This is a genomic window from Ruegeria sp. E5, from assembly GCF_056534105.1.
The window spans coordinates 57672-145656 of sequence record NZ_JBQFPA010000007.1; the positions used below are offsets into that span (position 1 = coordinate 57672).

An 87985-nucleotide genomic window follows, 5' to 3' on the forward strand; every position below is an offset into this window, starting at 1 on the left:
GCGGTAGAAATCAAAGATTTCCGGCCCGATCGCTTCACCCGCCGTATAGCCCACACGGAACCGGCCATAGCCAAGCGTATCTTTCAGCGGGCCATAGACCAGCAAATTGCCCAGCATGTATTTCAGCTTGTCGCCAAAGCCCACCGGCTTGCCGTCCAGCAACAGGCCACCCACCTTCTTGGCATGGGCCATGAAATAATGGAACATGCGCTGCTTCAGCTTGCCCGCATCCTCCATCCGGATCATCACGTTGGTCAGCTGGGTTTCGAACACCCGCGGCGGGGCAAAGAAATAGGTCGGCCCGATCTCGCGCAGGTCGGTCATCATCGTGTCGGCGCTTTCGGGGCAGTTCACGCAGAAGCCGCACCAATAAGCCTGACCAATCGAGAATATGAAATCGCCAACCCAAGCCATCGGCAGGTAAGACAGGATGTCTTCGTTCCGGGTCAGATGATCGAATTCCGCCGAGTTCTTAGCGCTTTCGATAACATTGCGGTTCGACAGCACCACGCCCTTGGGCTTGCCCGTGGTGCCCGAGGTATAAAGCATCACGCAGGTATCATCGTAAGTGATCGCCGCAATGCGCTTGTCCAGTTCCGCATCAAACCGCGCGTGCCCCGCACTGCCCTCGGCCATGATGTCCTCAAGCGCGTTCATCTGCGAGTGGTCATACTTCCGCATCCCGCGCTTGTCGGTATAGAGTATGTGTTTGACTTGATGCAGGTTTTCCTGAATCTCGATGACTTTGTCGACCTGCTCCTGGTCACCGCAGACGACATATTTCGCGCCGCAATGCTCCAGCACATAGGCCATCTCTTCGGCGACCGAATCCTGATACAGAGGCACCGGCACCGCGCCTACCATCTGAGCGGCAACCATCGACCAGTAATGGGCGGGACGGTTCCGACCAATCACAGCAATATGGTCACCCTTTTCAACGCCAAGTTCTAGAAACCCAAGCGCGATGGCACGGATTTCTTTGGCGGCTTCCGCCCAGGTCCAGCATTGCCAGATCCCGAATTCCTTTTCCCGATAGGCCGGGGCATCCCCGAACTGGGTCACATTGCGGTGTAATAGCGCCGGAAGAGAGTCCATCCCTTCAGCGCCCGACTGCGTCTGAGCCAATCTTTCTCTCCTCCCCATCCGACCCCTCCCCGGGCCGAAAATGGCGGGTTCGGGATGGTGCCCGAACGCCAATGCCCCGATAAGGGACGTCGTAACGATCAGCGTCAAGTTTTGCCTGATGTTTTCTCAATTCTTACGAATTGTAACAGGGGCTGAGGAATGAAGTTCCGAGTTGTACAAGATGTAAAAATCGTTGAACTGGATAAACCAGCGCTGCCAAAAGCGAATACAACCGCCGCATTTTTTTGGGCAACGCGTGAGTTCGTGATAGAATTGATAATGCATAGAGCTCAGCAGATCATATTTGTGGCCATCGCGGTTTTTGTGATCGCTGGTAGCGGGAGTGGACCGATTTCAGCCGATGAGCTAAAGGATTGCCCCGGCCATATTGGTGAACTTGACTTACCCATTGAGTGCATGTGCACAAAAGAGGCGCAACGGATACGGCCGTTCAATGTACAAGGATGCGAAGTGTACGCTTGGTGGAGCAACATTTGTATGGCCGCGGTGCATGCGGGAATTGCTACGCGTGAGGGCGGGCCAGTCCGGATCGAACAAAGGGAACCTCAAGCAGAATACGTCGGTTGCCTTCGTAACGATATGTTCAGCAATGACATGCACCACAGTGATTTGCCAAGCTTTGTCGTTTTGCCAGTTGAGTCAGATTAGAGTCTTTTTTAAGGGCTTATAGCCAATCCCGCAAAATCGGGATCAACGGCACATCTGCCGCAGGCATCGGGTAGTTCCTCAGATCATTCGCCCGCACCCATTTCAGCGCCTGTCCTTCTTTCGATTGCGGTATCCCCTCCCATTTGCGGCAGGCAAACAGCGGCATCAGCAGGTGGAAATCGTCATAGCTGTGGCTGGCAAAGGTCAGCGGCGCGAGGCATGAGGCCCAGGTGTCGATGCCCAGTTCCTCGTGCAATTCGCGGATCAGGGCGGCCTCGGGGGTTTCTCCGGGTTCGATCTTGCCGCCGGGGAATTCCCAGAGACCGGCCATGGATTTGCCTTCGGGGCGTTGGGCCAGTAGGACGCGGCCCTCGATGTCGATCAGAGCGACAGCAGACACCAATACTGTCTTCACGAGCGATAATCCGCGTTGATCTCGATATATCCGTGGGTCAGATCGCAGGTCCAGACGGTGGAAGCGCCCTGACCCAGTCCCAGATCGACTGCGATCACCAAATCCTGACCTTTCATATAGGCCGCAGCGTCTTCCTCGCGGTAGTCGGGGCTGACCCAGCCTTTTTCAGCCACAAGGATGTCTCCGAACGATATGCTCAAAAGGTCGCGGTCTGCAGCAGCACCGGATTTGCCGATGGCCATGACGATGCGGCCCCAATTCGGGTCCTCGCCCGCGATGGCGGTTTTGACCAGCGGGGAGTTGGCGATAGCCAGCCCGTGGGTTTTGGCATCAGCATCCGTGGCGGCGCCGGTCACACGAATTTCGACGAATTTCGTGGCCCCTTCGCCGTCGCGGACCACTTGCTGCGCAAGGTCCAACATCACTGTTTCCAGCGCTTGCGCGAAAGCGGCATTGCCGGTGGCATCGACGCCCGATGCCCCGGTGGCGCAAAGCAAGAGGCTGTCGGATGTCGAGGTATCGCTATCCACAGTGATGCAGTTGAAGGTCCGGTCGGTCTGCGCGCCCAGCATCGCCTGCAGCGCTGTCTGCTCGATCTGAGCGTCGGTGAAGATATAAACCAGCATCGTCGCCATATCGGGCGCGATCATGCCGGAACCCTTCGCTATCCCCGCAATAGAGACTGTTTGGCCGCCAATATCGACCTGCGCCGACGACCCCTTCGGGAAGGTGTCGGTGGTCATGATCGAGCGCGCCGCGTCCTCGATCGCGTGACGGCTGAGGCCCGCCTTCAACGCCTCAAGCTGTGCAACGATGCGGTCATGGGGCAGCGGCTCGCCGATGACACCGGTCGACGAGGTAAAAACCCGATCTACCTCAACACCGGTAGCTTTGGAGACGGCTTGCGTCACCTCGGCCACTGAGGTCTGCCCGTAATGGCCGGTAAACGCATTGGCGTTGCCCGAATTCACAAGGATCGCTGCAGGCCCGTCGCCGGGCCCGCCGATCTTGTCCTGACAATCCAGAACGGGGGCCGCACGGGTGGCCGAGCGGGTGAACACTCCGGCCACCGAGGTGCCCGGATCAAGAACGGCCAGCATCACATCGGTGCGGCCTTGATATCGGACACCAGCCTCGACAGTGGCGAAGCGCACACCGTCGATCGCGGGCAATTCGGGGAAGGCCGCCGGGGCCAGCGGTGAAACCTTGGTTATCGTGGCCACGGGGTTACTCCTGCAGCAGCTCCAGCTGGCGCATGACCTCGGGGCCGGCGCCCTCGAGCGCGGGACGCTCGATCTGCGCTTGCTGCGTCAACTCGTCAATCTTGGCCTGAATTGCTTCTTGCCGAATGGTCTGAGCCAATTCATCGCGCACGACCGCCAATTCGGGGGCCTCGGTCTTGCGCTTGTCGTTCAGCGTGACCACGTGCCAACCAAACTGGGTTTGCACCGGATCCGAGACCTGACCCTTTTCAAGGCCAAGCACGGCACCTTCAAACTCGGGCACCATCTGGCCTTTGCCGAACCAGCCCAGCGCACCGCCATTGGGGCCAGAGGGTCCTGTGGATTTTTCTTTCGCTAGCTCAGCGAAATCTGCGCCTTCTTCAAGTTGTGCTTTGACAGCTTTGGCTTCGTCCTCGGATTCGACCAGAATGTGGCTGGCATTGAACTCGTCTTCGCCCTGAAACTCGGCGAATTGCGTGTCATAGGCGGCCTGTATGGCCTCATCAGTGACACTGGCGGCTGTCAGCGCTTCGACGGTTTGTACGGCGCGCAGGGACCGGGTTTCGTTTTCCAGTCGAAGGGCGTTTAGTGTATTCAGCTCTTCCTGTTCAAGGCTCAGCAGGTGCTGCTGGACCAGTTGCTCGAGGATGAAATCATATAGCACCTCATCTTCAAGCTGCTGATACTGCGCCGGCAGCGCCGAGGCGGTGGCGATGACGTGACCCAATGTGATCTCGTCGCCGTTCACGCGGGCAACCACGGTGTTGGCATCCGGTGCGTCCTGGGCGGCCAGCGGCAACGCCATCACGGCAGCAAGCGCAAGCGATGGCAGAAAAGTGAGGCCTTTGGGCATGGAATTATCCTATTTCTTTGCCGCGACAGGGCGCAGCGTTGACACTGTGGAACCTGCCCCTTACATCGCTTTGAAGCCTTGGACAGGGCCGCCTTTCACCCCCCGTATCTAGGGGCTGCGCGCAAGGTGGGCAAGCCTGTCGCAACCAAGAAAAAAACAGATCCGCTGGAGTGAACATGCTGGGACTCGGAACGCTCGCCAAAAAGGTGTTCGGAACACCGAACGACCGCAAGATCAAGGCGGCCCGCCCGCTGGTCGAAAAGATCAATGCGCTGGAGCCGGAGTTCGAGATCCTGACCGACGATGGCCTGATCGAGAAAACCGCTGAGCTGCGCAAACGAGCGCTGGACGGTGAAAAGCTGGATGACTTGCTGCCGGAAGCATTTGCCAATGTCCGCGAAGGGGCCAAGCGCGCCCTAGGTCTTCGGGCCTTTGATGTGCAGTTGATGGGTGGTTTGTTCCTGCACCAGGGCAATATCTCGGAAATGAAAACGGGTGAAGGCAAAACCCTGGTCGCCACCTTCCCCGCCTATCTGAATGCACTGACCGGCAAGGGCGTACATGTGGTCACGGTGAACGAATACCTGGCCAAGCGCGACTCGGAATGGATGGGCAAGGTATTTGCGTCCGTTGGCATGACGACCGGTGTGATCTGGTCGGGCCAACCGGATGCCGAGAAGATGGCGGCGTACAAGTGTGACATCACCTATGCCACAAATAATGAGTTGGGCTTTGACTATCTGCGCGACAACATGAAGGCCGATCTGGAACAGGTCTATCAGAAGCACCACAATTTCGCGATCGTCGACGAAGTCGACTCGATCCTGATTGATGAGGCGCGGACGCCGCTGATCATCTCGGGGCCGGCACAAGACCGATCGGACCTTTATACTGCCATCGATACCGTGATCCCGACGCTGCAGGACGATCATTACTCGCTCGATGAAAAAAGCCGCAGCGTGACGTTCACCGATGAAGGCAACGAGTTTTTGGAGCAGCAACTGCTTTCAGCGGGTCTGCTGCCCGAGGGGCATTCGCTGTACGACCCCGAAAGCACCACTGTGGTGCATCACGTCAATCAGGGCCTGCGCGCGCATAAACTGTTCCAACGGGACAAGGACTATATCGTTCGGGATGGCAATGTGGTGCTGATCGACGAATTCACCGGTCGGATGATGCCGGGCCGCCGCTTGTCGGAAGGTCTGCACCAAGCCATCGAAGCCAAGGAAGGCGTACAGATTCAGCCCGAGAATGTGACTCTGGCCAGTGTGACATTCCAGAACTATTTCCGCCTCTATGACAAGCTGTCCGGCATGACCGGTACTGCGCTGACCGAGGCGGAAGAATTTCAGGAAATCTATGGTCTGGGTGTGGTCGAGGTTCCGACCAACAAACCAATCGCGCGTGAGGACAAAGACGACCAGGTCTATCGCACGACAGCCGAAAAATACGGTGCCATTATTGAACAGGTCAAAAAGGCCGGTGAAAAAGGTCAGCCGGTTCTTGTCGGCACCACGTCGATCGAAAAGTCCGAAGTGATCAGCCAGATGCTGACTAAGGAGGGTATCGAGCACAATGTTCTGAACGCCCGTCAGCACGAACAGGAAGCCCAGATCGTGGCAGATGCCGGCCGTCTGGGTGCGGTGACCATCGCCACCAACATGGCGGGTCGCGGTACTGACATCCAGCTGGGCGGTAACGTTGAGATGAAGGTGCTACAGGCGCTGGCCGAAAACCCCGAGGCTGACCCGGCCGAGTTGCGTGCGGAAGAAGAAGCCAAGCACGCGGAAGAAAAGGAAAAGGTGCTGCAGGCCGGTGGTCTTTACGTAATGGCGTCCGAACGTCATGAAAGCCGCCGGATCGACAATCAGCTGCGCGGGCGTTCGGGACGCCAGGGTGACCCGGGCCGCACCGTGTTCTACCTGAGCCTGGAAGATGACCTGATGCGCATCTTCGGTTCGGAACGTCTGGACAAGGTCCTGACCACGCTGGGCATGAAAGAGGGCGAGGCAATCATTCACCCCTGGGTGAACAAATCGCTGGAACGGGCGCAATCCAAGGTCGAAGGTCGCAACTTTGACATGCGCAAAAACGTTCTGAAATTCGACGACGTGATGAACGATCAGCGGAAAGTCGTGTTCAGCCAGCGGCGTGAAATCATGTCAGCAGATGATCTGTCGGATGTCGTGTCCGATATGCGTGAGCAGGTGATCGACGATATGATCGACGAATTCATGCCGCCAAAATCATATGCAGATCAATGGGATACAGAAGGTCTGCACGAAGCGGTCAAAGAGAAGCTGACCATCGATGCGCCGGTTCAGGACTGGGCCGCCGAGGAAGGCGTAGATGACGAGCAAATCCGCGAACGTCTGATCAAGGCCGCCGATGAAATGATGGCGCAGAAGGCCGTGGCGTTTGGCCCGGAAAACATGCGCAACATCGAAAAGCAGGTTCTGCTGCAGACTATCGATGGCAAATGGCGCGAACATCTTTTGACGCTGGAACATCTGCGCTCGGTCGTGGGTTTCCGTGGCTATGCACAGCGCGATCCGCTGAACGAGTACAAGAACGAAAGCTTCCAGCTGTTCGAAGGGATGCTTGATTCCTTGCGCGAAACCGTCACTCAGCAATTGTCGCGCGTACGCCCGCTGAGCGAAGAAGAACAGAAGGAAATGCTCGCGCAGATGGCAGCGCAACAGGCACAGGCGCAGAAAGCTGTGGATCAAGCTGCCGGGAATGCCGAGGCGATCGCCGAAGCCGAAGCGTCTGGTGACAGTCGTCCGGGTTTTGTCGAGGATGATCCTTCGACTTGGGGTAACCCGTCACGCAATGATCCTTGCCCTTGTGGCTCGGGGAAAAAATTCAAACATTGCCACGGCAGGCTGACTTAACGTCACCTGTTTTCCACCACAATGAGTCCGCCTCACGGCCACATATTGGCCTTGATTGGGAAGCAAATTGCGACTCGCTCCTTCAACTGGGGAGGGTGTCTTGTTTGTCATTAAGAACTACGTGACCACGGGCGGAACCGTTGCCTGCGCTCTGGCCATTGGATATTTGATGCAAAGCGGATCGGCGCAGCAACCCAATGCTGAGCCGAGCGGTGAACGCGTCGCTTCGATCTCGGAGCAGGACTCGGACCTGACCGGACTGGAAAGCGTTGTCCTGACCTCTTCTTCCCCGACAGAAGCGCGTCCCAAGGATCTATCTCAATCCACGCGCCCGGCGCAAGAAACCAGCCGTTTGCCTTCGAATTGCGATATGAGCGCGCGCGCCATGGCTGTGCCCGGCGCCAACGTACGGCTGCGGGTCAAGGCCCCCTGCCACGCCAATGAGATCATTGAGGTTCATCACAACGGGCTGGTTTTCAGCACCGAGACCGATGCGCTTGGCGGCTTGAACCTGACCATCCCGGCGCTGTCGGAATACGCTATTTTCCTGATCTCGCTGCCGGATGAGAAAGGCACCGTTGCGACGACGCATGTGCCCGAGATCAACAGCTTCAACCGGGTTGCCTTGCAGTGGCAGGGCGAAACCGATCTGCAGCTTCATGCGCTGGAATTCGGCGCAGGTTACGGGGAAGAAGGCCACGTTTGGTCCGGGTCCCAGACCGGCGGCGCGGGCTCGGTGATCCATCTGGGTCAGGGCGGTTCGGACGTCGCGCGCAATATCGAGGTTTATTCGTACCCCATTGAGACCGCAACCGAAGCCGGAAGTATCACACTGTCGGTTGAAACTGAGGTCACTGAAGCAAATTGCGGCAAGCCCCTAAGCGTGCAATCATTGGAATGGCGCGCGGAACGGCTACGCTCACGCGACCTGTCGCTGGATATGCCCGGTTGTGAGGCAGCTGGCGATTTTCTGGTGTTGAATAATCTGTTCTCAGACCTGACAATCGCTGCCAAATAAGCAGCAGGCAGATCTACGGTTTCCAATGAGCATTCTTCGTGCGGCGTTCGCCGCGCTCTTTGCCTTATCCTTGGCACAAAGCGTATTCGCGCAGGACATCACTTTGACCTCGCATGACGGCAAGGTAGAAGTGGTCGGCACCCTTCTTGGTTACGACGGTGAATTCTACCGTGTCGATACGCAGTTCGGAGAGCTGACGGTCGATGGATCAGGGGTCACCTGCGACGGCCCAGCTTGCCCCAACCTGATGGATTTTGTGGCCGAAGTTCGGTTCTCTGGCTCATCAGTGATCGCCGAGACACTGCTGCCCGCGCTTGCACAGGGCTTTGCCATCGAGGAAGGGTTAACCCTGTCACAGCCCGAGGGCACCGGAGACCTGCGGGTCTACGCTCTGAATCACCCTGATCGGCAGGCGCCTTTGGCGAGGTTCATATTTCGTGCAACGGATACGGCTGACGGCTTTATCGATCTGGTTGAGAACACCGCAGATGTTGTGTTGGCGCAGCGGGAAATTCGATCAGACGAACTGGAGTTGACCAAAGCCGCTGGGCTCGGAGATCTGACGCAAACCCGCCGGTCGCGTGTCTTGGCTCTGGATGCAATCGTGCCGATCGTGTCGGCCGACAATCCCGTGCGCCAGATATCGCTTGCTGATCTGGTGAAGGTTTTCACCGCCGAGGTCGCAAATTGGGGCGATCTCGGTGGGCCTGATGCGCCGATCTCTCTGCATCTGCCACAGGTCGGTTCCGGGCTGGATCAGGTGGTCGAGGATTTGCTGTTAGCACCTGCCAACGCGCATATGACCGCTCAGGTCACGCGCCACGATCGAAACAGCAATCTGGTGCGCACGGTCTCGAACGACCCGTTCGCGCTCGGCGTCGCCAGTCTTGCCGAGGCCGGGACTGTGCGCGCCCTGCCTCTGACCGGTGGGTGCGGACATGCCCTGTCGCCAACACGGCAATCGATCAAGACCGAAGATTATCCGCTGACCTCACCCATGTTTTTCTATTTGCCACAAAGACGATTGCCCAAAGTCGCGCGACAGTTTTTGGCCTATACCCAAAGCAGCGCCGCACAGATGGTCATCCGGCAAGCCGGATTTGTCGATCAATCCCTTGAAACAATCCAGGTTGGGCTGCAAGGCGATCGGCTGGCCAATGCGATCAGCACCGGTGGAGCTGAGGTCGGGTTGGAAGAGTTGCAGCGCATGATCGAAACCCTCCGTCCACTTTCGCGGCTATCTTTGTCATTTCGGTTCGAACCGGGGTCGTCGCGACCCGATGCTCAGTCCCGGTCAAACATCTTGAACCTTGCGCAAGCTTTGGAAAGCGGAACGTTGGAGGCGCGTCAATTGATCTTTGTTGGGTTTAGTGACGGCGAGGGCGCGGCGGTCGCAAATTCACGTATTGCCCTGCAGCGTGCCAAAACCGTCCGAAACGCAGTGCTGGCATCGGTCGAAACCAGCCTCCCCGACAGCATCGAAATCAGTGTCGAGGGCTTTGGCGAGGCCATGCCGATGGCCTGCGACGACACCGAATGGGGCCGTAAGGTGAATCGTCGGGTCGAAGTTTGGGTCCAATAGCCCTTACAGATAGCCGTTCGAGCGGAAACTCAATTCGGTCGATTTGCCGATGATCAGGTGATCATGCAATGTCAGCCCAAGGGCGGAACATGCATCCTGAATCCGATTGGTCATATCGATATCCGATTGCGATGGCGTCGGATCACCAGACGGATGATTATGGACCAGGATCAGGGCCGAGGCATTGAGTTCCAGCGCCCGCTTCGCGACCTCTCGCGGATAGACCGGCACATGATCCACCGTGCCTTTGGCCTGCTCTTCATCCGCAATCAGCACATTCTTGCGATCTAGATAAAACACACGAAACTGCTCGATCTCGCGGTGCGCCATCGTGGTGTGACAATAGTCCAGAAGCGCATCCCATCCCGAGATCACATGCCGTTGCATCACCCGGGCACGCGCCATGCGATGGGCACAGGCCTCAAGGATTTTCAGATCGGTAATCACCGTGTCCCCAACGCCTTTGATCTGACGCAGCCGTTCCTCGGGTGCAGTCAACACACGATTGAAATCACCAAACGCATCCATCAGCGCGCGCGCCAGCGGTTTCACATCCTGACGCGGGATGGATCGGAACAGAGCAAGTTCCAGCAGTTCATAATCCGGCATCGCTGCTGATCCGCCAGACATGAACCTTTCGCGCAGCCGCTTGCGATGGTCTTTGATGTAGGAGGGTAACCGACCAACGGGCAGCGGCTGCGCCGGTGCTTCATCCGTATCGAACAGCATGGGGGCTTCGGCAAAGGCGTCTTGGGTCATAACACCACTCTGACGCAGAATCGGTTTCCGAAAAGTTAACGCGCTCTATCCCTGCCCGCCGGATCGGCAACACACGGATCCCCTGTTTCATCTGGCCATAAATATCTCGGGGGGGGTCGCCCAAAGGGCGATGGGGGCAGAGCCCCCCTGCTTAACCGTTTAACCCTTCATGCCATCCCAGAAGGACTTTACAGAAGAGAAAAAGCTTTTAGATTCCGGATGGTTATCCTCACCCAAATCGTCAAACTCACGCAGAAGTTCTTTCTGACGACTGGTCAGATTGACCGGAGTTTCCACGGCAAGTTCGATGAACATATCCCCGATGCCTCCGCCACGCAGAGCGGGCATGCCTTTGCTACGCAGGCGCATCTGGCGACCCGACTGGCTGCCGGCAGGAATCTGTACACGACCGCGACCACCGTCGATGGTCGGCACCTCGATCGAACCGCCAAGTGCTGCCTTGGCCATGCTGACTGGCACACGGCAATAGAGGTTCACGCTGTCACGTTCGAACAGCTTGTGCTCGGAAACTTCGACAAAAATATAGAGGTCACCCGGAGGACCACCACGCATTCCGGCCTCACCCTCACCGGCCAGACGAATCCGGGTGCCGGTCTCGACACCGGCAGGGATGTTCACGGACAATGCGCGATCTTTTTCAACACGCCCCGCACCTTGGCACGACTTACAAGGGTTCTTAATGATCTGACCCAAACCAGAGCAGGTCGGGCAGGTGCGCTCAACCGTGAAAAAGCCCTGTTGCGCGCGAACCTTGCCCATGCCGGAACAAGTCGGACAGGCAGTAGGTTCAACACCACCTTCGGCACCAGTTCCCTCGCAAGAGGAACAGGCCACAGCCGTAGGAACGTTTATGGTTTTCTGCAGGCCTGCATAAGCCTCTTCCAGCGTGACCCGCAGGTTATAGCGCAGGTCTGAACCGCGTGCAGCGCGACGGCCCCCGCCTGCCCCACGCTGGCCACCCATGAAGTCGCCGAACAGATCGTCGAACACGTCAGAGAACGCGCTGGAGAAATCGCCCTGACCGAAGCCGCCACCGGGACGGCCGCCGCCGCCACCCATGCCGTTTTCAAACGCAGCGTGACCAAAGCGGTCATAAGCGGCTTTCTTGTCAGCATCACGCAGAACATCGTAAGCCTCGTTGGCCTCTTTGAACTGCGCTTCGGCATCGGGGTTGTCCTTGTTGCGATCGGGATGCAGCTGTTTGGCTTTCGAGCGAAAGCCTTTCTTGATCTCATCCGCAGAAGCGCCCTTGGACACGCCGAGCACTTCGTAATAGTCGCGTTTGGACATCAGTATTTCCTTCTGCCTCAACGTAATCGGGCCGGCCCGGCAACCGGACCGGCCCAAATTGGCCCGGTTACCCGTTAGTTACGCTTGTCGTCGTCCAGATCTTCGAACTCGGCGTCGACAATGTCATCGTCACCCGGCGCGGCATCTGCGGCTGCGGGCTCATCTTCGCCCTCTTCCGCCTGTGCCTTATAGATCGCCTCACCCAGTTTCATGGCCGCTTCGGTCACGTTCTGGATGCCCGACTTGATCTTGTCGGCATTGTCCGTTTCCAGCTCATCCTTGAGCGCAGCAACGGCCAGCTCGATCGCTTCTACGGTCGACGGGTCGACCTTGTCGCCATGTTCCTCGATCGATTTCTCGGTCGCGTGGACAAGGCTTTCGGCCTGGTTCTTGGCTTCGACCAGCTCTTTGCGGGCCTTGTCTGCCTCGGCGTTTTCCTCGGCATCCTTGACCATCTTGTCGATATCTTCGTCCGACAGACCGCCCGAGGCCTGAATGGTGATCTTCTGCTCTTTGCCAGTGCCTTTGTCCTTGGCCGAAACCGAGACAATGCCGTTGGCGTCGATGTCAAAAGTCACCTCGATCTGAGGCATGCCGCGCGGTGCGGGCGGGATCTCTTCCAGATTGAACTGACCCAGGATCTTGTTGTCCGCAGCCATTTCGCGCTCACCCTGGAAACAGCGGATGGTCACGGCGTTCTGGTTGTCCTCGGCGGTCGAGAAGACCTGAGACTTCTTGGTCGGGATCGTGGTGTTGCGGTCGATCAGGCGGGTGAACACGCCACCCAACGTTTCGATGCCCAGCGACAGCGGGGTCACGTCCAGCAGAACCACGTCTTTGACGTCGCCCTGCAGAACACCGGCCTGAATGGCGGCACCCATAGCAACAACTTCGTCCGGGTTCACACCCTTGTGCGGCTCCTTACCGAAGAACTTGGTGACCTCTTCGATCACTTTCGGCATCCGGGTCATACCACCAACCAGAACAACCTCATCCACGTCGCCAGCCGACAGGCCTGCGTCTTTCAGGGCAGCCTGGCAAGGCTTCATCGACTTCTTGATCAGGTCGCCAACCAGCGATTCCAGCTTGGCACGGGTCAGTTTCATGACCATGTGCAGCGGTTGACCGTTCGAGCCCATCGAGATGAACGGCTGGTTGATTTCGGTCTGCGAGGTCGAGGACAGCTCGATCTTGGCTTTTTCAGCAGCTTCTTTCAGACGCTGCAGGGCCATCTTGTCGGCAGACAGATCGACACCGTGTTCCTTTTTGAACTCATCCGCCAGGTAGTTGACGATGCGCATGTCAAAGTCTTCACCACCCAGGAAGGTGTCACCGTTGGTCGACTTCACCTCGAACAGGCCGTCGTCGATTTCCAGAATGGTTACGTCGAAAGTACCACCACCAAGGTCATAAACCGCGATGGTTTGGGTTTCTTCTTTGTCCAGACCATAGGCCAGTGCGGCAGCTGTCGGTTCGTTGATGATCCGCAGCACTTCCAGACCGGCGATTTTACCGGCGTCTTTGGTGGCCTGACGCTGTGCGTCGTTGAAGTATGCCGGAACGGTGATAACCGCCTGCGTGACTTCCTCACCCAGATAGCTTTCTGCGGTTTCCTTCATCTTGCCCAGAGTGAAGGCCGAGATCTGGCTTGGGGAGTACTTTTCACCACGGGCTTCAACCCACGCGTCGCCATTGCCGCCATCAACGATGGCGTAGGGCACCATTTTCTTGTCTTTTTCGACTTCTGCATCATCCACACGACGACCGATCAGACGCTTGACGCCAAAGATCGTGTTGTCGGGGTTGGTGACCGCCTGACGTTTTGCAGGCTGACCGACCAGACGCTCATCTTCTGTAAAAGCGACGATCGAGGGCGTGGTCCGCGCCCCTTCAGCGTTTTCGATGACCTTCGGCTGCGAGCCGTCCATGATGGCCACACACGAGTTGGTGGTACCGAGGTCAATCCCGATTACTTTTCCCATATTTTCAATCCCTTTCCATTCAAGGCGATGTCCCGAGGGTTGGACCCGTTGCGGCATCCTGCCCCCCGATTGATGTGCGCGACAGCACTACACCATCGCGCGTCGAGGCGTATATAAGGGCGAGAACAGGGGCCTGCAAGCGTTCAGAAACGCAGGTTTTCGGGAATCTGTGGCCTTTTTTGGCAAGGTTTTGGCAAGGTTTGGGGATTCTGGAATGGCGCGGCTGCTATTGCGCGGATTTGATATTCGGAAAGGCTATTTGGATGCGGCGGCGCAGTCGCATCTAGTTGACCTGCTTAGGCCGATACTGAAAGTGGCACCGCTTTATCGGCCCGTGACACCTTCGGGCAAGGAAATGTCAGTGCGCATGACCTCGGCCGGGGTGCTGGGATGGGTCACTGACCGGGCGGGCTATCGGTATCAGGACACGCACCCAAAGGGCATGACATGGCCCGCGATTCCAGATGAGATTTTGACCATCTGGCAGGACCTGACCGGCGCGGATCGCCGGCCCGATTGCTGTCTGATCAACTATTACGGTGAAGGCACCAAGATGGGCCTGCATCAGGACAAGGATGAGGCCGATTTCTCGTGGCCCGTCCTGTCGATTTCATTGGGCGATGACGCGCTGTTCCGAATCGGCAACACCACACGCGGTGGCAAGACTGAATCGATCTGGCTGGGCTCGGGCGACGTGGTGGTCATGGGTGGCCCGGCACGGCTGACCTATCACGGGGTGGATCGCATCCGGTTCGGATCATCCAAACTGCTGCCGAAGGGCGGGAGGATCAACCTGACGCTGCGAGTTGCGACCTAACGGCGGGCGTCCCAGCTTTTTGAAACCTGCTTGCGCGTGTAGAATTCGGCGAGCAAGCCGATCATAGTCAGCACGATGCCGATCCACAGCGCATACTCCCAGCTGGAATTGCGCGGAAAGTAATTGCGGAACACAAAGCCCCGACATTGATCAATGACATGAAACAATGGGTTCCAGGCGAACATGGTCAGCATGAATCCACCCAGTGCGTTGCCGACGACCATCTTGCCGGAAAACACCATATTCATGCGACGATAGACATTGGTCAGGATGGCAACCGTATTGGGAAACCACGGCTTGAGTGACAAGAACACAAGGCCCACCGAACACCCCGTGAACCAAGCCAGCGCGAGCATGGCAAAGGCGCCCCCAGGTTCCTGAATTTCAAGCGGTGAAACCGTAACGCTGTAGACAAACAGGATCACCAGGATCGAGGCGAGCTGCGTATAAAACGTGCCAAGAGCAGCAGCAGATAACATCACCATCATGGTCATGGGCGAATGCAGCGTCATGGGATTGTTGCCATCCCCGACGCCCGCTATAGCGCCGACCGACTTGATATGTGTCAGGAACAGAAACACGCCGGACAACAGGAACAGGATGAACTCTCCCCGTATCTTGGCAATCCGGGTGCCCATCAGCGAGAAGATAAAGTAGAACGCGGATGCGACAATAACGACTTGCAGAATATTGATCAGGATCGCTATGACCGCGTTTGAATGCTGCGAGCGGATATTGCGGACCACCGCATGGAATATAAGCTCGGCGGTGGTGAAAACCCCGCCAAGCAACGACTGATTTCGCTTGTAGTGAAACACTCGAATACTCTTTCCTGCTGTGTCAGCCGCAAATTGGCACGAAATTCTTGCTGTTCCGTATCCATAGCATCATAAGTCCGTGAGATGCCCTGATCAACAAACCACAGGAACGGAGCTTTTTTGTGACTTATGACGCGCTTATTCCCGTCATCCGGCGGCTGGCCTTGCAGGCAGGCGACAAGATCATGCAGATCTATGAAGCAGATGATTTCGACGTCAAGGTCAAGTCAGACTCAAGCCCGGTAACCGAGGCGGACGAGGCGGCGGATGCTTTGATCTCGGCCGGATTGCGCGAGGCTTTTCCAGATATCCTGCTGGTGACCGAGGAACAGGCGGCTTCGCATTCCGAAAAGGGCGAGACCTTTCTGATTGTTGATCCACTTGACGGCACCAAGGAATTCATAAATCGGCGCGGCGATTTTACCGTAAATATCGCTTTGGTCGAAAACGGCGTACCGACGCGTGGCGTGGTCTACGCCCCTGCACGCGGCCGGATGTTCTATACGCAAGCTGACGGGCAATCGGTTGAAGAAATCGGGGATCTGGACAAAGATCAGCCGGGTGCGTCAACGCCAATATCAGTCTCTAAACCAAACAATTCGGCGCTGATGATCGTTGCATCCAAGTCGCATCGGGATCAGGCGACCGAGGATTACATCAACAAATATCAGGTGCGCGACAGCAAAAGTGCCGGGTCGTCGCTGAAGTTCTGTCTGGTGGCGACGGGAGAGGCCGACCTCTACCCCCGTGTTGGCCGCACCATGGAGTGGGACACCGCTGCGGGCCACGCGGTTCTGGCCGGTGCGGGCGGACATGTGGTGCGCTTTGACGACCATTCGCCGCTGACCTATGGCAAAGACGGCTATGCCAATCCATTTTTCATCGCCTATGCTCCGGGCGTTGAGCTGAAGGAAGCCTGATGTCAGTATTGATTGCCATTCCCGCGCGCTACGCTTCGACCCGCTATCCAGGCAAACCTCTGGTTCCGCTGACCGGGGCAAACGGAACCAGCATGACTCTGATCGAACGATCCTGGCGCGCCGCGATTTCCGTGTCAGGCGTAGATCGCGTGGTTGTGGCAACCGACGATGACCGTATCCGCGAAGTCTCAGAGGGATTTGGTGCCGAGGTGGTGATGACTTCAGACACCTGCCGCAACGGTACCGAACGCTGCGCCGAGGCGCACTCGGCTCTGGGTGGCGGTTATGACATCGTCGTCAACCTGCAAGGGGATGCGCCTTTGACCCCGCATTGGTTCGTTGAAGACCTGATCTCGGGTCTGCGCAACGCGCCAGATGCGGGTGTGGCCACCCCCGTGCTGCGCTGTGACGGGGACGCACTGAATGGATTACTGAACGATCGCAAGCAAGGCCGGGTCGGGGGCACTACAGCGGTGTTCGGCAATGACCACAGCGCGCTTTACTTCTCGAAAGAAGTGATCCCTTTCACAGCCGAGACCTATGCCAGCAGTGACCCGACACCGGTATTCCACCACGTCGGAGTTTATGCCTATCGGCCTGACGCTCTGACTGCTTATCCGGGCTGGACTAGCGGTCCGCTGGAGACACTGGAAGGGTTGGAACAGCTGCGCTTCATGGAAAACGGCCGCAAGGTTCTGTGTGTCGAAGTTGAAGCCAAAGGTCGTCAGTTCTGGGAGCTGAACAACCCGCAGGACGTGGCCAAGATCGAAGAAATGATGGCCGCTATGGGGCTTGAATGACAAATATTCTGGTTACAGGTGGTGCAGGTTATATCGGCTCTCATGCCTGCAAGGCACTGGCAAGGGCGGGGTATACGCCCGTAACCTATGACAATCTTGTCACCGGATGGCAGGACGCGGTGAAATTCGGCCCTTTCGAGCAGGGCGACCTGCTGGACCGCGCCCGGCTGGACGAAGTGTTCGCCAAATACCAACCCGCCGCCGTGATACATTTCGCCGCCCTCAGTCAGGTCGGCGAAGCGATGGTTGAGCCCGGAAAATATTGGTCGAACAATGTCACCGGTTCGCTGACACTGATACAGGCGGCTGTGGATGCGGGATGTTTGAACTTTGTGTTCTCGTCGACCTGCGCCACCTATGGCGAACATGACAACGTTGTGCTGGACGAGAGCACTCAGCAGCAGCCATTGAATGCCTATGGTGCCTCGAAACGAGCGATCGAGGACATCTTACGTGATTTCCAAGCCGCATATGGCCTGAAGCACGTGATCTTCCGCTATTTCAACGTGGCCGGGGCCGACCCGGATGCCGAAGTTGGAGAGTTTCACCAACCAGAAACCCATCTGGCGCCGCTGATGCTGGACGCCATCGATAGCAAGCGGGGTGGCTTGACTGTATTCGGCACCGATTACGATACACCCGACGGCACCTGCATCCGCGATTATGTACACGTCTGTGATCTGGTCGATGCACATGTACTGGGTTTGAAATGGCTTGAGCAAGGCAAAGAAAGCCGCGTGTTCAATCTGGGCACCGGGTCGGGGTTTTCGGTGATGGAAGTCATCGAGCATTCCAAGGCCGTCACCAACCGTGCGGTACCCTACAGCATCGGCCCGCGCCGGGCCGGGGATTGCACACGTCTAGTTTCAGGCTCGGTCCGAGCCAAGGAAGAGCTGGGCTGGACACCAAAAAGATCAACGTTAGAGACGATGATCACGGATGCCTGGCGTTGGCATCAGAATGGCAGCTATACCAAGTGAACCTTGAGGATCAGCCGCTTACCTGGGTGCAGCGCTACAAGCTGCGCCTGAAACGCAAGCGGCTGTTGTGGCGATCTTTTCGCAGCCGCCATCAACTGAAGTCGTTGACTGACAACACGCAAAAGATCACGCCCAGCGCCATTCTGGCCTTTACTACGCTGCGGAATGAGATCAGCCGTCTGCCGTGGTTCTTTCACCATTATCGCACGCTGGGCGTTGATCATTTTCTGATGGTGGATAATGGCAGCGATGACGGCTCGGTCCCGTATTTGCTTAAACAGCCGGATGTGTCGCTGTGGCGGACTACGGCGAGCTATCGCGCGTCTCGGTTCGGGTTGGATTGGCTGACTTGGCTGCAGTGGAAATTTGGGCACGACCACTGGACGTTGATGGTCGACGCCGATGAGTTGCTGATCTACGCCCATCACAACACCCATACGCTGCGCGATTTGACCGCATGGCAGGACGCGCGCGGTCAAACCACGTTTGGGGCGATGATGCTGGATCTCTATCCCAAAGGTCGGCTGGGCAAGCAAAGTTATGATCCGCATTCCGATCCAACCGATTGCCTGAACTGGTTTGACCCCGGCCCCTATCGTGCCCAGCGCCAAAGGCCGATGGGCAACCTTTGGGTTCAGGGAGGCGTACGCGAGCGGGTGTTTTTTGCAGATCAGCCCCAAAAATCACCGACCCTGAACAAAATCCCTCTGACCCGGTGGTCACGGCATATGGCCTATGTGAATTCGTGCCATTCCGCGCTGCCCCGGTTCCTGAATTTTGAATATGACGGTCCGGGTGGGCAGACCGCCTCGGGCGTGTTGTTACACACGAAATTCCTGCCCGAGGTTGTCGACAAATCGCGGATCGAAAAACAGAGGCGGCAACATTTTCACGACCCCGATCGGTTCGGCGCCTATTATGACGGGATCATCAGCGGGCCTGATCTTTGGACTTCTGACTCGGTCAAACTAGGTGATTGGCAACAGTTACAAGACCTTGGGCTCATGAACGCGGGCGGATTTCCTGCCACAGGGGGGAAGTAAACCGGATTTAAACCCGTTGCCTCACAAGGTGCAGAGATGTCATAAAACGTTAATGTCCGGCACCACTCAGGCCTCAGGCGGCCCCGGGCAGACGCGCGTATCAAAAAAGGTTGGGCAGCCGCGTGAGCCTTTTGGATTCCTATCGCATGAGATTGCGGCGCAAGCGCCGCCTGCTGCGTTGCCTACGTCGGCGTCGGGATCTGAAAGCGGTGCAAGATAACACCAACAAGATCAAAGAAAACGACATCTTGTTGATGAGTGTGATGCGGAACGAAAAGATCCGCCTTCCCTATTTCTTAGACTACTATCGAAAGCTTGGCATCAATCACTTCCTGTGCGTGGACAACAACAGCGATGACGGCACCCACGAATACCTGAGCAGCCAGCCGGACGTTTCGCTGTGGTGGACGGATGTAGGTTACAAGAATGCGACCTTTGGTCTGGATTGGTCCAACTACCTGCTGCGCCGCTATGCGCATAAGCACTGGGTTCTGACGGTCGATCCGGATGAATTCTTTATCTATCCTTTTTGCGATACCCGCCCGATCCGCGCCCTGACCGACTGGCTGGACGATACTGGTGTGCGCAGTTTCGGCACCATGCTGATCGACATGTATCCCGAAACCGGAATCATGGATGCGCCCTATCATGAGGGCCAGAACCCCTTTGAAGTCGCGCCTTGGTTCGATTCAGGCAACTTCATGATTACCCGCAACCCGACCTATGGGAATCTGTGGATTCAAGGCGGTGCACGCGCACGGGTTTTCTTTCAGGACAATCCCCTGAAGGCTCCGGCCCTGAACAAGATACCTCTTGTGAAATGGCACCGGCGCTACGCCTATGTCAGCTCAACCCACGCCTTGCTGCCGCGCGGGCTCAATCAGGTCTATGAAGAGCAGGGCGGTGAAAAAACCAGCGGAGCGCTGCTGCATGCAAAGCTGATCAATACGCTTGGGGAAAAAGCTAAAGAAGAGTTGCTGCGCGGACAGCACTATGCTGCGTCGGGCGAGTACAAGGCTTATGCCAAGCAGTTAGAGGATAATCCGGTTTTCTGGAACAAATGGTCCGAGAAATACATCAACTGGCGACAGATTGAGATCCTCGGCCTGATGTCCAAGGGGAACTGGGCATGAGCAGCTTGGGCATCGTAATGCTGGTGCACACTGCGCTGGATCGGGTTGAGCAGGTGGCACGCCATTGGGCCGCCTCGGGCTGTCCTGTGGTCATTCATGTAGATCAGAAAGTCGGCGATCCGGCTTATTCCGATTTTGTCGCCGCTTGTTCGGATGAACCGCTGATCCTGTTTTCAAAACGCCATGTCTGTGAATGGGGCGGCTGGGGTATTGTCGCCGCATCACAATCCGCCGCATCGCTGATGTTGGAGAGGTTTCCAGATGTCCGGCATGTATATCTGTCTTCAGGCGCGTGTCTGCCGCTGCGTCCGGTCGCTGATCTGATCGACTATCTGGCCGACCGGCCCCGTGTCGATTTCATCGAAAGCGCAACCACGCGCGATGTCAGCTGGACGATTGGCGGTCTGGATCTGGAACGTTTCACCCTGCGGTTCCCCTTCTCGTGGCGCAGGCAACGAAAACTGTTCGACAATTACGTGCGGTTGCAACGCGCCCTCGGATTGCGCCGCGCAATTCCCGATGGTTTGGTGCCGCATATGGGCAGCCAATGGTGGTGTCTGACCCGCCAAACCTTGTCGGCCATCCTTCAGGATCCCAAACGAGCCGAATATGATCGCTATTTCCGCCAGGTCTGGATTCCCGATGAAAGCTATTTCCAGACACTGGCACGGCTCTATTCCACCCATATCGAAAGCCGATCGCTGACCCTGTCGAAGTTCGACTATCAAGGTCGGCCGCACATGTTCTACGACGATCACCTACAATTGCTGCGCCGGTCCGACTGTTTCGTGGCGCGCAAAGTCTGGCACAGCGCGAACCGGTTGTATCAGACCTTCCTGACCGACCACGAAGGCGCACTGACCCCGGCCGAGCCCAACCCCGGCAAGATAGACCGGGTGTTTTCCAAAGCGGTCGAGCGGCGCGTTCGCGGTCGTGATGGTCTTTATATGCAAAGCCGCTTCCCTCGCGCGGCTACGGAACGCAGCCTGACAGCCTTTCCCTATTCGGTGTTTCAAGGCTTTACCGAGTTGTTCGAGGATTTCGAACCCTGGCTGACAAACGCCATCGGCGGGCGGGTGCATGGGCATCTGTTCGGTCCCGAACGGGCGCAATTTGCCGAAGATGAGACGATCATCAACGGTGCGCTCAGCGATTGCGCCACGCTACGCGACTATAACCCCTCGGCCTTTCTGTCGAACCTCATCTGGAATACACGAGGCGAGCGTCAGTGCTTTCAATTCGGGCCAACGGATATTCAGAAAATCAATGAATTCCTGACGCAAGACCAGAATGCACATATTGCGGTCATCTCGGGGGCCTGGGCGGTTCCATTGTTCCGTTCGAACCTGAATTTTGCCGATATCCGGTGCGAAGCTGCCCGCCTACAACAGATCGAAAGCAAACAGCTCAAGCTGCTGGATGCCGCCCGCGCAAAGACGCGCATTCGAATATGGACGATGGCAGAGTTTGTGGAATCCCCCATGGAACAACTGCAGACCGTTCTGGAAGACATGGGCGCGCCCAAACCCACGCATCTGACCGAGGCACCGACGATGGTCGATCTGACCGGGTTCGGAAAGTTCCTGCAAAACCTCAAGAACCAAGGGATGCATCCCTATCTGATGGGGGATTTCCCTGTGAATGACGTGTTTGGCGCACAGTCCAAATCGTTCAAGAAGCCCTATTTGGTGCAGTAACATAAAATGACCCGCCGCTTCGATTATTTCATCGTTCTGGCCGATATGCGGACCGGTTCGAACCTGCTTGAATTGCAGCTGAACACGCTGGATGGCGTCACGTGTCACGGAGAAGCGTTTAACCCCTATTTCGTCGGCCTGCCAAAACTGGACAGCGTTCTGGGCTTTACCCTGGAAGATCGTGAACGCGACCCGATGGCGCTGATCGACGCCATCCGAAACGCGCCGGGCGAGATGAACGGCTTTCGCTTTTTCAGCGACCACGATGCGCGGGCGCTGCCACCGGCGCTGGATGATCCGCGCTGCGCCAAAATCATTCTGATGCGCAACCCTCTGGATAGCTACATATCGTGGAAAATCGCCTTGGAAACAAAGCAGTGGCGGTTGGTGAACATCAAGCAACGTCGGGAGGCGCAAATCACCTTCGATGCCGAAGAATTCGCCGAACAGCTCGACCAGCGGCAAGCATTTCAACAAACAGTGCTCAAACATCTGCAGACCACCGGGCAAACACCGTTCTATATCGACTATGACGATCTAACAGATTTGGACGTTCTGAACGGCCTTGCCGCGTGGCTTGGCGTCAGCGCACGTCTTAAGGAGCTGAACCAGCATCTCAAACGTCAAAACCCGGCGCCTGCCCTGTCGAAAGTGACCAATCCGGATGATATGGAGCTGGCCCTGTCGCAACGTGACCGCTTCAAGCTACACCATATCCCAAGTTACGAGCCGCACCGCGGGCCGGCTGTTTCGCGCTATGTGGGTGCTGCGCAAACTTCGCTGATGTACCTTCCGGTGCGCGGCGGCCCCGAGGCTGAAGTGGTGCAGTGGATTGCCGATCTGGACGGGGTGTCACAAGCCGACCTGATCACCGGCCGCAATCAAAAACAGACCCGTCAATGGATGCAGGATCATCCCGGTCACCGCAAATTCACGGTGCTGCGCCATCCGCTGGCGCGCGCGCATGCTGTGTTCTGCGACCGTATTCTGCACACAGGCCCCGGCGCATATGTCAGCATTCGCAATATGCTGAGCCGACGGTACAAGGTGCCGCTGCCTGCCAAGGGAGATCTAAGCAACTATACGCGCGATCAGCATTCCGAGGCGTTCGCGGCCTTTCTGGGCATGCTGCGCAGTATTCTGGCGGGCCAGACCCCGATCCGCGTGGATGGGGAATGGTGTGGACAAGCGCAAACGCTAGAGGGCATGGCCGGTTTCACCATGCCCGACCTGATCCTGCGCGAGGATGAGATGGCAACCGCCCTGCCCGATCTTGCCCACAAAGTAGGGCACACAGCCGCGCCAACCCCGAACAAGGCCAAGCCGGACGCGCCGTTTTCACTGGATCAGATTTACGACGCACAGCTTGAAGCGCTGGCGCAAGAAGCCTACCAGCGCGACTATACAGTATTTGGATTTGGTGATTGGAAACCGCTTTGAACCTTGCTTAGGGACGCAGAGTAATCACGGTTCCTTCATTCACCATGGCGTAGATCTCTTCGATCTCATCATTCTTGACCGCAATACAACCTGCCGTCCAATCCGGGGTCTTCTTCGCCCGCTTGAACTCGGATCGCAGATTGGGTTGTCCGTGAATGAAGATGTCGCCGCCCGGATCAACACCTGCGGCCTTGGCTTTAGCCAAGTCTTCCGAATTGGGATACGATATACCCAACGATAGATGATACCTGCTGCGCGGATTGCGGCGGTCGATCAGATAGGTACCCTCGGGCGTACGGCCATCGCCTTTTTTGTTTTTCGTGCCGGTGGGCGCAAATCCTAGATCGATATCATACTCCCGCAAAATCTGCTCGTTATGGAGCAAATACAGCTTGCGTGCACCTTTGTTGATGACCATCGAGGTCACCTCGGGCCCGCGATAAGAAAGAAATCTGGGTTTGGCTGAGGCACACGCTGAAAGGCTCAGCGTTGCCATTGCGCCCATTCCGAATGCTCGACGATCCATTATTTTCACTGCCTGACGCTCTTTTTTGTCGATTATTATGCCAGATTTTCGCGAAACTTAAATCACTTTTTGCTGTTCGACTGTTCCGTCAGGCGGCGTTCGATCGATTCCAGCCTTTCAAGAACCTCATCACGATAGGCATCGGTCTTGACCTCATCCTCGGCATGGTGGGCATCCTGCATCGAGTTCACGATGAGACCGACCAGCAAGTTCACCACCGCAAAGGTGGTCACCATGATGAAGGGAACAAAGAAAAGCCAAGCGTAGGGATACACCTCCATCACAGGGCGGACAATGCCCATGGACCAGCTTTCCAGCGTCATGATCTGGAACAGCGTATAGGCCGACAGACCCAGATCGCCGAACCAATCGGGGAACGTGCCCGAGAAAAGTTTGGTTGAGATCACAGCGCCGATGTAAAACAGGATCGCCATCAGCAGGAACACGCTGGCCATGCCCGGCAGGGCTGAGATGAAGCCTTCGACCACTCGGCGCAGGCGCGGCGCGACCGAGATGACGCGCAGCACCCGGAGGATACGCAGTGCCCGCAGAACTGAAAGCGCCCCTGCACTGGGAACTAGGGCGACGCCCACGATCACGAAATCAAACACATTCCAGCCGCTGGTGAAGAACCGGCGCCCTGTGGCGATCAGTTTCATGACGATTTCGATGACGAATATGGTAAGGCACAGCTTGTCCAACGTCACGATCAGTGGACCCGCTGCGTCCATCAGCGTAGGCGATGTCTCCATCCCCAGCAGTACCGCGTTGAACAGGATCACACCGGTGATGAATTTCCCGAAAGCCGGTGCTTCGATGATGGGCAGCAGTCGTTGGGCGATCACCATACGGGCGGTCCTTATCTCAGGGTTATTTGTTCAAAATGAACCGAGCGGCAAGTTCGGTGTGTGACGACCATCGAAATTGGTCAACCACCTGTACCCATTCAAGGGCATATCCGGCGTTAACCAGCATTTTTGCGTCACGGGCAAAGGTGATCGGGTTGCACGAGACATAAACAACCACCGGGCGCATGGCCTGCGCCAGCTCGGCCACCTGCGCCTCGGCCCCAGCGCGCGGCGGGTCAAGCACAACGGCGTCGAATTTCTTGAGTTCATCGGGCATGAGTGGGCGGCGGAACAGGTCTCGGGCCTCGGTCGTGACCTGTTTCAGGCCTTGCGCCTTGCGCCAGCCCTGATCCAGGGCTTTCGTCATCTCGGCCTCACCTTCAACCGCATGCACCTCGGCCGTCTGCGCCAGCGGCAGCGAGAATGTCCCGCATCCAGCGAATAGATCGACAATCCGCTTTGCCCCCTGCGTCGCATCGGAAACAGCCTGTAATAGAGCCTGTTCTCCGTCTTTTGTGGCTTGTAAAAACGCTCCGGGCGGTGGGGTGACACCAGCGGTTCCAAAGCGTTGGATCGGAGGTACACGCATGGCGATAACCTCATCATCCCAACTAAGCCGGGCAAGGCCGTGATGCTCGGTCGCTTGCGCGAGCGCCAGCTCCAACGGTCCATCCAGCGGTTTGCCGCCCTTGACCGCAACATCCAAACCGCCTTCGGACAGGGTCAGCGTTACGGCCAACACACCTTTCCGACTGCCACCCAACAACGCCAAGGCTTCGGCCACCGGGATGGCAGCAATCAAGGTTGGGTGCAGCAAATGGCAATCCGGGATTTCGGTAATCGTGTCAGAAGCGCGACCATGAAACCCGGCCAGCGTACCCTTCTTGGTGCGCCGCACGGCGATGGTGGCCCGACGGCGGGATCGTTCAGGCGAAGTGTGAATGGGCCGCATCAGGGCATTGAGCCCCTGCGCGGCCAACGCGTTGCGCACCACCTCAGTTTTCCACTCGGCGACAAAATTATCGGTCGCATGTTGCAACTGGCAGCCGCCGCAGGCCTTGTAATGACGGCAGGGTGCCTTGACCCGCTGATCCGAGGGTGTTTCGACGCGAATATGGTTCAGAAACTGACCCAGCAACGTACCGCTGACCACTTCACCCGGAAGAGTGCGTGGCGCATAGATCGGACCATCGGCGATTCCGTCGCCCTGATGTCCAAGGCGGTTTATTGTGTATTGCTGCGTCATGGAGGCCTGATAACTGGGGTTTGAGCGCAACAAAACCCCTTATTCTGCAGCCTCGGCCTGAATGAACCCGCCCGATTGGCGATGCCAGAACCGGGCGTACAACCCGCCACGCTCCAGCAGAGCCTCGTGCGTCCCGCTTTCAACGATGTGACCGTGGTCCAGAACAATAATCCGATCCATCTCGCTAAGCGTGGACAGGCGGTGGGCAATAGCCAGCACGGTCTTGCCCTGCATCACCCGGTGCAGTGCCGTCTGAATCGCTGCCTCGACCTCGGAGTCCAATGCCGACGTCGCCTCGTCCAGAACCAATATCGGTGCGTCTTTCAGGATAGCGCGAGCCAGGGCGATCCGCTGTCTTTGCCCGCCGCTCAGCTTCACGCCGCGTTCGCCCAGATGCGCGTCATAGCCCTTGCGTCCTTGCGCATCCTCGAGACCGAGTATGAATTCATGCGCCTCGGCTTTGGTCGCGGCCTCTATCAGCTCATCTTCAGTCGCGTCAGGACGACCATAGAGGATGTTCTCGCGCGCCGAACGATTGAACATTGCGGTTTCCTGCGTGACCATGCCGATCTGGCGGCGCAAGCTGTCCTGAGTGACTTGGCTGACATCCTGCCCGTCGATGCGAATGACGCCTTTTTCGCCGTCATAGAGCCTGAGCAGCAGTGAAACCAACGTTGATTTCCCTGCACCAGACGCCCCGACAATGCCCAGCTTTTCGCCCGGTGCGGCGGTGAAATGCAGATCGGAGACACCGCCAATATCGCGGCCATAAGCAAAACTGACATGATCAAACGCAATCTCCCCTTCTGAGACGATCAGTTCAGAGGCGTTCATCGCGTCCTCGACCCGGTCGCGCTTGGTCAGAGTATGCATCCCGTTTTCAATCTCACCGACATTTGCGTAAAGACCCATCAGTGTGAAGCTGACCCAGCCTGTCATTTGTGAGATACGGATCGCCACGGCCCCCGCCGCTACGATATCCCCGGCGGTCGCGCCACCCGCCCGCCACAGCCATAGCGTTGCGCCGATCAACAGGACCGGCAGAACCCCCGCCAGAGTCATCAGGATGAACCGGAAACTGGCCGATAGTTTGCCGAATTCCAGCGACCGTTCACGCAGGTCGACCATGGAATTTCGGGCGGTATGATCTTCGAACTCGGAATGGGCAAACAGCTTGACGGTCTTGATGTTGGTGATCGTATCGACCACCTGCCCCGACACCATCGCCCGCGCCCCCGCCCGCGCGGCAGAGCGTACGCGGATGCGTGGAAGATACCAGCGCACCAGCAGGAAATAGACAACAAGCCAGGCAACAAATGGCAGCATCACAAGCGGGTGAATAGATCCTAATAAAAGCAATGAGCCTGCAAGTGAGGCAATAGCGAAGACAATAGCGCTGATTGTTTCGGACACCACTTGCGTCATGGCGTTCGATGTCTGCATCTGTTTTTGGGCGATACGTCCGGCGAAATCGTCATCGAAATAGGTCACAGACTGGCCCAGCGTCCAGCGGTTCAGTTTTGCCAAAACCAACGGCGTGATGTTGGGCATGACGATGTAGTTGTTTGCCACCGATGACAGTCCGAACAGTGCGGGGCGTAGAAGCATGAAGAATGCGACAGCACCCAAAATGATCGCGAGATTGCCGCCGGTCAGAAACGCCTCGGGGCTGCTGTTGGTGGTCAGATCAATCACGCGGCCCAAGACCCAGGCGGTGCCAGCCTCCATCGCACCCGCGATCGCCGAGAAGGCGGCTGCGACGAACAGCATCGGCCAGGCGCCGGACAAGCTCCAACGGATGAACGCCCCCAGCGTTTGCGGCGGGGGCGTTTCTGTGTCTTTGAACGGTTGGATGAGGTCGGCAATCCTCATTCAGCGGCCTCCGGGTTTAGGAAGCCTCCAGATTGCCGCGCCCAGAACTGGGCGTAAAGCCCTCCTTGCGCAAGCAGGTCGGAATGACCGCCCTGTTCGACGATGCGGCCGCCATCCATCACCAGAATGCGGTCCATCTGCGCAATCGTGCTGAGCCGGTGCGCAATGGCGATCACGGTCTTGCCTTGCATCATGCCGTAGAGTGTTTCCTGAATCGAAGCTTCGACTTCGGAATCTAGGGCGGATGTCGCCTCGTCCAATAGCAAAATCGGAGCATCTTTCAGGATCACCCGCGCCAGTGTTACCCGCTGCCGCTGACCGCCAGACAGTTTCACGCCCCGCTCGCCCACATGCGCATCATAGCCGGTGCGGCCTTCCGGATCCTGCAGATCAAGGATGAACTCATGTGCCTCAGCCTGCTTTGCAGCGGCAATCATCTGTTCCTCAGTCGCATCAGGACGACCATACAGAATGTTGGCCCGCACCGAGCGGTGCAACAGAGCGCTGTCTTGCTGGACCATCCCGATATAGCTGCGCAGACTGTCCTGCGTAACCTCCGAGATGTCTTGACTATCGATCAGGATCGCGCCTTTCTCGACGTCGTAAAACCGCAAAAGCAGCTTTACTAGAGTCGATTTTCCGGCCCCCGACCGCCCGATCAAGCCAATCTTTTCGCCCGGCCGGATGGTCAGATTGACGTGATCCAAACCACCAGTTTCCCGCCCATAATGATGCGACAGGTCGCGGATTTCGATCTGGCCATTGCCCAGCCGCAAGGGTTTCGCATCAGGCTCATCCAACAGGTCGATGGGCTGTGCGATGGTCTGCATCCCTTCGGCAACGATGCCCAGTTCCCGGAAGAAGCTGGTCAGCGCCCACATGATCCATCCGGTCATAGCATTCAGCCGCAGCGTCAGCGCCGTGGCGGCAGCCACCACACCGACCGTAGCGCTTCCTTGCGCCCAAAGCAGGATCGCCCAACCGACGACACCTACGATCAGCACACCGTTCAACGCAACAAGTGCTGCATCCATAATGGTGAAAATCCGCATCTCGATCTGGAAAGTGCGGCGTGTTTCAGCAATCGCCTCGCGCGCATAATCCTGTTCCTGCGTGTCATGGGCGAACATCTTGATCGAGTGGATGTTGGTATAGCTGTCCACCACTCGCCCCGTCACGGTCGAGCGTGCATCCGACGCCGCCTGCGACGCGGGGCCAACCCGCTTGACGGTCCACCGCACCAAGGCCCCATAGAACACCAGCCAAATCAGCAGCGGCAGCAACAGGCGCGGATCAGCCGCCATCAGCAAAATGGCCGCACCGATCATGTAGGCGATCGAGAATGAAATCGCGTCAAAGACCTGAAACACCACCTCGCCCGCAGCGGGCGGAGTCTGAACAACCCGGTTTGCGATGCGGCCGGCAAAGTCATTTTCGAACCAGCCAACCGACTGACGCAACACATGTTTATGTGCCCGCCAACGGATCAGTGTGCCAAAGTTCGGCAGGATCGTGTTGTTGAGCAGCAAGACGTCAACCAGCTGCAGAATAGGACGAATGAAAAGGATCAACGCGGCGACCACAATCAGCTCGGTCCCGTGCGCCTGCCAGAATTCAGCAGGGGAACTTCCCAGCAGGTCCACGACGCGGCCCATATAGAAGATCAGCCCGACCTCGACCGCAGCAACGATCACGGACATCAGGGCGGCCAGCACGAAAACGCGTTTGAAAGGCTGCGAATAGCCCAACATGAAAGGCCACAGCTGTGTCGGCGGCTTGTCTACCTGTTCATAGGCAACAAAAGGGTCAATGAGGTTTTCGAAGTAGCGAAACATAGAGAGTGCTCCGATTGAGCAGAAAATAGGTCATGCGAAGAAAGATGGCGCCAGAACACCACCCCTACGGGTCAAAGTGTTCCGGGCTTTAGCCGAACCAGATCCCGTAATACATTCGCATTCCTCCCTCCATATGAGTCAGGCGCACCCTGCCAAATCAAATCGGGTTTGTCATCCCCTTTTGAGACTTCAATTTATTCGGCCAGCAATTCTTCGCGGCTGAGCGCGAAATCCGATGCGATCCAACGCGCCTCAAGCTCGGCCAGTTTCGCGCCCAGCGCAGGGCCCGAAAAGGCGGGGATCAAATCCGCCGCTTTGATCGGGAAACTGGCTGCAGCCCCTTGCTGCAAAGCTTGGCTCAGGTCTTCTGACCACGGCTGTTCAAGAAATGCGTGGCGCAAAAGCGTTTCGTGCAAACCGCCTTCCGAGCCATAGCGATAACCCAGTTCTGCGACGCTGGTCGTCGCCATCGCTTCGTCGCGCATCCGGGTCAGGCGCTGCAATTGCGCCCGGCTGAGGCGCAGAGTTTTGGCCACTTCGGGCGGTGCGATCGCGGCCAACCGACGAATCGCTTCGGGCGCGGCCTGCGCATCGTGTTCCAGCTGGATCAGAATTGCCAGGGCCCGGTCATCCGCACCGGGCAAAAGCTGCGCCAGAACACCAGTGCTGCGCATGGCGGCAACCGACGGCGCGGGATCGGGCGCAGCGAGAAGTTTCAGCATCTCCGCCCCGACCCTTTCGCGCGAAAGTGTCTCTAACCCGTCCAAATTCGCGGCAATCGCATCCAGCGCATCGGGGTCGAAGCCCTGGTCTGCATCACCATACCAAGCGTGAAAGCGGAAGTATCTGAGCGATCGCAGGTAGTCTTCTCGGATGCGATCACTGGCCTCCCCGATGAACCGCACGCGACGCGCCTGTAGATCCGGCAAACCGTTCAGCGGATCAAGGATTGTGCCGTCAGGTTTGGCATAAAGCGCGTTCATGGTGAAATCACGACGCGCGGCGTCTTCTTCGACCTTGTCGGAAAAGGCGACGACAGCACGCCGACCATCCGTTTCGACGTCACGGCGAAACGTCGTGACCTCGTGCGGGATACCTTTGCTGACAATCGTCACGGTGCCATGGTCTATCCCTGTTGGTATCGGCTTCAGCCCAGCTTTCTGCGCCAGTTCCACGACGTGTTCCGGCCCAGCGTCTGTGGCGATATCAATGTCAGAAACCGGCGCCTGCAGCAGAGCATTGCGCACACAACCTCCGACGAATAGCGCCTGCGCCCCGCCATTGGTCAGGGCGGTGCATACATCCTGCGTGGCTTGGTCGGTTAACCAATCTTCTGTGATCCGCTTCATTCACTCATCCGCGCAGCCAATCCCCGCAGCATCCGTGCCGTCGCACCCCAGATATAATAGGGGCCATAGGGCACAGCATAGTAATACCGTCTTTGGCCACGCCAACGGCGCGACTCGACGACATAATTCTCTGGGTTCAGGACATGCGCAAGCGGAACGAAGAAGATCTCATCCACCTCGCCCGGTTCGGCGACTGGTTCAAAACTGGCTTCAAGGATCGCAACAACCGGCGTGACCGAAAAGGACGTCACGGTTTCATGAGTCGGCAGATGACCCAGAATACTGGGTAGTTCTGGCGGAAGACCAATTTCTTCCTGTGCTTCGCGCAAAGCTGTCGCAGTAACGTCGATGTCGCCCTCATCCTGTTTTCCACCCGGAAAGGCGATCTGGCCCGGATGGTGTTTCAACGCCGAAGAGCGTTTGGTCAGGATCAATCGCGGTGCGTCTCCGGTCACAGAAACAGGCACTAACACGCCCGCAGGGCGCAGTCTGCGCCCCGCCGGCAGCACCGTTTCCGGGTTCAGATCAAAGTCACTGGACCCGGACCCATCACGGCTCAGCGCCTCGGTCAGGTCTGTGATCAGATCACGCGCCATCCGGGCCTTCGGCCTCGAACCCGACGGTCGCAGGGTCCAGCACATAGTGCGCACCGCAGAATTGGCAGTCTGCTGTGACAGTGCCTTCGTCCGTGGTCATTGTCGCAATATCCTGCGCCGAATAGATCGACAGGCTTTGGCGCACGCGATCTTCGGAACAAGTGCAACCGAATTTTACCTGCTGTGCATCATAGACGCGAGGCTGTTCCTCGTGAAACAGACGCACCAGAAGGTCGGTTGGCGCAACGGATGGCCCGATCATCTCCAGATCATCCACGGTATCGAGCAGGATGTTGACGCGATCCCAGTTCTCGCCCTCTTCACCATCCACCAGATCCGAGGCAGACAGGATCTCTCCGCTGCCCTCCCCGGAAGCGGCAAAGGGCGAGGCTTTGGGCATGTGCTGCAGCATGATCCCGCCAGCGCGCCAGTGTTCACCGACACCGGGCTCAGTCGATTTGCCGAAGCTCAACGAAAACCGGGTCGGCAGCTGTTCGGACTGCGCGAAATAGGCTTCCGCACACGCGCTCAGTGATCCCCCGGCCAGTGGGGTGATGCCCTGATAAGGCTGTGTACCTTCACCTTGGTCAATCATGATGGCGAAGTACCCGTCACCCACCTGATCGAAAGGGGCTGCATCGGTCAGCCGGTCGCGGTCAAAGCTCGCATATGCGCGGATCTGCGCGGGTTCGCCCTCGACCTGTGGCGCATAATAATCGGTTGCGATCATCCGCACCGCGCCCTTGGATTGCACCTGCAGAGACAGCTTCCAGCGCAGCGATACCGTTTGCCCTATCAATGCAGTCAGCAGGGCCATCTCGGCCACCAGCGCCTCGACCACCTCGGGGTAGTCGTGCTGTTTCAAGATGCCGCCCAACACGCCGTCCAGCCGGGCCACGCGGCCTCGCATGTCGGGTATATCGAGTTGAAAGGGCAGGACCGTGTCGTCCCACGCGATTTTGGTTCCAATAGACATGGGGTTTCCTTAAGCGCCACAGGTTGGCATACCGCCACCATATAGGTTGAACAGTTTTGGTTGAAAGGGGCCTTACATGATCAGACGGTTCGGTGAAAGCCCCGAGGCAGAGCGAAAATACACCCGGCGGGTCGGCGTTTATGCCCTATTGCCACAAGGCAACCGATTGCTGCTGACCTGTCAGCTGGAACCCGGACCGGATCTGCAGCTGCCGGGCGGCGGCATCGATCCGGGGGAATCACCGATTACAGCGCTTCACCGTGAGGTTTACGAAGAAACCGGCTGGCTGATCGCCGCGCCTCGGAGAGTGGGTGCGTTTCGTCGATATACCTACATGCCGGAATACGATCTGTGGGCCGAGAAGGTCTGCCTGATTTACCGCGCCCACCCGGTCAGACGCCTAGGCCCTCCGACCGAAGACCTTCACGAGGCCATTTGGATGGAGACCGCAGATGCCGTTCATCTGTTGGGCAACGAGGGCGACGCCCATTTCGCCCAGCGCCACCTGCATGGGCTTTAAGGTCCGTTATATTCAAAAAACACTGCAGAGACATCATCCGCAATTCCGCTGTCCGGTGACATCACCTGTGTGAGACGCCAGAACATGTCATCCAGGAATTCCGGTCCACCGTGATCGGCGGCGCATTCAACAGCCATCGCCTTCAACCCGTCATCATCCAGCAAACTGCCGTCGGCGAGCTGGCATTCGGTGAACCCGTCCGAATGCAAGAGCAGCTTGTCGCCCGGTTGCATATAGGTTTCCGTCTGCTGAAACTGCGCCTCAGGCAGCAGGCCAATGGGCAACCCGCCTTCGCCCAGAAACTCGGTTTTACTATCACGGCGCAACAACAGCGGATGCGGGTGTCCGGCCTGCACCATTTTCAGATGTCCGTTGCGCAGATCGATGATGGCATAGACCATGGTGAAATACTCTTCGATCCCGGCATCGGCGATCAGACGCGAGTTGAGCAGCGACGCGACCTCTTCGGGTGGCAGAAGGGCGTAGAATTTGTTGAACCGACGCTCCATCGCAATGTTCTGGTCGAAATGCGTGCTGGACAGATACCCGCCCAGCCGTGCCGTCATCATCGCAGAGGTGATCCCGTGGCCGGAGACATCGATGCTGTAAAACCCCAGCCGATTGACACCGGGCGAAAACATCCCCACCAGGTCACCACCGATATGACCACAGGGTTTCAGAAGCAGGCTGACCTGTGAGTTGCCAAAGGTCCCCTTCAATTCAGGCACCAGCGAATCCTGAATTTTGCGCGCCTGCATCAGATCTTTATCGATCGCATCATGGGCAAGCTTCAGTTCGTTCAGCGCTGTTTCGATCAACTGGTTTTTTCGGGACAATTCGCGTTGCATGTCAAGAATACGCGCCCCGGCCGATATGCGCGCACGCAGCTCATCAGCCTCAAGCGGCTTGATCAGAAAATCGTCTGCCCCAGCATCCAGACCGCGCGCGACCTCCTGCTTTTCGCTTTTTGAGGTCAGAAGAATGAAATAGCTATATTGCTCACTGTCCAGCTCTCGGAAGGCCCGACAGAACTCAAGCCCGCCCATACCTGGCATGACCCAGTCGCTTAGAACAAGATCAGGTGGGTCCGAGGTGCAAAGCTCTATCGCGGCTTCACCACTGTCGGCTTCAAGAACCTCGAATCCCCACTTTTTTAGCGAGGCCACCAGAATGCGCCGCTGCAGACGGCTGTCGTCCACAACAAGAACCTTGCGGATCGCGCCAAAATCCAGCTCGACCCGGGCCTCTACTTGACTGGCATCCGGCACCATGAAGTCCCTGTACTTGCTCAACTCTCCAGTTGTCGCAACGCTATGCCTCTCAGCTTAACATCCTATGAAAAACCAAATGGCCGCGATTTAACCCCATCTTTACCCGTGACGGTCTAACAATATGCAACCGCAAGAGGATGGCATGATTCAGTGGTCCAGAGTCAGACAATTACGTGATGAAGTCGGCGCAGACGAGTTCACCGAGGTTGTCGAAATCTTTTTGGACGAGGTTCAGGAAGTTATCACTAAGCTACGCGATGACACTGCCCGCTCCGAGATCGAACAGAACCTACATTTCCTGAAGGGCAGCGCGCTGAGTCTTGGCTTTGATAGTTTCTCGAAACTGTGCCAGGACGGTGAGCGACGCGCAGCCGCTGGTGAAAGCGCCGCCGTTGATTTGCTGGCGATTATCGCGGCCTACGACGAGTCGAAAAAACTGTTTCAGGCCGGTCTGGCCGAAAACCTGCGCTAGATCACAAACTGTACCAGCGTCTCGTCTTCGGTGATATCCGTATAAGTAAACCCGGCTTCATCCAGATGCGCAAACAGGCGCATGAAATTCTCGGGCTTGCGGGTTTCGATTCCGATCAGGACCGAGCCAAAGTTGCGCGCCGATTTCTTCATGTATTCGAACCGTGCGATATCATCCTCAGGGCCGAGGATGCCGAGGAATTCTTTCAGGGCACCGGGGCGCTGCGGTAGGCGCAGGATGAAGTATTTCTTCACCCCGGAATAGCGCTGCGCACGTTCTTTGACCTCTGGTAAACGCTCGAAATCGAAGTTCCCGCCCGAGGTGACACAGACCACCGTCTTGCCACGCACAAAGCTTTGCACGTCACCCACGGCCTCAACCGCCAATGCACCGGCAGGTTCCAGAACGATGCCCTCGACATTCAGCATCTCGATCATGGTGGTACAGATGCGGTCTTCGGACAAAGTCAGCACATCCGACAGATGCCGCGATTTCAGCAATTCAAACGGTTTCTCACCAATCCGGCCTACTGCTGCGCCATCGACAAATGTATCCACATGATCCAGCGCCACCGGGTGCCCCGCTGCCAGCGCCGCGCGCAAACACGCCCCGCCGGCCGGTTCCACGAACAGGCAATGCGCCCGGTCCCCGAACCAGGTCGCCACCCCCGAAGACATACCGCCGCCGCCAACCGGCAGAATTACATGATCGGGCACTCGGCCCAATTGCTCTTCGATCTCAACCGCCAATGAGGCCTGCCCCTCGATCACATCCGCATCATCGAACGGAGACAGGAAATATCCGCCCTGTTCTGCGCACCAGCTTTGCGCCGCAGCCAGCGTGTCATCGAAATAATCACCGATCAGGTGAACCTCGATATTGTCGCCGCCGAAAATACGCGTCTTTTGGATCTTCTGCTGCGGCGTGGTCACCGGCATGAAGATCACACCCCGCACACCCAGATGCTTACACATATAGGCCACGCCCTGCGCATGGTTGCCAGCGCTGGCGCAAACGAAAAGGTCCTGCCCCTGCTGCTTGCGCATCGCATTGAACGCACCGCGGATTTTATACGACCGCACCGGGCTGAGGTCTTCGCGCTTGAGCCAGATATCCGCGCCGTATCGATCGGATAGATGAGCATTCCGCTGCAACGGAGTTGCTGGAAACACTGAGCGCATTGCCTTTTCGGCAGCGCGGGCGCGGGTCGTGAAATCAGTCATGTTGGATTCCCTGCCCCATCATCGTCGAAAGGGCAAGGAATACATATGTGTACGGGCTTAGGCCAGCTCGCGCTTTTCGATGAACACACCATAGATCGTCGTCAGGATACTGACATTGATCAAGGGGACGATCAGCATGCTCGCAAACAAGACAATCAAGACACCTATGATTGGGACGAAAAGCAGCAAAGACGCCAGTAGCTGAAGCAATATTTGGAAGAGGATGGACAAGACAACCAGAAGTGCGATGGCTCCGCTTGCGCCTGAGGTTGCTTGCCACGCTTCAGACAGCTTTATTGGTTTTCCGATCGCTGCGCCGGGTAAAATCGGGGAGGCCCGATAGAATCCGATCGTGAGAAAGATGATCAAACCCAGCCAAACCAGAATTCCCAGCGCCACAGAGGATTGCGCCATCATGCCCATGATCAGCGCTCCCGGTATCATGATGATAAGAGCGATTAGGCCGAGCATCAGAAGGCGTCCGAAATAGGCGAGCACACGGTCGAACCTGAAAGGCGGAACCAAACCGCTTGGATATTCCTCAAGTAGAACAAAACGGTGCCACGACACGACAATCCACAGCATGACCCCAAAGACAACGGCCATAAGGCAGAGCAGAAATCCGGTGAAGGACGCGGCCGTTACGCCTTCAGGGAAGCCATTGGTTTCACTGTTGAATTCTTCGAAAGGGATGCCAAACAGGAAGAACAGGCCGATGGCTAAAAAGCCGCCAATGAGCGCCGGTACGACTGAAATCTGTAGCGCCTGCTTCAGGTTCCTAAGAACCATCCTCACCGAATGCACGAAAATCTCTAATCCCAGCATAAATACCGCCCTCTCAACCAATCCTTGTTCTCTATCCGCCCGTTTCACCCCAATTCCCGGGCTGCGTCAATCCACACAGCTTGCCCCCACGCCCAAAACCCGTTAGGGGCCAGTCGTTCTACGCATAAAGGGAAGTCAGATGTCCGCGCCCAAGAAAGTTGTTCTGGCCTATTCCGGTGGCCTTGATACCTCGATCATTCTGAAATGGCTGCAGACCGAGTATGGTTGTGAGGTCGTGACCTTCACCGCCGATCTGGGTCAGGGCGAGGAGCTGGAGCCCGCCCGCAAAAAAGCCGAGCTGCTGGGGATCAAGCCCGAGAACATCTATATCGAAGATATTCGCGAGGAATTCGTTCGCGACTTTGTCTTCCCGATGTTCCGCGCCAATGCACAGTACGAAGGGCTGTACCTGCTGGGCACCTCGATCGCACGGCCTCTGATCTCGAAACGTCTGGTCGAGATCGCCGAAGCGACCGGTGCTGACGCTGTGGCCCACGGCGCGACTGGCAAGGGCAACGATCAGGTTCGTTTTGAACTGGCTGCTTACGCACTGAATCCCGAAATCAAGGTGATCGCGCCGTGGCGTGAGTGGGACCTGACCAGCCGTACCAAGCTGTTGGAATTTGCCGAGGCGAACCAGATCCCGATCGCCAAGGACAAGCGTGGTGAGGCCCCGTTCTCGGTCGATGCCAACCTGCTGCACACCTCGTCCGAGGGCAAAGTTCTGGAAGACCCCGCCGATATGGCACCCGACTATGTCTATCAGCGCACCGTCCACCCCGAGGATGCGCCGAACGAGCCGGAGTTTATCGAGATCGGTTTTGAAAAAGGCGACGCGGTCAGCATCAATGGCGAGGCGATGAGCCCCGCAACCATCCTAACCAAGCTGAACGAATTTGGCGGCAAGCACGGCATCGGTCGTTTGGACCTGGTTGAAGGCCGGTTCGTGGGCATGAAATCGCGCGGTATTTACGAAACCCCCGGCGGCACCATCCTGCTGGAAGCGCATCGTGGGATCGAGTCCATCACCATGGACCGGGGCGCGATGCACCTGAAAGACCAATTGATGCCGCAATATGCCGAGCTGATCTATAACGGCTTCTGGTACTCGCCCGAGCGGGAGATGCTGCAGGCAGCCATCGACAAGTCGCAAGAGCATGTCACCGGCACCGTTCGCGTGAAACTGTACAAAGGTCTTGCCTCAACCGTGGGCCGCTGGTCGGATCATTCGCTGTACTCCGAGGCGCACGTGACCTTTGAGGAAGACGCTGGTGCATATGACCAGAAAGATGCGGCAGGCTTCATCCAGTTGAACGCACTGCGCCTGAAGCTTCTGGCCGCGCGTGACAAACGGCTGAGCAAGTAAGCGTTTAGAATTTTAGATCTGGCCCCGGTGTTTGATCAGGCACCGGGGTTTTTCTTTGCCGGGTTTCCGTCGGGTCGGGCTTGCCCGGATCAGGCGATTGTCTTTACGCATACGTCAATCAGGGAAGGACGAATAATGCTGCAAGACATCGCCGACGGAATTCAAAAGGGTTTGAACGGCAAAAGCTTTGACGGATCGCTTAAGTTCGATTGTGGCGACGAGGGCGTGATCGTTCTGGCGGAGAATACTGCCTCAACCCAGGATCGGGACACAGACTGCACTATCCGCATCTCGCGCGAGAACCTCTCTAAGTTGCTGACCGGTAAGCTGAACCCAATGACCGGGGTTGCGCTGGGCAAGCTGAAAATCTCGGGCAACATGGGTGTTGCGATGAAGCTGGGGCAGCTGCTGGGCTGATAAACTCGTCTCACCAGCGCGTTACAAATCATGTCAGCGCATTGCAAGCACAAAAATCTGCGGGCAGCTTGGTTTCGGAAGGAGACCTGCCATGACCCGGATCACTTACCTTGATTGCCTGAAACCTTCACTTCTGTTCGTGCTGATCTTGTTGGCAGCAATGCTGCGCGCCTTACCTGCTCCGGCCGCTGGCACTGAAACGCTAACAGTCGCCGGTGGCTGTTTCTGGTGCGTGGAATCCGATTTCGAGTCCGTGCCCGGCGTGATCGGCGCGGTCTCGGGCTATACCGGTGGCAAGACGGATAGTCCCACCTATGATCAGGTCTCGAAAGGCGGAACAGGGCATTACGAGGCGGTCCAGATCACCTTCGATCCCGCCCGCGTTTCCCGTGCAACCTTGCTGAACATGTTCTTCCGCTCAGTCGATCCCACGGATGCGGGTGGCCAGTTCTGCGATCGCGGCGACAGCTATCGCACAGCAATTTTCGTCTCTAACAAAGGGGAAAAGGCGCAGGCACAGCAAGCCAAGACCAGCGCACAAAACGCGCTGGGGCAGACTGTGGTCACGCCCATCCTGCAAGCCGGAACGTTTTATCCAGCCGAGGCGTATCACCAGGATTATTACAAGGGTAGCAAGCTGGTACTGACCCGCTTTGGCCCCAAGCGCCAAAAGAACGCCTATAAGGCCTACCGCGAAGCCTGCGGTCGCGATGCGCGGGTCAAACAATTGTGGGGCAACGAAGCGCCCTTTGCAGGGTCCTAGTCAAACTGCGCTTCGCGCACCTCTTTCAGATCAGGAATGACATCTGCAGTGCCGTGCCGCGTGACCATCAGGGCCGCGGCGCGGTTTGCTTGGGCAATCGCCTGCGCCATCGGCATACCCCGGTCCATTCCAGCCAACACATAGCCGGTGAATGTGTCACCTGCCCCGGTGGTATCCACAGCGTTGACCTTATGGGCCTGAAACGCTTGGGGTTGATGATCTTGCTGATAATAGCGCGCACCTTTTGAGCCAAAGGTGACGATCACATGTTCGACCGGCAGGTCTGAAGGGGCGAGACCCGTTGCATCCTGCAATTGCTCGGCCTCGACTTCGTTGAGGATCAGAAAATCCAGATACGGTAAAACCGCTTGCACTGCGTCTGCCTGAAATGGGGCGGCGGCGTAGCAGACAGTCAGCCCCATTTCGCAACCTAGTTTAGCGGCCTCAATCTGCGCATTGGTTTCGTTCTGCATCACCAGAAGATCACCTGAAACCGCCGAGGACAACGCCTGCCCAAGTTGGTCGTTCGAGATGGCATGGTTGGCGCCTTGATACAGAACGATCAGGTTTTCACCCTGCGCATCTACTGCGATGATGGCGTGACCGGTCGGCACATCCACCTCGGCAATATGCCGCGTGTCCACGCCATATTCGGTCAGCCGGTCCCGTGCCCAAAGGCCATCCGCGCCCACCGCGCCGATATGGGATACCCGCGATCCGGCTCGTGCAGACGCCACAGACATGTTGGCGCCCTTGCCACCCAGAAACCTCTGTAGCCCGCTGGCCGCCAGTGTCTCACCCGCTTCGGGCAAATGCGGCAGGGCATAGACCATATCCGCGTTGATTGAGCCAAGGTTCCAGATTGTCATGATTTACCCGATATCACAGGAGGCCAGGATGGCCATGTTCAGAATGTCATTTGCGGTCGAGACCGTCGAACAGATCTGGATCGGCTTGTCGACGCCGGACAGGATCGGGCCGATCACGGTGGCGCCGCCCATTTCCTGCATCAGTTTGGTCGAAATCGAGGCCGAGTGTCGTGCAGGAACAATCAGGATATTGGCAGGTCCAGTCAGTCGTTGGAACGGATAGGCTTCCTGCTGATCCACATTCAGGGCCACATCAACCGTCATCTCGCCCTCGTACTCGAAATCGACGCCGCGCTCGTCCAGCACTGCCGGGGCGCGGTGCATCTTCTCAGCACGTTCAGACACCGGGTAACCGAAGGTCGAGAAACTGACAAAGGCCGCCCGGGGCTCTAGCCCCATGTGGCGCGCCACGGCTGCGGCGCGCTCAGCGATATTGGCCAGATCGTTCTCATCCGGCCATTCATGCACCAAAGTGTCGCCAATCAGAACAATCCGTCCCTTGTGCAGCAAGGCGGTAACCCCAGCCGCACCATGGGCGGCATCGGCATCAAACACATGGTTGATGCGGTCCAAAACATGGGCCGACTTGCGCGTTGCCCCGGTCACCAGACCATCCGCATGACCATGCGCCAGCATCAGAGACGAAAACACATGTCGATCCCGTGCAGCGAGGCGGTGAATATCTTTGTGATCAAAGCCCTTACGCTGCAGGCGCTGATACAGAAAATCCTTATAGGCCTCGAGATGCGCGGTATTGGCGGCGTTCACCACATCAATTTCACGCACCGCGTCCCCAAGACCAGCGGCTTCGAGCTTTTCCTTTACGTCGTCTGGCCGGCCCACAACCAGAGCCTTACCAAAGCCCGAGCGTTGGTACATAACGGCCGCGCGCAATACGCGCGGATCGTCACCCTCGGCAAAGATCATCCGGCTTTGCGCCTGACGCGCCCGCGCATTCAAGCCGCGCAGGATGCTGGCCGTCGGGTCCATGCGGGATTTCAGGCTCAGCTCATAAGCGTCCATATCGATGATCGGACGTCGCGCCGCGCCGGTATCCATACCAGCCTTGGCAACCGCAGGCGGGATACGGTGGATCAGGCGCGGATCAAAAGGCGTTGGAATGATGTAGTCGCGCCCAAAAGTCAGCGACTTGCCATAGGCCATGGCAACCTCATCCGGAACATCTTCACGTGCCAATCGCGCCAGAGCATGGGCGCAGGCGATTTTCATCTCGTCATTGATCGCACGGGCATGAATATCCAGCGCACCGCGGAACAGGTAAGGAAAACCCAGAACGTTATTCACCTGATTCGGATAATCGCTACGGCCCGTCGCGACGATCGCATCAACGCGCACCTCGTGCGCCTCTTCCGGGGTGATTTCCGGGTCAGGGTTCGCCATGGCGAAAATCACCGGATTGTCAGCCATGCTGGCGACCATGTCTTGTGTCACCGCCCCTTTGACCGACACGCCCAGAAATACATCCGCATCCTTCATGGCCTCTTCCAAAGTGCGAAGATCAGTCGTGATGGCATGGGCCGACTTCCACTGGTTCATGCCCTCGGTCCGGCCCTGATAAATCACGCCTTTGGTGTCGCAGACGATGCAATTCTCGTGCCGTGCACCCATGGCCTTGAGCAGTTCGATACAGGCAATTCCTGCAGCGCCTGCCCCGTTCAGGACGATTTTTACATCTTCGATCTTTTTGCCCGAGATGTGCAATGCGTTAAGCAGGCCCGCCGCACAAATCACTGCTGTGCCATGCTGGTCATCGTGGAAGACCGGGATATCCATCTCTTCCTTCAGGCGTTGTTCGATGATGAAACACTCGGGCGCTTTGATGTCCTCAAGGTTAATTCCGCCAAAGGTCGGGCCCATCAGGCGCACAGCGCGACAGAACTCGTCCGGGTCTTCGGTATCCAGCTCGATATCGATCGAGTTCACATCAGCGAACCGCTTGAACAGGACCGATTTGCCTTCCATCACCGGTTTTGAGCCCAGCGCACCCAGATTTCCAAGGCCCAGAACGGCGGTACCGTTCGAGATCACGGCAACCAGATTGCCTTTGTTTGTATAGTCATACGCCGTCTCTGGTGCTTCAGCGATGGCTTCACAGGGAACCGCAACGCCAGGGCTGTAAGCTAGCGAAAGATCGCGCTGCGTGGTCATGGGTACGGTGGCCTGCACCTCCCACTTGCCGGGGGTCGGGTCTAGGTGAAAGGCCAGCGCCTCTTCTTTGGTGATCTTCGCTTTGGGCATCTTACAGGTCGTTTCCATGACTTTGGGGCTTTTGCCTCATAACGCAGGCGGGGCCGCGCCTCAACGAGAATGAGTTTTCACCTTTTACTGAAGATGCGGGATTTGTAAGGTCGCGCCCGGAACACGCCAGAAGGGGGCCGAATTTGTCCACAGTCACGCCGATGATGGCGCAGTACCTTGAGATCAAAGAGGCTCATGCAGATGCCCTGCTGTTTTATCGCATGGGCGACTTCTACGAGATGTTCTTCGAGGATGCGGTGAACGCGGCTGAGGCGTTGGATATCGCGCTGACCAAGCGCGGCAAACACAATGGCGACGATATCCCGATGTGCGGCGTGCCGGTGCATTCTGCCGAGGGCTACTTGCTGACCCTGATCCGAAAAGGGTTCCGCGTCGCGGTCTGCGAGCAGATGGAAAGCCCGGCGGAAGCCAAGAAAAGAGGCTCTAAATCGGTGGTAAAGCGCGGTGTTGTGCGTCTGGTGACGCCCGGCACACTGACCGAAGATGCCTTGCTAGAGGCGCGGCGGCACAACTTTCTGGCCGCCTATGCCGAGGTTCGGGACGAAGCCGCACTGGCCTGGGCCGATATCTCAACCGGTGCATTTCACGTGATGCCGCTGACGTCAATCCGGTTGAGCCCTGAACTCGCTCGGCTGGCCCCATCTGAGCTGATCGTGGCCGATGGGTCCGAGGAAAAGCTGCATGAAACCGTCATGGACCTTGGCATATCGCTTACGCCTGTCGGACGCGCCAGTTTTGACAGCGCTGCAGCCGAGAAACGCATCTGCGGGTTGTTTCACGTGGGCGCTCTGGATGCATTCGGGAACTTCGGGCGCGCCGAGGTTTCGGCCATGGGCGCGCTGATCGATTATCTGGAGATCACGCAAAAGGGCAAACTGCCCCTGCTGCAAACTCCCCTGAAGGAATCCGAGGATCGCGTGGTTCAGATCGACGCCGCAACGCGACGCAATCTGGAGCTGACCCGGTCACTGTCTGGTGGACGCGCCGGGTCGCTGCTGTCCGTGGTCGACCGAACAGTAACGCCAGGTGGCGCAAGACTTCTGGAACAGCGACTGTCCAGCCCCTCGCGTAATCTGGATGTGATCCACGCCCGACTGGACGCAGTATCTTTAGCGGTCGAAGATAGCCTGATCGCCTCAGATCTGCGCGAAGCTTTACGCAAAACACCCGATCTGGATCGCGCTTTGTCTCGTCTTTCGCTGGATCGAGGCGGCCCGCGTGATCTGGCCGCTATCCGCAATGGATTGGAACAAGCCGCAACAATCGCCGAAGCCTGTGCCTCACAGGATCTGCCTGTTCTGCTGGCCACTGCCGTCCAGAACCTTGTCGGATTTGACGATCTGTTGACCTTGCTGGACGAAGCATTGGTTGCCGAACCACCCTTGCTGGCCCGCGATGGCGGCTTTATCGCCCCCGGGTTTGATACCGAATTGGACGAAGCGCGCACCTTGCGTGACGAGGGCCGTTCGGTCATCGCAGGTTTCCAACAGAAATACGCCGAGCATACCGGCATCACGTCACTGAAGATCAAACACAACAATGTGCTTGGCTACTTCATCGAGACCACGGCAACCCATGCCGAGAAAATGTTGAACCCGCCATTTAGCGAGACTTATATCCACCGCCAAACCACCGCCAATCAGGTGCGCTTCACCACGGTCGAGCTGTCCGAGATCGAAACAAGGATTCTGAATGCTGGAAATCTCGCGCTAGAGATCGAAAAGCGGCTCTATCAAAGGCTTTCTGGGGCTGTTCTGGATCTTGCCGCCCGATTGAATCAAGCCGCGCGCGGACTGGCTGAGTTGGATTTGACCACTGCACTCGCCGATCTGGCTCGCGGCGAAAGCTGGTGCCGTCCAAAGGTCGACGGGTCACGCGCATTCGACATCAAAGGAGGCCGTCACCCGGTGGTCGAGCATGCCCTGAGGCAGCAAAGCGGCGATGCTTTCATCGCCAACGACTGCGATCTGAGCGCCGATGCAGGCGCTGCAATTTGGTTGCTCACCGGTCCCAACATGGCCGGTAAATCAACCTTCCTGCGCCAGAATGCGCTGATCGCCCTACTGGCGCAGATGGGCAGCTATGTTCCGGCAGAACAGGCGCAAATCGGATTAGTCAGTCAATTGTTCAGCCGCGTCGGAGCGTCAGACGATCTGGCGCGGGGCCGCTCGACCTTTATGGTCGAAATGGTCGAAACCGCAGCTATTCTGAATCAGGCCGACGACCGCGCGCTCGTCATCCTTGATGAGATCGGCCGAGGCACCGCGACCTACGACGGCCTTTCCATTGCCTGGGCCACATTGGAACACCTACACGCGGCAAACCAATGCCGCGCATTGTTCGCCACCCACTACCACGAATTAACTGCACTCGCTGGAAGTCTGAACGGTGTAGAAAACGCGACCGTTGCAGTCAAAGAATGGGAGGGTGAAGTCATCTTTCTGCATGAGGTACATAAAGGCGCTGCCGATCGGTCTTACGGCGTCCAGGTTGCACAATTGGCTGGCTTGCCCGCCTCGGTTGTGGACCGCGCCCGTATCGTGTTGGATCAATTAGAAAAAACCGAACGTGAAGGCGGTAAGCAGAAAGCACTGATCGACGATCTGCCCCTGTTTTCAGCTGCGCCGCCGCCTCCTCCTGCGCCAAAAACCTCGCCCGTTGCTGATATGCTGGAAACCATCCTTCCAGATGAACTCAGCCCCCGCGAAGCCTTGGACTTGATCTACAAACTGAAAGAGGCGGCCAGATCCTGACCGCCTCGAACCCGGTTGACCCAGGAACTGTTCAGCTTGCGGGCGTTGATGACACCCCAACCTGCGCCGGTCGCAACAACCTGTCGTGCAGCATGAAGCCTTCTGCCGACACCTGAATGATGTCGCCGGCCTTGGTTCCGGGCACCGGGGCCTCGAACATCGCCTCATGCACATTCGGGTCGAACCTGTCCCCGACCTGAGGCGTAATCACCTCAATCCCATGCTTCTGGAACACATCCTTCAGCGCGCGCATGGTCAACTCGACACCTTCCAGTAAGCCGGCGGCAACCTCTTTCTGCTCATCGGTTGCGGCCTCAAGCGCGCGTTTCATGTTGTCGTAAACCGGAAGCATGTCGCGGGCCAGTTTTGACCCGCCATATTGTTCCGCATCCCGACGCGCCTTGTCGCCACGCTTGCGCGCATTTTCGGCATCGGCCAGCGCACGCATGAACTTGTCTTTGTAATCATCGCGCTCAGCACGCAGTTGATCGACCTCAAGCGCCTCATCGCTGATCTCAGCAAAATCTTCGGCAAACTCTTCCGCCTCGGCGGACATGATGTCGTCCAGAAAATCTTCGTTCTTGGGCTCTGCCATCTCTTACCCTCTAGCTCCGGTCGGAAATCAGCTTGCCGACCAGTTGCGCCGTATAATCCACGATTGGTACGATTCGCCCGTAATTCAGACGTGTGGGTCCAATGACCCCAACCGCACCGATTATCTTACGATCAGCGTTCATATATGGAGACACCACCAAAGAGGAACCCGAAAGTGAGAAAAGTTTGTTCTCAGAGCCAATAAAAATGCGCACACCTTCGCCTTCTTCGGTCAATTCAAGGAATTCGGCGATATCGCGTTTGCGTTCAAGGTCGTCAAACAGGGTGCGGATTCGATCAAGTTCTTCTGCCTGACCCGGCTCATTTAACAGATTCGCCCGCCCGCGCACGATCAGCCGGGCCGAGTCGCCGCCGTCCCCGTCCCAAGCGGCAATGCCGCTCTCGACCATCTCACGCGCCAGAACATCGATTTCCTGTTTCCGCGCGTCGATCTGTGACAGCATCTGACGGCGCACTTCGCCAAGCGTACGTCCTTCGATCAGCGCATTCAGGAAATTCGCGGCCTCCCGCATCGAACTGGGTGTTTGCCCAGGCGGAGGTGTAAACAGCCGGTTTTCTACCTGCCCGTCCGAAAACACCAAAACCACCAAGGCCCGGTCATGACCAAGCGAGACGAACTCGATATGCTTGATCTCGGCCTCATGCTTTGGCGTCAGAACCAGCGAAGCCCCTTGTGTCACGTGTGATAGCGCCGCGCCGACGCGATCGAGCATACCACCCACATCGCCTGCGTTAGAGCCTAGTGTTTCGTCCAGCTTCTGCCGATCATCCGCACCCAGATCGCCCATTTCCAGCAATCCGTCCACGAACATGCGCAGCCCCTGCTGTGTTGGAATTCGACCAGCGCTGACATGCGGACTGTCGAGCAAACCCAGAAATTCAAGATCCTGCATCACATTGCGTACGGTCGCAGCACTGACTTTCTCGGACAATGTGCGCGTCAGAGTCCGGCTGCCCACGGGTTCACCGCTTTCCAGATAGCTTTCGACAATCAACCGGAACACCTCACGCGACCGGTCATTCATCTCATCCAGAATTTTGCTTGCTTCGCTCATCGGCGGCCCTCTGCTGGATCGTCATTAAATCGCAGGCAAATGAAAGGTCAATCGGGCTTGCATCGTAACGCCGCAGGACGGTATCCCCAACCCAGCAGATAAAGGATTTCTCATGCGACCCTCAGGACGTGATCTAAACGAAATGCGCGCCGTTTCAATTGAAACGGGGTTCACCAAATATGCCGAAGGCTCTTGCCTGATCAAGATGGGCGACACCCATGTGCTATGCACCGCCACAATCGAGGATCGCGTGCCACCGTTCATCAAAGGCTCGGGCCTGGGTTGGGTCACCGCTGAATATGGCATGCTGCCCCGTGCGACCAATACGCGGATGCGGCGCGAGGCTGCCAGCGGCAAGCAAGGCGGACGCACCGTGGAAATCCAGCGCCTTATCGGCCGCGCCTTGCGCGCCGGTGTAGACCGGGTTGCCTTGGGAGAACGGCAGATCACTGTTGACTGCGATGTCATTCAAGCCGACGGCGGCACCCGCTGTGCCTCGATCACTGGCGGTTGGGTGGCGCTGCGTCTGGCCGTGAACAAGCTGATGAAAACAGGCGATGTGATCTCTGACCCTTTATTAGACCCTGTTGCCGCCGTTTCATGCGGAATTTATGCTGGTCAGCCCGTGCTAGATCTGGACTATCCCGAAGATAGCGAAGCTGGCGTTGACGGCAATTTCATCATGACCGGCTCGGGTAAGCTGATCGAAGTGCAGATGAGCGCCGAAGGATCCGTTTTCAGCCGCGCGCAAATGGATCAACTGATGGACCTTGCCGAGAAAGGCGTGAGCGAACTTGCTGCTGCCCAGAAAGCTGCAACCGCATGACTCGCAGGTTCGAAGGTGATCGACTGCTGGTCGCCACCCACAACAAAGGCAAGCTCGAGGAGATGGCGCATCTGCTTGAGCCCTTTGGCGTAACGGTTGTCGGCGCGGGCGAAATGAACCTGCCCGAACCGGAAGAGACCGAGGACACTTTCGTCGGTAACGCCCGGATAAAAGCCCACGCAGCTGCAAAGGCGACCGGCCTACCTGCCTTGTCGGACGATTCCGGGATCACCATCGATGCATTGGATGGCGCACCCGGTGTTTACACCGCCGATTGGGCCGAAACCGGCAGTGGCCGCGATTTCCTGATGGCGATGACTCGCGCCCATAATGAGCTAGAGGCGAAAAACGCCCCCCACCCGCGTATGGCCCAGTTTCGCTGCACTCTGGTTCTGGCCTGGCCCGACGGGCATGACGAAGTGTTCGAGGGAATCGCGACCGGTCACCTGACTTGGCCGATCCGTGGCAAGGACGGGTTCGGCTATGACCCGATGTTTGTCCCTGAGGGGCACGACATTACCTTTGCCGAAATGGATCGCTGGGAAAAGAACAAGATCAGCCATCGCGGGCGCGCGGTGGAGATGTTCGTGAAAGGCTGCTTTGGCGGATGATTGGCGAAACGGGGGCTTTGGCCTTTATGTGCATTGGCCCTTTTGCGAGGCCAAGTGCCCCTATTGCGATTTCAACAGCCACGTTTCCAAGAATATTAATCAAAAACAATGGCTTGAGTGTTATCTCAGTGAACTGAGCCGCTCGGCCATCGAAACTCCTGACCGGGTTTTGAACACAATCTTCTTTGGCGGCGGAACTCCATCACTGATGGCGCCTGAGACCGTCGCAGCCATCATCGACAAGGCCCGCGCCCTTTGGCGATCGGCCAACGATATGGAAATCACGCTTGAGGCCAATCCAGGCTCGGTCGAGGCCGGGCGGTTCGCGGCCTATCATGATGCGGGCGTGAACCGCATCTCGATGGGTGTTCAGGCCTTGAACGACGATGACCTGCGTCGTCTGGGGCGCATTCACACGGTTGCCGAGGCTCGCGCTGCCTTCGATATCGCGCGCTCTTGCTTTGACCGTGTGAGCTTTGATCTGATCTATGCCCGCCAGCATCAAACTCTGGACGCCTGGCGTGCTGAGCTGACCGAAGCCCTATCGATGGCAGTTGATCACCTGTCGCTATACCAACTGACCATTGAGGAAGGCACAGCCTTTGGTGATCGCTATGCCCTGGGCAAACTGCGCGGTTTGCCCGAGGATGACAACGCTGCGGATATGTATCTGGCGACGCAGGAAATCTGCGAAGCGCATGGGCTGCCTGCCTATGAGATTTCAAACCATGCCCGGCCCGGAGCGGAATCACGGCATAACCTCATCTATTGGCGCTATGGTGATTACATCGGTATTGGACCCGGCGCGCACGGGCGGATCACAAAGGGTGGCCAAAAATTCGCAACAGAAACTCACCTTTCACCAAACAAATGGCTGAAGGCTGCCTCCAACGGGCACGGCGAAAGCAATCGGTTCGAGCTTAGCCAACGTGAACAAGCCTCAGAATACCTTATGATGTGTCTGCGTTTGGTCGAGGGCCTTAATATAGACAGATATACTCGGCTTGCAGGTGAAGAACTTTCGCATGACAAACTTGATTCACTGATCGATCTGGGCATGCTAACCCTTGATCGCAATCAATTGCGCGCAACTTCAAACGGGCGCGCCGTGCTCAATGCGGTAATCCGAGAGCTGTTGGAGTAACAGATGCAATTTCTCTGGGCCGGATTGGGGTTGTTATGCGTTGCGCTTGCCATGATCGGAGTCGCTCTGCCGCTGCTGCCGACGGTGCCATTTCTTCTGTTGGCTGCGTTCTTTTTTGCCCGCTCATCGTCACGGCTACATAACTGGTTGCTGAGCCATCGAACCTTTGGCCCTATGATCGTCGATTGGCAAAGCTCTGGCGCGATCAGACCCGGCGCAAAAAAGGCGGCCACCCTTTCGGTTGCCGCCGTATTTGGTTTATCGGTTCTACTGTCGGTTCCTTCTCACGTCCTGATCATTCAGGCCATTGTGCTCAGCGCTGTGATGCTCTTTATCTGGACCCGACCTAACGGCTGAGCTTTGCGCACAGATCATCCAACTGATCCAGGTTCTCATAAGCCAACACAACCTGCCCGGATTCAGATCCGGCCTTATGGTTGATCGTCACCTTCATCGCCAGAATCGCAGACAAATCCTTTTCAAGCGCTCGGGTGTCTGCGTCCTTCCCAGCATTCAGGTTTCTGGATTTCGGAGCCGGCTTATCCGTCCCACCTTGCTGCTTTTTCACTAATGCCTCGGTCGCACGCACCGAAAGGCCCTCACGAACCACCTGTTTCGCCAGCTCCGATGGGTTCTCTGCCGTGATTAACGCCCTTGCATGACCAGCGGATAATTTTCCCTCTATTACAAGGGATTGTACGTCCAATGGCAGTGACAAAAGACGCAGCAGATTGGCGATATGGCTTCTGCTTTTACCAAGCGCTTCGGCCAGCTTTTCTTGCGTGTGACCAAAGCGATCCATCAATTGCTTAAAGCCTGCCGCCTCTTCCACCGCGTTCAGATCTGCGCGCTGAATGTTCTCGATAATCGCGACCTCAAGCACTTCGGTGTCATCAAATTCGCGAACAATAACTGGAATATCATGCAGTTGCGCCATCTGCGCAGCACGCCAGCGCCGTTCACCCGCAACGATTTCGTATTGGCCACCATCGATGCTGCGGACAATCAGCGGCTGGATAATACCCTTTTCCTTGACCGAGGCCGCAAGCTCATCCAATTGCTCTTGCGCGAAACGGCGGCGCGGCTGATCTGGGTTCGCCTGCAGTTTTTCGATCGGTACCGTGAGATCCGGACGGCGGGGTTCAGATACAATCCGACCGTCAGCTTCTGGTGCGACATCAGCCATCAACGCAGATAGCCCGCGACCTAGTCCTCGGGGTTTTCCTTTCCTGGCATTCATGTTGCCCTCCTCACGGCCACTTAAATGGCTACCTTGTTGTTCTTGTGCATAACCTCTCGGGCGAGATACCGGTACGCCATCGCCCCGAGCGAACCCGAATCATATTGCAGCACAGGAAGCGCGTAAGATGGTGCTTCGCTGACCCGCACATTTCTGGGTATCTTGGTTTTAAATACCATCTCACCCAGATTGTCACGCGCATCCTTTTCGACCTGACGGGACAAGTTGTTGCGGTTGTCATACATCGTTAACACAACACCTTCGATTCTGAGGTCAGGATTAGCGGTCTGACGAACCTCGCGAATGGTCAACATCAATTGTGACAGGCCTTCCAGCGCAAAGAACTCACTTTGCAATGGAACAAGGACGGAATGCGCTGCTACCATTGCGTTTACGGTGAGCAGGTTCAAGGACGGCGGACAATCAATCAGCACAAAGTCCAGATCGAAGGCATCAATTGCAGTCTGTCGAAGCGCGTCATGCAGCAAATAACTGCGCTTTTCATTCGAGATCAGCTCAATATCTGCTGAGCTGAGATCTACGGTCGCTGGAACCACAAAAAGATTACCGATCTCGGTCTCCTGCACCACAGCTTCCAATGGTGCGTCGTCGAGAAGAAGATCATATGTCGTCCAGTCGCGATCTTCGACCCCTAGACCCGTAGAGGCATTTCCCTGAGGATCGAGATCGACCACAAGAACCTTGCATCCGGCCTCGGCCAATCCGGCTGCCAGATTGATCGCTGTAGTGGTTTTCCCGACCCCGCCCTTTTGATTGGCAACCGCGATAATCCGAGGCCCAGCAGGACGAGACAGATCAACCACGTGCAACTCCTTTGATTTTCAGGATAACGGCTTGGGGTTCTGTTGAACTCTTAATGGGTTCAGCCTCGAATTTCCATTCTTTGCGCGCATCTTCCAGCTCTTTTTTCCAGGTTGCGCCTTTTGGCAACAACGCTGTACCGTTTTTACTTAAATGCCTGTCACAAAATGACATTAGAGTGGTCAGATCAGCCAGAGCCCGAGCTGAAAGCACGTCCGCATGCAAGGGATCAATGGCTTCAATTCGACGAGAGATCACGGAACAATTGGCGCCACTCTCTCTGGTCACACTTCGAAGAAATGCGGATTTACGTTGGTCGCTTTCGACCAATGTGAAACGCGTTTCAGGCGCAGATTCAATTGCCATGATGGCGCAAACCATGCCTGGAAAGCCGCCTCCGCTGCCTAAATCCACCCAATGATCTACGCGATCTGCGTTCTGAAAAACTTGAATGGAATCCTTGATATGGCGGATCCAAATCTCTTCAAGACTATTTCTTGAAACCAGATTGATTTTTGGGTTCCATTTTTCAAGCAGAGATACATAGATCACCAGGCGTTCGAATGTTTCACGTGAAACATCCAGAGCCTCCGCAGAGACGGCGTTCTGATAACTCATGCTTTTCTGGCTTTCACATCGCGCCTGAGCTTCGCCAGGACGAGAGTTAAAGCCGCAGGCGTGACACCTTCTACCCGACTCGCCTGCGCAATATTCGCAGGCTTCGCCTGCGATAGCTTTTGCTTCATTTCATTCGACAGACCATCAAGCGCAAAATAATTGAAATCCCGAGGAATCTCATGCGCCTCATCGCGCTTCATTGCTTCGACATCCCGTTGTTGGCGCGCAATATAGTTTGCATACAACGCATCGCGCTCGACCTGACGGCGAATTTCATCGTCTGTATTCTGTAGATCGGGTTCGAGTAAAACCATGTCTTCAAACGATACTTCTGGAAAAGCAAGAACCGCCATTCCATCGCGCCGGTTTCCGTCCTGATTTATGCTGATACCAGCTTCGCGAATTTGCTTTGGCGTATATGTGGTCTCTGTCAGTTTGTTCTTTGCCTTTACAAGTTTTTCTGATTTCTCAGCAAAAACCTTGCGGCGGAGTTCACCCACACAGCCCAACTGCTCACCAATCGGGGTCAGTCTTTGATCTGCGTTGTCAGCGCGAAGTGATAGGCGAAACTCTGCACGGGATGTGAACATCCGATAAGGCTCGGCAACGCCTCGTGTTGTCAAATCGTCAATCATTACGCCAATATAGCTGTCTGAGCGTGTAAAATGTATTGGCGCACGCCCCTGTGTTTCCAGAGCTGCATTCAAACCTGCAACGAGGCCTTGCGCGGCCGCTTCCTCATATCCTGTGGTCCCATTGATCTGTCCTGCAAGATATAAACCATGAACATCGGGCACAGACAAAGACGCAGATAGAACGCGCGGGTCAACGTAGTCGTATTCAATCGCGTATCCGGGTTGTAAGATTACCGCGTTTTCCAATCCTATGATGGATTGGACATATTCGACTTGTACATCTTCGGGCAAAGACGTTGAAATCCCGTTTGGGTACACCGTATGATCCCGCACGCCTTCCGGTTCCAGAAATATCTGGTGTGACTCCTTTTCCGCAAATCTGACGATTTTGTCTTCGATTGAAGGGCAATATCTGGGACCAACACCATCAATATGACCTCCATACATTGCTGATCGCGATAGATTTTTCTCGATTATTCCGTGCGTCTGAGCATTGGTATGAGTTATTCCACAGGCAATTTGCGGCGCTGTCACCGCTTGGGACATGAATGAAAACAGTGTTGGCTCTGCATCGCCATCCTGTCGTTCAAGTATATCCCAATTTATGGTTCGTCCGTCCAACCTCGGTGGCGTACCTGTTTTTAGTCGTGCCGTAGGCAAATCAAAGGCATCAAGGCGTTCAGCCAGCCTGATCGATGGGCGATCCCCCATGCGGCCACCTGGTTTTGAAACGTCCCCTATGTGGATCACGCCGCGCAGAAATGTACCTGACGTCAGGATAACTGTCTGTGCGGGGACCTCGGATTCATCTGCCAGTTTAACACCGGTGACGCGGTCGCCATCCATTAGGAAATCAACCACTTCCCCGGTAATCACCGACAGATTGTCTTGTTTTTGCGTTTCCCCCGCCATTGCTGCCCGATAAAGGGCTCGATCCGCCTGCGCCCTCGGCCCTTGAACGGCCGGTCCTTTTCGCCGGTTCAATAAGCGAAACTGGATACCCGCACGGTCCGCCACGCGCCCCATGACCCCGTCTAGTGCATCGATCTCGCGGACTAGATGCCCTTTGCCCAACCCACCTATTGCCGGATTGCAAGACATGACACCGATGTCCCGTTCGGAAAGAGTGACTAGTGCTGTGCTCGCACCCATCCGTGCTGCTGCATGTGCGGCTTCTGCACCTGCATGTCCGGCACCGATGACGACAACATCAAATTTCGAATGTTTCACGTGAAACACTCCCTATTTTCCCAGACAGAAACTTGCGAAGATTTCATCCAAAAGGGTTTCGACATCAATCCTGCCAACCAAAGATTCAAGCGACCGAATTGCCGTTCTCAACTCTTCAGCAGCTATATCATACATGTCCGGACCTGATTCCAGAACATCTCGCGCAGCCGCAAGTGCGTCCGATGCTTTAGTCATCGCAATACGGTGACGTTCCCGCGTTGCAATACCATGGCTAGCTGTTCGAACAGTCAGTACACGCGATATGTTGTCTATCAACTGGTCAATCCCGTGCCCGGTTTTCCCCGATATACCGCCGGAAAAGGGCTCACGCAGGTCAGATTTTGGCAGAACATGAATGTCATCTGCCTGCATCGGTACACCTAGCTGATCAGGCTCATCCGACAGAAATACTCGTAGATCGGCCGCCTCTGCCCGTTTGCGCGCCAGTTCAATTCCCAGGTTTTCAACGTGATCATCGGTTTGCCTCAAACCGGCCGTGTCCAGCAGCGTGACAGGCAATCCGTCCAAGTCCATACGAACTTCAATCACATCGCGGGTTGTCCCGGCATATTCCGAGGTAATAGCGGCTTCCCGACCTGCCAACGCGTTCAGCAAGGTCGATTTCCCTGCGTTCGGAAGGCCAACAATGGCGACCTCAAAGCCGGTGCGAATGCGCTCGGCGATCCGAACACCTTTGGCTTCTTGGGTCAATTCGGCCATCACACCAGAGATCAACGTCCGAACCTCAGGTGATACATCTGTCGGCACCTCTTCATCAGCAAAATCAATCACGGCTTCCAACAAAGACGCCGCACGGATCAGATCACGCCGCCAACCTTCAGCCAGTGTGCCCATGGCACCAGCCAAAATCGTCTGTGCTTGTTTCCGTTGTGCTTCGGTTTCTGCATCAATCAGATCAGCAAGACCTTCGACCTGCGCCAGATCCATCTTGCCGTTTTCCAGTGCACGACGCGTGAACTCACCAGGTTCGGCCAACCGAAGATCGTCCATATCCGAAAGAGAGGTCAGCACAGCGTTGACTGACGCCATACTTCCGTGAATCTGAAGCTCGGCCACGTCTTCGCCGGTAAAGCTGGACGGGGCCTGAAACGTCAGAACCAAGCCCTCGTCCAACCGCGATCCATCCGACGCGCTGAGTGTTCGTACTCTCATTCCACGCCTTGGCAGGCCCCCGCCAGACAACTCATTGGCGGAGGCATACGCCTGCGGACCAGAAAGCCTGATCACAGCCACGCCTGCTTTGCCCTGGGCGCTGGCCAGGGCGAATATCGTATCCATTGATAGCCCCCGCGTCAGTGCCAGAACCTTGTCAGGTGTTCATTGAATCGAAGAACTCGCCGTTCGTCTTGGTTTGTTTCAACTTCGACAACAGGAACTCGATTGCATCTGTTGTGCCCATCGGATTGAGGATGCGGCGCAGAACGAAGGTCTTGGCCAAATCGCCTTTGTCGACCAGCAGATCCTCTTTCCGGGTGCCGCTTTTGAGGATGTCGATTGCCGGGAACACGCGTTTGTCTGCAATCTTACGATCCAGAACGATTTCCGAGTTACCAGTGCCTTTGAATTCTTCGAAGATCACTTCGTCCATGCGGCTGCCGGTATCGATCAGGGCGGTGGCGATGATGGTCAGCGAACCACCTTCTTCGATGTTCCGCGCAGCACCAAAGAAGCGCTTGGGCCGTTGCAGGGCATTTGCATCTACACCACCGGTCAGAACCTTACCCGAAGATGGCACTACAGTGTTGAATGCCCTACCAAGTCTTGTGATCGAGTCGAGAAGAATAACAACATCTCGTTTATGCTCAACCAAACGCTTGGCTTTTTCGATCACCATCTCGGATACGGCCACGTGGCGGGTCGCGGGCTCATCGAAGGTTGAAGACACAACTTCACCCTTCACCGAGCGTTGCATGTCAGTCACCTCTTCCGGGCGTTCGTCGATCAGCAGGACGATCAGATAACATTCCGGGTGGTTCTGTTCGATGGAATGCGCGATGTTCTGCAGGATCACCGTCTTACCAGTCCGCGGCGGTGCCACGATCAGCGATCGCTGACCTTTACCAATCGGCGAAACCAAATCGATCACGCGAGCAGACTTGTCCTTGATGGTCGGATCTTCGATTTCCATCTTCAGACGCTCATCCGGATACAGAGGCGTCAGGTTGTCGAACAGAATCTTGTGTTTGGCCTTGTCCGGATTTTCAAAGTTGATCTTGGTAACATTTGTCAGCGCAAAGTAACGCTCGTTTTCATCGGGCGCTTTGATCTCACCTTCAACCGTATCTCCGGTGCGCAGCGAATGCTTGCGGATCATGTCAGGCGAAACATAGATGTCATCCGGTCCGGGTAGATAGTTCGCCTCGGGCGAGCGCAGAAACCCGAACCCGTCTTGTAGAACCTCCAACACGCCGTCGCCACCGATGGTCCAGCCCTCATCTGCACGTTCGCGCAGAATCTGAAACATCATCTCGCCCTTGCGCATGGTTGAGGCGTTTTCGACCTCAAGCTCCTCGGCCATCGCCAGAAGGTCTTTGGGGCTTTTGGCCTTCAGATCGGCCAGATTCAGGGATTCAGTTGTCATGATGATACGAACCTCGGCCGCTTGGATCGCGGCACCAGAGTGGAATTTCAGAACGGAAGATACCTCGCCCGGACGGGCGCGTTACGCGTTAGATAAGCGCTTACCTCAAAAGAGTCAAACAGGCCCTCAGAACTTCACAACGACCGCTAGAACGATAACAACCATTAGAACGGTCGGAACCTCATTCATCATGCGGTACTGCCGCCCAGTCAGCTTATTTCGCCCCTCAGCAAAGTCCTTGCGCCGAGCCATAAGCCAATGGTGAAACCATGTCATGCCGATCACTGCTGCGCCTTTGACCCAGGGCCAGCTCCAGTCCCATCCGACGATACCAGGCGTGAACACCATGATCAGCCCGCAGACCCAGGCCACGACCATTGCGGGGCGCATGATCACACGCAGCAGCTTTTCTTCCATTTCAAAGAAAATCTGTTGCGCACCCTCTACGGCTTGCGCCTTTTCAACGTGATACACGAACAATCTGGGCAGATAGAATAAACCAGCCATCCATGAAATCACGGCCATGATGTGCAGCGATTTCACCCAAGGGTATATTGCGAAAAGAATATCGGTCATTGGGTATTCCGGGCTTACCTGAACCCCTCCTAATAAAAAAAATAAGAAAGAAAAAGGATGATGGTTTTGTAGGGAGGTCAAATTCGGTGGATTACTTTTTTGTCCTGCCTTTTTCCCCAGGTGGGAAAAGTGAAGCACATCGGCGCAGAATCTGTTGATCAAGAAAAAAAATGATTAATAACAATAAATTATGAGATAAAAGCTCGGGCTGAATTGTGGATAACCATTGGAACAATCCGGGACGGGATGCTTATCCGAGTATTCCAACTTATCCTTGTCCCGTCTGGACAGGATCCGGGCGACTCGGGGAAGTCTTGCGCCAAATTCCCGGGGTTGCGTGTCAACCGTAAAGCCATACAAACCATTCGAGACTACTCATTGATTTGCACACGGGGTTTTCCACATGACTGTCCCCATAGTCCTTGCCTCAGGGTCCGTGATCCGCGCGCAGTTGCTCAGAAACGCAGGCGTCCCGTTTTCGGTTCAGATCGCGCGGGTTGATGAAGACACAGCCAAACGCGCCCTGATTGCTGAGGGAGCTTCGCCCCGTGATGTTGCCGATGCGCTTGCCGAAATGAAAGCACGTAAGATCAGTGACAAAGTGCGCGGCGCTATGGTTCTGGGTTGCGATCAGGTTCTGGATTTCGAAGGTCAGATGCTGTCGAAGCCGGAAACACCCGAAAAAGCACTGGCGCAGCTTAAAGCAATGCGCGGCAAGCGACATATGTTGCTGTCGGCGGCGGTGATCTATCAGGATGGTGAGCCCATCTGGCGGCATGTAGGTCAGGTGCGTTTGCGGATGCGGGCGAGCTCGGATGCTTATTTACGTGATTACGTGGCGCGGAACTGGGACAGTATTCGGCACGCAGTGGGGGCTTACAAACTGGAAGAAGAAGGCGTGCGCCTGTTTGCCACCATTGACGGCGACTACTTTAACGTCTTGGGTATGCCCCTGTTAGAGCTGCTCAATTTTCTGGCCGTGAAGGGAGTGATCAATCAATGACGGAGCATCGCGTTCCTCTGGCCGGCGTGATTGGGCAACCCATCGCACATTCCCGCTCGCCAAAACTGCACGGGCATTGGCTGAAAACCTATGGATTGGTGGGGCACTACATCCCAATGGATGTCGCCCCAGCCGATCTGGAAACCGTTCTGCGGACACTACCCAAGGCTGGGTTTGTTGGGGCCAACGTGACCGTACCGCATAAAGAGGCTGCTTTGCGGTTGGCGGATCATGTCTCGGACCGTGCCTCAGTCATCGGGGCGGCAAATACGCTTGTATTCCGCGAGGATGGTTCAATTCACGCGGATAATACGGATGGCTACGGGTTCATGGCCAATCTTCGCAGCGGTGCGCCTGATTGGAACCCGCAGGATGGGCCTGCGGTTGTATTTGGTGCGGGCGGTGCTGCGCGGGCGGTGCTTCAAGCGCTGGCAGAAGCCGGAGTGCCTGAAATCCTGCTGACCAATCGCACCCGCACCCGTGCGGATCATTTGAAAGAAGAGTTCGGCCAACGGATTACGGTCGTCGACTGGGTGCAGGCGGGAAATGTGATCGAAGACGCAGAACTGGTCGTGAATACTACGTCTTTGGGTATGCAAGGGCAGCCAGAGTTACGCGTTCCACTGGATGGATTGCAACCCGGCGCTGTTGTCACCGATCTGGTATACGCGCCGCTTCAAACGCATCTGTTACAACAGGCGGAAGAGGTTGGATGTACAACGGTCGACGGGCTGGGAATGTTGCTGCATCAAGCTGTTCCCGGGTTTGAACGCTGGTTCGGTGTTCGCCCAGAAGTGGATGCGGAAACCCGCGCGGCGGCCTTGGCATGAGTTTTGCGCTGGGGCTCACCGGATCAATCGGAATGGGAAAAAGCACGACCGCTCAGATGTTTGCAGATGAAGGCTGTGCGCTTTGGGATGCGGATGCTGCGGTGCATCGGCTCTATGCAAAGGGCGGCGCTGCGGTTGAGCCCATGCGGATTACGTTTCCCACCGCCATTGCCGAGGATGCGGTCAGCCGGGATGCATTGAAGCAAATCATTGCGGATAATCCTGACGCGCTAAAAACAATAGAAAAAATCGTACACCCTCTGGTAGCGGCGGATCGCGCCTCATTTCGTTCTTCGTCGTCCGCCGATATCTTGGTATTCGACATTCCGCTGTTGTTTGAAACCGGTGGTGATGCGGCGATGGATGCTGTTGCTTGTGTTTCAATCTCTGCTGAAGAACAAAAAAGACGGGTCATGGCGCGCGGCACGATGAATGAGGCGCAGTTTGAGCAGATTCGCTCCAAGCAAATGCCAAACGAAGAGAAATGCGGGCGGTCGGATTTCGTGATTGTCACGGATACTCTGGACCATGCTCGCGCGCAGGTGCAGGATATCGTCAGGCAGATACGGGCAGGGTTGGCAGATGCGTGAGATTGTACTCGATACCGAGACCACAGGGTTTGATCCCGAAAGCGGCGACCGCATCGTCGAGATCGGCGCGGTTGAGCTGTGGAACCACGTTGCCACAGGAGAAACTTATCACGTCTACATCAACCCCGAGCGTTCTATGCCGGAAGAGGCATTTGGTGTGCATGGCATCGGCCCCGACCTGCTGGAAAACCCGCGCCCGCCGGAAAAGGGCGAAGTGACGCTGAAGGACAAACCTGTCTTTGCCAAGGTTGGGCAAGGGTTTCGTGAATTCGTGGGTGACGCCAAGCTGGTGATCCACAACGCTTCGTTCGACATGAAGTTTCTGAACGCCGAACTGGGCTGGATGGGGGTGTCGCTGATCCCGATGGATCAGGCAATCGACACGCTGGCCATTGCCCGCAAACGGTTTCCGGGGTCACCCGCTTCGTTGGATGCGTTGTGCCGCCGGTTTGGCATCGATAATTCAAACAGGGTGCTGCACGGCGCGCTGCTTGACTCGGAAATTCTGGCCGAAGTGTATCTGGAGCTGATCGGAGGCCGTCAGCCCGACTTTGGATTGTCAACGTCGGCAAGTGCAGCGTCTGGCGGTGGTGAGGAATGGCGCCCGACAGCGCGACCCGATGCCCTGCCATCCCGGATCACCGAGGATGAGCGCGCAGCACATCAGAAATTTGTTGAAAAGCTGGGCGAGAACGCTCTGTGGACCCGCGCCTGACCCGAACCAGACGCGGACCAAAACCTTAGGCGTCGGTTTTTTGCTCTTGTGCGGCGGCCTGGCGGCGCGCCAGTTCGTTGCGATAGAGCGCCACGAAATCAATGTTATCCAGGTTGACCGGCGGGTAGCCACCGTCGCGTGTGATGTCGCTGACGATGCGGCGCAGGAACGGGAACAGCATGCGCGGGCATTCGATCATCAGGAACGGATGCATTTGATCTTCGGGCACACCTTCCACGTGGAACAGGCCGCAATAGTCGATTTCGCACAGGAACAGGACGTCTTCCAGGCCCTTGGCCTTGGATGTCAGTTTTAGCTTGATCGAGACTTCATACTGGTGCTCGGTCGTGCGTTTCTTTGCGTCCAGATTGACCTGAACTGAAATCTCGGGCTGTACGTCGCCTGAGACGCCTTTTTGCGCCATGACGTTTTCAAAGGACATGTCGCGAATGAACTGTCCCAGAACGCGCATCTGGATCTGAGGGGCTGCCTGTGCGGCGGTGTTTTCTGCAGGGCTTTCGTCAGCCATGAAACTTCTCCGGAATTGAAATTCGGCACTGCTTAGCAATTTGGGCCGGATAGCTCAATGCTGGTGCGGGCCTTCCACCCACTTCGACGGCTTTCCGGAGTTCTGGCGAGGGCGAACCTCGGTGAATTCGCCATCTATCACATCGTCCTGATCAAACGGGTTTGGCCCCGACCTGAATTGTGCGCCGGTGCCCATTTGAAAATGGGTGATGGTCGCCTTGGACTTGAGATAGTGGAACACTGCGACCCGGATGCCGGGAACAAGCAGCGCAAAACCAATGGCATCGGTGAAAAACCCTGGTGTCAGCAGCAAAACACCGGACAGCAAGATCATCGCCCCATGGGCCAGCGGTTCGGTTGGGTCGTCCAATTCGGCAAAGGATCGCTGCAAATTCGCCAGCGCCATGCGACCTTGTGTCCGCACCAGAACCGTGCCCAGAACGGCGGTCAGAACCACGATTGCAAGCGTCGGCCAAAGCCCGATCAGACCGCCAACCTGTATAAACAGGGCGATCTCGATGATCGGAACCAATAAAAAAGCCAAGAACAAGTACATTTGCGGTATCCTTTAGCATGGTCCGGGCTGTGGACTTGGCCCCGACTGTCACCTACATAGTGGCAGAGGGCAGCGTATACAAAGCCCGGGTTCTGAAAAGAGGACGAAATGAACTCACCCCTGATCCAGCTTCTGGTGCTGGCCGGAATTGCCATTTTCCTGATCCTGCGCTTGAAAAGCGTGTTGGGTACACGCGAAGGTTTTGAGAAACCGCCCCTTCAGCAACAGCCTGATACCAATGGCGCGCGCCGTGATTTCGAAGTGATTGAAGGCGGGCCAGATCACGACATCACCGACCATGTGGCCGAAGACAGTGAACAGGCGCAAACATTGGCCGCAATGAAGCGGGTCGAACCCAGTTTTTCTGTCAGCGAATTTGTACAGGGCGCGCGCGGCGCCTATGAGATGATCGTGATGGGCTTTGAAAAGGGCAATCTGGACGAAATCCAGCCGTTCCTGTCCGAAGAAGTATTCGACAGTTTTGTATCGGTTGTTGCGGATCGTGAAGACAAAGGTCTGACCATCGAAGCCGAATTCATCGGGGTGCGTGAAACCACTCTGGTCGATGCGAGCTTCGATAAGGATACCAATCAGGCCGAGATCACCATGCGCTTTATCGGTGAGCTGACGTCGGTCGTGCGCGATCGCGGCGGGGATATTGTCGAAGGCAACCCGAACACCGTCAAACGCCAAAAGGACAGCTGGACCTTTGCCCGTGTCATGGGCGCGGACGATCCGAACTGGCTGCTTGTTGCCACGGACGCATGATTGCAGCGCTCCGGTCGCTATTTCTGGGGGTCGTCATGACCACTGCCAGCGCCGCCGGAGCCGAGGCGACGCGATCCATCCTGTCATTCGATGACCTCGATGGCTGGGCCGCCGACGATCACGGGGCGGCCCTTTCGGTTTTTCTGAACACCTGTGGTGATCTGGACGATCCTGATTGGCAGGCGCTGTGTGGCGTGGCTAAGAGTTATGAACCTGGCGCGGCGCGGGCTTTTTTCGAGCTGTTCTTTCGTCCTGTTCTGGTCGAAGACGGCGATGACGCCCTTTTCACCGGATATTTTGAACCTGAACTGGATGGGTCGAAAACCCCAACTGACAAATACCGCTATCCACTCTACCGGATGCCGCCCGAGGCGCGAGAGGCGGGCAAGTGGCTCAGTCGCCGTGACCTGCTGACCGGTGACGCCCTGACAGGTCGGGGCCTTGAGATAGCGTGGGTCGATGACCCTGTTGAGTTGTTCTTTCTGCAAATTCAAGGCTCGGGCCGGATACGTCTGCCCGATGGCGGTGCATTGCGGGTTGGATATGGCGGTGCGAATGGGCATCCCTATCGCTCGATCGGCGCGGAACTGGTCCGACGGGGTGCGCTGGGCGCGCACCAGGTCAGCGCTCAGATGATCCGGACCTGGGTACGCAAAAACCCTGAAGCCGGGGCTGAGCTGTTACTACACAACCCTTCGTATGTTTTCTTCCGTGAAGTGACGCGTGTCGCGCCCGAGTTCGGACCGTTAGGCGCCATGAACCGCTCAGTGACCACGATGCGCAGTATCGCGGCAGATCCGGCTTATACACCTTTGGGCGCGCCAGTTTGGGTAGAAAAGGATGGCAAAAACCCGCTGCGCCGATTGATGATCGCACAAGACACCGGATCGGCGATCAAGGGTGCGCAACGTGCCGACATTTTCTTTGGCACAGGGGATGATGCCGGGCAGGCCGCCGGTCGCTTGAAGGATCCCGGCCGTATGGTTGTGCTGTTGCCGATCCAGAGGGCTTACGCCCTGTTACCGGATGAGTTCTGATGACCCGGCGCAAACTGACTGCGGATGAGATCGATTTGTGGCGCAAGGTCGCCAAACAGGCTGAGCGTTTGCACCCCGAACTGCCTCAGACTGTGCACCCCACTACCTTGCCCAAGCCCAAACCGACCAAAACGCCCAAGGCGCGGATCGAAGCCTTTGAACTGGGTCAGACTGCGCCAACCAAACCGTCACGGAATAACCTGAAGCTATCGATCACCGAAGGTTTGCGGGCAAATCCGGTGCAGATGGACACCAAGTCTTTTGGTCGCATGAAACGCGGCAAGCTCAAGCCCGAAGGCAAGCTGGACCTGCACGGGATGCGCATGAGCGCTGCCCATCCCGCATTGGTTCGGTTCATCCTGACCGCACAGGCACAGCGCAAACGGCTGGTGTTGGTCATAACCGGCAAGGGCAAGGACCGGGACGAACCGGGACCCATTCCAACGCCGCGTGGGGTCTTGCGCAATCAGGTGCCCCACTGGTTGTCTATTCCGCCACTTGCACAAGCGGTGCTGCAGGTAACACCCGCACATATCAGCCATGGCGGCGATGGCGCCTATTACGTTTACCTCAGGCGCGTCCGTTAGTCGGATCGCTGATTCTAGCTGGTCCGCATGAACCGGATTCGCACGCGAACCCTGCCCTTACCCCTACTGATTTATTGTTTCTGCAGGTCCCGCAACCCCGGTGATAAGCTGCCGGCGCAATGAAACTTCGTAGCCTTGTCCAAGGCTTGCGAGGTTGTGCTTAACAACACAACCAGAACGGTACGGCAGACAATCGCCGATCCCATCTGATTGCATTGACCCAGCGGTTTCCGATTGCTTACCCTACGTAAAGCACCCCTGTGGCGCTGATATTTTTATGACGAATTTATGGTGGCCGAATGTTAGGCTCCACTGCCATTTCCCGACCTCAAAGGTCGGAAGCATCCGCCATTTCAGGTGACAATGGCGCCAACAAAGATGTACTGTCGCTTAATCTGCCGAAAGGCGGTGGCGCGATTTCTGGTATTGGTGAAAAGATTACCTCGAACCCGGTGACCGGGTCTGCGTCCTTGACGATTCCGGTTCCTGTCAGCCCTGGGCGTGGTGGTTTCACACCAGAGCTGCAACTGAGCTATGAGGCTGGCACCAGCAGCGGCATCTTCGGCTTTGGATGGTCACTTTCGCTGCCCGAGATCACGCGCAAAACGGAAAAAGGCCTGCCCCGATACGACGAAGCCGCCGGATCGGATGTCTTCCTGATTTCGGGGTCTGAAGATCTGGTGCCGCTGCTCGATTCTCAGGGGGCACAATGGGAAGATCGCGCGCGGTTTCCAGGTGTGACCATCCACAGGTTCCGCCCACGGATCGAAAGCACCTTTGCCCGCATTGAGCGGTGGACAGACGAGGTGACGGGTATCGCGCATTGGCGTGTCACGTCGCGCGAAAACGTCACTTCGATCTATGGCGCGTCAGGCCGATCAAGGGTGGCAGACCCGGACGACCCCGCCCGTGTATTTCGCTGGTTGTTGTCCGAGACCTTTGACGACAAAGGCAACGCCATCCGATACGAGCATGTCGCCGAAGACGCAGTTGGAATCGATCAGGCGCAGGCGCACGAAGCCAATCGGTTCCGCACAGCCGAGCGGTATCTGAAACGCATCCGCTACGGCAATCGAGTCTCTCGTTTGGTTGATCCGGATGTGAATGCAGGTGGATGGCTGTTCACGGTCGTATTCGATTATGGCGAAGACCACCTGTTGCCAATCGCACCTGATCCCAACGTGGCGGCGGATGCTCAGCATGAGCTTGTCCATGCATCCGCTGATCCCGGCCGAAATTGGCAAATGCGCCCGGACCCCACATCAAGCTACCGCGCGGGCTTTGAGGTTCGGCGCTATCGTCGCTGCCATCGAATTCTGACATTTCACGATATCCCCGACCTGCCGACGGGCGAACCGGGCTATCGCGGTCTCGTGAAGGCAACTGAGTTTTCCTATGACGATTTCACGCCTCCCGGTGCTGACACTGATGACGAGCGTCAGCACCCCGGCAGTACGCGCTATGGCTCATTCCTCATGGCGGTCGCGCAGTCGGGCTTCGCTCCGGACGATACCGTTTCACCGCGCGATGTGAACGGAGCCACGTTCCTCGCCTACAGACGACAGGCAATTCCACCGGTGGAATTCACCTATAGCCGAGCTGAAGTGAACGATATTGTGCACGGCCTTGACCGCGAGCAGACCGAAGGTGCTCCGGCCGGACTTACCGATCCGGCAAACTGGGTTGATTTGGACGGTGACGGTGTTGGTGGAATTCTGACCTCGACCCCGGGTGCCTGGCATTACACTCGCAACCTTGGGCCAATGAACGGCACGGCGCGCTTTGCGGCCCCCGCGCTGGTTGCCGAGCGGCCTGCATTTGCTGAGTCAGGTCAATGGATGGACCTTGCTGGGGATGGTCGCCCGGATCTGGTGGTAATGGACCGGACAACCCCGGGGTTCCATGAGCGCGACGCGCAATCAGGTTGGTCCGACTTCCGCGCGTTTGAATATTGGCCACATATAGATGCGTCCAATGACAGCATGAAGATGGTTGACCTGACTGGCGATGGCCTTGCTGACATTCTTCTGACCGAGGACACCGCTTTTGTCTGGCACCCCTCTGAAGGCGAGGCCGGGTTTGGCCCCGCGCGCAGACAAGCGCAGCCATGGAACGACACTGACGGACCCCGACTTGTGTTTTCCGATCCGGAGGCTGCAATTTTTCTGGCGGATATGTCCGGCGACGGATTGTCTGATCTGGTTCGTATCCGCTGTGGTGAAGTCGCCTATTGGCCCAATTGCGGATATGGGCGTTTCGGCACCAAAGTGGCGATGGACGACGCGCCACAATTTGATCGCCCCGAAATGTTCGACCGCAGCCGCCTGCGCCTGACGGATATCGACGGCTCGGGCACCACCGACATTGTCTATCTGGGTGCAGAAGGTATCGACCTCTATTTCAACATGTCTGGCAACCGGCTTGCACCGCGTCGACGCCTAGGGAATGTGCCGCCGCTTGATACCGAAACTTCGGTTGATCTGCTCGATCTATTTGGAACGGGCACCGCCTGTCTTGTGTGGTCCTCTACTTTGTCCCGCGACGCAGGTCAGCCACTGCGTTACGTCGATCTGATGGGCGGACAAAAACCGCATCTTATGACCCGATATGTCAACAATTTCGGTGGCGAGACCGAGTTGCACTATGCCTCGTCGTCGCGGTTTTACCTGCAAGACCTTTATGAAGGACGCCCTTGGGCCACGCGCCTGCCGTTCCCGGTGCAGGTGGTTGATCGCATCGTTACACATGATCGTGTGGCGCAAACCCGGTTCGTATCTCGCTTTGCCTTTCACCATGGTCATTTCGACGGGGTCGAGCGCGAGTTTCGCGGGTTCGGCATGGTCGAACAATGGGACACCGAGGAATTTGCGACGCTCTCGTCAGATGCGCTGGGGCCACTGGCATCAAACGAAGACCCGGCATCTCATGTTCCGCCCGTACTGACCAGAACATGGTTTCATACCGGCGTGTATCTCGACCAAGGTAGTCTGCCCGATGTCTTGGCTGGTCTGCTTGATGGGCAGGATCGTGGGGAATACTGGCGCGCACCCGCTTGGCGTGACGACGATGTTGAAGCGCGACGGCGGCTTTTGCCAGACACGGTGTTGCCACCCGGATTGACAACCGGAGAAACCCGCGAGGCTGCGCGCGCGCTTCGCGGCACGGTGCTTCGGCGTGAAACCTATGCGCTCGATGGCAGGGCGGAGCCCGGCTATCCCAACGGTCACCCCTATCAGGTGGTCGAGCAAACGCAGACTGTGCATCTTCTGCAGTCCCGTGGACCCAACCGTCATGCCGTGTTTCTAACCCATGCCCGGGAAAGTCTAACCGCGCATTATGAGCGGATCCCCGATGACCCGCGCCTTCAGCATCAGGTCATACTGGAGGTTGACCCGTTTGGGACTGAACTGCGCCGCGTCGATCTCATGTATGGCCGGCAAACACCTGATCCGACGCTGACGCCTGAAGATCAGGCGCGTCAGGCGCTGTTACATGCGGTATTACACACGCGGCGCGTCACGGACCTGATCACGACAGATCAAACCTACCGCGCCCCGGTGTCATGTGAAGAACAAAGCTTTGAGCTTACCGGCTTAAGCCCAGCGCCGGGTACGCGTTTGTCCTTTGATGAGATCGAGACAGAGGCGAACGCTGCAGCCGATCTTGCTTATGAAGCGACCCCAACCGCGGGTCAGGTGCAGCGTCGTCTGATCGAACACCGCCGTCAGTATTTCCGGGATGATACGCTGACCGGCCCACTGCCGCTTGGCCAGATGGGCAGTTTGGGGCTTTTCCATCAAAGCTTCCAACTGGCCTTCACGCCGGGTCTTGTCACGCAGGTTTATGGAGGCCGCGTTGGTGCGGCCGAGATGGCGCAGGCGGGATACACCGAGATTGACGGTGACGGCCAGTGGTGGCGGCCATCGGACCGTCAGCTTTTGTCGCCCTCAAGCGGTGATACGCCCGCGCAAGAGCTGGCATTTGCACGTCAGCATTTCTTTCGACCACATCGCCTGCGGGACCCGTTCCATCAGCCTGCGACACCTACGGAAACAACAGCCCGCTATGACGCTTTCGACCTGCTGATCGAGGAAACGCAGGACGCATTGGGCAATCGCATGTCGGCAGGGGTACGCTCGACCGGTCCAGCTGGCGCAAACACCGAACGCCGACAGGATTATCGCGTTTTGCAAGCCTCGGTATTGACCGATGAGAACGGCAATCGCAGCGAGGTGACCTTTGACGCCTATGGCCGCGTGACCGGCATGGCCCGAATGGGCAAGGTCGATGGGCCCGACGAAGGTGACAGGCTGGATGGTTTTGATCCGACACTGGTGCCTGCAGCACGCACCCAAGTGCTGATTGATCCGCGTGGAACTGAAGCTCTGGCAGCACTTGGGCGCGCAACAATGCGTTATGTTTATGATCCCTGGGCCTATTATCACTCTCGTGGGGATCCTGCCCCATCACCCGTCATCGGTCTTTCCCTGCATCGAGAGGTTCACGACAGCGATCTTTTGCCGGGTCAAGCCACCCCGTTCCTGGCCGAAATTACCTTTACAGATGGGATGGGGCAGGAAATTCAACGCAAGATTCAGGCCGAAGACGGTCCGGTCCCAACGCGTGATGGCTCGGGGAGCATTCTGCTGGGACCTGATGGTCGGCCGGTTATGTCCGCATCGCAGTCGCCACGCTGGGTCGGTACCGGCTGGCAAGTGCGCAACAACAAAGGCAATATTGTTCGACAGTTCGAACCGTTCTTCACAGATCGCCCGACCTATGAGTCCGACATCCGCATCGGTGTAAGCCCAATTTTCTTCTACGACGCATTGGGCAGAGAGATCGGGATTTTGAATCCCGATCATACATGGAGCAAACACCGGTTTTCTGTTTGGGACCAGACGACATGGGACCCGGGCGATACTGTACTGATTTCGGATCCCGCCCAAGACCCCGATCTTGGTGACCATTTCCGCAGGTTGCCGCAGGCTGCCTATTTACCCACTTGGCACGCGCTGCGCACTGATCCGGCGCAAGCGCAGGCGTTGGCTACCCGTTTCCCCGATCCCGAAGACCGGGAGCGCGCCACTGAGGCTGCATCGAAATCGGCGCTTTATCATGACACACCGATGCGGGCTTTGGCAGATACCCGTGGTGCGCTGATCGCGCGCCTCACTCCGAACCGCACGCTCTACAGCAACGCGGCCCCGGGCACCCTACCGACCGAGACATTCCACCGCGTTGCGACCGAAATCGATATCGAAGGCAATACGCGCCGAACCTGGGATGAGCTTGGGCGCGAGGCTCAGCGTACCGCTTTCGACATGCTCAGCACCGCCATTCGGACCGACAGTATGGAGGGCGGTACCCGTTGGCGGCTAACGGATGTAAGTGGCGAAACGGCGTTTACGTGGGATACGCGCGACCACCGGCTACGCCACGAATTCGATGTATTGCGCCGACCCATCGCCACTCATCTAAGCATCAATGCGGGTCCTGAGCTGCGGATCGATGAAACGATCTACGGAGAATCGCTGACGACACCCGAAGCCCTGAACCGCCGCAAACGCATTGCGATCAGCCGCGACCAATCCGGCACGATGGAAATTCTGGCCCATGATTTCAAAGGCAACCCAATCCGCAGCCAGCGGCAACTGGCGCAGGAGTTTCGCACCACGCTCGATTGGGCCGCACCCGTGGCGACTGAGCCCGAGATTTTCGCAGGGCAAACCCGCTTTGACGCGCTGGACCGTCCGGTCCAACTGGTGCCGCTGCAACCGCAAGGGCCGGGCGCGCGCATCCAGGTTGTGCAGTACCGCTATAACCCGTCCTCGCGGCTTGATCGGGTGGACACCTGGCACGCACGACCCGCGGCACCTGACATTTTATTGGATCCCGCCACTGCGGATCATGCCGTGGTCACAGGCATTGCATACAACCCTTGGGGCGACCGCGAACGCATCACCTATGGCAACGCGGTTGAAACAGATATCCTACATGATCCGTTGACCCGTCTCACCGAACGCATCATCACCCGGCGCGATGCAATCGGATTTGGCTCGGACTGTCCGACACCGCCAGTTGCAGGCTGGCCAGGATGCCACTTGCAGGCGCAGCACATGATCTACGATGTGTCTGGCCACGTGACCCACATCCGCGACAGCGCGCAACAGCAGATCTTTTTCCGTAATCGCCGTGTTGATGCCTCTAACGACTATACGTTTGATGCCTTGCATCGTTTGATCGAGGCGACGGGCCGCGAACATCTGGGCCAGCAAGGCGGCGCACCCGGCGCCCACAGCTATAACGATGCCGCGCGAACTCGGCTGCCACACCGCAGTGATGGTTTCGCCCTTGGCCGGTATCTTGAGCGTTTTCACTATGACATTGCGGGCAACTTGATTGAGATGCGCCACCGGGGCTCTGATCCCGTGGTACCCGGTTGGACGCGGACTTACACCTATGGTGAGGACAGTGCCCTGTCTGCGGGGGTACCTTCGAACCGCTTAACTCAGACATCGGTCGGTGCTGTGAATGATATCATCAGTCAGGGCGATGACGGCTATGATGCGATGGGCAACATGCTGCGCCTTTCTCATCTCGATCAGATCGCATGGGACCACGACAACCAACTGCGCATGTGCCGCCGTCAGGCAGTTGGACCTGATGATGCGGACGGCCTGGCGCACCAAGGGGACCGCACATTCTTTGTTTACGCCTCTGACGGGACCCGCATCCGAAAAGTGACAGAAACCGCTGCAGGAGCCATCCGTCGCGAGACGATCTCGCTGGGCGGGTTCGACATTATCCGCGAACCGGGTGCAAACCCGCGGACCCGAGAGACCCTGCATGTGGGGGACGAAGCTGGCCGTATTGCATTGGTTGAGACGACGATCGCCGGTGGAGCGGTCAGCCGCGTCATTCGTTATCAGCACAGTAACCATGTGGGCAGTGTGGGGATCGAACTGGACGAGAACGGCAATGTTCTGTCTTACGAGGAATACAGCCCCTTCGGCAGTACCACCTATCAAGGCGTTGCCACCGCTGGCCTAGGTCCGAAACGTTTTCGATATACCGCGATGGAGCGGGATGCCGAAACCGGGCTTAACCATCATGGTGCCCGCTATGCCGCCCCTTGGCTCGGCCGATGGATCAGCGCCGATCCCATCGGAATTGAAGGCGGGCTGAACCTTTATGCTTATGCCTATAACAACCCGGTGACGCTCAACGATCCAGAGGGCACTGCGCCGCCCACTGTGCCCAACGGAGGCCTTGAAGTTGCATCGTTGCAGAAGGGTCTTGAGACGCTTGATGCGCTAGCGACTCAGGTCAGGAACACCGAAGGCAGCGTGCAGGAGTTTGCCCTTATCAAAGAGAACAACACGTTCAAGATATTGAAGGGCACGGCCACCAAGCCCGAGGTCTCGATTCCAAAGGGAACGACGGCTATCGCACACACGCACCCGCCCACTGCCATGGTTTCCTTTGCAGACGTCAACACCACCCATGCCCAGGGTGTGAAGGTCGCCGGAGTCCGGTCTCACCTGGTGGCGCATGGCAACGGTAATTGGACGCTGATCGAGATCCCGAAACAGGGAAACGGAATGTTGACCTCATTCGACACCAATACCGGCATGATAAAGGGCACCGTGCAAGTCTACCGCCCGGGCGCTGCGCCTGACACTGCGTCGATGGTGCAAAAAGTCGACACCATGAACATGGTGAACAAGCAAGGCAAAATCACCTCAATTTCCAAGCTCGCCAAAGCAATGCGGGGTAGCAAGGCAGTGTCGCAGACCCTGTCCGGGGGCCGCGCCATCCTAGGGGTCATGGGCCGTGGGCTCATGGTGATCGGTATGGCGGCCAGCGGCATTCAGGTTGGCACAGGGATCACGCAAATCGCCGAAGGCGAGACCGGCGTGGGCACCGCAAATGTGGTCGAGGGCACGGCCTCGGGCACTCTCAACGTGGTCTCGGTGTCGGGCAAGCTCGTCACGGGTGGTGGTGCCGGATCGGTCCTTGCCGCCGGACTCGCAGCTTTCGGCTCAATTGCACTGGCCGGAACCGAAGCTCGCTCCGCAATCAAAGGCGAAAAAACCGCCGCACGCGAAGCGGCCGATTTTTGGGTGGACGAAATCGACGCAGGCCATCGTCAGGGCGGCGTTGGCGGCTTTTTCCGACGGTCCGCTGGATACCTTGGCCTGGGCGCGGCAGGCACGATGTCGATCCTGCAAGGCCAGGGCATCAAAGGCCATTTGAAATGGTGAACGCAGTTGTCAGAAAGGGTACCTCCTCATGACCAAAGTTACGCATCCGCTAAAGCCCAGAATGCGCCGCGCTACGGTGGGCGATCTGCAATCCGCTTTGCTGGCATTGCTGCGTGAAGGCTTGCTGCTGGCCAATGATATCAGCGCGCGACGAGCGCTGGCCGATATCGTGTCGCGCGAAAAGGATGGCCGCACACCGACCTACGGAAAGGGCACAACTGAAGCCGTTCGCCTAGTTCAGAAAGAGGCCGATCTGTCCCCGACCGGCAGTGTCGACAAAAGAACGGCGGCTGTGATTAACGATCTGGTCGCTCGACTGGACACACCGACGGATTTTGGCACCTACCGTGTCAGCGGTCGCGTCATAAGTGCGCAAAGTGCGGCTGTTGATGGCCTTGCTGTTGTTGTTGTCGACAAAGGTGTCGGCGGCGACGTTGAACTGGGGAAGGCTACAACCGGTAAACGCGGTGCCTTCGAGATTGTGTTTGCCGGAGATCAGATCACCAAGCGCGGCAAGGATGCACCAGACCTTCAGGTGCAGGTGCGTTTGAATGACGATGTGGTTGCCGCTTCGGCGGTGGAATATGACGCCGGACCGGATTCCGAGCTTTCCGTGGTTCTGCCTGCTGAAAGTGCCGCAAAACTGTTGTCAGAACACGCCACACTGACCAAGGCGCTCTCTGGTCAGTTCAACGGTGCCTTGTCGAAACTTGAAGAAAGCGACACCCGTCAGGACATCACATATCTGGCCAATAAAACAGGTTGGGACGCGCGCGCCGTGGCACTGGCGTCGCTATCCCAACAGTTGTCTGACAAGACCGCTGGACGGCGTGGTCAACGCATCGACTCTGGCCTGTTCTATGCGCTTTTACGTGCAGGTGTTCCCGCCGATGACACCGCGGTTTTCCGCACGCCCCCTGCTAAAGTGGCGCAAATCTGGAAATCCGCGCTGGATGAAGGATTGATCGACGCCAAACTGGCGGATCAGATAGATGCCTCCCTTGCCCGATTTACCGAAGTTTCCGCGCGCGTGCGGCTGGATACGCCCCCTCCCGGGGCTTTGGCCGGAATGCAGCCTTTGCTTGCACTTTCGCTGACGCGGGATGACGAGCGTGAAACTTTTGCCGCGCTCCATGCGGCGCATGGTGATGATCTCGATACATTCTGGACCGAGGTAGAGGGTAAGTTGGGTCAGGACAAAGCCACCCGTTTGCAGACCGATGGCAAGCTTGCCTATCTGACGCTCAACAACTCCAAGCTGGTCGAACGCTTGCACCGTGACACCAATGGCGATGCGGACGGTACGTTGGGAGGCCTAGTGAAGGCGGGTTTTCATAAAGCCGATGCCTGGGCCGCGATCATGGATGATACCGACCCCGTGCCAGAGGCAGTTCAGGGCCGGGATGCCGCCGAAAGACGCGCCAACTATGCAGAATTCATGGCCGCTCAGGTGCGGCTGTCTTTCCCGACTGCGGTTGTTGCGGAAATGGTCCGGGCGCATGAGACGCCATTGGTCGATACAGGGCTGTCGAATAACGTGCATGGTTTCCTCGCAAAACATGCCGATACCTTCCAGATAGGTCAGCAGCCCGTTGCGCGCTTTATTGCAAAAAATGCGCTGGACGAACCGCCAGAAGTGGTGCGCGAAATCTCACGCATTCAGCGGGTCTATCAGATCTCGCCCGACGACAGCAGTATGAATGCCATGCTGGCTGCAGGGTTGGATTCGGCCTATGCGGTCGTGGCGCTGCCACAAGATGAGTTCCTGCGCGCCCACAAGGCCGTTTTGAACGAGGCCGTCGCGATGCAGATCTACCGCAAGGCCGAACAGGTTCATGGGGCGGTTCTGAATCTGGCCACCGCTTATATGACTCACCGGATGATGCCAGCGATCGGCCCCAGCGTGGGCGCTGCTGACGGGTTTTTGAACCCTACCCCGGGCGGGTCGGACAATTTTGGCGATGTGCTCGCATACTCCACACTAGAAGAGCTTTTCGGTTCGATGGATTATTGCGGATGCGAGCATTGCCGGTCAGTCCTCAGCCCCGCAGCCTATCTTGTCGATCTTCTGCTGTTTCTCGATCGCCCCGCGACCGAGATTCCGAACGGCTTCACCAATCCACTTGATGTGTTGCTTGATCGGCGGCCTGATATTCAACACCTGCCTCTGACTTGCGAAAACACTCTGACGCCTGTGCCATACATAGACTTGGTGAACGAGGTGCTGGAGCATTTCGTTGTCAACGGCATGTCTTTGGGTGGATATCAGGGTCATTCGACCGATGGTCAAACACCGCCTGAAGAGTTGCTGGTCAGCCCTCAATTTGTACGCGATGCCGCCTATGCCACGCTGGCCACCGCCCAGTTCCCCACCCCATTGCCGTTTGACCGTTCGTTGGAGGCACTGAAGGCCCTGTTCAATCGTTTCGACGCGCCTTTACATCGGGTTATGGCCGACTTGCGTTCGTCAGACGCGCTGGACGATGCACCGTACGGATGGCGCGACATCTGGCTGCAGCGCTTGAACATCTCGCGCGGTCTCAACGCCGTCCTGACCGAAAGCGTGTCGGTTGCCGGGTCAGCGCGACCCGATCTGACAGTGCGTTCGCTTTATGGTTTTGATGCGGGTGCCAGCGCAGCCGAAGTGCGTGATGGCTTGGAAAGCGTGCGCGACCTGTGCCGCCGCACCGAGATCACGCCGGTTGATCTCGTGAACATCCTAAAGACCGAGTTCGTGAACCCCGGAGCCGCGCTGATCCCGAAGCTTGAGCATCTTGGCCTGGGCTTCGACGATATCCGGGCCTTCCGGGACGGCGCGATCAACTTCGCAGAACTACAAAGCCGGATGGCGGCAGGGGTCGAGCCTGAACGCTTTGGCGGTGATATCGAGGCATGGTTGCTTGATGACACTACTTTCGACCGGATCATGGGTCTGATCGTGCTTACAAATCCGCAAGACCCGTCGGATATGTGCGACCTAAGCGCGCTTGAACTGCGTCACCCAGACCCTGATCCGCTGTCCAACCGCCTTGAATGGAATGACTTTATCCGGATTAACCGGTTCGTCCGCCTGTGGCGTGTTCTGGAGCTTAGCATTGCCGACACGGATGCTATCATCTCGGCGCTTTATCCGACGAACCAGATGCCGGGCGGCGCCGACGCGCAGGTGGACCTAGCTCGCATGGATACCGGCTTTGCCGAGCTCCTGCCACAGTTGGGCATCGCCATGTCGGCCCTTGATGCGCTGGAGCTAAGGCCCGAGGACGCGCTGCGCCCGATCCTGGCCCTCTTTGGAGCAATCAGCACCAATGGAACCGCCGCGCTATTCCGTGAAATGTTCCAGCGGCCTGCTCGCGAAAACCCCGCCTTTGCCGAGGACGGTTTTGGCGGTGTGCTTACAGACCCTGCGGCCCTGTTGCTGCCCGAGGTTGAAACCTTGCGCGCGGCCTTTTCATTGACGGGTCCGGAATTTAACCGGATCGTCGCTGTTTTGGGGTTCGATGACACGATACCCCTGACCATCGAGACGGTCAGCGCAATCTACCGTCGCGGCTGGTTGGCGCGCGCGCTTGAGCAAAGCGTGCCGGGATTGGAGCGTTTGCTGCAAGCCACCGGTCTTGACCCTTATGGCCCGCAAGACGCCACTGCACCCGCTCTGTTGACGGTTATCGATCTGGTGCATCGCCTGTCCGAGCTAGGCCTGTCGCTGGAAACAGCGCTGGCGCTGCTGTTGAACCATGACCCAAGTGGCCAGACGACACCGCCCGCAGAAAACATCACGACCCTGGCGCGCGATCTGCGTGCAGGGTTTGCGGCGATCACCAATGACTTTGTTCTGGTGGACGATCCCGATGGCGGTATTGCCCGGTCCCACATGGCTCTGGTCTATGGGGCCGAAGCGACCGAGCAGTTCTTCGGATATCTGGAAGCCACATCCTCGGCCGAGGTTACCTATGACCATTCTGCCCCTGCGCTAGAGCCGGTGATCCTGGCCGAGGCGCCCGATCAAATCGCTTATGACGATTTCCGCAAGGTTCTGGTTTTCAACGGGCTGATGTCGACCACTGTCAGAGATGCCCTGCAGGCCGTCGCCGGGACACCTGCTGCCTTCGCGCCAGCAATTGACGCTTTGTTCAACGCCAGCGAGGCACAATCACAGCCATTCTTCACCCGCTTCCCCGAGCTGCTCCCGCTTCACGACGCATACCGCAGCTCAACTGCGTCAAAGGCCGAGGCCTATCGTGCCCTGCTTGAAGGAATCCTGCCGCAGCTGATCTCAAGACGGAAACGCCAGGTGGCGCTGCAGCTTCTTGGTACCGCGATCGAGGTTGAGGCTGATCTGGCAGCCGTCCTGTTCGAAAAGGCCGAGGTTCTCCATGCGGCGACTGATCCGGCCAGCTCCGCGCTTGAGGATGCCCTGATGCTCGAATCCGGGGGTCTGAGTGCTGAAATCAGCGATGGCCCGGCCCACACTGCACCGCCTGCGCGGGTCGAAACCTTATCTGGCGCGATTGATTTCGCCTCCACTGGAACAGTGCTGCCAGACAATCAAACCACACCAGGTTCTTCGATTTCGATCCAGTTACGGGGATATCTGGAAGCGCCTGAAAACGGATTCTTCAACATTGCTGTCGAAGCTGATGCGGGCGCGGCCGTGACACTCAGCATCGCAGGCGAACCTGTTCCTCTGACCGAGGCGGGCGGCATATGGTCAAACACCAACGCGATCGAGCTTCGCGCAGGCACTTTGGTCGAAATCGCGCTGGGCGTGGCCAATGTGACCGACCGACTGGCGTTGCGCTGGAGTGCACCGGGCCGAGGAACTGAGGTCATCGGCGCTTCGCATCTCTACCCGGCTGATCCGGTATCGCATCTGGGCGCGGCCTACCTGCGTACGCGCCGCATTGCACGGTTGTCCGAAACGCTGAAACTTGACGTCGCTGAGGTCTTGCACCTGACGACACATGGCGATTTGCAGATTGCGGGTGCGGCCTGGCCAAACAGCCTGCCCATCACCGGTACACCCGATGATCCGACCTCTGCCGCGCTGATGGGGGTGCTAACGGCCCACCTGCGCATGGCGCGATTAAAGGCGGCTTATGCCCCTGAAAATGCCCGGCTGGTTTCGATAGCCGAGAATCCAGCGGTCGCCATAGCCGACGCCGAGGCTGAGTTGTTCCAAGTCACGCGCTGGGATCCCGTGGATATCGCCGCCCTGTTGGTACATTTCGGACTCACCCCAGCCGATATTGGCGATCTGGCCGTTCTGGAGCGGCTTCATGACATCGCCGAATGGCTGGCGGCACTTGGGATTCCGGCGACAGCGCTGATCGCCGCCGCAACACCCGCCCCAACCGGACCCATTGTGCGGAATTTCCGCGCCGCCCTTCGTGCGCGTTACAGCCCGGACGACTGGCTAAAAATCCTGCAACCGATCAATGACCGCCTGCGCAAGCGCCAGCGTGATGCATTGGTGGCGCATATCCTGCACGATCTACGCGGGCGTCCGGATGCGGCGCATATCAACACGCCCGAAAAGTTGTTCGAATACTTCCTGATGGACGTGCAGATGGAGCCGTGCATGCTCACTTCGCGGGTTCGCCACGCATTGTCCTCGGTACAGATCTTTACCGAGCGCTGCCTGATGAACCTTGAACCCCGTGTGGCTGCATCCAGCCTCAGGTCGAAACACTGGGAATGGATGAAACGCTATCGCGTGTGGGAGGCAAACAGGAAAATCTTCCTGTACCCTGAAAACTGGATGGAGCCGGAATTGCGCGACGACCAGTCACCCTTCTTCCGTGAGGCGATGAGTGAATTGCTGCAGGGTGACATCACCGAGGAACGCGCAGCCACCTCGCTGATCGGGTATCTGCAGAAACTGGAAGAGGTAGCCAAGCTGGAAGTATGCGGCCTCTACCAGATCGAGGGCGATCCGGGTGCAGCAGACGATGTGCTGCACGTCATCGGGCGGACCGCCGGGGCCAAGCGCAGTTATTACCACCGAACCCGTGCCTACGGCTCGTGGAGCGCGTGGGAGAAAATCCCGCTGGATATCGAGGATAATCCGGTCATGCCGCTGGTCTGGAACAATCGTCTGTTCCTGTTCTGGATCAAGATGATGCCGGAAAACACGGCACAAGGAACACCCAACGCGGGATCAGGCCCGCTGGCCGAGGTTGAGGCGTCATCGTTGATGGATGTTGATGAACCCACCTTTGACGTCAAGGTCATGCTGAACTGGACCGAACGGGTGGATGGCGTGTGGCAACCGCCGCGCAGTTCGGATCCCGATGAGCCCCTGTTGCTGCGCGAAAACGTGCCAGCCCGAGAGATGCGCAATTTCCGTAAAGGCATCCGCCTGTCTTCATTCCCATGGACCAACGGGATGCGGATATCGATCTCGTACAAGGATTGGTTGGGCGTTTCGTTCTTCATGTACAACACGTTTAGCACACCCGATACGCGCTCACCCAAGAAGGCGCCGCATTTCTTGCCGAAACGTATTACGTCGACCGGGTCAAACCGCCTTACAGCGATCTATTCCAATGACGGGATCACGCATCGGTTGCTGTCCAATAAGGCGCCCGATCAGGCCACACAGCCGCATCACCCGACCAATGGAGAAGCCTGGGAGTCGCCGTTCTTCTATGCCGACCCGCGACATGTGTTCTACGTGTCCACGAAGCAGCGGATCGTCGAAGTTGTGACTTGGCTTGATTTTGGCCGCGTGGCCGAGGTTGACCCGACAATCGATACCATGGTGCTGGCGTTTGAGCCGCTTGCCGAGCAGCCCGACCGGATTGAACGGGTGACTGCAATCCCCGGCTTTGGCAGCGCCGACCTGAGCACTCTTCGTGCATTCGTGACCGAAGACGCCTTTGTCCATACAGCGCTGGGCACCGGTGGCACGGTCCGCTTTGGCGACCGCGACATCGGCCCGATGGGCAGCACCGTCCGCATGCGTCGCACTTGATCCGGAAAGGACTTTGATCATGGATACCAGCAAGATCAGCACTTACGGCTATCATCACCTGCTTGATCAGGACATTTTCGGCCCCCAGAAGATCAAGCTTATCAGCTATGAAAAACACTGGGACTACACGTTTGAAAACTTCTTCCACCCCTTCGTGTCGGAGTTGATCGAGCGTCTGAACATACAGGGTGTGCCCGGGATGTTGTCCCCGGAGTTTCACAAAAGCTTGCGCAAGTCATTCTTCAATTCCCTCTATTCCCCGCAGGAAACCGACAAGATCGACATCCATTCGTTCCCGAAGGAAATCGACACGCGGATGGGTGGGCCTTATGCCAACTACAATTGGGAACTGATGTTCCATGTGCCGCTGACCATTGCGGTGCACTTGTCCAAGACCCAACGTTTCGCCGAAGCGCAACGCTGGTTCCATCTGATTTTCGATCCGACCGAGAATGACCCCGATGTACCGGTGCCCACACGCTATTGGCGTTTCCTTGCCTTTCGCGAGGGCGAAGCCCAATCCATCGATACGTTGTTGACCCTGCTCAGCAAACCAAACGACGAATGCACTGACGCGGAGCTGGCCGAGAAAGAAGCGATCCTAAATGGGTATGAAGCGGTGCGAAACACCCCGTTTCAGCCCTTTGCAGTCGCGCGCACACGGACGATTTCATTCATGATGCACGTGGTGATGAAGTACCTCGACAATCTGATTGCCTGGGGTGACAACCTGTTCCAGCAATTCACGCGCGAAGCCATCATGGAAGCGCTGCAGATCTATGTGCTCGCCTCGAATTTACTGGGCGACAAGCCGCAGCGTTCACCTGCGGGTGGAACAACCACGCCACGCACCTTTGCGCAGCTTCGGGCCCAAGGGCTTGATCCGATGGGCAATGCATTGGTCGAGCTTGAAGGCGCGTTCCCCTTCAATTTCACAACGCCAACAGGTGCGGGCACCAGCGACAGCGCTGCGCCGTTATTCGGTATGGCCCGCACGTTGTATTTCTGCATCCCGCATAATGAAAAGCTGCTGGGTTATTGGGATACGGTTGCCGACCGGCTGTTCAAAATCCGCAACTGTATGGATATCGAAGGGCAGGTTCGTCCGCTTGCCCTGTTCGACCCGCCGATCGATCCCGGAATGCTGGTCAAGGCGGCGGCGGCTGGGCTGGATATCGGATCTGTCGTTTCGGGTTTGAATCAACCGGTCAGCCCCGTCCGCTCGCGCGTGTTGATCGAGAAGGCGGCGGAATTTGCCGGAGAGGTCCGCAATATCGGGTCGGCCTTGCTGACCGCCTTGGAAAAACGCGACGCCGAGGCACTGGCCCTGTTGCGGCAAGGTCACGAAGTCAGCTTGCAGAAACTGCAGGTCGATCTTCGTTACCTTCAATGGAAAAACACCGAGGCAGCGACGCAAGCGCTGATAGGCAGTCGTGGCGCGGCGCTTGAGCGATTGAACTATTACAAGCGCCTGCTGGGTCAGGAAGCTGATCCAAATGCGCCCGAGACCCTGGAGCTGACCCGTCAGACCCTGACAAAGGCCAATTTCGACGAAGCCTACGAAGCACTTGTTGCGCAATATGACGTGCCGGTTCAGCGGCTGGAGTTTCCCGATCTTGAGCGTCCGGGCGATGGCGATGGCGCGCAGACGTCAGGCCAAACCGGGGACGGAGACCTTCACCTGTCGAAAAAAGAGAATGAAGAACTTAACATCCTGCTGCCAATAGCCCGGGACACAACGCTGGCCAAATCGGTGTTCCACTCGATCTCGGCAACGCTTACCCCGATCCCCGACCCGAAACTGGACCTGCATTATTGGGGCCTCGGTGGCACCATCGACTTTAAGGTGGGAACCGTGCTGTCCTCGGTCATGCGGATCGCGGGGGATGTATCCGGGATGATCGCGGATTGGAACCGTGATCAGGCCGGGATGGCGGCTCGCGCTGCCGCCTATGAACGCCGCGCCGACGAATGGATTTTACAGCACAATCTGGCGGCCCATGATGTGATGCAGATCGGGCGTCAGATTCTGACATCGTTGATCGCGGAACAGGCGCAGCATCGTGAATACCTGAACTTGAAGAAGGCAATCCGTCTAACAGAGCAGACCCGCGATTTCTTGCAGGACAAATACACCAACGAAGAGCTCTATGGCTGGCTGCAAGGCGAGTTGTCAAAGCTGTATTACGAGTACTACCGCTTTGCCTTCGATACTGCGCGGCGTGCCGAGCAGACCATGAAAGCCGAACTGATGCGGCCCGAGCTGGATCAGAAAACTCTGGTGCAGTTCAACTATTGGGATGGCGGTCGCAAGGGGCTTCTTTCCGGCGAAGCGCTGCTGCTGGACGTCAAGCGGATGGAGCTTGCGTATCATGAACACAACCGAAACGAATACGAGCTGACCAAACATGTCAGCCTGCTGCAAATCGATCCACTGGCCCTGGTCAACCTACGACGCACGGGTCGGTGTACCTTCAAAATCCCCGAGGCGCAGTTCGATCTGGATGGGCCGGGCCACTATTTCCGCCGGATCAAGAGTGTTGCGCTCAGCCTGCCCTGCGTGTCCGGGCCCTATATTGGGACCCACGCGAAACTCGTGCATCTCAAGAGCAGCATCCGGCAACGACCGGATATCGGGGATGGCTATGTTCGCACGGGCCCCGAAGACGACCGTTTCGCCGATATTCACAGCGCCGAAAGCAATGTGTTCAGTGCGGCGCAAATGGAAACCGGTCAGTTCGAGGGCATGCCTGATGATCGCTATTTACCATTCGAAAATGTGGGCGCAGTCAGCGAGTGGCGGCTAGAGCTGCCGGCGGACCCAACGCAAGGCGATCCGCAGCAGTTCGACTATGACACGATCTCGGACGTCGTCTTGCACCTGCGCTACACTGCGCGGGATGGCGGTGGACCCGTGCGTAATGCGGCGGTTGATCATCTGAAAGCCGATATCGCGGCAGACGGGACTGTGGGCAATGTGCGGCTATTCTCACTGCGGCACGAGTTCCCGACGGAATGGGCGCGCTTCCGCCACGAAACACCCGCTGCGGGTGGGCGTCACGAGCTGCGGCTGACACTCCGACCCGAGCACTATCCCTATTGGTCGGCTGGTCGCCTCACGACGCTCAAACGGTGCGATCTTTTTGCTGAAAGCAGTCTGGATGCTGCTCCGGCAACAATCACGGTGTCTGATCGTTCTGATACCAGCGACGGAGGTGTGGTTCAGGACACATTGACCCGCCGTCCGGAACTGGGCGATCTGGCGGTTGGTCAGTTGGCGACGGTTCCGTTGCCCGCAGGCCCAACGGGTGAGATCGTGCTGTTTTTCGACACCGCAGAGTTCGAGGATATGCTGATGACTGTAACCTGGGGTGGTTGACGATCCTCAGCCATATAGGAACGTCACGGTTGGCGCGGACCATCCGGGGTGATCATCCAGTTTGACAGGGTCTTGTCCATTTTCCGCATCCGGTGACGCAACATGTCGCGTGTCATGCGCGCCAATGTGGCGGCGTGTTCAGGATGTTCTGCCACGTTCTCCATCTCACCCTGCCCTTCACCGTCAAACAGCATGGGCGGAAGATCAGCCGCAAACTCAACCAATGTAAACCGGTCGTCGCGCAGGATGCTCAGGCAGCTGTCCTCTAACCCCGTTTCCAGATCGCGTTGCCAGCGGGTTGGGTTCAGCGGATCAGCGAAGTCCAGCTCCGAGAATGAATAGCGGCGCCAGTCAGCCGGGGTTGAGGATTCACTCTGAAGGAAGGGCAACAGCGAATGCCCATTCATGGAATCCGGTATTGTCTGCCCGATCCATTCGAGAATCGTCGGAACGATATCAATCGATTCCGTGGGTGCCTCGACCCGTTTACCACGGGCTCCATCGGGCATGCGCACGATCAAGGGTGTATGATAGGCCGCATCATAAACCGACATCTTACCCCAACTGTGCCGATCCCCCAGCATCTCGCCATGATCTGCGGTGACCACCAGCATAGTGTTGTCGTACTGCCCTGTCTCTTTCAAAAACGAAACCACGCGGCCGATATGATGATCTACCTCCGTGGCAAGACCCAGATAGATCGAACGCAGCGTCTGCACTACCTCGTCCGTCGGTTCAAGGTCCGGGAAACCTTCAACAAACCCGGCAACCGTGCTGTTGGCCCGTGCCGGAGCGAAAAACGGATGCAACGCCTCTTCGGCCTCGGCGGTTAGCAGTCGCGATGGCAATGGTAGCGAGGCAGGGTCATACATTCGGTTATATGGTGCCGGGGCTACCAGCGGTGGATGCGGGCGAATGTAGGTCAGATGTGCAAACCATCCCCTGTCATCATCCGCATACGCCGGCATGGTTTCCAGAAACCGATCGGTTAGAAAGGCGGTATCGCTATCCTCGGCTGCGTAGAAGGCCGGGTCATTCAGTGCAGGCTGGCCGCCATTGGGTGCGACCGGTTTGAACACGTCAATATAGTTTTCGAACTCATATCCACGGTTTTTCAGATGAGAACGCCATGGGAATGACATCTCCAAACGCATTTCCAGCATTTCCTGAAAACCGGCCATGTGGAATTCATATGACCTGAGCGCCGGGTCTTTTGCATCAAACACGCGCGGGTCCTGTGATGTGTCGGTATATCCAAACAGCATCGGCAGATACCCTGCCTTGCGCATCTCGCTGGCGATGGTCGGTGCATCGTGGCGCAGGGGCGTGCCGTTTCGTACCGACCGGTGGTTCATCGCGTATTGCCCGGTCAGCAATGAGGCGCGCGATGGCCCGCAGGGGTTGGTAACGGAAAAGTGCCGCGTGAAAGAAACACTGTCCTCCATCAATGCGCGCATGTGAGGCAGGTCAACATGGGCCTCCAATGCCCCAAACAAACAATCCGCCCGCATCTGGTCGGTAATGATAAACAGGACGTTGTGTTTGTCTGTCATATCCCGGTGCTCCTGATCGCTGAACCGAATCTTTGGCCCTGCGCGTGTATTCCTGCCAAAACTACGCGGCGGTATTGCCTGCTTTGCCTCGGAATGGCGATACCCACCGCTCAAAAATCCACAAACGAAACCGCTAATCAACCAAAAACGGAATAATTTGGTTGAATAAGTTGTTTTTTGTGGGTTAATGTTGCTGTGCTGTGTGGGGTTTTGTGACGTTGATGCTTAAAAGATGTTGCGTAATGCAGCATCGCAGAGTGACGATACAACCGGAACACCCATGTGCAATGGCGATCCGTTAGTCATCCAGTTTACCTGTACCATGACGGCGTCTCTGAATACTGCTTAAGGCATTGCAATGAGGGACAAAAACAGATGCTAACCCCACCAAATACCGTTGCAACGCCCGAAGGTACGTCAGATATCGCGATTCACGCCGCCGAAATCGCCAATATCGCCGCGCAGGCTGCGCGCGGGTACTTTCGGGGACGTTTGGGGGTTGAGTTCAAGGCGGACGAAAGCCCGGTCACACAGGCGGACAAGGGTGTCGAGGCCGTTGTGCGACAATATTTGGCTGAGAACTTTCCAGATGACGGTATCTTTGGCGAAGAGCAGGGGTTCGAAGGTCAGGATCGGCAGAATGTCTGGATTGTAGATCCCATTGACGGCACCCGGTCATTCCTGTCGGGGCATCCGTTGTTTGGGTTCCTGTTGGGATATCTCACGAATGGTGTTCCCCGATTGGGGGTCATCGGCATGCCTGCCCTGAACGAATTTCTGATCGGCATGAAAGGTCAAGGGGCCACACTGAATGGCAAGCCTGTCTCGGTCAGCGTTACACGCCAATTGAGCGACGCAGTTTTTTTCGTCAACGAAGGCGACAAGATTTACCGGGATCATCCGGCCCTGTTTGATCGGTTGATGAATTCGGGACAGACCCGACGCTTTGCCTATGACTGCTACCCGCATGCACTGCTTGCGATGGGCCATGTTGATGCGGTCATCGATTATGATCTGCAGCCTTATGACTATCTGCCGGTTTCCGCCGTAGTTGAAGCTGCGGGCGGGATCATGAGCGATTGGGAGGGTAAGCCGCTAGGTCTGAACTCCGACGGCCGAGTCATATCGGCGGCCACGCCGCAACTGCATTCCGAGCTGCTTGATCTGGTGAACGGATAACGGAATGGCGATTGTCAGTTTCCTCATAAGTCTGGCTGGTGCAACGATGCTGCTGCTCTACGCTGTGCGCATGGTGCGCACGGGCATCGAGCGTAGCTATGGTGCATCGTTTCAGCGGGTGATGACGGGGCAGCGCAGCTATGTGCAGGCCTCGATGGTAGGGCTTACAATGGCCGTCGTCTTGCAAAGCTCGGCCGCGGTTGCATTGCTGACCTCCGGATTTGCGGCGGGCGGGATGTTGGCCTTTCCGACCGGGCTCGCGATGGTTCTGGGTGGCGATCTCGGCTCGGCGCTGATCATTCAGGTTCTGTCCTTCAAACTGGATTGGTTGGTGCCGCTACTGCTTGCGGTCGGCGGCTATCTGTTCGTCAAGACAGAGGCCAAGAAACCGCGCCAGTTGGGCCGTATTCTGATGGGTGTCGCATTCATCCTGATCTCACTGCGTTTTCTCCGCGAGGCGATGAACCCGATCCGTGACAGCGCCTTTCTACCCGCCATCGCCGAGTATCTTGCGCGTGATTACATCACAGCGTTCCTAGTCGGTGGAGCGCTGGCCTTTGTCATGCATTCTTCGGTCGCTGCGATCTTGATGTGTGTGACCCTGGTGCAAATCGGGGCGATCCCGTTTGCCGCCGGGCTCTCGCTGGTGTTGGGTGCTAATTTCGGGTCCGCCTTCATCCCGGTTTGGCTGACACGCGGCATGGCCCTGTCTGCAAGGCGCATTCCCTTCGCTAATCTGGCGCTGCGGGGCAGTTGGTCAATTGTCTCGCTGTTTGCTGCCAACCTGGCGCTGCGAACCGGAGTATTGGGCGATCTGCAAGGCGGACAGATGCTGGTGAATGCACATCTGATTTTCAACGCCTCGCTTCTGGTTCTGGCCCTGCCGTTTTGCGGCATGCTGCGCGCGCCATTCGAAAAACTGCTGCCCGATCCGAAAAGTCCTGAAAGCAGCGCGCAGCCCGGGCAACCGATCAGCGCACTTGATCTCGACTCCCTCAGCAGACCCAATCAGGCCCTGTCTAACCTCAAACGCGAGCTTCTGCGGATGAGCGACATGGTTGGCTCGATGTTCCGGCCTGCGCTGGAGCTTTATCGCAGCGGCGACAAGGAGCAGATCCGGGCCATTCGGGACATGGATACTGATGTGAACGATTGCCTTTCTGGTATCCGGCAATATGTGGCGGCTATCCCCGCTGATGCGTTCGGCAAGGAAAATGCCAAGATTGCGCGGGACCTAATGGAATATGCCATTCGCCTGGAAACCGCGGGCGACGTGGTGGCCAAACGCCTGACGGCATTGGCGGATGACATGCGCAAAAAGGGGGCCGCGTTCTCGAAAGAAGGTTGGTCAGAGCTGGTCGAAATGCACGAGGGGATTGTGGCCAACCTGAAACTGGCCTCGAACGTGCTGATCTCGGACGATCTGGAAAGCGCGCGTCTGCTGAGCCTGGAAAAAACCGAAATCAAGCGGGCCGAGCGTGACAGTCGCAAACGCCACCTTAAACGCTTGCAACATGGCAGCGCAGAAAGCTTTGAAACCAGCGACATCCACCTCGAAACGCTGCGCGCCTTTCGCGAATTCAACAGTCACATCGCGGCCGTCGCCTATCCGATCCTGTATCGCAACGGGCAGTTGCTTGAAACCCGTCTGATCGAAGAAATGCCGCAGATGGAACAGGATGCGGATACCGAGGTCAAAGGATGAGCGGATCGGTCGAAATCCTGAACCAGGCGGGCGTTGGGCGCGTCGTTCTGCTGTGTGAACATGCAAGCAACCGCATTCCGGCAGAGTTTGATTATTTGGGATTGTCCGCATCCGCGCGCGTCAGCCATGCTGCTTGGGATCCGGGCGCAATGGCGCTGACACGGACGCTGTCGATAGCGCTTGATGCTCCGGTCGTGGCCTCGACCGTCTCGCGATTGGTCTATGATTGCAACCGTCCGCCCGAGGCGGCAAGCGCAATGCCCGAGAAATCAGAACTGATCGAAGTGCCGGGCAATGTGGGCCTCGATCAATCGCAACGCGATGCACGTACCCAGGCAGTGTATGCCCCGTTCTGTCAGGCTGTTGCACAGGTTCTGGATGCGCGTGGTCCGGATACAGTCGTTGTGACTATTCACTCCTTTACGCCAGTCTATTTTGGTAAGCCGCGCGCGGTTGAACTTGGACTTCTCCATGACGAGGACAGCCGTCTGGTCGATGCCATGCTGGATCATATGGATCAGATCCCGCATCGCCGCACGGAACGCAATCAGCCCTATGGCCCCGCTGACGGTGTAACGCATTCGCTCCGTCTCCATGCGCTGAGCCGGGGGCTGGCCAATGTGATGATCGAAGTACGCAATGATCTTTTGGGCAATGAAATACAGGTTGCCAACATGTCCCGGGACATACTGGCGCTGCTTGAACCGGCGCTGAACGATATCACGATCAGGGAGGACGCATCGTGAGCGCGACGCTGACACTTGAGCATTTGAAGGCTGAGGTTTCGTCTGGCGAGATTGATACGGTATTGGTTTGTCTGGTTGACATGCAGGGCCGTTTGATGGGCAAGCG

At 57.2% G+C, this 87985-nt stretch carries 68 protein-coding genes (1 of these 68 running past the window's edge); 35 read left to right on the forward strand and 33 right to left on the reverse strand.

Annotated features, from left to right (window positions below; genetic code table 11):
• Positions 1–1095, reverse strand: the 5' portion of a protein-coding gene (locus tag ACR0BI_RS20765) for an AMP-binding protein (RefSeq protein ID WP_170408821.1). The gene continues 849 nt to the left of window position 1, outside the view; the window shows 1095 of its 1944 coding nt (coding positions 1–1095); the start codon lies at positions 1093–1095; its stop codon lies off the left edge, out of view.
• Between the two features lie 189 nt (positions 1096–1284).
• Here ACR0BI_RS20765 and ACR0BI_RS20770 point away from each other — a divergent pair, with 189 nt between their 5' ends.
• On the forward strand, positions 1285–1794 hold the full coding sequence (locus ACR0BI_RS20770; protein ID WP_170399288.1) for an LCCL domain-containing protein: 510 nt from the start codon (positions 1285–1287) through the stop codon (positions 1792–1794).
• Positions 1795–1810: 16 nt separating this feature from the next.
• Here ACR0BI_RS20770 and mutT read toward each other — a convergent pair whose 3' ends face one another.
• From mutT to ACR0BI_RS20785, 3 genes are read right to left on the reverse strand one after another with little or no spacing between them, the layout of a single operon-like run.
• Positions 1811–2209, reverse strand: coding sequence for an 8-oxo-dGTP diphosphatase MutT (gene mutT / locus ACR0BI_RS20775; protein ID WP_170334201.1), 399 nt, complete (start codon positions 2207–2209; stop codon positions 1811–1813).
• Positions 2206–3432: a bifunctional glutamate N-acetyltransferase/amino-acid acetyltransferase ArgJ gene (gene argJ / locus ACR0BI_RS20780; RefSeq protein WP_480562853.1), complete on the reverse strand. Its 1227-nt coding sequence runs from the start codon at positions 3430–3432 to the stop codon at positions 2206–2208. The genes mutT and argJ overlap by 4 nt, the downstream gene beginning before the upstream one ends.
• 4 nt (positions 3433–3436) lie before the next feature.
• The gene (locus ACR0BI_RS20785) at positions 3437–4285 is read right to left on the reverse strand and encodes a peptidylprolyl isomerase (protein ID WP_170399297.1); all 849 of its coding nucleotides are present in this window, start codon (positions 4283–4285) and stop codon (positions 3437–3439) included.
• Positions 4286–4461: 176 nt separating this feature from the next.
• Here ACR0BI_RS20785 and secA point away from each other — a divergent pair, with 176 nt between their 5' ends.
• From secA to ACR0BI_RS20800, 3 genes are all read left to right on the forward strand, one after another.
• Positions 4462–7179: a preprotein translocase subunit SecA gene (gene secA, locus ACR0BI_RS20790; protein ID WP_480562852.1), complete on the forward strand. Its 2718-nt coding sequence runs from the start codon at positions 4462–4464 to the stop codon at positions 7177–7179.
• Between the two features lie 100 nt (positions 7180–7279).
• Positions 7280–8197: a hypothetical protein gene (locus ACR0BI_RS20795; RefSeq protein WP_480503936.1), complete on the forward strand. Its 918-nt coding sequence runs from the start codon at positions 7280–7282 to the stop codon at positions 8195–8197.
• A gap of 25 nt (positions 8198–8222) precedes the next feature.
• Entirely contained in the window at positions 8223–9779 is a 1557-nt protein-coding gene (locus tag ACR0BI_RS20800; protein WP_480562851.1) for a phosphate ABC transporter substrate-binding/OmpA family protein, read from the forward strand.
• A 3-nt stretch (positions 9780–9782) separates the two neighbouring features.
• Here ACR0BI_RS20800 and radC read toward each other — a convergent pair whose 3' ends face one another.
• From radC to dnaK, 3 genes are all read right to left on the reverse strand, one after another.
• Positions 9783–10538 carry a RadC family protein gene (gene radC / locus ACR0BI_RS20805; protein WP_480562850.1) on the reverse strand — a complete coding sequence of 252 codons (756 nt, stop codon included), beginning with the start codon at positions 10536–10538 and terminating at the stop codon, positions 9783–9785.
• Between the two features lie 159 nt (positions 10539–10697).
• Complete coding sequence (dnaJ, locus tag ACR0BI_RS20810; RefSeq protein ID WP_170399308.1) at positions 10698–11849, reverse strand: molecular chaperone DnaJ; 1152 nt, start codon at positions 11847–11849, stop codon at positions 10698–10700.
• A 74-nt stretch (positions 11850–11923) separates the two neighbouring features.
• Positions 11924–13831, reverse strand: a complete 1908-nt coding sequence (dnaK, locus tag ACR0BI_RS20815; RefSeq protein WP_170399312.1) for a molecular chaperone DnaK — start codon at positions 13829–13831, stop codon at positions 11924–11926.
• Positions 13832–14045: 214 nt separating this feature from the next.
• Here dnaK and ACR0BI_RS20820 point away from each other — a divergent pair, with 214 nt between their 5' ends.
• Positions 14046–14648 carry an alpha-ketoglutarate-dependent dioxygenase AlkB gene (locus ACR0BI_RS20820; protein ID WP_170399314.1) on the forward strand — a complete coding sequence of 201 codons (603 nt, stop codon included), beginning with the start codon at positions 14046–14048 and terminating at the stop codon, positions 14646–14648.
• Here ACR0BI_RS20820 and ACR0BI_RS20825 read toward each other — a convergent pair.
• Positions 14645–15466 carry an ABC transporter permease gene (locus tag ACR0BI_RS20825; RefSeq protein ID WP_480562849.1) on the reverse strand — a complete coding sequence of 274 codons (822 nt, stop codon included), beginning with the start codon at positions 15464–15466 and terminating at the stop codon, positions 14645–14647. The genes ACR0BI_RS20820 and ACR0BI_RS20825 overlap by 4 nt on opposite strands.
• A gap of 122 nt (positions 15467–15588) precedes the next feature.
• Here ACR0BI_RS20825 and cysQ point away from each other — a divergent pair, with 122 nt between their 5' ends.
• From cysQ to ACR0BI_RS20860, 7 genes are all read left to right on the forward strand, one after another.
• Positions 15589–16386, forward strand: a complete 798-nt coding sequence (gene cysQ, locus ACR0BI_RS20830) for a 3'(2'),5'-bisphosphate nucleotidase CysQ (RefSeq protein ID WP_170426301.1) — start codon at positions 15589–15591, stop codon at positions 16384–16386.
• The gene (locus ACR0BI_RS20835) at positions 16386–17186 is read left to right on the forward strand and encodes a 3-deoxy-manno-octulosonate cytidylyltransferase family protein (RefSeq protein ID WP_170408777.1); all 801 of its coding nucleotides are present in this window, start codon (positions 16386–16388) and stop codon (positions 17184–17186) included. The genes cysQ and ACR0BI_RS20835 overlap by 1 nt, the downstream gene beginning before the upstream one ends.
• Positions 17183–18166, forward strand: a complete 984-nt coding sequence (gene galE / locus ACR0BI_RS20840; protein WP_480562848.1) for a UDP-glucose 4-epimerase GalE — start codon at positions 17183–17185, stop codon at positions 18164–18166. The genes ACR0BI_RS20835 and galE overlap by 4 nt, the downstream gene beginning before the upstream one ends.
• Positions 18163–19209: a glycosyltransferase family 2 protein gene (locus ACR0BI_RS20845; RefSeq protein ID WP_480879126.1), complete on the forward strand. Its 1047-nt coding sequence runs from the start codon at positions 18163–18165 to the stop codon at positions 19207–19209. Before galE ends, ACR0BI_RS20845 begins: the two co-directional genes overlap by 4 nt.
• Before the next feature lie 146 nt (positions 19210–19355).
• The gene (locus ACR0BI_RS20850) at positions 19356–20342 is read left to right on the forward strand and encodes a glycosyltransferase family 2 protein (protein ID WP_170399507.1); all 987 of its coding nucleotides are present in this window, start codon (positions 19356–19358) and stop codon (positions 20340–20342) included.
• Positions 20339–22039: a DUF5927 domain-containing protein gene (locus ACR0BI_RS20855; protein ID WP_170664227.1), complete on the forward strand. Its 1701-nt coding sequence runs from the start codon at positions 20339–20341 to the stop codon at positions 22037–22039. The genes ACR0BI_RS20850 and ACR0BI_RS20855 overlap by 4 nt, the downstream gene beginning before the upstream one ends.
• Positions 22040–22045: 6 nt before the next feature.
• Positions 22046–23479: a nodulation protein NodH gene (locus ACR0BI_RS20860; RefSeq protein WP_480562846.1), complete on the forward strand. Its 1434-nt coding sequence runs from the start codon at positions 22046–22048 to the stop codon at positions 23477–23479.
• 7 nt (positions 23480–23486) lie between these two features.
• On the opposite strand, the gene ACR0BI_RS20865 is transcribed toward ACR0BI_RS20860, so the two are convergent.
• The 8 genes from ACR0BI_RS20865 to hslO all read right to left on the reverse strand — a co-directional run bounded on the left by ACR0BI_RS20865 (position 23487) and on the right by hslO (position 32727).
• The gene (locus ACR0BI_RS20865; protein WP_170399336.1) at positions 23487–24005 is read right to left on the reverse strand and encodes a L,D-transpeptidase family protein; all 519 of its coding nucleotides are present in this window, start codon (positions 24003–24005) and stop codon (positions 23487–23489) included.
• A 62-nt stretch (positions 24006–24067) separates the two neighbouring features.
• Entirely contained in the window at positions 24068–24853 is a 786-nt protein-coding gene (locus ACR0BI_RS20870) for an ion transporter (RefSeq protein WP_170515151.1), read from the reverse strand.
• A gap of 22 nt (positions 24854–24875) precedes the next feature.
• The gene (locus tag ACR0BI_RS20875; protein WP_480562845.1) at positions 24876–26099 is read right to left on the reverse strand and encodes a class I SAM-dependent RNA methyltransferase; all 1224 of its coding nucleotides are present in this window, start codon (positions 26097–26099) and stop codon (positions 24876–24878) included.
• A 39-nt stretch (positions 26100–26138) separates the two neighbouring features.
• A complete protein-coding gene (locus tag ACR0BI_RS20880; protein WP_170399345.1) occupies positions 26139–27971 on the reverse strand; it encodes an ABC transporter ATP-binding protein in 1833 nt (610 codons plus the stop codon).
• Complete coding sequence (locus ACR0BI_RS20885) at positions 27968–29806, reverse strand: ABC transporter ATP-binding protein (protein ID WP_480562844.1); 1839 nt, start codon at positions 29804–29806, stop codon at positions 27968–27970. The genes ACR0BI_RS20880 and ACR0BI_RS20885 overlap by 4 nt, the downstream gene beginning before the upstream one ends.
• Positions 29807–30000: 194 nt before the next feature.
• Positions 30001–31155, reverse strand: a complete 1155-nt coding sequence (locus tag ACR0BI_RS20890) for a CCA tRNA nucleotidyltransferase (RefSeq protein WP_480562843.1) — start codon at positions 31153–31155, stop codon at positions 30001–30003.
• Entirely contained in the window at positions 31152–31751 is a 600-nt protein-coding gene (locus ACR0BI_RS20895; RefSeq protein ID WP_480562842.1) for a CoA pyrophosphatase, read from the reverse strand. The genes ACR0BI_RS20890 and ACR0BI_RS20895 overlap by 4 nt, the downstream gene beginning before the upstream one ends.
• Positions 31741–32727: an Hsp33 family molecular chaperone HslO gene (gene hslO / locus ACR0BI_RS20900; RefSeq protein WP_170399357.1), complete on the reverse strand. Its 987-nt coding sequence runs from the start codon at positions 32725–32727 to the stop codon at positions 31741–31743. Before hslO ends, ACR0BI_RS20895 begins: the two co-directional genes overlap by 11 nt.
• A 76-nt stretch (positions 32728–32803) precedes the next feature.
• On the opposite strand from hslO, the gene ACR0BI_RS20905 reads away from it, so the two are divergent.
• Complete coding sequence (locus ACR0BI_RS20905) at positions 32804–33247, forward strand: NUDIX hydrolase (RefSeq protein ID WP_170399359.1); 444 nt, start codon at positions 32804–32806, stop codon at positions 33245–33247.
• Here ACR0BI_RS20905 and ACR0BI_RS20910 read toward each other — a convergent pair.
• Complete coding sequence (locus tag ACR0BI_RS20910; RefSeq protein ID WP_223118322.1) at positions 33244–34518, reverse strand: PP2C family protein-serine/threonine phosphatase; 1275 nt, start codon at positions 34516–34518, stop codon at positions 33244–33246. The genes ACR0BI_RS20905 and ACR0BI_RS20910 overlap by 4 nt on opposite strands.
• Before the next feature lie 121 nt (positions 34519–34639).
• Here ACR0BI_RS20910 and ACR0BI_RS20915 point away from each other — a divergent pair, with 121 nt between their 5' ends.
• A complete protein-coding gene (locus ACR0BI_RS20915; RefSeq protein ID WP_480444264.1) occupies positions 34640–34990 on the forward strand; it encodes an Hpt domain-containing protein in 351 nt (116 codons plus the stop codon).
• Here ACR0BI_RS20915 and ilvA read toward each other — a convergent pair.
• On the reverse strand, positions 34987–36213 hold the full coding sequence (gene ilvA, locus ACR0BI_RS20920) for a threonine ammonia-lyase IlvA (protein WP_170649040.1): 1227 nt from the start codon (positions 36211–36213) through the stop codon (positions 34987–34989). The genes ACR0BI_RS20915 and ilvA overlap by 4 nt on opposite strands.
• Positions 36214–36270: 57 nt before the next feature.
• The gene (locus ACR0BI_RS20925; protein WP_170466726.1) at positions 36271–37038 is read right to left on the reverse strand and encodes a hypothetical protein; all 768 of its coding nucleotides are present in this window, start codon (positions 37036–37038) and stop codon (positions 36271–36273) included.
• A 139-nt stretch (positions 37039–37177) separates the two neighbouring features.
• Here ACR0BI_RS20925 and ACR0BI_RS20930 point away from each other — a divergent pair, with 139 nt between their 5' ends.
• The 3 genes from ACR0BI_RS20930 (at position 37178) to msrA (ending at position 39584) form a co-directional block, all read left to right on the forward strand.
• Complete coding sequence (locus tag ACR0BI_RS20930; RefSeq protein WP_170734068.1) at positions 37178–38404, forward strand: argininosuccinate synthase; 1227 nt, start codon at positions 37178–37180, stop codon at positions 38402–38404.
• A 135-nt stretch (positions 38405–38539) separates the two neighbouring features.
• Complete coding sequence (locus ACR0BI_RS20935; protein WP_170408793.1) at positions 38540–38821, forward strand: SCP2 sterol-binding domain-containing protein; 282 nt, start codon at positions 38540–38542, stop codon at positions 38819–38821.
• Positions 38822–38912: 91 nt separating this feature from the next.
• Positions 38913–39584, forward strand: a complete 672-nt coding sequence (gene msrA, locus ACR0BI_RS20940; RefSeq protein WP_170399396.1) for a peptide-methionine (S)-S-oxide reductase MsrA — start codon at positions 38913–38915, stop codon at positions 39582–39584.
• On the opposite strand, the gene ACR0BI_RS20945 is transcribed toward msrA, so the two are convergent.
• Both ACR0BI_RS20945 and ACR0BI_RS20950 read right to left on the reverse strand, forming a co-directional pair.
• Positions 39581–40453 carry a ribokinase gene (locus tag ACR0BI_RS20945; protein WP_480562841.1) on the reverse strand — a complete coding sequence of 291 codons (873 nt, stop codon included), beginning with the start codon at positions 40451–40453 and terminating at the stop codon, positions 39581–39583. The genes msrA and ACR0BI_RS20945 overlap by 4 nt on opposite strands.
• Before the next feature lie 3 nt (positions 40454–40456).
• Positions 40457–42712, reverse strand: coding sequence for an NADP-dependent malic enzyme (locus ACR0BI_RS20950; RefSeq protein WP_170426333.1), 2256 nt, complete (start codon positions 42710–42712; stop codon positions 40457–40459).
• A 161-nt stretch (positions 42713–42873) separates the two neighbouring features.
• On the opposite strand from ACR0BI_RS20950, the gene mutS reads away from it, so the two are divergent.
• On the forward strand, positions 42874–45486 hold the full coding sequence (gene mutS / locus ACR0BI_RS20955; protein ID WP_480562870.1) for a DNA mismatch repair protein MutS: 2613 nt from the start codon (positions 42874–42876) through the stop codon (positions 45484–45486).
• A gap of 31 nt (positions 45487–45517) precedes the next feature.
• Here mutS and ACR0BI_RS20960 read toward each other — a convergent pair whose 3' ends face one another.
• Both ACR0BI_RS20960 and hrcA read right to left on the reverse strand, forming a co-directional pair.
• A complete protein-coding gene (locus ACR0BI_RS20960; protein WP_170399405.1) occupies positions 45518–46081 on the reverse strand; it encodes a nucleotide exchange factor GrpE in 564 nt (187 codons plus the stop codon).
• 10 nt (positions 46082–46091) lie between these two features.
• On the reverse strand, positions 46092–47156 hold the full coding sequence (gene hrcA, locus ACR0BI_RS20965; protein WP_170399408.1) for a heat-inducible transcriptional repressor HrcA: 1065 nt from the start codon (positions 47154–47156) through the stop codon (positions 46092–46094).
• A gap of 112 nt (positions 47157–47268) precedes the next feature.
• Here hrcA and rph point away from each other — a divergent pair, with 112 nt between their 5' ends.
• From rph to ACR0BI_RS20985, 4 genes are read left to right on the forward strand one after another with little or no spacing between them, the layout of a single operon-like run.
• A complete protein-coding gene (gene rph / locus ACR0BI_RS20970) occupies positions 47269–47982 on the forward strand; it encodes a ribonuclease PH (RefSeq protein WP_480562840.1) in 714 nt (237 codons plus the stop codon).
• Positions 47979–48593, forward strand: coding sequence for an RdgB/HAM1 family non-canonical purine NTP pyrophosphatase (gene rdgB / locus ACR0BI_RS20975; RefSeq protein ID WP_170664238.1), 615 nt, complete (start codon positions 47979–47981; stop codon positions 48591–48593). The genes rph and rdgB overlap by 4 nt, the downstream gene beginning before the upstream one ends.
• A complete protein-coding gene (hemW, locus tag ACR0BI_RS20980) occupies positions 48583–49737 on the forward strand; it encodes a radical SAM family heme chaperone HemW (RefSeq protein ID WP_480562839.1) in 1155 nt (384 codons plus the stop codon). Before rdgB ends, hemW begins: the two co-directional genes overlap by 11 nt.
• 3 nt (positions 49738–49740) lie before the next feature.
• A complete protein-coding gene (locus ACR0BI_RS20985) occupies positions 49741–50094 on the forward strand; it encodes a YbaN family protein (protein ID WP_170408799.1) in 354 nt (117 codons plus the stop codon).
• Here the strand turns inward: ACR0BI_RS20985 and ACR0BI_RS20990 are convergent.
• The 7 genes from ACR0BI_RS20990 to hemJ all read right to left on the reverse strand — a co-directional run bounded on the left by ACR0BI_RS20990 (position 50084) and on the right by hemJ (position 57460).
• Complete coding sequence (locus ACR0BI_RS20990) at positions 50084–50977, reverse strand: ParB/RepB/Spo0J family partition protein (RefSeq protein WP_170399423.1); 894 nt, start codon at positions 50975–50977, stop codon at positions 50084–50086. The genes ACR0BI_RS20985 and ACR0BI_RS20990 overlap by 11 nt on opposite strands.
• Before the next feature lie 20 nt (positions 50978–50997).
• Positions 50998–51801 carry an AAA family ATPase gene (locus ACR0BI_RS20995; RefSeq protein ID WP_170408801.1) on the reverse strand — a complete coding sequence of 268 codons (804 nt, stop codon included), beginning with the start codon at positions 51799–51801 and terminating at the stop codon, positions 50998–51000.
• A complete protein-coding gene (gene rsmG / locus ACR0BI_RS21000; RefSeq protein ID WP_170408802.1) occupies positions 51794–52417 on the reverse strand; it encodes a 16S rRNA (guanine(527)-N(7))-methyltransferase RsmG in 624 nt (207 codons plus the stop codon). The genes ACR0BI_RS20995 and rsmG overlap by 8 nt, the downstream gene beginning before the upstream one ends.
• Positions 52414–54282, reverse strand: a complete 1869-nt coding sequence (gene mnmG / locus ACR0BI_RS21005) for a tRNA uridine-5-carboxymethylaminomethyl(34) synthesis enzyme MnmG (RefSeq protein ID WP_480562838.1) — start codon at positions 54280–54282, stop codon at positions 52414–52416. Before mnmG ends, rsmG begins: the two co-directional genes overlap by 4 nt.
• Before the next feature lie 12 nt (positions 54283–54294).
• Positions 54295–55581, reverse strand: coding sequence for a tRNA uridine-5-carboxymethylaminomethyl(34) synthesis GTPase MnmE (mnmE, locus tag ACR0BI_RS21010; RefSeq protein ID WP_480562837.1), 1287 nt, complete (start codon positions 55579–55581; stop codon positions 54295–54297).
• 31 nt (positions 55582–55612) lie between these two features.
• Complete coding sequence (gene rho, locus ACR0BI_RS21015) at positions 55613–56884, reverse strand: transcription termination factor Rho (protein WP_170399438.1); 1272 nt, start codon at positions 56882–56884, stop codon at positions 55613–55615.
• A gap of 126 nt (positions 56885–57010) precedes the next feature.
• On the reverse strand, positions 57011–57460 hold the full coding sequence (gene hemJ / locus ACR0BI_RS21020) for a protoporphyrinogen oxidase HemJ (RefSeq protein WP_170399440.1): 450 nt from the start codon (positions 57458–57460) through the stop codon (positions 57011–57013).
• A 403-nt stretch (positions 57461–57863) separates the two neighbouring features.
• Between hemJ and ACR0BI_RS21025 the strand changes: the two genes are divergently transcribed.
• Genes ACR0BI_RS21025 through dnaQ form a run of 4 tightly spaced genes read left to right on the forward strand, consistent with a single transcriptional unit; the run spans position 57864 to position 60598 of the window.
• Positions 57864–58463 carry a Maf family protein gene (locus tag ACR0BI_RS21025; RefSeq protein ID WP_480562836.1) on the forward strand — a complete coding sequence of 200 codons (600 nt, stop codon included), beginning with the start codon at positions 57864–57866 and terminating at the stop codon, positions 58461–58463.
• Positions 58460–59293, forward strand: coding sequence for a shikimate dehydrogenase (locus ACR0BI_RS21030; protein ID WP_170399446.1), 834 nt, complete (start codon positions 58460–58462; stop codon positions 59291–59293). Before ACR0BI_RS21025 ends, ACR0BI_RS21030 begins: the two co-directional genes overlap by 4 nt.
• Positions 59290–59883 (forward strand): dephospho-CoA kinase, encoded by a 594-nt coding sequence (gene coaE, locus ACR0BI_RS21035; RefSeq protein ID WP_170567300.1) that lies wholly within the window; start codon positions 59290–59292, stop codon positions 59881–59883. The genes ACR0BI_RS21030 and coaE overlap by 4 nt, the downstream gene beginning before the upstream one ends.
• Positions 59876–60598, forward strand: coding sequence for a DNA polymerase III subunit epsilon (dnaQ, locus tag ACR0BI_RS21040; RefSeq protein ID WP_170399452.1), 723 nt, complete (start codon positions 59876–59878; stop codon positions 60596–60598). Before coaE ends, dnaQ begins: the two co-directional genes overlap by 8 nt.
• A gap of 25 nt (positions 60599–60623) precedes the next feature.
• On the opposite strand, the gene secB is transcribed toward dnaQ, so the two are convergent.
• Together secB and ACR0BI_RS21050 are read right to left on the reverse strand one after the other, a co-directional pair.
• Positions 60624–61127, reverse strand: coding sequence for a protein-export chaperone SecB (gene secB, locus ACR0BI_RS21045; protein WP_170399455.1), 504 nt, complete (start codon positions 61125–61127; stop codon positions 60624–60626).
• Positions 61128–61181: 54 nt separating this feature from the next.
• Positions 61182–61682 carry an FxsA family protein gene (locus tag ACR0BI_RS21050; RefSeq protein WP_480562835.1) on the reverse strand — a complete coding sequence of 167 codons (501 nt, stop codon included), beginning with the start codon at positions 61680–61682 and terminating at the stop codon, positions 61182–61184.
• Positions 61683–61790: 108 nt separating this feature from the next.
• Here ACR0BI_RS21050 and ACR0BI_RS21055 point away from each other — a divergent pair, with 108 nt between their 5' ends.
• The 6 genes from ACR0BI_RS21055 to ACR0BI_RS21080 all read left to right on the forward strand — a co-directional run bounded on the left by ACR0BI_RS21055 (position 61791) and on the right by ACR0BI_RS21080 (position 82696).
• Positions 61791–62450, forward strand: a complete 660-nt coding sequence (locus ACR0BI_RS21055; protein WP_480562834.1) for a Tim44/TimA family putative adaptor protein — start codon at positions 61791–61793, stop codon at positions 62448–62450.
• Entirely contained in the window at positions 62447–63487 is a 1041-nt protein-coding gene (gene mltA, locus ACR0BI_RS21060; RefSeq protein ID WP_480562833.1) for a murein transglycosylase A, read from the forward strand. Before ACR0BI_RS21055 ends, mltA begins: the two co-directional genes overlap by 4 nt.
• Entirely contained in the window at positions 63487–64074 is a 588-nt protein-coding gene (locus ACR0BI_RS21065; RefSeq protein WP_480562832.1) for a Smr/MutS family protein, read from the forward strand. Before mltA ends, ACR0BI_RS21065 begins: the two co-directional genes overlap by 1 nt.
• Positions 64075–64373: 299 nt before the next feature.
• Positions 64374–72341, forward strand: a complete 7968-nt coding sequence (locus ACR0BI_RS21070) for a SpvB/TcaC N-terminal domain-containing protein (protein ID WP_480562831.1) — start codon at positions 64374–64376, stop codon at positions 72339–72341.
• Between the two features lie 28 nt (positions 72342–72369).
• Positions 72370–79317, forward strand: a complete 6948-nt coding sequence (locus tag ACR0BI_RS21075; protein WP_480562830.1) for a neuraminidase-like domain-containing protein — start codon at positions 72370–72372, stop codon at positions 79315–79317.
• A 19-nt stretch (positions 79318–79336) separates the two neighbouring features.
• The gene (locus tag ACR0BI_RS21080; RefSeq protein WP_480562829.1) at positions 79337–82696 is read left to right on the forward strand and encodes a Tc toxin subunit A-related protein; all 3360 of its coding nucleotides are present in this window, start codon (positions 79337–79339) and stop codon (positions 82694–82696) included.
• Between the two features lie 23 nt (positions 82697–82719).
• Here the strand turns inward: ACR0BI_RS21080 and ACR0BI_RS21085 are convergent, their stop codons facing one another.
• Entirely contained in the window at positions 82720–84249 is a 1530-nt protein-coding gene (locus ACR0BI_RS21085) for a sulfatase-like hydrolase/transferase (protein ID WP_480562828.1), read from the reverse strand.
• 375 nt (positions 84250–84624) lie between these two features.
• On the opposite strand from ACR0BI_RS21085, the gene ACR0BI_RS21090 reads away from it, so the two are divergent.
• From ACR0BI_RS21090 to ACR0BI_RS21100, 3 genes are read left to right on the forward strand one after another with little or no spacing between them, the layout of a single operon-like run.
• The gene (locus ACR0BI_RS21090; RefSeq protein WP_170408817.1) at positions 84625–85428 is read left to right on the forward strand and encodes an inositol monophosphatase family protein; all 804 of its coding nucleotides are present in this window, start codon (positions 84625–84627) and stop codon (positions 85426–85428) included.
• A gap of 4 nt (positions 85429–85432) precedes the next feature.
• Positions 85433–87133 (forward strand): Na/Pi cotransporter family protein, encoded by a 1701-nt coding sequence (locus ACR0BI_RS21095; protein ID WP_480562827.1) that lies wholly within the window; start codon positions 85433–85435, stop codon positions 87131–87133.
• Complete coding sequence (locus ACR0BI_RS21100; protein WP_480562826.1) at positions 87130–87879, forward strand: N-formylglutamate amidohydrolase; 750 nt, start codon at positions 87130–87132, stop codon at positions 87877–87879. The genes ACR0BI_RS21095 and ACR0BI_RS21100 overlap by 4 nt, the downstream gene beginning before the upstream one ends.
• The last annotated feature ends 106 nt before the right edge of the window (positions 87880–87985 follow it).

Excerpts from the sequence above, each read along its gene's own strand:
- ACR0BI_RS20770 (WP_170399288.1), top strand. The coding sequence starts at position 1,285 with ATGAAGTTCCGAGTTGTACAAGATGTAAAAATCGTTGAACTGGATAAA.
- ACR0BI_RS20785 (WP_170399297.1), bottom strand. The coding sequence starts at position 4,285 with ATGCCCAAAGGCCTCACTTTTCTGCCATCGCTTGCGCTTGCTGCCGTG.
- secA (WP_480562852.1), top strand. The coding sequence starts at position 4,462 with ATGCTGGGACTCGGAACGCTCGCCAAAAAGGTGTTCGGAACACCGAAC.
- ACR0BI_RS20800 (WP_480562851.1), top strand. The coding sequence starts at position 8,223 with ATGAGCATTCTTCGTGCGGCGTTCGCCGCGCTCTTTGCCTTATCCTTG.
- radC (WP_480562850.1), bottom strand. The coding sequence starts at position 10,538 with ATGACCCAAGACGCCTTTGCCGAAGCCCCCATGCTGTTCGATACGGAT.
- dnaJ (WP_170399308.1), bottom strand. The coding sequence starts at position 11,849 with ATGTCCAAACGCGACTATTACGAAGTGCTCGGCGTGTCCAAGGGCGCT.
- dnaK (WP_170399312.1), bottom strand. The coding sequence starts at position 13,831 with ATGGGAAAAGTAATCGGGATTGACCTCGGTACCACCAACTCGTGTGTG.
- ACR0BI_RS20820 (WP_170399314.1), top strand. The coding sequence starts at position 14,046 with ATGGCGCGGCTGCTATTGCGCGGATTTGATATTCGGAAAGGCTATTTG.
- ACR0BI_RS20835 (WP_170408777.1), top strand. The coding sequence starts at position 16,386 with ATGTCAGTATTGATTGCCATTCCCGCGCGCTACGCTTCGACCCGCTAT.
- galE (WP_480562848.1), top strand. The coding sequence starts at position 17,183 with ATGACAAATATTCTGGTTACAGGTGGTGCAGGTTATATCGGCTCTCAT.
- ACR0BI_RS20850 (WP_170399507.1), top strand. The coding sequence starts at position 19,356 with ATGAGATTGCGGCGCAAGCGCCGCCTGCTGCGTTGCCTACGTCGGCGT.
- ACR0BI_RS20855 (WP_170664227.1), top strand. The coding sequence starts at position 20,339 with ATGAGCAGCTTGGGCATCGTAATGCTGGTGCACACTGCGCTGGATCGG.
- ACR0BI_RS20860 (WP_480562846.1), top strand. The coding sequence starts at position 22,046 with ATGACCCGCCGCTTCGATTATTTCATCGTTCTGGCCGATATGCGGACC.
- ACR0BI_RS20865 (WP_170399336.1), bottom strand. The coding sequence starts at position 24,005 with ATGGATCGTCGAGCATTCGGAATGGGCGCAATGGCAACGCTGAGCCTT.
- ACR0BI_RS20870 (WP_170515151.1), bottom strand. The coding sequence starts at position 24,853 with ATGGTGATCGCCCAACGACTGCTGCCCATCATCGAAGCACCGGCTTTC.
- ACR0BI_RS20875 (WP_480562845.1), bottom strand. The coding sequence starts at position 26,099 with ATGACGCAGCAATACACAATAAACCGCCTTGGACATCAGGGCGACGGA.
- ACR0BI_RS20880 (WP_170399345.1), bottom strand. The coding sequence starts at position 27,971 with ATGAGGATTGCCGACCTCATCCAACCGTTCAAAGACACAGAAACGCCC.
- ACR0BI_RS20885 (WP_480562844.1), bottom strand. The coding sequence starts at position 29,806 with ATGTTTCGCTACTTCGAAAACCTCATTGACCCTTTTGTTGCCTATGAA.
- ACR0BI_RS20890 (WP_480562843.1), bottom strand. The coding sequence starts at position 31,155 with ATGAAGCGGATCACAGAAGATTGGTTAACCGACCAAGCCACGCAGGAT.
- ACR0BI_RS20895 (WP_480562842.1), bottom strand. The coding sequence starts at position 31,751 with ATGGCGCGTGATCTGATCACAGACCTGACCGAGGCGCTGAGCCGTGAT.
- hslO (WP_170399357.1), bottom strand. The coding sequence starts at position 32,727 with ATGTCTATTGGAACCAAAATCGCGTGGGACGACACGGTCCTGCCCTTT.
- ACR0BI_RS20905 (WP_170399359.1), top strand. The coding sequence starts at position 32,804 with ATGATCAGACGGTTCGGTGAAAGCCCCGAGGCAGAGCGAAAATACACC.
- ACR0BI_RS20910 (WP_223118322.1), bottom strand. The coding sequence starts at position 34,518 with ATGGTGCCGGATGCCAGTCAAGTAGAGGCCCGGGTCGAGCTGGATTTT.
- ACR0BI_RS20915 (WP_480444264.1), top strand. The coding sequence starts at position 34,640 with ATGCAACCGCAAGAGGATGGCATGATTCAGTGGTCCAGAGTCAGACAA.
- ilvA (WP_170649040.1), bottom strand. The coding sequence starts at position 36,213 with ATGACTGATTTCACGACCCGCGCCCGCGCTGCCGAAAAGGCAATGCGC.
- ACR0BI_RS20925 (WP_170466726.1), bottom strand. The coding sequence starts at position 37,038 with ATGCTGGGATTAGAGATTTTCGTGCATTCGGTGAGGATGGTTCTTAGG.
- ACR0BI_RS20930 (WP_170734068.1), top strand. The coding sequence starts at position 37,178 with ATGTCCGCGCCCAAGAAAGTTGTTCTGGCCTATTCCGGTGGCCTTGAT.
- ACR0BI_RS20935 (WP_170408793.1), top strand. The coding sequence starts at position 38,540 with ATGCTGCAAGACATCGCCGACGGAATTCAAAAGGGTTTGAACGGCAAA.
- msrA (WP_170399396.1), top strand. The coding sequence starts at position 38,913 with ATGACCCGGATCACTTACCTTGATTGCCTGAAACCTTCACTTCTGTTC.
- ACR0BI_RS20945 (WP_480562841.1), bottom strand. The coding sequence starts at position 40,453 with ATGACAATCTGGAACCTTGGCTCAATCAACGCGGATATGGTCTATGCC.
- ACR0BI_RS20950 (WP_170426333.1), bottom strand. The coding sequence starts at position 42,712 with ATGCCCAAAGCGAAGATCACCAAAGAAGAGGCGCTGGCCTTTCACCTA.
- mutS (WP_480562870.1), top strand. The coding sequence starts at position 42,874 with ATGATGGCGCAGTACCTTGAGATCAAAGAGGCTCATGCAGATGCCCTG.
- ACR0BI_RS20960 (WP_170399405.1), bottom strand. The coding sequence starts at position 46,081 with ATGGCAGAGCCCAAGAACGAAGATTTTCTGGACGACATCATGTCCGCC.
- hrcA (WP_170399408.1), bottom strand. The coding sequence starts at position 47,156 with ATGAGCGAAGCAAGCAAAATTCTGGATGAGATGAATGACCGGTCGCGT.
- rph (WP_480562840.1), top strand. The coding sequence starts at position 47,269 with ATGCGACCCTCAGGACGTGATCTAAACGAAATGCGCGCCGTTTCAATT.
- rdgB (WP_170664238.1), top strand. The coding sequence starts at position 47,979 with ATGACTCGCAGGTTCGAAGGTGATCGACTGCTGGTCGCCACCCACAAC.
- ACR0BI_RS20985 (WP_170408799.1), top strand. The coding sequence starts at position 49,741 with ATGCAATTTCTCTGGGCCGGATTGGGGTTGTTATGCGTTGCGCTTGCC.
- ACR0BI_RS20990 (WP_170399423.1), bottom strand. The coding sequence starts at position 50,977 with ATGAATGCCAGGAAAGGAAAACCCCGAGGACTAGGTCGCGGGCTATCT.
- rsmG (WP_170408802.1), bottom strand. The coding sequence starts at position 52,417 with ATGAGTTATCAGAACGCCGTCTCTGCGGAGGCTCTGGATGTTTCACGT.
- mnmE (WP_480562837.1), bottom strand. The coding sequence starts at position 55,581 with ATGGATACGATATTCGCCCTGGCCAGCGCCCAGGGCAAAGCAGGCGTG.
- rho (WP_170399438.1), bottom strand. The coding sequence starts at position 56,884 with ATGACAACTGAATCCCTGAATCTGGCCGATCTGAAGGCCAAAAGCCCC.
- hemJ (WP_170399440.1), bottom strand. The coding sequence starts at position 57,460 with ATGACCGATATTCTTTTCGCAATATACCCTTGGGTGAAATCGCTGCAC.
- ACR0BI_RS21025 (WP_480562836.1), top strand. The coding sequence starts at position 57,864 with ATGACTGTCCCCATAGTCCTTGCCTCAGGGTCCGTGATCCGCGCGCAG.
- ACR0BI_RS21030 (WP_170399446.1), top strand. The coding sequence starts at position 58,460 with ATGACGGAGCATCGCGTTCCTCTGGCCGGCGTGATTGGGCAACCCATC.
- coaE (WP_170567300.1), top strand. The coding sequence starts at position 59,290 with ATGAGTTTTGCGCTGGGGCTCACCGGATCAATCGGAATGGGAAAAAGC.
- dnaQ (WP_170399452.1), top strand. The coding sequence starts at position 59,876 with ATGCGTGAGATTGTACTCGATACCGAGACCACAGGGTTTGATCCCGAA.
- secB (WP_170399455.1), bottom strand. The coding sequence starts at position 61,127 with ATGGCTGACGAAAGCCCTGCAGAAAACACCGCCGCACAGGCAGCCCCT.
- ACR0BI_RS21050 (WP_480562835.1), bottom strand. The coding sequence starts at position 61,682 with ATGTACTTGTTCTTGGCTTTTTTATTGGTTCCGATCATCGAGATCGCC.
- ACR0BI_RS21055 (WP_480562834.1), top strand. The coding sequence starts at position 61,791 with ATGAACTCACCCCTGATCCAGCTTCTGGTGCTGGCCGGAATTGCCATT.
- mltA (WP_480562833.1), top strand. The coding sequence starts at position 62,447 with ATGATTGCAGCGCTCCGGTCGCTATTTCTGGGGGTCGTCATGACCACT.
- ACR0BI_RS21065 (WP_480562832.1), top strand. The coding sequence starts at position 63,487 with ATGACCCGGCGCAAACTGACTGCGGATGAGATCGATTTGTGGCGCAAG.
- ACR0BI_RS21070 (WP_480562831.1), top strand. The coding sequence starts at position 64,374 with ATGTTAGGCTCCACTGCCATTTCCCGACCTCAAAGGTCGGAAGCATCC.
- ACR0BI_RS21075 (WP_480562830.1), top strand. The coding sequence starts at position 72,370 with ATGACCAAAGTTACGCATCCGCTAAAGCCCAGAATGCGCCGCGCTACG.
- ACR0BI_RS21080 (WP_480562829.1), top strand. The coding sequence starts at position 79,337 with ATGGATACCAGCAAGATCAGCACTTACGGCTATCATCACCTGCTTGAT.
- ACR0BI_RS21085 (WP_480562828.1), bottom strand. The coding sequence starts at position 84,249 with ATGACAGACAAACACAACGTCCTGTTTATCATTACCGACCAGATGCGG.
- ACR0BI_RS21090 (WP_170408817.1), top strand. The coding sequence starts at position 84,625 with ATGCTAACCCCACCAAATACCGTTGCAACGCCCGAAGGTACGTCAGAT.
- ACR0BI_RS21095 (WP_480562827.1), top strand. The coding sequence starts at position 85,433 with ATGGCGATTGTCAGTTTCCTCATAAGTCTGGCTGGTGCAACGATGCTG.
- ACR0BI_RS21100 (WP_480562826.1), top strand. The coding sequence starts at position 87,130 with ATGAGCGGATCGGTCGAAATCCTGAACCAGGCGGGCGTTGGGCGCGTC.